Source organism: Xanthomonas sp. DAR33341, from assembly GCF_003992815.1.
GTDB lineage: Bacteria > Pseudomonadota > Gammaproteobacteria > Xanthomonadales > Xanthomonadaceae > Xanthomonas > Xanthomonas cissicola.
In genome coordinates this window covers 57,672-139,276 of sequence record NZ_QEYV01000048.1, presented here as the reverse complement: position 1 = coordinate 139,276, position 81,605 = coordinate 57,672, and the positions used below count along the sequence as shown (strand labels likewise).

At 66.6% G+C, this 81,605-nt stretch carries 65 protein-coding genes and 3 pseudogenes (1 of these 68 only partly in view); 30 read left to right on the top strand and 38 right to left on the bottom strand.

Going from position 1 to position 81,605, the window contains the following annotated elements:
• Window positions 1-389: 389 nt before the first annotated feature.
• Window positions 390-1,571: a benzoate/H(+) symporter BenE family transporter gene (locus tag EO156_RS23410; protein WP_016850590.1), complete on the top strand. Its 1,182-nt coding sequence runs from the start codon at window positions 390-392 to the stop codon at window positions 1,569-1,571.
• An 80-nt stretch (window positions 1,572-1,651) separates the two neighbouring features.
• Here the strand turns inward: EO156_RS23410 and bphP are convergent, their stop codons facing one another.
• The 6 genes from bphP to EO156_RS23380 all read right to left on the bottom strand — a co-directional run bounded on the left by bphP (window position 1,652) and on the right by EO156_RS23380 (window position 9,106).
• A complete protein-coding gene (bphP, locus tag EO156_RS23405; RefSeq protein WP_029829701.1) occupies window positions 1,652-3,556 on the bottom strand; it encodes a bacteriophytochrome BphP in 1,905 nt (634 codons plus the stop codon).
• Entirely contained in the window at window positions 3,553-4,146 is a 594-nt protein-coding gene (locus tag EO156_RS23400) for a biliverdin-producing heme oxygenase (protein ID WP_016850325.1), read from the bottom strand. Before EO156_RS23400 ends, bphP begins: the two co-directional genes overlap by 4 nt.
• A gap of 99 nt (window positions 4,147-4,245) precedes the next feature.
• The gene (locus tag EO156_RS23395) at window positions 4,246-5,511 is read right to left on the bottom strand and encodes a tetracycline resistance MFS efflux pump (RefSeq protein ID WP_003489370.1); all 1,266 of its coding nucleotides are present in this window, start codon (window positions 5,509-5,511) and stop codon (window positions 4,246-4,248) included.
• 471 nt (window positions 5,512-5,982) lie between these two features.
• The gene (locus tag EO156_RS23390; protein ID WP_029829703.1) at window positions 5,983-8,145 is read right to left on the bottom strand and encodes a lytic murein transglycosylase; all 2,163 of its coding nucleotides are present in this window, start codon (window positions 8,143-8,145) and stop codon (window positions 5,983-5,985) included.
• A 178-nt stretch (window positions 8,146-8,323) separates the two neighbouring features.
• Entirely contained in the window at window positions 8,324-8,530 is a 207-nt protein-coding gene (locus EO156_RS23385) for a hypothetical protein (RefSeq protein ID WP_003489363.1), read from the bottom strand.
• Between the two features lie 189 nt (window positions 8,531-8,719).
• Entirely contained in the window at window positions 8,720-9,106 is a 387-nt protein-coding gene (locus EO156_RS23380; RefSeq protein WP_005931279.1) for a YchJ family protein, read from the bottom strand.
• Between the two features lie 124 nt (window positions 9,107-9,230).
• On the opposite strand from EO156_RS23380, the gene EO156_RS23375 reads away from it, so the two are divergent.
• The gene (locus EO156_RS23375) at window positions 9,231-10,010 is read left to right on the top strand and encodes a TSUP family transporter (protein WP_005931282.1); all 780 of its coding nucleotides are present in this window, start codon (window positions 9,231-9,233) and stop codon (window positions 10,008-10,010) included.
• A gap of 77 nt (window positions 10,011-10,087) precedes the next feature.
• On the opposite strand, the gene EO156_RS23370 is transcribed toward EO156_RS23375, so the two are convergent.
• The 5 genes from EO156_RS23370 to folE all read right to left on the bottom strand — a co-directional run bounded on the left by EO156_RS23370 (window position 10,088) and on the right by folE (window position 17,659).
• Window positions 10,088-14,110: an SbcC/MukB-like Walker B domain-containing protein gene (locus tag EO156_RS23370; protein WP_029829704.1), complete on the bottom strand. Its 4,023-nt coding sequence runs from the start codon at window positions 14,108-14,110 to the stop codon at window positions 10,088-10,090.
• 298 nt (window positions 14,111-14,408) lie between these two features.
• The gene (locus EO156_RS24230) at window positions 14,409-14,873 is read right to left on the bottom strand and encodes a hypothetical protein (protein WP_206513892.1); all 465 of its coding nucleotides are present in this window, start codon (window positions 14,871-14,873) and stop codon (window positions 14,409-14,411) included.
• Window positions 14,874-14,879: 6 nt separating this feature from the next.
• Entirely contained in the window at window positions 14,880-15,581 is a 702-nt protein-coding gene (locus tag EO156_RS23365; protein ID WP_005916636.1) for a DUF4194 domain-containing protein, read from the bottom strand.
• The gene (locus tag EO156_RS23360; RefSeq protein ID WP_016850516.1) at window positions 15,568-17,037 is read right to left on the bottom strand and encodes a DUF3375 domain-containing protein; all 1,470 of its coding nucleotides are present in this window, start codon (window positions 17,035-17,037) and stop codon (window positions 15,568-15,570) included. Before EO156_RS23360 ends, EO156_RS23365 begins: the two co-directional genes overlap by 14 nt.
• A gap of 19 nt (window positions 17,038-17,056) precedes the next feature.
• Window positions 17,057-17,659 (bottom strand): GTP cyclohydrolase I FolE, encoded by a 603-nt coding sequence (folE, locus tag EO156_RS23355; RefSeq protein ID WP_003489347.1) that lies wholly within the window; start codon window positions 17,657-17,659, stop codon window positions 17,057-17,059.
• Between the two features lie 130 nt (window positions 17,660-17,789).
• Here folE and EO156_RS23350 point away from each other — a divergent pair, with 130 nt between their 5' ends.
• From EO156_RS23350 to EO156_RS23330, 5 genes are all read left to right on the top strand, one after another.
• The gene (locus EO156_RS23350; RefSeq protein ID WP_005916644.1) at window positions 17,790-18,242 is read left to right on the top strand and encodes a MarR family transcriptional regulator; all 453 of its coding nucleotides are present in this window, start codon (window positions 17,790-17,792) and stop codon (window positions 18,240-18,242) included.
• Between the two features lie 88 nt (window positions 18,243-18,330).
• Window positions 18,331-18,549, top strand: a complete 219-nt coding sequence (locus EO156_RS23345; RefSeq protein ID WP_016850515.1) for a DUF1656 domain-containing protein — start codon at window positions 18,331-18,333, stop codon at window positions 18,547-18,549.
• On the top strand, window positions 18,546-19,478 hold the full coding sequence (locus EO156_RS23340) for an efflux RND transporter periplasmic adaptor subunit (RefSeq protein WP_015463797.1): 933 nt from the start codon (window positions 18,546-18,548) through the stop codon (window positions 19,476-19,478). The genes EO156_RS23345 and EO156_RS23340 overlap by 4 nt, the downstream gene beginning before the upstream one ends.
• Complete coding sequence (locus EO156_RS23335; RefSeq protein ID WP_029829706.1) at window positions 19,475-20,935, top strand: efflux transporter outer membrane subunit; 1,461 nt, start codon at window positions 19,475-19,477, stop codon at window positions 20,933-20,935. The genes EO156_RS23340 and EO156_RS23335 overlap by 4 nt, the downstream gene beginning before the upstream one ends.
• Window positions 20,932-23,142, top strand: coding sequence for an FUSC family protein (locus EO156_RS23330; RefSeq protein WP_029829709.1), 2,211 nt, complete (start codon window positions 20,932-20,934; stop codon window positions 23,140-23,142). The genes EO156_RS23335 and EO156_RS23330 overlap by 4 nt, the downstream gene beginning before the upstream one ends.
• Before the next feature lie 119 nt (window positions 23,143-23,261).
• Here EO156_RS23330 and EO156_RS23325 read toward each other — a convergent pair whose 3' ends face one another.
• Entirely contained in the window at window positions 23,262-24,623 is a 1,362-nt protein-coding gene (locus tag EO156_RS23325; RefSeq protein WP_005916658.1) for an MFS transporter, read from the bottom strand.
• A 251-nt stretch (window positions 24,624-24,874) separates the two neighbouring features.
• On the opposite strand from EO156_RS23325, the gene EO156_RS23320 reads away from it, so the two are divergent.
• Window positions 24,875-25,018: an RNA 2'-phosphotransferase gene (locus EO156_RS23320; RefSeq protein WP_005916661.1), complete on the top strand. Its 144-nt coding sequence runs from the start codon at window positions 24,875-24,877 to the stop codon at window positions 25,016-25,018.
• Window positions 25,019-25,200: 182 nt separating this feature from the next.
• A complete protein-coding gene (locus EO156_RS23315) occupies window positions 25,201-26,466 on the top strand; it encodes a phospholipase D-like domain-containing protein (RefSeq protein WP_016849472.1) in 1,266 nt (421 codons plus the stop codon).
• Window positions 26,467-26,491: 25 nt separating this feature from the next.
• Here the strand turns inward: EO156_RS23315 and EO156_RS23310 are convergent, their stop codons facing one another.
• Window positions 26,492-27,019 (bottom strand): hypothetical protein, encoded by a 528-nt coding sequence (locus tag EO156_RS23310; RefSeq protein WP_005916668.1) that lies wholly within the window; start codon window positions 27,017-27,019, stop codon window positions 26,492-26,494.
• Between the two features lie 238 nt (window positions 27,020-27,257).
• On the opposite strand from EO156_RS23310, the gene EO156_RS23305 reads away from it, so the two are divergent.
• The 4 genes from EO156_RS23305 to EO156_RS23290 all read left to right on the top strand — a co-directional run bounded on the left by EO156_RS23305 (window position 27,258) and on the right by EO156_RS23290 (window position 29,370).
• Window positions 27,258-27,464 carry a hypothetical protein gene (locus tag EO156_RS23305; RefSeq protein WP_003489327.1) on the top strand — a complete coding sequence of 69 codons (207 nt, stop codon included), beginning with the start codon at window positions 27,258-27,260 and terminating at the stop codon, window positions 27,462-27,464.
• Window positions 27,451-28,557 (top strand): type II toxin-antitoxin system RelE/ParE family toxin, encoded by a 1,107-nt coding sequence (locus EO156_RS23300; protein ID WP_005916674.1) that lies wholly within the window; start codon window positions 27,451-27,453, stop codon window positions 28,555-28,557. The genes EO156_RS23305 and EO156_RS23300 overlap by 14 nt, the downstream gene beginning before the upstream one ends.
• Window positions 28,558-28,702: 145 nt before the next feature.
• Window positions 28,703-28,957 carry an Arc family DNA-binding protein gene (locus EO156_RS23295; protein WP_005916676.1) on the top strand — a complete coding sequence of 85 codons (255 nt, stop codon included), beginning with the start codon at window positions 28,703-28,705 and terminating at the stop codon, window positions 28,955-28,957.
• On the top strand, window positions 28,954-29,370 hold the full coding sequence (locus tag EO156_RS23290; RefSeq protein WP_005916679.1) for a type II toxin-antitoxin system VapC family toxin: 417 nt from the start codon (window positions 28,954-28,956) through the stop codon (window positions 29,368-29,370). Before EO156_RS23295 ends, EO156_RS23290 begins: the two co-directional genes overlap by 4 nt.
• A 121-nt stretch (window positions 29,371-29,491) precedes the next feature.
• Here the strand turns inward: EO156_RS23290 and EO156_RS23285 are convergent, their stop codons facing one another.
• Together EO156_RS23285 and EO156_RS23280 are read right to left on the bottom strand one after the other, a co-directional pair.
• Window positions 29,492-29,704 carry a hypothetical protein gene (locus EO156_RS23285; protein ID WP_160300355.1) on the bottom strand — a complete coding sequence of 71 codons (213 nt, stop codon included), beginning with the start codon at window positions 29,702-29,704 and terminating at the stop codon, window positions 29,492-29,494.
• 72 nt (window positions 29,705-29,776) lie between these two features.
• Complete coding sequence (locus EO156_RS23280) at window positions 29,777-30,037, bottom strand: hypothetical protein (protein WP_124632112.1); 261 nt, start codon at window positions 30,035-30,037, stop codon at window positions 29,777-29,779.
• A 256-nt stretch (window positions 30,038-30,293) separates the two neighbouring features.
• On the opposite strand from EO156_RS23280, the gene EO156_RS23275 reads away from it, so the two are divergent.
• Window positions 30,294-31,913, top strand: coding sequence for an alpha/beta hydrolase-fold protein (locus tag EO156_RS23275; protein ID WP_016849230.1), 1,620 nt, complete (start codon window positions 30,294-30,296; stop codon window positions 31,911-31,913).
• A gap of 103 nt (window positions 31,914-32,016) precedes the next feature.
• Here EO156_RS23275 and EO156_RS23270 read toward each other — a convergent pair whose 3' ends face one another.
• Window positions 32,017-32,415 carry an antitoxin Xre/MbcA/ParS toxin-binding domain-containing protein gene (locus tag EO156_RS23270; protein ID WP_004429277.1) on the bottom strand — a complete coding sequence of 133 codons (399 nt, stop codon included), beginning with the start codon at window positions 32,413-32,415 and terminating at the stop codon, window positions 32,017-32,019.
• A 315-nt stretch (window positions 32,416-32,730) separates the two neighbouring features.
• On the opposite strand from EO156_RS23270, the gene EO156_RS23265 reads away from it, so the two are divergent.
• The gene (locus EO156_RS23265; protein WP_016849229.1) at window positions 32,731-33,162 is read left to right on the top strand and encodes a hypothetical protein; all 432 of its coding nucleotides are present in this window, start codon (window positions 32,731-32,733) and stop codon (window positions 33,160-33,162) included.
• A 28-nt stretch (window positions 33,163-33,190) separates the two neighbouring features.
• Here EO156_RS23265 and EO156_RS23260 read toward each other — a convergent pair whose 3' ends face one another.
• On the bottom strand, window positions 33,191-33,421 hold the full coding sequence (locus EO156_RS23260; protein ID WP_226690114.1) for a hypothetical protein: 231 nt from the start codon (window positions 33,419-33,421) through the stop codon (window positions 33,191-33,193).
• A 214-nt stretch (window positions 33,422-33,635) separates the two neighbouring features.
• Window positions 33,636-34,697 carry an RluA family pseudouridine synthase gene (locus tag EO156_RS23255; RefSeq protein WP_016849228.1) on the bottom strand — a complete coding sequence of 354 codons (1,062 nt, stop codon included), beginning with the start codon at window positions 34,695-34,697 and terminating at the stop codon, window positions 33,636-33,638.
• 198 nt (window positions 34,698-34,895) lie between these two features.
• Between EO156_RS23255 and EO156_RS23245 the strand changes: the two genes are divergently transcribed.
• Window positions 34,896-36,446, top strand: a complete 1,551-nt coding sequence (locus EO156_RS23245; protein ID WP_026006873.1) for a choice-of-anchor Q domain-containing protein — start codon at window positions 34,896-34,898, stop codon at window positions 36,444-36,446.
• Window positions 36,447-37,296: 850 nt separating this feature from the next.
• Here EO156_RS23245 and uca read toward each other — a convergent pair.
• The 3 genes and pseudogenes from uca to EO156_RS23230 form a co-directional block, all read right to left on the bottom strand.
• Window positions 37,297-40,944 carry an urea carboxylase gene (gene uca, locus EO156_RS23240; protein WP_016849225.1) on the bottom strand — a complete coding sequence of 1,216 codons (3,648 nt, stop codon included), beginning with the start codon at window positions 40,942-40,944 and terminating at the stop codon, window positions 37,297-37,299.
• Between the two features lie 83 nt (window positions 40,945-41,027).
• The gene (gene atzF / locus EO156_RS23235) at window positions 41,028-42,827 is read right to left on the bottom strand and encodes an allophanate hydrolase (RefSeq protein ID WP_016849224.1); all 1,800 of its coding nucleotides are present in this window, start codon (window positions 42,825-42,827) and stop codon (window positions 41,028-41,030) included.
• A gap of 352 nt (window positions 42,828-43,179) precedes the next feature.
• A pseudogene (locus EO156_RS23230) lies at window positions 43,180-43,359 on the bottom strand (DUF1348 family protein); the annotation flags it as partial.
• A gap of 597 nt (window positions 43,360-43,956) precedes the next feature.
• Here EO156_RS23230 and EO156_RS23225 point away from each other — a divergent pair.
• From EO156_RS23225 to EO156_RS24225, 3 genes are all read left to right on the top strand, one after another.
• A complete protein-coding gene (locus EO156_RS23225; RefSeq protein WP_003482333.1) occupies window positions 43,957-44,289 on the top strand; it encodes a hypothetical protein in 333 nt (110 codons plus the stop codon).
• 198 nt (window positions 44,290-44,487) lie between these two features.
• A complete protein-coding gene (locus tag EO156_RS23220; protein ID WP_029829712.1) occupies window positions 44,488-46,413 on the top strand; it encodes a M61 family metallopeptidase in 1,926 nt (641 codons plus the stop codon).
• Between the two features lie 67 nt (window positions 46,414-46,480).
• Window positions 46,481-46,660 (top strand): hypothetical protein, encoded by a 180-nt coding sequence (locus tag EO156_RS24225; protein ID WP_003482327.1) that lies wholly within the window; start codon window positions 46,481-46,483, stop codon window positions 46,658-46,660.
• Between the two features lie 102 nt (window positions 46,661-46,762).
• On the opposite strand, the pseudogene xopQ reads toward EO156_RS24225, so the two are convergent.
• From xopQ to EO156_RS23185, 6 genes and pseudogenes are all read right to left on the bottom strand, one after another.
• Window positions 46,763-48,149, bottom strand: a pseudogene (xopQ, locus tag EO156_RS23210) (type III secretion system effector XopQ).
• 569 nt (window positions 48,150-48,718) lie between these two features.
• Window positions 48,719-50,776: an exodeoxyribonuclease V subunit alpha gene (recD, locus tag EO156_RS23205; RefSeq protein ID WP_050595570.1), complete on the bottom strand. Its 2,058-nt coding sequence runs from the start codon at window positions 50,774-50,776 to the stop codon at window positions 48,719-48,721.
• On the bottom strand, window positions 50,773-54,555 hold the full coding sequence (gene recB, locus EO156_RS23200; protein WP_029829716.1) for an exodeoxyribonuclease V subunit beta: 3,783 nt from the start codon (window positions 54,553-54,555) through the stop codon (window positions 50,773-50,775). Before recB ends, recD begins: the two co-directional genes overlap by 4 nt.
• Window positions 54,552-57,956: an exodeoxyribonuclease V subunit gamma gene (recC, locus tag EO156_RS23195; protein WP_029829717.1), complete on the bottom strand. Its 3,405-nt coding sequence runs from the start codon at window positions 57,954-57,956 to the stop codon at window positions 54,552-54,554. The genes recB and recC overlap by 4 nt, the downstream gene beginning before the upstream one ends.
• 351 nt (window positions 57,957-58,307) lie before the next feature.
• Window positions 58,308-58,436 (bottom strand): hypothetical protein, encoded by a 129-nt coding sequence (locus EO156_RS24530; protein WP_005912367.1) that lies wholly within the window; start codon window positions 58,434-58,436, stop codon window positions 58,308-58,310.
• A gap of 95 nt (window positions 58,437-58,531) precedes the next feature.
• Window positions 58,532-58,744: pseudogene (locus EO156_RS23185) on the bottom strand (hypothetical protein); the annotation flags it as partial.
• A gap of 382 nt (window positions 58,745-59,126) precedes the next feature.
• Here EO156_RS23185 and EO156_RS23180 point away from each other — a divergent pair.
• Genes EO156_RS23180 through EO156_RS23155 form a run of 6 tightly spaced genes read left to right on the top strand, consistent with a single transcriptional unit; the run spans window position 59,127 to window position 63,232 of the window.
• Entirely contained in the window at window positions 59,127-59,921 is a 795-nt protein-coding gene (locus EO156_RS23180; protein ID WP_016848858.1) for an ATP-binding cassette domain-containing protein, read from the top strand.
• Entirely contained in the window at window positions 59,921-60,670 is a 750-nt protein-coding gene (locus tag EO156_RS23175) for an MlaE family lipid ABC transporter permease subunit (protein ID WP_003482308.1), read from the top strand. The genes EO156_RS23180 and EO156_RS23175 overlap by 1 nt, the downstream gene beginning before the upstream one ends.
• Window positions 60,671-60,681: 11 nt before the next feature.
• Complete coding sequence (mlaD, locus tag EO156_RS23170) at window positions 60,682-61,227, top strand: outer membrane lipid asymmetry maintenance protein MlaD (RefSeq protein ID WP_005912377.1); 546 nt, start codon at window positions 60,682-60,684, stop codon at window positions 61,225-61,227.
• A complete protein-coding gene (locus EO156_RS23165; RefSeq protein WP_016848857.1) occupies window positions 61,224-61,886 on the top strand; it encodes an ABC transporter substrate-binding protein in 663 nt (220 codons plus the stop codon). Before mlaD ends, EO156_RS23165 begins: the two co-directional genes overlap by 4 nt.
• Window positions 61,876-62,166, top strand: coding sequence for an STAS domain-containing protein (locus EO156_RS23160; protein WP_026006798.1), 291 nt, complete (start codon window positions 61,876-61,878; stop codon window positions 62,164-62,166). The genes EO156_RS23165 and EO156_RS23160 overlap by 11 nt, the downstream gene beginning before the upstream one ends.
• 10 nt (window positions 62,167-62,176) lie before the next feature.
• Window positions 62,177-63,232, top strand: coding sequence for a VacJ family lipoprotein (locus EO156_RS23155; RefSeq protein ID WP_029829718.1), 1,056 nt, complete (start codon window positions 62,177-62,179; stop codon window positions 63,230-63,232).
• Window positions 63,233-63,369: 137 nt separating this feature from the next.
• On the opposite strand, the gene EO156_RS23150 is transcribed toward EO156_RS23155, so the two are convergent.
• From EO156_RS23150 to EO156_RS23130, 5 genes are all read right to left on the bottom strand, one after another.
• The gene (locus EO156_RS23150; RefSeq protein ID WP_016850439.1) at window positions 63,370-63,879 is read right to left on the bottom strand and encodes a nuclear transport factor 2 family protein; all 510 of its coding nucleotides are present in this window, start codon (window positions 63,877-63,879) and stop codon (window positions 63,370-63,372) included.
• A gap of 28 nt (window positions 63,880-63,907) precedes the next feature.
• Complete coding sequence (locus EO156_RS23145; protein ID WP_016850440.1) at window positions 63,908-64,459, bottom strand: glutathione peroxidase; 552 nt, start codon at window positions 64,457-64,459, stop codon at window positions 63,908-63,910.
• 153 nt (window positions 64,460-64,612) lie between these two features.
• On the bottom strand, window positions 64,613-65,017 hold the full coding sequence (locus tag EO156_RS23140; RefSeq protein WP_026007083.1) for a hypothetical protein: 405 nt from the start codon (window positions 65,015-65,017) through the stop codon (window positions 64,613-64,615).
• A 182-nt stretch (window positions 65,018-65,199) separates the two neighbouring features.
• Window positions 65,200-66,732 (bottom strand): DNA recombination protein RmuC, encoded by a 1,533-nt coding sequence (rmuC, locus tag EO156_RS23135; RefSeq protein WP_026007084.1) that lies wholly within the window; start codon window positions 66,730-66,732, stop codon window positions 65,200-65,202.
• Between the two features lie 178 nt (window positions 66,733-66,910).
• On the bottom strand, window positions 66,911-67,918 hold the full coding sequence (locus EO156_RS23130) for a zinc-binding alcohol dehydrogenase family protein (protein WP_003482292.1): 1,008 nt from the start codon (window positions 67,916-67,918) through the stop codon (window positions 66,911-66,913).
• Between the two features lie 96 nt (window positions 67,919-68,014).
• Here EO156_RS23130 and EO156_RS23125 point away from each other — a divergent pair, with 96 nt between their 5' ends.
• From EO156_RS23125 to EO156_RS23100, 5 genes are all read left to right on the top strand, one after another.
• Complete coding sequence (locus EO156_RS23125; RefSeq protein WP_029829720.1) at window positions 68,015-68,947, top strand: LysR family transcriptional regulator; 933 nt, start codon at window positions 68,015-68,017, stop codon at window positions 68,945-68,947.
• Between the two features lie 323 nt (window positions 68,948-69,270).
• Complete coding sequence (locus EO156_RS23120; RefSeq protein WP_026007115.1) at window positions 69,271-69,501, top strand: hypothetical protein; 231 nt, start codon at window positions 69,271-69,273, stop codon at window positions 69,499-69,501.
• A gap of 165 nt (window positions 69,502-69,666) precedes the next feature.
• The gene (locus EO156_RS23110; protein ID WP_033483040.1) at window positions 69,667-70,287 is read left to right on the top strand and encodes a glutathione S-transferase; all 621 of its coding nucleotides are present in this window, start codon (window positions 69,667-69,669) and stop codon (window positions 70,285-70,287) included.
• Window positions 70,288-70,417: 130 nt separating this feature from the next.
• Window positions 70,418-70,798, top strand: coding sequence for a hypothetical protein (locus EO156_RS23105; RefSeq protein WP_016850547.1), 381 nt, complete (start codon window positions 70,418-70,420; stop codon window positions 70,796-70,798).
• Between the two features lie 212 nt (window positions 70,799-71,010).
• Window positions 71,011-72,426, top strand: a complete 1,416-nt coding sequence (locus tag EO156_RS23100) for an amino acid permease (RefSeq protein ID WP_029996392.1) — start codon at window positions 71,011-71,013, stop codon at window positions 72,424-72,426.
• 284 nt (window positions 72,427-72,710) lie between these two features.
• Here the strand turns inward: EO156_RS23100 and EO156_RS23095 are convergent, their stop codons facing one another.
• The 6 genes from EO156_RS23095 to EO156_RS23065 form a co-directional block, all read right to left on the bottom strand.
• Window positions 72,711-75,185, bottom strand: coding sequence for a GH92 family glycosyl hydrolase (locus EO156_RS23095; RefSeq protein WP_016848718.1), 2,475 nt, complete (start codon window positions 75,183-75,185; stop codon window positions 72,711-72,713).
• Window positions 75,186-76,094: 909 nt separating this feature from the next.
• Window positions 76,095-76,484 carry a DUF2628 domain-containing protein gene (locus EO156_RS23085; RefSeq protein ID WP_016848719.1) on the bottom strand — a complete coding sequence of 130 codons (390 nt, stop codon included), beginning with the start codon at window positions 76,482-76,484 and terminating at the stop codon, window positions 76,095-76,097.
• Between the two features lie 120 nt (window positions 76,485-76,604).
• A complete protein-coding gene (locus EO156_RS23080; protein ID WP_033483027.1) occupies window positions 76,605-78,353 on the bottom strand; it encodes a diguanylate cyclase in 1,749 nt (582 codons plus the stop codon).
• A 91-nt stretch (window positions 78,354-78,444) separates the two neighbouring features.
• Window positions 78,445-79,656: a sugar diacid recognition domain-containing protein gene (locus EO156_RS23075; RefSeq protein ID WP_029829723.1), complete on the bottom strand. Its 1,212-nt coding sequence runs from the start codon at window positions 79,654-79,656 to the stop codon at window positions 78,445-78,447.
• Between the two features lie 229 nt (window positions 79,657-79,885).
• The gene (locus EO156_RS23070) at window positions 79,886-81,055 is read right to left on the bottom strand and encodes a glycerate kinase (protein WP_029829725.1); all 1,170 of its coding nucleotides are present in this window, start codon (window positions 81,053-81,055) and stop codon (window positions 79,886-79,888) included.
• Between the two features lie 25 nt (window positions 81,056-81,080).
• Window positions 81,081-81,605, bottom strand: partial view of an MFS transporter gene (locus EO156_RS23065; protein WP_015463810.1) — the 3' portion only. The gene runs 786 nt beyond the window's last position; only the last 525 of its 1,311 coding nucleotides appear in the window; its start codon lies beyond the right edge, outside the window; the stop codon is at window positions 81,081-81,083.

Here is an 81,605-nt window from a genome sequence, read left to right as displayed (position 1 = left end):
TGAAGAGGACGTTGCCGCCGCTGCACCTCCATCCGCCGTAGCGTCTTTCCGTGTAGCGAGCCGCCCATCATAGCCGGCTTTTTCGTTTCGTCAACACCTTGTGATGTTTTCGATTTGCCTCGTTCGTTGTTGCGATGCTTCGAGAAGCGCCGCCGTCCTGAGCGAGGCCGCGCAGTTTATCGAGACCACGCAGAAGTGCAAGCACTTTTTGACATTGGCATGACATCGCCCCCTATCCACGCGGGTACGGCACGCGCTGGGCACTCTGGCCAGTTCCCGCACGCATGCAGGCTGCAAGTTCACCGATCGACATCCAGAAACGTGACGCAGCGGTATCGATCGCTGGTTGGCTCGATGAAAATGCATGTGTCTAGACAGAGAGCGCCCTCATGCCCGCTTGCCGCAATCTGCTTCGCGATCTATCCCTGCCTGCGATGGCCGCCGGTTTTGTCACCGTGCTGGTGGGATTCGCCAGCTCTGCGGTGATCGTGTTCGAGGCAGCGCGCCATCTGGGCGCCGACCAGGCACAGCTTGCGTCGTGGATGTGGGCGCTGGGCATCGGCATGGGCGTGACGTGTATCGGCTTGTCGCTGCGCTACCGCGCGCCGGTGGTCACGGCCTGGTCCACGCCGGGTGCGGCGATGCTGATCGGCAGTGCGGCCGGGGTGCCATTACGCGAGGCGGTCGGTGCGTTTGTGGTGGCCGCGGTATTGGGGATGGTGGCCGGGTTTTCGGGATTCTTCGAACGGGCGATCCGGCAGGTTCCGATCTCCCTTGCCTCCGGGATGCTGGCCGGCGTGCTGTTGCGCTTCGGCCTGGACATCTTTGTGGCCATGCAGAGCCAGGTGTTGCTGGCGCTGGCGATGTTGGCGACCTATCTGGGCGGGCGGCGCTGGTTTGCGCGCTATGCGGTGATTGCGACCTTGTTGGTGGGTATTGCGATCGCCGCCAGCAGCGGACTGCTGCGGCTGGGGGCCGTACACCTGCAACTGGCCCACCCGGTGCTGGTGGTGCCGTCGCTATCGTGGGCGGCGCTGTTCGGCCTGGCGATTCCGTTGTTTGTGGTGACCATGGCCTCGCAGAACGTGCCGGGCGTGGCGGTGATCCGGGCGTCCGGCTATGCGGTGCCGATCTCACCGACGGTCGGCTGGATCGGTGCGGTCAATGCAGTGCTGGCGCCGTTCGGCGGCTTTGCATTGAATCTGGCGGCGATTACTGCGGCGATCTGCATGGGCCGCGAAGCGCACGAAGATCCGGCTCGGCGCTACACCGCTGCGGTCAGCGCGGGCGTGTTCTACGTGGTGGTGGGGTTGTTCGGTGCGACCGTGGCAGCGGTGTTTGCGGCCTTCCCACGTGAACTGGTGATGGCGATCGCCGGGATCGCGCTATTAGGCACTATCGGAAATAGCCTGGCGGCGGCATTGCGCGAGGACAGCGAGCGCGAAGCGGCGTTGATCACCTTTCTGGTCACCGCCTCCGGGCTGACGCTGGGCGGGATCGGCGCGGCATTCTGGGGCTTGGTGGCCGGAACGATCACATTGCTGGCATTGCGGACGAAAGCAGCGCCTTAGCACGCGTGCCCGCTGATGGAGCGAGAGGTGCGGCAGGCGCATGCGCTGGCCATGCGGGTTGATCGCAGCGCCCTTAGCCCTTACTCCGGGTCGCGCAACTGCAGCAGCCAGTGCGCGGTGATGCTGCTGGGGCTGGGCAAGGGTTCGAGATGGAACTGGCGATACACCGGTGCGCCATCACGGGTGCGCAGCGGCAAGGTGACATAGGCGGCGCGGCCCAGGCGCAGCGCCTCTTCGAGCAGTTCGACCTTGCCACGGGCGGCATCGTCGTCCAGCAGGGCAAGGATGTCGCAACCGATCAAGTCGGCCACTTCGGTCTGGCTGAGTTCGGCGAACGCCGGGTTGACGAACATCAGCCGGTGCGCGGCGCCCTTGGCACCGCGTTCGATAATGGCCACCCCGTCGCGCAGCCGCGACAGCGAGGCTTCGAGCAGGGTGAAGTCCTGCTGGAAGCGCTTGCGTTCCATCAGTTCGATCAGCACGCGCAGGCTGCGCGCCGATTCCAGATGCAGCGGCGACCAACGCCGTGCGCGGCCGCGCACGGTCTGCTGCCACAGATCGAAACTCTTGCGCGGCGACAGCCGCGAATTGGGGATGTCCTGCAACTTGGCCAGCTGCGGGTTGCCGGCCCATTTGACCTGCTGCACCTGCTCGCGGCGGGTCCACAACAGCGCGCTACGCGATTGCGGCATCAGCGGCACGAAGATGAAACCGGCGGCCAGTGGGGCGAGGTCGGCCAACTCCGGGAACACCTCGCCGATGGCGTCCACATGCAGGGCGCCGACCGCATCCTCGCGCAGGGCGTCGTGGTGTTCGGATTCGAGATGTTCGCGGATGCGGCGCAACGCCTCTGCATCCGGCACGCTGCCATGACGGCTGATTTCATTGCCATGGAAGATCGCCACGCCATCGGCGTCGACCACGTCCATCAGGTCCGGGGCCATGTCGGCGAGCATGTCCACGGTCAGGTGCTCGGCGTCGTTGAAGTCGGTGATCAATTTTTCGCGGATGGTCAGCAGCACCGACTCCAGCCGCGCCCGCCCCACCGCCTGCAGCGCGCCGATGCGCCCGGCCAGCGCGCGGGTCACCGCATCGGTGGCATCGCGCATGGCATGGCTGGTGAAGTGCGGGCTGTAGTGGTGACAGGAAATCAGCCCCCACAGCGCATCGTTGACCACGATCGAGGACACCAGGGTGGCGCTGACGCCCATGTTGGCCAGGTATTCCAGATGCACCGGCGAGACGCTGCGCAGGCTGACATCGCTCAGATCCACCGGCGTGCCCAGGCGCGGATGCAAGGTGGGCTGGATCGGCGACGGCTGGTACCGCACATCGGCGATCTGGCGCACGCGGTTGCGCAGGTATAGCGCGCGTGCCTGCGCCGGGATGTCGCTGGCCGGGTAATGCAGGCCCAGATAGGCCTCCAGTTCGGGCTGGCGCGCTTCGGCGATGACGTCGCCATTCCACTCTTCGTCGAAGCGATACACCATCACGCGGTCGAAGCCGATCATGCTGCGCAGCCCCTTGGCCGCGCGCACCGCCGCTTCGTCGATGCCGGCATCGCGCTCGATGCTGCGCAACAGCGGCAGCGCTTCGCGTAGGGTGACATCCATCAGGCGCGCGTCGCGCGGCTCGATCTCGACCAGCCATTGCTCCGGATACAGATGCCAGGCGGCCACCCAGGGGTGGTCGGTCGGCGCGCTGCGCTGCGGGAAGCGCACATCGGCGTGCAGCAGGTGCTGCGGTTGATCGTCCACTGCGAACGGTTGCGCGTCGGGCAGTTCCAGCACCTGGGTGTACGGCATGCCCAGCAGGGCATCCATCGGCACGCCGAGCAGATCGGCGGCGGTGCTGCTGGCCTGCACGATGCGGCCATCGGCCGGTTCGATCACCAGCAACACGCCGTAGGGCTGGATCAGTCCGGGAATATGGATCGGTTCCTGCGCGCAGACATCCATATCCAGAGGTTCGATGGGCTGATTCACGGCTGCGGCTCCGCTGCGAGGCAGGAATGGAAGTGGGCGAACATGGCCTGCGCGCCGCCGATGGCAGCGTCGCGTGCGGATGGGGTGGCCAGGCGCCGATCCAGCGCTGCCTGGAAGCGGCGCCAGCCGGCCGGGTCGTCGTCGGCCATCTCGAAATAGCGCAGGGCGCCGGCCAGAGCGGGCTGCTGCTTGCGCACGCTGCGTGCGATCACCCGTCCACCAAGCTGCGAGCCTTCGATGACGTACAACATGCCCCAGCGCGCGGCATCGTCGGCAGTGGCGGGCAATGCGGCCGGCAGATCCGGTTGCTGGCCGAGCGCGCGCAGGTCATCGCGCAGTGCCGGCACGCGACGGCGGTAATGCCAGCCGTTGCCGACCAGGGTGGTCAGCCAGTTGCCGAGCTGCGCTTCGAAGCCGGCCAGCAAGGCGTGGTGGCGACGCAGGATCTGCCCATAGGCAGCCGAATCGACCTGCCCCTGCGCTAACGCCTGCATCAGCGGCACCGCTTCGACCAGGCGATGGGCATCCTGGGTGGCATGGCGCAGCGCGAGCGCAGCCGAGGGCGGAACTGCCAGGACGTCGGAAACCATAGGGGCTCAAGGCGGTGCCGCGGCACGAAGGACACCAGACTAGCAGTGCCTGCGCAAATCAGAAAAAGCAGACGCGAGCGCAAGCTGAATAGGTTGGCTTCACGTCTGCGCCGCGGGTGTGGTGCCGGCGCCGCGCGCGGCCCGTTTCCAGGCCATGCCCCAGCCTGCGGCCAGCAGGACAGCGGCCAGCAACCACGGCGCGCCCGGCAGATGCAGCGGCGCACCGCTGCCGATGAACCAGGCGAAGACATTGGCGAACAACAGTGGACCGACGATGCCGGCCAGGCTGACCAGACCGGTGAGCGCGCCCTGCACGCGACCTTGCGCGTCGGCGCCGACCTCACGGGTGATCAGGGCCTGCGCGGACGGTGCGGCAATGGCCCACAACGCACTGATCGGCACACCGATCAGGAAGGCAGTGCCGCTGTCGGCCAGCCCATAGATGATGAAGCCGATCACCCCGCAGCCCAGCCCCAGCAGCAACGCGCGGCGTTCGCCGAGCCGGCGCACCAGGCGGCCGACCAGCAGCGCATTGACGATGATGCTGCAGACACCGACCCCGGCCAGTACCCAGCTCACTTCGCGCGGGCCCCAGTGGTATTGGTAACCGGCGAACAGCACGAAAATGCTGGGATAGACGTAATGCGCCAGGTTGGCCAGGAACACCACCGACGCCAAGCCGAACACCTGCGGGTAGCGGCGCAGCAGTTTGAGCGCGCCCAGCGGATTGGCGTGCGACCAGTCCAGCCGCGCGGTGCGGCGTTGGGCAGGCAGCGATTCGGGCAGCACGAACCAGCCATACAGCACGTTCAACAGGGCAAGCCCGGCGGCAAACCAGAACGGCCAGCGCAACCCGATGCTGCCCAGCCAACCGCCGATCAACGGGCCGGCGACAAAGCCGATGCCGAAGGCGGCACCAAGCATGCCGAATGCGCCGGCGCGTTTGTCCGGTGGGGTGACATCGGCGATGTAGGCATTGGCGGTGGAGAAGCTGGCCGAGCACACGCCGGAGATGACCCGCGCCAGCAGCAGCATCGGCAGGCTGTGGGCAATGGCCATCAGGATGAAGTCCAGGCCCAGGCCAAGGCACGAGAGCAGGATCACCGGGCGGCGACCGAAGCGGTCGGAGAGCGCGCCCTGCAACGGCGAGCAGACGAACTGGATGGCAGCGAACAGGAAGCCGAACCAGCCGATCCAGCCGGCGGCCACGACGTAGTCGCCGCCGGTGAAGTGGCGCACCAGATCCGGGAGTACCGGAATGATGACCCCGAAGGACAGCACGTCGATCAGGACGGTGATGAAGATGAAGATCAGCGCGGCGCGGCGGCGCCCCGGGACGGGAGCGGAATCGGGAGAGAGGGACATCGCGCGGCGCAGTTGGGCGAAGCGGCGAGTGTAGCGAGGGATTGGGTGGTTGATGCTGGTGGCGCGTGGTTGCTGGGAAACCTGCTGTCGTTCGGGCTGCATCAGGCTGCACCCAGACCCTCCCCCCCTCCGGGCCACCTTCTCCTCCATGAAGGACGACAATGTCCCGGTGGGAGAAGGATGCGTCGTTCGAGCCCCTCTCTCCCCGGAGCGAGAAGGCTCGGCTGGCGCGCCACTGGCGCGCGTGCCCTGGAACGCCCGCACCGTAGGCGCGGCCGGGGCGCGGAGCGGGGGTTGGGGTGAGGGTACGGGGAAAAGCCACCGCAATGATTCCGAGTGCACGAGGCTTCGCACGCACCCTCATCCGCCCTACGGGCCCCTTCCCTCCCCATGAAGGGGGACAATGTCCCGGTGGGAGAAGGAAGCCTCTGCTGCTTTTATTGGCGTAGAAAGCAGCGCGGGCCTGGGCGGCTACTCGACGCTGATGGTCTGGGTCAGGGTGTGGCTGGCGCCGGGGGCGAGCTCGATGACGTCCGGGCCGGCATTGGCCGCTTCCAGGCAGACGTAGTCGCGCCAGCCCTCGCCCACGTCGGCCATCTTCTTGCCGGCGTCTTCGCCCGGGTTCCAGGCCACCAGCGAGCGGCTGCCTTCGGTGGCGATGACGATGCGGCGACCGAGCACCGGGTCGGTGAGCGTGTAGCGGCCGCCGGCGTTGGTGTAGATGCGGTCGCTACGACCGGGGTCGCGTGGGTCGCGCAGGCTCCAGTCGCCTTGCTGGCGGTGGGCGGTGGCGTAGTTCTCGTATTTATCCAGATAGTCCAGGCCATCCAAGCCCTGCACGCTGACCTTGAGCGCGTCGCCGACACGGAAGTAGTTGTGCAACGCCTGGGTGAAACGCACCGGGGCGACGCTGGTGTTTTCGGTGATCAGGCGTTGCTCCAGCGTGCGGCCGATGCGCAGGGTCATGCGCAGGCGCAGCGCCAGGTCGTCGAAGCGCGGCGGGGTGAGCGTGAGCACCACGGTGCCGTCGTCTTCGCGGTGGCTTTCGGTGAGTTGCCAGGCCACCGTGCGCACGAACCCGTGGGCGGGAACGTCGCCGGCCTGGTCCTGGCGGCCGAAATACGGCCAGCACACCGGCGCACCGCCGCGGATCGGGGTAGGCGGTTGCTGGGCGCTGGGCGAAAGCCACATCACGTCCTGTCCGCCCTTGGGCACGAACGAGAGCAGCTGGCCACCGAACAGGCTGATGGCGGCGGTGGAGAACGGGGTGTCGATCAGCAACGACGGAAACCCATGGAAATCGCCTGTGGTCAGGCCGGTGGTGTCGGACATGGGGGATGCCTTTTGGACGCTGGGGGATTGGGCGAAGGCCGGGTATGCGGCCGGCAGCTTGAACGCGGTGGCGCGCATGGCGGCGGCGCCGGCGACCGGCGGGGCGGCGCGCAACGCGGCGAGGATGCGTTGGCCCGGACGGCCGTCGGCCGGTTGCAGGCCCAGGCGGGTCTGCTCGACCTGGATGGCGCGGCGGGTGGCGCTGCCGACCATGCCGTCGGCCTCGCCGATCTGGTAGCCGCGGGCGAGCAGCAACTGCTGCAGTTCGCGTCGTTCGGGCCGGCCCAGGCCGGGATCGTCGGTAGGCCAGGCCGCGATCAGGCCCGCGCCGCCACGCAGGCGATCGGCGAGCAGGGCGATGGACAGCGCGTAACTTTCGGCGGCGTTGTAGGCGTAGATCGCGTCGTAGTTGCGGAACACCAGGAACGCCGGGCCGGTGGCGCCGGCCGGCAGCAGCAAGGCGGCCGGCGTTTCTGCCGGCAGCCCGGTTGGTGCCAGCGGTTTGCCGTCGGTGCCGAGCAGGCCGGCGCTTTGCCAGGCCTGCAGCGGTTGGCGGCGGGTGCGCCCGGCCTTGCTGGCGTCGAAACCGCGCGGCAGGGTGACTTCCATGCCCCACGGACGGGCGCGTTCCCAGCCGGCCTTGACCAGGTAGTTGGCGGTGGAGGCCAGTGCATCGGGAATGCTGGTCACCAGATCGCGGCGGCCGTCGCCGTCGCCATCCACCGCGATGCGGGCGTAGGTCGAAGGCATGAACTGGGTCTGCCCGAACGCGCCGGCCCAGGAGCCGGTGAGGCCGTCCGCCGACAGATCGCCTTGCTGCAGCAAGCTGAGCAAGGAGAGGAATTCGCCACGAAAGAACGGCTGGCGACGGCCCGCGCACGACAGCGTGGCCAGCGATACCAGCAGCGGGCGCTTACCGGTGACGCGGCCGTAATCGCTCTCCACGCCCCACACCGCCACGATGGTGGCTGGGTCCACGCCGGTTTGATCGGACAGGCGGCTGAGCAGTTCGCGGTGGGTGACCAGCATGGCCTGGCCATCGGTGACGCGCTGGCTGTCGACCAGGCTGGCCAGGTAGTCCCAGATGGGCGTGGTGAATTCGGGCTGCGCATCCAGCAGCGGCAAGACGCTTGAATCGGGCGCCAGCCCGGCGGTGAAGCGCTGAAAGCTGGCAGCGTCCACGCCCTTGGCAGCGGCCTGCGTCTGCAGGCCAGCCAGGCAGCGATCGAAGGCCGGATCGGCGCAGGCCGCCAGCGGCAGCAGTCCCAACACGAACGGCAACGCGCCCCGGCACAGCGTCATGGCGCGATGGCCGGCGGGTGGGCAGACGTCATGCGGTGAAGCGCTCCTGCGCGACAAGTCGGGCCGCCGAGCATAGCCAACCTGGGTGGTGGCAGGCGTGCAGGATGGCGATGCGTGATGCGTTCCTGGGTGAGGCCGGAGGCTCGATGCGAGCGATCGTGCCGCCGGTCCGACTGGCTCAGCTGCCGTCGCCGGCGATCCCGGTCAGCATCGACAGGGCCGGCGCGGTCGGGGCGTTTTCGGTCACTCGGCGGGTGCGGGCATGGCGCGGTGCATCGTGGCGCGGGCCGAAGCGAATCAGTGCGGTGGCCACGCACGCCGGCAGCACGATCGCGAACACGACCGCCGCCAGAAGCACCCATTGCCAGAGATTGAAGGTTGCCATGATCCAAGTCCCCCGCGGCGGAGTTCGCCTGGGCGGCAAGCTTCGGCGATCGGCTGCGAACGCGGCGTCGACAAATAGGGGAGTGAAGACCGTTCGTCGGGCGAAACAGGCCTGGTGGGCCGCGCATTGAGGGGCGCGCGGCGGCTGGCGACGTCTGGTTGGGTGGGGGGCAACGGTCGACGTGGAGGATCAACGTGCGTCGAGGTAGAACCAGTGACCTGCCTCGCGCACGAAACGGCTGTGTTCGGTCATGCGGACTGCGCTGCCGCCACCGATGCGATAGCGCGCCAGGAAGACCACCTCGGCTGTTTCGGGGCCGGTATCGAGGGTGCGCTGCACGGTCAGGCCAAGCCAGGTGGTGCGCCCGCCTTCGTCCAGCGACAGCGCGGCCGGGCGCGTGGACGGATGCCAGCTGGCCAGCAGGTACGCAGCATCGCGGCGCACGTAGGCGCTGTAGCGCGCGCGCATCAACGTCTCGGCGTCGGGCGCGGCGGCACCGGCGTGATATGGGCCGCAACAACGTGCGTAATCGGCCGGGCGGCCGCAGGGACAGGGGTCGGTGGGTGTGGTCGGCATGCGGGGATTGTGCGGGATGGGATTGGGGATTGGGGATTGGGGATTGGGGATTGGGGATTGGAGATTGCGTTGCGAAGCGGGATGCGGGAGCGGCGGCTATGCTGTCGCCCCCGTTGCGCGGAGCGTGGTCTTGCTGGAATTGATTCCCACCGAATTGCCGTGGCTGCTGTGCATTGCGTTCGTGGCCGGGTTGGTGGATGCGGCGGTCGGCGGTGGCGGATTGATCCAGTTGCCGGGGCTGTTTGCGACGCTGCCGCAGCAGGCGCCGTCGCTGATTCTCGGCACCAACAAGTTCAGCGCAATGTTCGGCACCGCTGCGTCGGCGTGGCGATACGCGCGCACGGTGCGCTTTCCGTGGCGGCCGGTGCTGTATGCCACCGCCGCGGCGTTTACGTTCTCGTTCCTGGGCGCGACCGCCGTCAGCCTGATGCCCAGGCAGGCGGTGCGGCCGCTGATTCTGATGCTGCTGATCGCGATGCTGATCTATACGCTGGTCAAGAAAGACTTCGGCGCACTGCATCGGCCACGTCAGGTCGGCCGGCGCGAACTGGCCACCGCGTTGGCGATGGGAGCGGCCATCGGCTTCTACGACGGGTTCTTCGGCCCCGGCACGGGCAGCTTCCTGATCTTTCTGTTCATTCGCTTTTTCGGACTGGATTTCCTGCGCGCCTCAGCGGCGGCGAAGGTGGTCAACCTGGCCACCAACCTTGCGGCGTTGTCGTTCTTCTTGCCCAGCGGGCAGGTGATGCTGGCGATCGGCCTGCCGATGGCGGCGGCGAACGTGGCCGGCGCGGTGGCCGGCACACGGATGGCGTTACGCGGAGGCACGCCATTGATCCGCAAATTGTTCCTGGTACTGGTGATCGTACTGATCGGCAAGATGGGCTGGGATCTGCTGCACTAATCACTGGAACCCGCTGCCAACGCAGCGTAATCGAAACGGCGACGCCACCTGCAGATGGCGTCGCCCGTGCACTGTCTTCAGCGCTTGCCGCGCGACCGCGGGGCGCCTGCCTTGGCGCCGCGCGTTGTGGCCGGTGACGGTTTAGCCACCGCGCGCGTCGAGGTTGTCTTGCCGGCGCCGCGCGCTGGCTGACCAGTCGATGCGGCTGTTGCACGTGGCTTGGCTGCGGCAGTTTTCAATGCCGCAGATGCGGCGGCGACCTTCCTGGATGTGGCGTTGGACGCGCTTGTGGCCGCAATCGGCTTGCCCGGCGTTTTTGAAGACCGAGTGGTCTTGCCCACGGTAGACCTGGATGCGACTCCTGACGACACCGCCGGCACGCCCGCTGAGCGTTTGTCCGATGCCGGCTTGCTAGCCAGAGCAGGAGTGCGCGAAGGCGATTTCTTCGGGCGTTTTGCTTGAGGCTGTGCCGCAGCACGCGTGGAAGATGCGGTCTTGGCGGTCTTGTTCTGCTTGCTCGTCGTCGCGACTGCCGGCTTGCGCTGACCAGTCTGCGTTTCCTGCGCTGCGGGCGGGGTCTCCTCCGTCGCAGGCGATGCCGTGTGCATTGGGACGCCGTTGGTTGCCATGCCATCTGCGCTTGCAGCGCCCTGCACTCCTGCTGACTCGGCCGCAGCCTCGATCGACGGCGCAGCGTCAGTGGCATCGGCAACTGCCGGCTCATCGCCGCGCGAGCGCTCCGGCAGCTTCAATCGCTGTGCCTGCTCGTCGTATTCGATCAGCAACACGCCGGAGTTATGACGGCCGCTGATTTCGACAAAGCACGCACCACCGATGAAGGGCTCCAAGGTCATCACCGACTTCAACGGCGTGGCCACCACCATCTGGAAGCCGAAGTTCTCGAAGATATTCATCGCCAGTGCGGTGAATTCGTTGTCGGCCTTGTCGAAGGCTTCGTCCAGCACTACCGCGCAGTAGCGCGGCAGTTCGCCGTCTTCGCCGCCGAGCTGGTAACGCAGCGCGGCCGCCAGGCACGTGGTTGCCAGTTTCTGGCGCTGACCGCCGGACTTGCCGGCGCCGCTGCGGTAGATCTCCACCTGCGCGCGCGTCTGTGCGTCCAGTTCCACACCGATGAACTCCACATGCAGGCGCACATCCAGCACCTGTTCGCGCCAGCGGCGTGCCTCCGGTTCCTGCGCGCCCAGGCGTGCCACCAGCGCACGCAAGGTGGAAAACTGCGCTTCGGCCAGGGCACGGTCTTCGGTCTGTTGATGCGACAGCACCGCGCGCAACTGCTGCTGGAATTCCTGCACCTCGGCCAGGCGGCGGTCGCCGACCTCGATGGTCAGCACGGTGTCGCGATTGAACGGCACCTGCTCCAGACTGGCGTTGACCTCGTCCATGCGCTGCTTGATGCCCTTGTGGGCTTCGGCGGTGTGGCGCTGCAAGGCCAGCAGGTTGTTCTTGCTCTGGGTCTGCAACAGGTCGAAGAAACGATGCTCGTGACGCGGCAGGCCATCGCTTTCCAGCCGGTCCAGACGCGCTAGGAAATCGTCGGCGCTGGCAAGGCTCACGGTGAAATCGCCGCTGTCTTCGGGCCATTGCTGGCAATACTTGCGGAAGCACTCCAGCAACTGCGCGCTGAGCCGGCTGTCGCGGCCCTGGCTGTCGGCCAGCTGCTCGGCCAGGCCACGTTCGACCACGCGGAAATGCGCTTCCAGATTGTCCAGCGACAGCGGCGTCAATGCGGCAAGCCGTTCCCGCAAGCCCTGCAACTGGGTGGGCGTGAGCGTGGCGGAACCTGCGCGGCCCGCGCAGGCCGCCTGCTGCTGTTCGAGCCGCACGCGCTCGCGCGCCAGTTGCGCGCGCTCCAGCCGCACATCTTCGTAGGTGCGCTTGGCCTGTTCGCGCAGGGTGCGTGCGGTGTCGATGGCCTGGCCGAGCGCACGCAGGCCGCTGTTGCCTTCGCGCAGCTGCACCAACTGTTCGTCGATATCGCTCAGGCGCTGCAGCTTGGGGCCGACGTCGATCTCGTCCCAGTCGCGCTCCACCAGGGTGTGCGCGGCCAGTTGGCGTTCCTGGTCCTGCTCACGCTGCTTGCGCAGCGCTGCCACATCGGCATCGCAGCTGGCGATGCGCTGAGCCAGCGTCTGCGCTTCGCGTTCGAACACCTTGAGCTTGTCGCGGTTGTCGTGACCGAGCAGCCAACGCTTGCGGTCGTTGACCGCGTGGCGGTCGTCCTTCTCATAGCGATCGCCAGGATGCTTGACCTGGCCCTCGCGGGTGATTGCGCGGTCGGCGTTGCGCAGCGCTGCGGCGTTGTCCACGCAGGCGTAGTCGAAACGGCGGGTCAGCTCGTTGCGCAGCCATTCGGTAAAGGCGTGCTCGCGCAATTGCAGCTTGCCGGGCAGCGCGCCGGGATCGACCCGCCGCGAATGCAGCTCGTCGTTGCGGCGCACACGGAAGTACACCAGGCGCGTACCGATATGGGTGCGGTTGACCCATTCGCTGACCTGCGCGTAATGCCGCTCGTCCACCAGCAGCGATTGCGCAAAGCCGTGCAACACACGCTCGATCGCGCCGCGCCAGGCCGTCTGGTCCTCGCGTACCTGCACCAGCTCGCCAACGAACGGCAGCGCGGCCTCGGCAATGCCGGTGTCTTCGCACAGCCGCGCGCGCAAGGCCTGCATCGGTGCCGGCATGCTCGATGGCGCGCGTTTCAGGGCCTCCAGTTCGGCGCGGATTTCGGCAAAGCGGCGCTCGTCGTCGCGCCGCGCACCCATGCGCTCGGCGATGGCGTCATCCAGCGCGCTGGCGTCGTGCTTGCCGTTATCCAGCACGGTCTGCGCATGCGCAATCTGCGCGGCAAAGCCGCTGGCGCCGGCCGCCAGGGCGGTACCGAGCTGGCGGCAGGCCTGTTCGATCTGTGCACGGCGGCGCAGGCGTTCGTCGCGCTCGCGCTCGACGCGTGCGCGTTCGCGTTCCAGTTCTTCGACCTGCTCGCCCCCGGCGGCGCGCTGCTCGCGCTCCAGGCCGACCAGTTTTTGTTCGTGGTTATCCAGCGATTCGCGGCGCTGGCCTTCTTCGCCGGCCAGTCCACGGTCCTGGTTGTCCAGCTCCTGCAGCCGCTCCTCCAGCAAGGCCAGCCGCTGCTGCTCGCGGTAGCTGTCCACGCCCAGCTGCAACTCGCGCAACTCGCCGACGCTGTGGCGCAGCGCCATCAGCGCCGCGTGGTGCTCGCGCGCAGGGGTCAGGGTTTCCACCTGGCGCCGGGCGGTGACCACCGCATGGTGCGCGCCATCGAGCTCGGCAAAATCTTCCACCAGCCGGTCGGCCGCTTCGAAGGTCCGCGGCTCGTCCAGCATGAAACCGCGCAGGAATGCATTGAGATCGCCCAGGTTTTTGGCCGACTGGGTCTTGTGCAACAGCCGCAGCGCCATCTCGTTGCCGATGCCCAGCGCATGCCGGAAGCGTTCGGCATAGCCGGCGAAGCCGTCGAAATGCGCAACTTCATCGCCCAATCGCGCCTTGAGCTTGCGCAGGTCGAGATCGAAGCCATCCAGCTCGGTCGCCACGTCGAAACGGCGTGGCGCGACCATGTAGTGACGCCGCACATCGGCCGCCGCGTTACCGCTGCCGGCGATCCAGAACAACCGGATCAGGCTCACCGTCTGGCCATGCGCGTTCGCGTACTCCAACACCAATGCGGTCCAGGTGGCGCCCTTGCGCAGGTATTGCGTGGCGATTTCGCCGGACGCGCTGTCCTGCTGATCGGCCCACGCACCGCGTACATACGACACCAGACTCCGATCGCGCCCACTGCGTTCGGCTTCGCGCGCGGCAGCGTTGAAGTCGACGATGCTCGGCGGCGTCAGCAGTGCCGACATCGCATCCAGCAAGGTGGACTTGCCCGAGCCCGAACGCCCAACGAACAGGAAGCCCTTCTGCGCGATTGGCACTTCGGTCAGCCCATTGAAGGTGCCCCAGTTGTGCACCTGCAAGCGCCGCATGCGGAACTGCTGCGAACGTTGCTCGGCGAGCGTCTCGGCAAACAAGGAGGCACCCGGCTGCGCCGGCGACAGATTGGACTGGGAATTCATTGCTCACTCACCAAAAACGAAACGAAAGAGACGCCAAGGACAGACCATCACGAGCGGTGAAGCAGTTCCTTGTGGTGCGGTGTTACGGGAAGAACTTGAGCAGGGTAGCGAATGGAGTGCATGGACGGCCTCGCGACCAGGGTCGCTCCTACACAAACAGGTGCCTTGGACCGGGTTGTGCGAAGGTCGCGCCCATGCGACAGAAAATTGCGGTCCTTGGAGCACCTGCACCACCCATTTTTTCGACATCGGCCGATCGCGACCACCATCACCCCGTCTCCGTTACCGCATCCCAGCCTTACTGCTTTGCTGTTGCTGTTGCTGTTGCTGTTGCTGTTGCTGTTGCTGTTGCTGTTGCTGTTGCTGTTGCTGTTGCTGTTGCTGTTGCTGTTGCAGTTTGCATGTCGGGGCCCCATGCCGCAGCGGCAAGGCCGGCAGAGACAACCCGCAGGGCGGCGCGCATGGATGCGCGACGTTTTTGTAAGGGACATGGATGTTCCTTACAAAAATTTCTGCCGGACTTGCGCACCCGCAGCGCCGCAGGCGCGCAGGGCGCGAGGACGGGGTGTGCTTTCTTTTGGTTACTTTTCTTTGCACAAGCAAAGAAAAGTGACTCGCGCCCGCAAGGGCGTAAAAGCTTTGCTCTACCAAATACAACCCGTAACACTTCAAGTACCGCCTGAAACCAGCCCCTCATCCGCCCTGCGGGCACCTTCTCCCCCATGAAGGAGGACAATGTCCCGGAGAGAGAAGGGAGATCCAAGAGGCATCAATCCAGCGCAACCTCGCCCTCACGGAGCTCCCGATACGCCACCACCAAGGCCTGCACATCTTCTGCCGAAAACAACAGCTTCAACACCGGCGACACTTCATAGCGCTCCTCGCTGCCGCGCAAGCGCGACAGCAACTGGTTGTCGCGCATCTTGCCGATCGCCGTCATCACCCGCCGCGCGAAGCCCGCCCGATCGGTGGACACGTTCTTTTCGTACACCGACAAGGCTTCCACCAACTGCGCCTCGTCCACCACTGCACGCTCGCCGCGCGTGTCGGCCTCGGCCAGTTGCTGGCGCAGGAACAGCAGCAACACCGACTCGATAAACGTCAGCGGCGCACTGCGCAGCAGCGTGGGCGATTCCAGCTCTGCGGTGTCGGCCTGACGGGTAAAGGCCACCCCGCCCTCGCGGTCGAGCACCAACTCCAGAAACAGCTCGCACAGCACCTGGCGGATCGCCACCTCGTTGCGCAACAACGCCGGCCACAGCGCGCCGTGACGTTGCGCATCGATGCTGGGCCCTGCCAGCAACTGGCACAGCGCACGCCGCGCATCGAACGGCAGCGTGCCGGTGTCGCCCAAAAACAGCTCGCCGCGCGGCTCGGCACTGGATGTTTGCGCCATCGGCATGCGGTCGTCGATGGCCGGCGCCCCGGTGTCCTCGTCGGCGTATAGGCCAGTGTCCTCAGACCAGTTCATTGCGTTTCTCCCGGGTAAACCACACCAAGGGAATGCGCGCGCGCCGCACGGCGCCGTCGCTGCCTTCCCATTGCACCGTTTCCATCTGTCCTTCGATCACCATGCCGTGGCGCGTGCCCAGCGACAGGTATCCGATCACGCTGCCCAGGCCCTGCACGGCCGGGCGTTGTTGCAAGGCGTCGCCGATGGTCAGCCGCGGGCGTTGGCCGAGCAGCTCATGCAGGTCGTTGCGCAGGCTGCGCACATCGATCTCCGATTGCGCGACCAGATCGCCCACGCTGTCCAGCGAGATCTCGGCCGCGTCGGCGGCCTGCACGCGTCCATCGACCTGGGTGAGCCGTGGATCGTGCAGCCGCCATTGCGACAACGAGCGCAGGCGGCTGCTGCTGAGCGGCTGCGTATAGCCGGTGGCGGTGGTGGCGTGCAGGCTGTCGCGCAATTGCAAGGCTTCGCCCTGCGCCTGCTTGAGCAATTGATTGAGCCGGCGCTGTTCCAGATACCCACGGCTTTGCACGAAACCGCGCAGGCTGCGCGCGAAATGCTGCATCACCGTGTGCACCTCGCCACCGCGCTCCAGCAGCGTGCCGGTCAGCCCGCGCAAAAAAGCGCGTTCGCGGCGATCGAGCTTGCGGGCAAACCCACGGGCAAGCAGCGCATCCAGCGCCTGGTCGAGTTGGCTGCTTTGCTGGGTGTCGTTGAGCAGACTCCAGAACGCCTCGAAGGTGCGCCCGGCTTCGCTGTCTGCAATCACGTCCACGCCGTCGAACAGTTGTTCGAGCACGTCGCCGCGCGCGCCTTCGTCGTCGATGATGCGCTCGCGGAATTGGCGGTTGAGCTGCTCGAAGTCGTCGCGCACGCGATGGAAATCTTCGGCCAGCTCGTCGGAGAGATGGATCAGGTCGCGCGCACGTTCCAGCGCGCGCTTGCCGTCCAGCGCCGCCACACGGCCGGAGGCCACGCGTTCGATCTCGGCATCGATGCGCGCACGTTCGTCGCGCAGCGCGGCCAGCCGGAGCTCTGGATCGGCTTCGGTCTGTCCGGCCAACTGCACCAGTTGCTGGATCACCAGCGACAGGCGGCTTTCGGTGGCGCTGCTGCTGCTTTCGCGCAGGCCGACGATGAAGCGGATGGCCTGGGTCGCGGCACGCGAGAGTTCGTATTCTTCTTCGGCTGCGCCTTCCGGCAGGCGGCGTTCCAACCAGCCCTGTGCCAACCAATGCGCAAGATACGCCTGTGCGGTGCGCGGCAGTTCACGCGAGAGCTCGTCGGCGCGCAAGGCGTCGAGCTGGCGCTGCAAACGCTCGTGCAACACCGCCGAAGGCAGGCGGCGTTCGCCATCCATCAGCACCGTCTGCAGCAGGCCGATCAGTTCGGGTGCGTGGTCGGCGGCAAGCAGTTTCCATACCGGCTGCTCGCGCAGTTGCCGATAGCCGGCGATACGGGCCTGGTGCTTCATGGGCGCTGCCGCGACTGCCTCAACGCTTGCCGCCCACTTCGATGAACTGCAGGAATTCGGCGCGGGTGCGCGCGTCCTCGCGGAAGCTGCCCAGCATCTTGGAGGTCACCATGCTGACGCCGCGCTTGTGGATGCCGCGGGTGGTCATGCACTCGTGCGCGCCTTCCACCACCACGCCCACGCCAAGCGGCTGCAGCACGTCCTGGATGCATTGGGCGATCTGCGCGGTCATCTTTTCCTGCACCTGGAAGCGGCGCGCATAGCTTTCCACCACGCGCGCCAGCTTGCTGATGCCGACGACCTTGCCACGCGGCAGATAGCCCACGTGCACTTTGCCGATGATCGGCGCCATGTGGTGCTCGCAATGGCTTTCGTAGGAAATGTCGCGCAGCACGATCAACTCGTCGTAGCCGGCCACTTCCTCGAACGTGCGTTCCAGGTATTCGCGCGGTTCGTCCCGATAGCCGCTGAACCAGTCGCCGTAGGCTTCGGCCACCCGGCGCGGTGTGTCCAGCAGTCCCTCACGCGTGGGATCTTCGCCCGCCCAGCGCAACAGGGTGCGCACGGCCTCTTCGGCCTGGGTCTGGGTCACGGGGGAATCGGGCTGGTTGGACTGGCTCATGCGCAGGTGCACCCAAAGGGGGCGAGCATGGTACCTGAGGACTGCCCGGCCGCCCCAGTGGCGGTTGCGCCAGCATGCAGATATTCAGTGACTATTGATTCATTTATGAATTGATAGCATCCTATCTATTATGAAAACCGCTCTTTCTCCACGCGCCCAGCTCAGTTCCGGCCTGCTGGTGGCCGCCCGTCAGTGGCAACGCTTGGCCGACCAGGCGTTCTCCGAGTTCGACCTGTCCAGCGCCTGCACCGGGCCATTGCTGATGATCGGGCGCTCCGGCGGCGGCATCCGTCAGGTGGCGCTGGCCCAGCAACTGGGCATGGAAGGCCCCTCGCTGGTGCGCTTGCTGGACAAGTTGGCCGCGCAGGGCCTGTTGCGCCGCGAGGCCGACAGCAGCGACCGCCGCGCCAACCAGCTGTGGCTCACCGATGCAGGCCAGGCGCTGGTTGGCCAGATCGAGATCCGCCTGGACGCACTGCGTGCGCAGGTGTTTGGCGCACTCAGCGATGCCGACGTGCAGGTGGTACTGACCTTGTGGGAGCAGATCGCGCAGGCGCATGCGCGGCTGAGCCAGGCCGACTGAGTCGGCTGTCGGCGTCGCGCGCGACGCCCGTTGTGCCCTTTCCGATGCCCGTGCGCGCTGCATCGGGTGTTGTGGTTCTTTCTCCAGGATGTGCCCGATGTACGGCGAATTCAGTCTCTACGGTGTGTTCGTACCCACCTTGCTGGCGTTGATGACGCTGGCCTATCTGCTCAACAGCGGCATCGCCGCGCTGCTGACCCGCGCCGGCGCCTACCGCTACATCTGGCACCCGGCGCTGTTCAACCTGGCGCTGTACATCGCACTGCTGGGCGGCCTGTTCTTCCTTACCCGTTGGATGCAATCGTGAAAAAGCTGATCAAGACCGCGGGGCCGGCACTGCTGACCCTGTCAATGGTGGTGGTGGCCGCGTTGGTGTTGCAGCACCTGTGGCGGTATTACATGCAGGCGCCGTGGACGCGCGATGCGCACGTGGGCGCCGATGTGGTGCAGGTGGCGCCGGATGTCTCCGGGCTGGTGGAGTCGGTGGCCGTGGCCGACAACCAGCCGGTGAGGCGCGGCCAATTGCTGTTCGTGGTGGACCGCGCGCGCTACGCGATCGCGCTGGAACAGGCGCGCGCCGCGCTGGCCGAACGCCGGGCCACGCTGACGCAGTTGCGCCGCGAGATCGCGCGCGACCGCAGCCTGCAGGACCTGGTCGCCGCCGAAGATGCCGAAGTGCGCCGCTCCAACGTACAAAAGGCGCAGGCCGCAGTGGCCACCGCGCAATCGGCGGTGGATCTGGCCCAGCTCAACCTGGACCGCACTCAGGTGCGCAGCCCGGCCGACGGTCGCGTCAGCGACCGCACCGTGCGGGTGGGCGACTACGTCAACGCCGGGCGTCCGGTAGTGGCGGTGCTGGACACCGGCTCGTTCCGTGTCGATGGCTACTTCGAAGAAACCCGCCTGCAGGGCGTGCACCCCGGCCAGCGCGTGGACGTACAGCTGATGGGCGAGCCGGTCACGCTGCAGGGGCATGTACAGAGCATCGCCGCCGGGATCGAAGACCGTTACCGCAGCGGCAGCGCAGGCGCATTGCCCAATGTCACGCCGGCGTTCGATTGGGTACGGCTGGCGCAACGCATCCCGGTGCGCATCGTGCTGGATCGCGTACCTGCGCATGTGCAGTTGATCGCAGGGCGCACTGCCACGGTGAGCATTCTGCCCGACACGGCCAATACGGCTCCGGCAACCCCGGCCGTCGCGCCTGCCCGTGTGCAGGCCAAGGCGGCGCCATGAACCGCACGATCTTGCGTCCGCTGGGAGTGGCCGCACTGCTGAGCATGCTCACTGCCTGCAGCACGGTCGGCCCGAACTACGCCGTGCCGGCCGAGTCGGCCTACCGGCGGCCGGCCGCCAATGCCGCCTTTCTGGACACCGGCAACGCGCAGGTGCAACCCGGTGCCGCGCTGCCGGCGCGCTGGTGGGCGCTGTATCAGGACCCGATGCTGGATGGCCTGATCGAGCAGGCGCTGCGCGACAACATCGAGCTGAAGGTGGCCGGTGCCAATCTGCGCCGCGCCGCTGCGGTCTACGAACAGGCCATGGATGCCGGCGGTTTCGATTACGAAGTGGAAGCCGGCGTCAGCCGCGCGCAGGTGTCGGCCGAGGCGTTTTTGCAGGAAGAAAAATTGCCGGTGTTCAACCTGGCCGATGGCAAGTTCGGCGTGTCGTACCAGTTCGATCTGTTCGGCAAGCTGCAACGCGGTGCCGAAGCCGCGCACGCCGACACCCAGGTGGCGCAGGCGGCGATCGATCTGGCGCGCGTCAGCGTGGCCGCGCAGGTGGCCGGCAGTTATGTGGAGATTTGCCACGCCAACCATGAGTTGCAGGTGGCCGAGCATTCGCTGCAGTTGCAGCAACACAGCCGCCAGATCACCCAACGCCTGATCGCGGCCGGTCGCGGCACGCCGCCCGATCTGGCGCGCGCCACCGCACAGGTGGCGATGCTGGAAGCGTCGCTGCCGCCGCTACGCGCGCGCCGCCAGGCCGCCGGTTACCAATTGGCCGCGCTGCTCGGCAAGACCCCCGGCGAGGTGCCGGCCGGCGTGGACAGCTGCGCGCACGCGCCTGCATTGCAGCAGCCGATCCCGATCGGCGATGGCCGCGCGCTGCTGGCGCGCCGCCCGGATGTGCGCCAGGCCGAGCGCCGGCTCGCCGCCGCCACCGCACGCATCGGCGTGGCCACCGCCGAGTTGTACCCGGACATCCGCCTGGGTGGTTCGATCGGCGCCACCGGCCTGCTGGCGGATTTCGGCGAGCCGGCCACGCACGCGTGGTCGTTCGGCCCGCTGATTTCCTGGACGCTGCCCTCCAGCGGCGCACGTGCGCGGGTGCGCGCCACCGAAGCCGGCGCCGACGCTGCGCTGGCGCAGTTCGACAACACCGTGCTGCAGGCCTTGCGCGAAGTGCAGACCACCTTGTCGCGCTATGCTCAGGATCTGGACCGCCTGCATCTGCTGGAACAGGCGCAACAGCAGGCCGAGCTGGCGTCGGCGCAAAACCGGCGCCTGTATCAGGGTGGGCGCACGCCGTACCTGTCCAGCCTGGACGCCGAGCGCACCCTGGCCACCGCCGACATGACCCTGGCCACTGCACAAGCGCAGGTGTCGCAGGACCAGATCCAGCTGTTTCTGGCGCTGGGCGGCGGTTGGGATGCCGACGCCGGGCGCAACACCACCAAGGCTGCGCGATGATTCCGTTGCTGCGCGATCGTCAGGCCTGGCTGTTTTCGGCCAAGACCTTTGCCGCCTCGATCGCGGCGCTGTATGTCGCGCTTGCCGGCAATCTGTCGCGACCGTACTGGGCAATGGCCACGGTCTACATCGTCTCGCAACCACTGCTCGGCCCCACCCGTGCCAAGGGCGTGTACCGCGTGCTCGGCACCTTGCTGGCCGGCGTGGCCACCTTGGTGATGCTGCCGAATCTGGTGGAAACGCCCTTGCTGCTGAGCGCGGCGATGGCGCTGTGGCTTTCGGCATGCCTGTTCCTGGCGCTGCTCAATCGCGGCCCGCGCGGCTATGCGTTCCTGCTGGCCGGCTACACCACCGCGTTCATCGGGTTTCCTGCGGTCACCTCGCCGGAAAGCATCTTCGACACCGTCGTGGCCCGCAGCGAAGAAATCATCCTGGGCACGGTGATGGCGGTGCTCTTCGCGTCGCTGCTGTTCCCGGCCTCGGTCAAGCCGATGCTCACCGCGCGGATCGGTAACTGGATGCAGGACGCGGCGCAGTGGTGCCGCCAGGTGCTGCAGCGCGGCCCATCGCAGGCACCGCGCAATCGGCTGGCGGCCGATCTGGTGCAGTTCGAGGCCTTGATCGCCTTCGTGCGCCACGACGACCCACGCCATGCCGGTGCCGTACCCACGCTGGAGCAGCTGCGCGCACGCATGCTGATGCTGTTGCCGGTGCTGTCGTCGATGGCTGATCGGCTGGATGCGTTGCAGCGCGATGGGTCTGCGTTGCCGCTCGCCACCGCCGCGCTGCTGGAGGACGTCGCAGCCTATGTGGACCAGGGCGAGGAAGCACCCAGCGATGCGGACGTCGGCGCCTTGCGCGCACGCATCGCCGCACTACGCCCGGTGGTGGATCAGGACATCGAGCATCTGCTGCTGGCCAGCCTGCTGCTGCGGCTGGAAGAGTTGCTCGACCTGTGGCAGGACTGCCGCGCGCTGCAGCAGGCGGTGGTGCACGGCACGGCGACGCCGGTGCTGCGCGCGATGCCGGCTGCGGCGAGACCACCTGCCACGGCCGAATCATCCGAACTGGCTGACACTGCACAAAGCGAACCTGCTGTGCGTTCGCGCATGCAGCCTTCAGTGCTGCAGCGCCTTACCCGGTCACCGCGCAACACAACCGACGCGCCGGGAGCTGCCAGCACCACCCGCCATATCGATTTCGGCATGGCCGCGTTTTCCGCGCTGAGCGCCGGCTTCGCGCTGATGGCGTACTGCGTGTTGTGGATCGGCATCGGCTGGGAAGGCGGCGGCAACGGCGCGATGATGGCTGCGGTCACTGCTGCGTTTTTCGCCGCCCAGGACGACCCTGCGCCGAGCATGCTGTCGTTCCTGACCTGGGCGGTGGTGGCCAGCGTGGTTGCCGGCATCTATCAGTTCGGCATCTTCCCGGCCATCCACGATTTCCCGATGCTGGTGTTGGTGCTGGCGGCGGGCTTCCTGCCATTGGGCGCGCTACTGCATCGCCCCAAGAGCATGCTGATCGCCTTGCCGCTGGTGGTGAACCTCACCGCGCTACTGAGCCTGCAGAACACCTACAGCGCCAACCTGCAGAGTTTCGTCAACGCGGCGGTGGCGATGGTGCTGGGGATTGGATTTGCCGTGGTGCTGACGCGCTTGTTCCGCTCGGTGGGTGCCGAATGGAGCGCGCGCCGGCTGGTGCGCCAGGGCTGGCGCACGCTGGCCGATGCCGCCGAGGGCCGCGGCGCGCAGGACCGGCAGCACTTCGCCGCCCGCATGCTGGACCTGCTTGGCCTGCTCGCGCCCCGGCTGGCATTGACCCCGGAAGGCAGCGAGCTGGCCTCGGTGGATATGCTCAACGAAGTGCGCGTGGGCTTGAACATCCTGCAGCTGCGCCGCGCACGGCATGGTTTGCCGGCGTCCAGTCGCGATGCGGTGGACGCGATTCTGCGCGATGTGGCTGCGCACTACCGGCGGCAGGTTGCGCAGAAGCGTCCGTTGCATGGGCCGGAATCTCTGCGTGATCGTCTGGATGTTTCCCTGGCGCGCGTGGGCAAAGTGCCGGCAGGCGCGCATCGCGATGAAGCGTTGTTGGGGTTGATTGGTTTGCGTTACAGCGTGTTTGCGCAAAAGGCGCCGCATACCCATGGGAACGCCGACACTCGGCCGCCGTCAGCCCCTCTTCCTACGGGAGAGGGGTTGGGGTGAGGGTACGGGGCGAAGCCCTTGTGTCGTTCCAACTACACGAGGCTTCGCTCGTACCCTCATCCGCCCTTCGGGCACCTTCTCCCGCAGGGAGAAGGAAACAGCCAGCCCGCGCGCGCTCATCACCGCTTGCGCTGATGCATCGCCGTTTCGTCGTCCAGCCAGTTGCTGCCCTTGTTGGTCAGGAAGAACATGTAGACCACCAACGACACCGCAATCACCGCCGTCGCATAGATCACGAACTCGGTCACTTGGTTGGTCTTCAGCGAGGCCTGATACAGCAACGGCGCGGTGCCGCCGAACGCCGAATTCGCCAACGCGTAGCCAAGACCGACGCCCAGCGCGCGCACATGCGTAGGGAACAATTCCGCCTTCACCACTGCATTGATCGAGGTGTAGCCGGTCAGGATCACAAAGCCCACAGTGAGAATCACGAACGCGGTCAGCCAGTCGGTCTGCTTGGGCAGTTCCATCACCAGGAACCAGGTGTAGAGCACGCCGCCGATGCCGAAGAACACCAGCAAGGTCTTGCGCCCGACGATGTCCGACAGCCAGCCGCCGACCGGTTGCATCAGCATCAGCACGGTCAGCGCGACCAGGTTGATGATGGTGCCGGCCATCACGTCGCCGCCGGCGAACGCGGTCTGGATCATCTTCGGCCCGGTGACCGAATAGGTGTAGAACGCGATCGTGCCGCCGGCGGTGATCAGGAAGCACAGCAGCAGCGGGCGCCACTGGTTGACGAACAGCTCGCGCATCGAGCCCGACGCCTTGGCCTTGCCGGTGCGCGAATCGGCGATGGATTCGGAGCTCAGCGACTCGTCCATGGTTTGGCGCAGCCAGAACACCACCAACGCACCGATGCCGCCCAGCCCGAACGCCACGCGCCAGCCCCATTCGGAGACCTGCGAGGCATCGAAGAAATGCAGCATCACCAGCAAGGTGGTCTGCGCCAGCACGTGCCCGCCAACCAGCGTGACGTAATGGAACGAGGACAGGAACCCGCGCCGGCCCGGAATCGCCGCTTCGGACATGTACGTGGCGCTGGTGCCGTATTCGCCACCGGTCGCAAAGCCCTGCAGCAGGCGCGCCACCAGCAAGATGATCGGCGCAGCGATGCCGATGGTGGCCACCGTGGGCGTGATCGCAATGACGAACGAGCACAGCGCCATCACCGACACCGAAATGGTCAACGCCAGGCGGCGGCCATAACGGTCGGCGAAGCGGCCGAAATACCAGGCGCCGATCGGGCGCATCAGGAACGTCATCGCGAAGATCGCCCACACGAACATGGTGGCGTTCTTGTCTTCCTTGGAGAAGAACTGCGACTCGAAGTAGGTGGCGAACACCGAATAGACGTAGACGTCGTACCACTCGACGAGGTTGCCGGCCGAGCCCTTGAGCGTGTTGGACACCGAGCGGCGAAGGCTACCGGCAGCGGTGCCAGAACCGGCAGCGATCGGAGACGATGGGGGTGCGCTCATGCGGTCAGAACCTCTTCGGTGGGACAGCCCCGGAGTATAGGTGCGCGCTTGTGTGACGCATGTAAGCATTTCGGCGCATATACAGGCCTGGCAACGGCCGGCAGCGGCGCGCGCTTCAGCCCGCTTTCGACGGTCGTCGGTGTGTCGCTTGCGGCTGCGGGCAACAGCACGCACGACCGGGCGACATCGGCAGGCGCCGCAGATTCCGGCAGCGCAGCCTTGAGGCGAACAACAGGCAAAGCGCCGCATCGGTGGGGCAGCGCTACGGCGAGCCGGTGGTGCTGCGGGTCGACGCCGGGCGCATGCATCGCAATGGCCTGCCGTTCTTCAAGGCCGACAACGGCGTATGGCTCACCGCGCAGGTTCCGGCAGCGTTCCTGACCCGCCCGCGCTGAGCTGAGGCGCGCCGCTGGCCTGCCGGCCAGCGGCATCGGTGCCCGGTGCCGGCCAGCACCTGGGCCGGCACGGAGACGCACAGACGCCGGACGCATCCCCCTTCACGGCCCCCATGACGCCCGGCTTGCCAGAATGCCGGCCGCTTGGGGCTGTCGATGGCAGGGGAACCGGAGTTGGATGCATGACATGGATCATCGTGGCCGCCGTGGCGGTCACCTTGCTGGTGGGGCTGCTGCTGCTCAACTTCGCCACGCCGGAGAAAAAGCTCGAGCACATCCCCAAACACCTCTACGACGTTGCCGATCCGCAATTCAAGCGCGAGATGTCGGTGTTGCTGGGGCCGGCCATCCTGCCCGGCAACAGGATCGACGTACTCAATAACGGCCGCGAGATCTTTCCGGCCATGCTGGAGGCCATCCGCAGCGCGCAGCACACCATCACGTTCGAAACCTATATCTATTGGTCGGGCGAGATCGGCCGAGAATTCAGCGACGCCTTGTCCGAGCGCGCGCGTGCCGGGGTGGATGTGCGGGTCACCATCGACTGGGGCGGCAGCCTGAAGATGGACCATGCACTGGTAGACACCATGACCGAGGCCGGCGTGGAAGTGCACCGCTACCGCCCGCTGGCCTGGTACAACCTGCACCGCATCAACAACCGCACGCACCGCAAGCTGCTGGTGATCGACGGCCGTATCGGCTTCACCGGCGGCGTGGGCGTGGCCGACCAGTGGATGGGCGACGCGCAGGATCCGGACCATTGGCGCGACACCCACTACCGCATCGAGGGCCCGGTGGTGGCGCAGGTGCAGACCGCCTTCAACGACAACTGGATCAAGACCACCGGCCGCGTGGTCAATGGCGCCCGGTACTACCCGGCGCTGGGGGCGGTCGGCGACAGCGATGCGCAGTTGTTCGTGGCCTCGCCGGCCGGCGGCAGCGAGAGCATGCACCTGATGTATCTGATCGCCATCGCCGCCGCATGCCGCACCATCGACCTGGCCGCGGCGTATTTCGTGCCCGATGCGCTGATCACCCGCGCGCTGCTGGAAGCGCGCAGTCGCGGCGTCAGCATCCGCGTGCTGCTGCCCGGCAAGCACATCGATGCGGTGTCGGTGCGGCTGGCCTCCAAGGCCAGCTGGGAGCCGTTGCTGCAGGCCGGCATCGAGATCCACGAATACCAGCCCACCATGCTGCATACCAAACTGCTGATCATCGACGGCCTGCTGGTCTCGGTAGGCTCCACCAATTTCGACATCCGCTCGTTCCGCCTCAACGACGAGGCCAGCCTGAATGTCTACGACCGCACGCTGGCCGCACGCATGACCGAGGTGTTCGAGCGCGATCTGCAACGCGCCGAGCAGTATTCGCTGGAGCGCTGGCGCGCGCGGCCGTTGCGGCAGAAGCTCGGCGAGAAACTGGTGTTCCCGTTCCGCTCGCAGGTGTGAGCGCGCAGGGCCGATAACGGCGGTGTTAGCGTGCCGCCCCCGCCGCACCTGCCTGCAAGCGCAGCTGGCGCAGGCGCCACCACAGCCCGCCCACGTGCACCAGCGAGTACAGCACCAGTGCCGCGGCGATTCCCAGCGTCAGCGGGCTGGCCTGCGAACCGGCCGCCGCCGCACCGGCAGTGAACGCGCCATCGGCCCAGCGCCAGGCCAGGCGCCCCAGCAGCACCAGCATCAAACCGCCGCCAATCCAGGGATTGGGCGTGTACCAGCCTTGGCCATCCACCCATTCGGCATGCGTGTAGCGCAGCGACAGCGCACCCAGGCCGATGCCCACCAGCGTGCCTGCGGCAATACCGAGCCGCACCTGCGGCAAGCCGTACACCGCGAACGCCAGTGCTGCCACCGCGATCAGCAGCACGGCGCTGCGCACCGCCGTGGCCACCGGCTTCCATTGCTGCCGGCCGAAGCTGCGCCGGATGCGCCGGTAGTAGAGGTAGCCGATGGCGGCCATCGAGAGATACGGCGTCAGGGGTGCGATGGCAGCGGCGGGCATGGCGAGTCCTTTGCGGATGAGTGGAGCGACCCGCGCAGAATGAAACCAGCCATGGGCACGAACAAGGTGCCAAGTGTCACTTTCTACAGGCGGCAGCACCGCCGGTCGCTGCCCAGACCGTTGCCGCGCAGGCGCTTGCCGCCTGTCCGGTGAACGCCGCGCGGGGACGCCAGCGCCTGCCACACGCGAACAGGAGCGGCGCGGGTAGACTTGCGCAGTGCTCCCCCTCCGCCGTGCCATGTCCGCCATCAAGCAAGACGCCCATACGCTGATCGACACGCTGCCCGAGACGGCTGGATGGGGCGAGGTGGTCCGCGTCGTGGCCGACGCCAGCTTCCTGGCCGCGGTGCAGGAAGGGATTGCCGCTGCAGATCAGGGCGCGTTGACGGCTCCGGCACAGGTGAGCGCACTGTTCGCCGGATGGGGCGTTGATGTTACGGCGTGACTGGACCGTCCCGGCCGCCACGCAGCTTGCACACGCCCAGGATCACTACCACGCGCTCAACCCGACCGCCGCTGCCGCGATGGCGCGGCAGGTGCTGGAAGCCACCCGCACTCTGGCCGAGCAACCAGGCCGTGGCCGCGTTGGCCGCGTGCCCGGCACCCGCGAATGGGTGGTCAAGCAGACCCCGTATGTGTTGGTCTACCGCGTGCGCGACGGCGCCCTGCAGGTGTTGCACGTCCATCTGGATGCCAGCGACTGGCTGCCACGCACCGAACCGCTGATCGAACGCATCGAACCGTGGATTGCCGCGCTGATCAGCGCGCTGCTGCACGTGCTGATGTTGCTGATCCTGCTGTCGGCCTCCACCCCCACCATGACCCCGCCGCAGGGCTCGGCCAGCGGTGGACGCATCAAGGTGGATTTCGTCGGCGACACCTCGCAGCCCGATGAGCCGGTGCCCTCGCCCACACCGGTGCCACCGACACCCACGCCCGTGCAGCCGCCACCGGCTGCCTCGCCGGTACAGTCCACGCTGGTGCAGCAAGCCAAACATCCGGTGCCGCCGCAGGGCGATACCGCGCAAGGCAGCCTGGCCGAACGCCGCCAGCCGCGTCGCCAGCAACGGCCCACGCCGCCGCAACCGCCCGCACCGCCGGCGGCATCCGCCCAGCGCCGCCCGGATACCTGGACCGGCCGCCCGCCGGGCATGCTCGACGAACCCGCCGACGGCGCCGAAGACGGCATGGCCAACACCCCCACCATCAGCCAGGGCCGCCGCAACGACCGCAACAACGCCCAGCCCAGCCTGGATATCGGCGGCTTCCAGGTCTATTACGACGTGCGCAGCGAAACCCAGCTGCGCGCCTGGAAAGAACAAGGCATGCAGGAAATCGCCATCATCCTGCCCGGCACCCAGCAACGCATGATCTGCCCGCTGGATGTCGCGCTCAAACGCGGCTCCAGCAAATGCCGCCTGCTGCCACCGGATTCGCCGGAGCTGAAGACCATCGGCGACGCGCGCGAGGTCATCAACATGATGGAGGTCTACCGCCAGGGCGAACCGGTCTGGCGTGGGCCGGGGCCGTATCGGTGAGGGGTGGGGTGGGGCCAGGTTGGCCCCGGATTCCACTTACCTGCTAATGCGGGAATGACTGCATCCGATACCGGGCGTGCTGACGTTGCCTGAGTGCTTGCACTTCTCTAAAGTGCAAGCACCCTGATGTCACCGGGAGGGCCATATGCCTTCTTTCACCGTCCGCAATATCCCAGACGACGTGCATCGCGCGATCCGCGCGCGGGCTGCACTTCATGGCCGCAGCACCGAAGCGGAGATCCGCGCAATCCTTGAATTGGCGGCCAAACCCGCAGACCGGGTCAAACTCGGCTCACTGCTGGTGAGCATCGGCCGCGACGCCGGCCTGACCGCAAAAGAGGCCAATGCCTTCGACAAGCTGCGCGGCAAGGCGGCGATCAAGCCGATCGGTCTGAAGTGATCCTGCTCGATACCAATGTCATCTCCGAACTTTGGCGGCCTCAGCCTAATCCGCAAGTCGTCGCCTGGATCGATGCACAAGCTGTCGAGACACTGTTCCTGTCGGTCGTGACGGTGGCTGAACTCCGTTTCGGTATTGCCGTGATGCCCAAGGGCCGAAAGCGATCCACCTTGCATGCTCGGTTGGAGGGCGAGGTATTGCCACTGTTCGACGGGCGCCTGCTCGCATTCGATCTGGATGCATCACACGCATTTGCGGCGCTTGCATCGAAAGCCAGAACCGCAGGACTCACACTCGGGCGCGCCGATGCCTACATCGCTGCAACGGCAGCCGCGCAAGGATTGACCGTTGCCACTCGCGACACGGCACCATTCGAGGCGATGGCGTTAGACGTCATTAACCCTTGGAGTTGATACGACATTTTCGGTCATAAATCGGCATTCGGCATTCGATTTCATTCTCAGACGTTGCCATTAAATACATGATTTCCTTTAATCCGTTGATAAGGGCGTCTAGCTTGCAACCGAACGTTCGTCATCGAATTTTTAGTGCGCTTTCTTTTAAGTGCGCGGACGGAGCAAAGGCGCTTACCGCTTCGCGCACAGCATCTTTATCTGCGGGAGAGACTTTTGGGCCAAGCATCACCTCCATTTCTTCGAAAGCCTCCTCAGAAATCGGAATGTCGATGTAAAGGGATTCTGAGGGATTTGAATGCCCCCCTCCTTTCTCCTGCATCATTTTGAGCAACGCGCTCCTATACTCTGAAGGAGCGCGGGCAAAGCTTAGTTTTGGCCCTTCGGACGCCATTAATACGTAATGCTACTCTTCTTGATCCTCCCATTCTTTGGATTTAATACGCGCAATATCAGAGGCACGTCCAAATAAGGTTGTTGATGTTGGGTCGCTGCGAGAAAATTTAGCAACCTCTACTTCCGGATCATCCACATAAGAAACTGCCCCGCCAAATTTCTCTGCATCCGCAGACGGATCTGGAACAAGTATGTGTCCATTGCCGAAAGGTGTTGTTATGCCAAACGGCGCTTCTACACCATGAATCTTGAATCCATAGCTCTGCGGCACAGATCGCATCCTGCCGTTTTGATGCGTGAACGATTTCGTTCCAAACCACTCCGTTATTGTTGACCACACAAACGGAGACTTTAAGAACCCAATCCGAACACCTCGACTCATATCACCGTAACGGTACCATTTAAGAAAAAGCAGATCGGATGCGCTGACCTCACCTCGCCCACAGGGCGCGCAGCGTCCTGGAAACTGGCTACAGTCCGCACAGGGCCACCAAGCCCACCCCACCCATCCGCTTCCAAGGATCTGCATGTCCCTGCATCGTCTTGCCCCGCGCCTGGGCCTGGCCGTTGGCCTGCTGTGCGCCTGTGCCGTACACGCCGCCGAGCCGGCGCTGGCGCATCGTCTGCTGCGCGTCACCCTGGGCGGGGCGACCGACCAGGCCACGTCCGGGCGCCTGTTGGTGTTCGCCACCCTGGCCAAGGATGCCCAGGCGCAGGCCAAACAAAGCGGGAAAGACGGCAAGGTGGAGGAGGTGAATATGAATCCCTTCCGCCCCACCGCAGTGGCGGTGGCCGCGCAGGATGTCACCGCGCTGGCACCCGGCGGCAGCGTCCAGATCGATCTGGACAATATCGCCTTCCCGCGCGGGTTTTCTGCGCTGCCGGCCGGCGATTATCTGTTCCAGGCCTTGCTCGACCCGGATGGCAGCTATGGCTACAGCGGGCGCGATGGCGGCGATCTGCTGAGCGAGGTCACCGCCGTGACCTTGGCCAACGGTAAACCGCTGCCGGCGCTGACCTTGAGCAAGCAGGTGCCGGTCTCGGACGATCCGTGGCAGGTCTCGCCGCGCGCGCCGCAAGCGGTGCGCGCGGCGGTGCCCGAAGCCAGGCTGCATAGCGCCGATGCCTCGATGGTGAGTCCGTCGCTCAGCGCGTTCTGGGGCCGGCCGGTGTCGCTGCGCGCCCGCGTGCTGACGCCGCCCGGCTACAACGCCAGGGCCGCCACGCGCTATCCCACCGTGTATGTCACGCATGGCTTCGGCGGTAACTACAACCGCTTCGCCGGCAGCATTGCATCCACCTGGAGCCTGATGGCGGCCAAGCAGATGCCGCCGATGATCTGGGTCTTCCTGGATCAGTCCACGCCCACCGGCACCCACGAGTTCGCCGATTCGGTCAATAACGGCCCGTGGGGCACTGCGCTGACCGAAGAGCTGATTCCGGCGCTCGAGCGCCAGTACAAGATGGACGGCAAGGCCAGCGGCCGCTTCTTGAACGGGCATTCGTCCGGCGGCTGGGCCACGCTGTGGTTGCAGACGCGCTACCCCAAACTATTCGGCGGCACGTGGTCTACCTCGCCGGATTCCAGCGATTTCCGCGACTTCACCGGCCCGAACTTGTACGCGCCCAATGCCAACGTCTACCGTCGCGCCGATGGCAGCCAGTTTCCGCTGATCCGCGACCACGGCAAGGTGCTGGCCGATCTGGAAACCTTCGCCAAGCTCGAACGCGTGCTCGGCCCGTACGGCGGGCAGCTCACCTCGTTCGAGTGGGTCTTTTCGCCGCGCGGCGCCGACGGCCGCCCGCTGCCGATGTTCGACCGCGACACCGGCAAGGTGGACCCGGCCGTGGTGGCCTACTGGCGTACCCACTACGACATTTCCGCGCGCGTGGCCGCGCAATGGCCAACGCTCAAGCCGGATCTGGACGGCAAGATCCATCTGATCGTCGGCACAGCCGATACGTTCTACCTGGATGGCGCGGCGCATCAATTCCAGGCGGTGCTGGATGGCCTGGGCGCCAGGAGCGATTTCCGCTATCTGGAAGGCCGCACCCACTTCGATCTCTACACCGAGGGCGATGACAACGACGCGCTGATGAAGAAGATTGCCGCAGAGATGTACGCAGTGGCGCGACCGAAGCGGTGAGCGGCTGAGATCGCCGGGTTGCATGCAGCGCTACGCGCGTGCACCGCCTGCCGCAACCGCACCGCGCCTGCCAGATCGCATGCGCGGCATTGTCGGTCGGGCATCAGGCAGAGCGCGGCAATTCCCATTCCACCTGCTGGCGCAGCACCAGCAGCAGCACCTGGATGCGCCCGCCACGCACCATCGCTGCAGGCGTCTGGCCGTCGAGGGCATTCATCGGTTGGCGAAACCAGCGGATCAGCCCCTCGTTATTGCCACCGTTCAACGCCCATGCGTGGCAGACGATTTCGCCCAGGTTTTCGATGCCGGCGGTGCCAAGCAACTTGAGGTGTTCGGGGGTGAACGCAAACATCGACAGCACCAGCTCGGCGTCGGCCGCGTTGCCGTGGTCCACCTGCATCTGCTCGCTGTGCGCGGTGCTGTAGAGCGAGCCCTGCGCGCGAAAATCTTCGGCGCGCCGCATGCCGGTCAGCACTGCTGCGATGAGGTCGGCGCGTTCCATGGGTCGTCCAGCTGAGTACGTGCGCGCACGCTAACCGGGCCGCTGCTGCCGCTCAATCGGGAGACTCCTGACAGCCGCCAGGCGCGTCAGCGGCCGTTGCGTCATGCAGCGCGGCGCGGCGGCCGGGCATGGACTGCACGCGCAGGGCCAGGGCATCGCCTGCACGGCGTCGCCCTCACCCGCCTTCTCGGCGCTTAACGCAGGGGTTGCTAGCATCCGGGCGCGTCACTGGCAGCAGCCTGCACGTGAATGGCTGCAGTGTTGGAGTCTCACCTCATGAGGAGTTGTCAGATGCCCTGGAAATCCACCCTTGCCATGCTTGCCCTGTCCACCGCCGCGCTGCCGGCGCTGGCGCAGTCCGACCGTCAGGTGGTCGAAGACATGCTCACCCGCTCGGCCAATGTCTGCCCCGGCCACAGCACCGAACGCACCACATCCACCGTCAAGGCCGTCCCGGTCGGCGCGCTGCGCGTGATGCTGGAACGCGGCCTGGTCATGTGCCCAGACCGTCGCCTGGACGCCGCAGCACCGGCCGTGTTCTACGGGCGCCTGGGCGTGTTCGCCTGGAACCCGGAAGTGAAAGCCGGATCCACCGTCATCGCCAAACAGATCGACAGCATGACCCGCAAGGACGACTACCCCACCGACACCCTGGTGTGGGACGCCAAGGGCAGCGCGCTCACGCAGCAGACCGTGCCGATGTTCGAACCCAGGCCGGGTGCGGCGGTGTTGTACAAGGTGCGTTGAGGCCGACGCGATTGCGCGCGGCGCCCAGTCAGGCCCTGGCGCCCCGCTGCACGCGCGCATCGGCTGCATCGGCCGGGCCATCGCCGCCGAGCCGCTGTTCGTAAATCTCATCGACCACACCGCGCACCGCACGGGCGGCATTGAAGATGCTCTCGCCAAGCACCGAGAGGCTGGTGGCGTCCAGTGGCTTGCCGCTGCAGACCGCCACCATGTCGCTCTGCGCGGTGATCGTGCGCAGCAGTGTGTGGAAACGGTCGATCTGCTACAGGGTCACGCCGAAGGTGAAGGGTTCTGCGTGCAACGGTGCCCGAGCGTGGTGCCGGCTGTGGCTTGCAGGGGCTTTCGGAGCAGTCATGGCGTCCGTCCTCGACGTGAGCGGACGGGATGTCCGCAAGGCCACCGTAGCGCGCTTTTTCGGATATCTGAAAACCAGACATTTCGTCTGATTTCTTAGCGAAGCAGGCGCGCGCGTCTCACGCCGATTTTGTCGGTTCGGTCGTGGCGGTGAAGCGCCGCGGCTCACCGGTAATCGGGTCATCGAACGCCAATGTATGCGCGAACAGCTGCAGCGGGCGTCCCGGGTCGTCGGGCCGCTGCGCTTCCAGGGCGGGATAAAACCGGTCGTGCAGGATCGGCGTGCCCAGCGCGGCCATGTGCACACGCAACTGATGCTTGCGGCCGGTGACCGGCTCCAGCCGATACGTCCAGGTGTCTGCGTTGCGTGCGACCACCTCGATCACTGTCTCGCTGTTCGGTTCGCCCACGCCCTCGCGCATGCGGAAGAACGGCTCGCCCGGCTCCAGCCGGCTGCGGTGCACATACGGAAATCTCAACTCTGGCAGCGGCGCTGCTACCGCCAAGTAGTGCTTGCGGATGCGCCGTTCGCGAAACAAGGCCTGGTAGATCCCACGCGTGGCAGGGTTGGCCGAGAACAGCACCAGCCCCGCGGTTTCGCGATCGATGCGGTGCAACGGTACGAGCGCTGGATTGTCCAGCCGCCGCACCAGTCGCGTCAGCAACGTCTCACGCACGTACGCACCGGCCGGTGCGACCGGCAAGAAGTGTGGCTTGCAGGCCACCACCAACTGCGCGTCGGCATGTACCACGGTCTCGACATACGGAATCGCCGGTTCATCGGCGACCTCGCGAAAATAGCGGATGTCCGCACCCACGCGATACGGCGCTGACAGCGCCAGGGCCTGGTCGTTGGCATCGCGCACCAGACCACGCTCAAACCGATTGCGCCAACGCTCGGCCGCGATCGCCGGAAAACAGGCGCACAGCGCATCGAAGACCGAGACCCACGGGCCGGCAGGCAGCTGGAAGCGGCTGGCCGGCGTGCCATCGTGGGTGCGGGGTGCATCGGGCATTGCCGGGATCGCGACAGGATCGAGAGTGCAGCATGGTAACGCGCGATGCGGCAACGCATTGCATGCAGCGGGCGATTGCATGCAGCACTGCAGCATCGGTCGATCGCTGCAGTGGCCAGCTTCCGCATGCGCGAAGCGATGTGCGGCCACGCGATGGCGCCGCATCGACGCGTGGTGTTCTGGAACTTAGGTTGGCATCGCGATGCGTGTGATCGCGCACCATGCCACGCCTCGGTAGCGACGCTCCGGCTTGCAACACATCTGTCATCGCCCGTTGACGTTGCGTGCGGGCAACGGACTCCCCTTCGATCCCTTTCTCCAAGCAGCAACATCACCATGCGTTCGACACTTCATGCCACCGTCGTGACGGCAGGGCTTCTTGCCCTGATCACCACCAGTGCGGCCATCGCTGCCGTGCCATCGGTGGCGCAGTGCACCACGCCGCAGCCGTGGGCGCACTCCAATGCCGGCGTGGTGGTCGGCAACGGCACGGCCGCCAGTTGTACCGCCAGCGCACTCGCCACTGCGGTGGCGCAAGGTGGCTATGTCACCTTCAACTGCGGCACCCGTGCGGCCAGCATCGCCGTCAACCAGACCATCAACATCAGTGCCAGCACGCCAACGGTGATCGATGGTCAGGGCAAGATCACCCTGGATGGCCGCCAGGCCGCGCGTATCTTCCAGGTGCAGAACGGCAATGCGCTGTCGGTGCGCAATCTCAAACTGCAGAACGGCAGCTCCGTGCAGCCGCCGTCCAACACGCAGTACGCGCCCGGCACCTGGGGTGGCGGCGCGATCAAGGTCAGCTACCGCGGCAAGCTGGAAGTGATCAACAGCCAGTTCCTGAGCAACCGCAGCAGCATTGGGGGTGGTGCCATTTTCGCCGGCAGCGATACCGACGTGACCATCGTCAAGAGCTCGTTCTCCAAGAACACCTCATGGCTGGGCGGCGCGCTCTACACGCAGCTCAGCCGTCTGACCATCGTCAATTCCGAATTTGTCGGCAACCAGGCCATCAATGCGCCGGCCGGCTTCCCGGATGCCGACCAGTTCGGCAACAGCGGCGCGATCGACACCGACGGCGCCTCGCTCGCCGGCTACCTCAACGCCGCCGCCGGTGGCGCCACGCTCTCGGTGTGCGGCACGGTGGTGCGCAACAACAGCGCGGCCAACAGCGGCGGCGGCGCCACATTGTGGGCGTATGCACCGGACACCATCGACGTGCGCTACTCCACCTTCGCCAACAACATCGCCTATGGCGGCCCGGCCGGCGGTGCGCGCATCAGCCTGGGTTTCGGCGATACCACACACTCCGGCACCACCATCACGACGCCGGGCATCATCAACGTCGAAGAAACCAGCTTCATCTCCAACCGCGCCGAAAAGAGCAATGCCGGTGCCTTGTACATGGACTGCTACGGCCCGTCCTGCAACGTCAGCAACAGCACCTTCTATGGCAACTATGCAAAGGGTGTGGGCGCGGCGATCCAGCATGTGGGCTGGCAGCCATCCAATGGCGACCAGGGCAAGACCACGGTGCGCTTCAACAACGTCACCTTCGCCGAGAACACGCCAGGGTCGACGTTGTTCGGCAGCGGCTTCGACATCCGCAACAGCATCTTCTACTCCAAGACCGAGCGCACCTTCTGCAGCGACCAAAGCAGCACCGGCAACAACCTGATCGAGTACTCCGCTGCAGGCGGCTTGTTCCATAGTTGCCTCACCGCCGGCCTGGCCCGCGCCACCGATCCGCTGCTGGGCGCACCGGCCGCCAATGGCGGCCCCACGCTCACCCAGTTGCCGGCTGCCAACAGCCCGGTGCGCAACCTCGGCAGCGGCTGTCGCACTATCGACCAGCGTGGTGTTGCGCGTGATACCGCGGTCTGCGATGTGGGTGCGGTGGAAATCAAGTAAGTCGCACTGCGCGTCCTCTGGCGAGGACGCGCGTTGTGTGGCCGAGTGGGCTAAGAAGCCCGCTTGGTCGCGCAATCAAGCGGTAATTGCGGCGCGGTTCAAGGCCACATCCACATTGATCGGTTTTGGCCACAAATACCTCGCGCATAGGCTTGGATTCTGCTCGCCCAACGAATAAACATGTGCATCTCATTGGCAAAGATGGCTACGGAGTACAGCCCGAGCTTTGAGCTGCAGCCACTCATCAACAGTGGTGAACATAAAGTCGCCAACTGGAGCGAGATTAGGGTCAGTGTGTGCGAAGGGATTGCCATCGAGCCACTCTACTATCACTGAGTCGGGAGCTGGGACATTGGCTGCCTGGACTCAATCCAAGAATTCTGCGCTGAGACCCTGATGCTCATACGTGTCACCTAGCATGACTACCCTAATAACGGGGTCAGGTTGACTTTCTGAGTGAACTTGACCCTATTTCCTTGCAGCCTCCCCTGCATGCCAATGACGCGGGCCCGAGCGAGACCGGAGAAACGGAGTCAGGTTGACTTTTTAGTGAACCTGACTCCGTTTCTTCATTGATACGCGCAGGGTTCCACAAGTACGCACCACCCTCATTGCGCGTAGCGCCGTTCAAACTCTCAGGAAACAGGTCGCCAATTGAACCTGGGTGGCGTCGGGAGTGTTGAACATTGCGATGTAATCGAGCGCCTCTGCGCGTACGGCGCCCTTGGGCAATAGAAGCGTCGCCCGATCCTCTCGCGTTCGGGCTGGCCGAAGAAGCTCTCCACCAGGAAGCACTGGCGCTTCCCGCTGGTGGCGACGTCACAGACATACCGACCGCGGCGCACCCCCATCACGCGTAAGGCACAGTCGCAGCCACAGGGTGCGGTCGAATCACCACCAACGCGTCTCCCGCGGCGACAGGCTTGCCCGCCTTGCAATGCAAGGCCGCGATCGTTCCTGCCTGACTTGCGGCTACCTGGAACTCCATCTTCATGGCTTCCAGGATCACCAGCGGTTCGCCGATCTGGACTTCCTGCCCGACGTCGACAAGAACCTTCCACACATTGCCCCACATGTCGGCCACCACCGCGCTTCCATCGACAGCCTGCATGACTGCCTCCTCGGCATCCTCCACCGCCTCGACCTTGGGGTCGTTCTGCCACAGCGCCACTTCAGTGGCATAGGCAGTCTGCTGCCGCTCCCGGAATGCTTCGATACTGTTTGCGTCTTGAGCTAACAGCCGCTCGTGCTCGGCCAGATCAAACACGGCATCTTCGACTTTGATGTGCGTGCGGCCGGCACGGAAGTCGGCGCGGAACTGATCCAGTTCAACCTCGGTCACCGGATAGAAGCGCACCCGGTCGAAGAAGCGCAGCAGCCAGGGCTCCGCGCCGAACTGGCGGTTTCTCAGGAACTTATTCCAGATCGGCACCGTACGGCCCACGAGCTGGTAGCCGCCGGGCGAGTCCATGCCATAGATGCACATGTACACGCCGCCAATGCCCACCGTGCCTTCAGCCGTGAAGGTGCGTGCCGGGTTGTACTTGGACGTGAGCAGCCGATGGCGCGGGTCCAGGGGCACGGCACAGGGCGCGCCCAGGTAAACGTCGCCCAGGCCCATCACCATGTAACTGGCTTCAAAAACCGTCGTGCGAACATCCTCGCGGCGGCTCAGGCCGTTAATGCGCTGGATGAAGTCCACGTTGTTGGGCAGCCAGGGGGCGTCGGCCTTCACCGTCTCGATGTAGCGTGTGACTGCACCCAGCGTGGCCGAATCCTCGAAGGCCATGGGGAGATGCACGATGCGGCTCGGGACCTGAAGACCCTCCACGCCGGGTAATTGCGTTTCCAAGGCGATCAGGCGTTCGACCAGCACCGATTGCGCGATGACGCGGCTGTCGTAGTGAATTTGCACAGAGCGCACGCCGGGCGAAAGCTCATGCACGCCGTCCAGCTTCGCGGCCTTGAGCGCTTCCATGAGCAGATGGACGCGCAGGCGCAGCCGCAGGTCCAGCACGTTGGGGCCGTATTCGAGCAGGATGTACTTGTCTCCAGCCTGCCGGTAGGCCACGGCCGGGCGTTGGCCTTCGGCAGGCAGCTCGGCCAGCACGCATTCCGAGACCGTCGCCGGTGCAGCGGGAAGATCCCGCGCTGACAGGTCCGGCAGCGGGCGCAGCAGGCGGATGGCCTCGTCCTGCGCCTGCTCCAGTGCCAGGGCTTCATCGAAGCCCATGCGCCTGAAGCGGATGGTGTCGCCCGGCTTGACCTGACCCACCTTCCAGAGCTCGGCCTTGACGATGGTCGCCGGGCACACGAAGCCGCCCAGGCTGGGGCCATCGCAGGTCAGGATCACCGGCGTATCGCCGGTGAAGTTGATGCTGCCGATGGCATACACGCAGTCGTGCACATTCGATGGGTGCAGCCCGGCCTCGCCGCCGTCGCTGCGCGTCCACTTGGGCTTGGGACCCACCAGCCGCACGCCCAGGCGGTTGGAGTTGTAGTGCACCTGGTAGTCGGTCGTGAAAAAGTTGGCGATGCTGTCTTCGCTGAAGAAGTCCGGCGCGCCGTGCGGGCCGTACAGCACGCCGATGTCCCAGTGTTTGCCATAGCTGGGCACCAGTTCGTGCGGTGGCGTGGCCGGCACGCAGGCCGGCGCTGGCGTGGTGCAGACCGCCGGCTCGGGCCGGCTGATGGGCAGCACGTCGCCCACGCGCAGCGTGCGCCCGGCATGGCCGCCGAACTGGCCGAGCACGAAGGTGGATTTGCTGCCCAGGTACTCAGGCACATCGATGCCACGCCGGATCGCGATGTAGCTGCGGCAACCGCTGCTGGCCTTGGCGATGCGCAGCACCTGGCTGGCGCGCACCGCGATGGGCTTCCACCAGGGCAGCGGTTCACCGTCGTCCAGTGTCGCCAGTGCCGGCGCGCCGGTGAGCGCGATCACCGCATCGCCATGGAACTTGAGTGTCGGCCCTTGCAGCGTGCATTCCAGGCCGGCAGCGCTCTCGTGGTTGCCGACGATGCGGTTGGCTAGGCGAAAGGCGTAGTCGTCCATCGGTCCGGAGGGCGGCACGCCGATGTCCCAATAGCCGGTACGTCCAGGGTAATCCTGCACGGTGGTGTAGGTGCCCGATTCCAGCACCTCGACCACGGGCGAGACATAGTCGTAGCGGTCCAGCAGCAAAGTGGACACCGTCCCGGCCGAAAATTCCCTGCTTTGCAGGATGCTGCGCAGGTAGTCCAGGTTGGTGGCGCTGCCGTGCAGGCGCGTCAGCTCCAGCGCCATCAGCAACTTCTGGCGGGCTTCCTCGCGGTGCGCCCCGTAGGCGATGACCTTGGCGATCAGTGGGTCGTAGTTGGCAGACACCTCGGTGCCGGTCTGCACCCATGTGTCCACGCGCACGTCTTCGGGGAACTGAACATCGGTCAGTATGCCGGGCGCAGGCTGAAAGCCGCGCACGGGGTTCTCGGCATAGACGCGCACTTCGATGGCAGTGCCCCGCGGCGTGGGCAGATCGTCGAAGGATGGCGGCTCGCCAGCGGCAATGCGTACCATCCATTCCACCAGATCCAGCCCGGTGACCGCCTCGGTGATGGGATGCTCGACCTGCAGGCGCGTGTTGACCTCAAGAAAGTAGACGGCATCGCGCGCAGCGTCATAGATGAATTCCACCGTGCCGGCCGAGACATAGTTCACCGCTTCGCCCAGCTTCACGGCGGCGTCCAGCAAGGCGGCGCGGGTCGCGTCCGGCAGGTGCGGCGCAGGTGTTTCCTCGACCACCTTCTGGTGCCGCCGCTGCAGCGAGCAGTCGCGCTCGCCCAGCGCCACAACGCGGCCCTTGCCGTCGCCGAAGATCTGCACTTCGACATGGCGCGCATCGGCGACGAAGCGCTCGATGAAGATGCCGCTGTCCTTGAAGAAGTTCTGGCCAAGGCGCTGTACCGAATCGTAGGCCGTGGCCAGTTCGGCTGCGCTATCGCAGCGCGACAGACCGATGCCACCGCCGCCGGCCGTGCTCTTGAGCATGACGGGATACCCGATGCGCTGTGCAGCGACTTTCGCATCGTCCAGACTTTGCAGCAGGCCGGTGCCAGGTGTCAGCGGCACGCCAGCGGCCTCGGCGATCGCGCGCGCGGTGTGCTTGAGGCCAAAGCGGCGCACTTGCTCGGGTGTGGGGCCGACGAAGACGACGCCGGCCTCCGCACATTGCTCGGCGAACGTGGTGTTTTCGGACAGAAAGCCATAACCGGGGATGACGGCCCCGGCACCGGTCTTCCGGGCAATCTCCAGGATGCGATCGCCACGCAAATAGGTTTCGGCGGCGCTGCTGCTGCCGCCGCTGTTCAACGCCACAGCTTCGTCGGCGACGCTCACGTGCAGGCTGTCATGGTCAGCGTCGGAATACACCGCGACCGACGTCACTCCCATCTTCTTGAGCGTGCGCGCGATGCGCACCGCGATCTCCCCACGATTGGCGATGAGGATTTTCTTGAACATATGGCGTGCTCCGGGCGATGCAGCGGCTTGGCCTCCGACCGGAGCCCACTGCGAATGGGTAGGTGAAGTTCGGGCGCGATGGCCTAGTTCTTCCGGGCCACGTATGCACGCCAACCGCCTAGCGCGGTGATGTCCTCCGCCCCCCGCGTGGCCCAGGACTCGCAGATGAAACCCTGGACCGTGCGGCCATCGATCAGATCCAGGCTGCCGATCCCCAAGGGCGATGGGATCAAGGCGACGAAGGAGCCGTAGCGCTCGACCGGCATGGCCCACAGTTCGACCGCGATGGGCGCGCCTTCGCCCGTGCGCAGCATCCCCGGCTTGGGCGGCACGGTCCCGGGCAAGGCATAGAGGCGATACGCCGCCGAGGTGTGCGTGCTCTCCAGCAGCGTGGCGCCGCGCTCGGTGAGCTGCCCGTTCAGAGGCATGCCCGATAGGTGCGCGCCGACGACCGCGACGATGACGTGGCCATCAAGGCTTGGGGCGGCTGGCACATCGACCGGTGGCAGCTCCTGCTGCGAAGCACCGCGCTTCCAGGGCGCTGCCGCCTGCCAGCGCCGGCCGAACGCGATCAGCCGCGCCTCGTGCCAAGCCGGTGCGATCAGCGTGATGCCTGCCGGCAACCCATCGGCGCGCATGCCAGCCGGCAGCGCAATGGCGCTAAAGTCAAGCAGGTTCACGAAGTTTGTGTAGACGCCCATGCGCGCGTTCATCGTCACCGGCTCGGCCAGCAACTGCTCAATGGTGTAGATGCTGGGCGCGGTGGGCACCAGCAGGCCGTCGAGGCCCTGCATCAGCGCTTCGGCCTTGCGTGCCAGCGCCATGCGGCGGTACTCGGCCTTGTAGGCGTCCACCGCGCTGAAGTTCGTCGCCTTTTGAACGATGTCGCGCACCACCGGGTGCACGACTTCTGGCTTGGCGTTCATCAGCTCCTCAATGGCGGCGTAGCGTTCGCCCACCCAGGGGCCTTCGTAGAGCAGCGCAGCGACCTCGAACAGCGGCGCGAAGTCGATCAGCTCCAGTTCCACGCCGATGGTTTCCAACCGTCGCAGCGCATCGGTGTAGACGCGCTCGGCCTGGATGTCGCCAAACCAGTCGGGCGAGGCGGGAATGCCCAGCACGGGCTTGGCGGGCCAGCTGGCAGGACGGACCGGTGCCTGACGCGAATACGCATCGGAGGCATCGAAGCCGCCCATCGCGCGCAGCGCTGCATCGGCGTCGTCTACGCTCAGTGCCAGCACCGTGATGCAATCCAGCGTGCGGCAGGCAGGCACCAGTCCGCGGTTGCTGACCATTCCGCGTGTAGGCTTCAGGCCTACCAGGTTGTTGTGGCCGGCCGGCACGCGGCCGGAGCCGGCGGTATCGGTCCCCAGCGCAAACGGCACGAGACCACGAGCCACCACGGAGGCCGAGCCCGAGCTGGATCCACCACTGATGTACTCGGCTTTGAAGGCATTGGGCACCGGGCCATAGGGCGAGCGCGTGCCCACCAGGCCGGTGGCGAACTGGTCAAGGTTGGTCTTACCGATGACCACCGCGCCAGCGGCTTCAAGCCGATCGATCACGGCGGCGTTGTGTGTCGGCTGGTAGGCGAACTCCGGGCAGGCGCAGGTCGTGGGCAACCCCGCGACATCGATGTTGTCCTTCGCGGCGAAGGGCACGCCATAGAGCGGCAGCTTAGACAGGTCGCCACCAACCTGCATCAGTTGTTGGGCAAGTCCGGCAAGCCGGGACTGCAGGCCGTCCAGGGAGAGCCGGGAAATCCAGGCGACATCACCTTGCGGCAAGCCGGCGATGAGGCAAGACAGCAGTTCGGCAGGAGCGGCGCCCTGCGCATACGCGGATTGCCAATCGGCCAAGGTCCAAAAAGCGGTGTGGGTCATGGTCGCTCGACAAGTTGGATGACCGCGGGAAGCTCCCCGGCATGAGCGGCGACTGGTCGACTCCAGCAACTGATATCCATCTGAGAATTCTTGATGTAATCGCGCATTCCGAATCCCATAGATACGTCAGGTAGCGTAGGAACGGGATTTTTTGCCAGAAGTGGCGACGTTCTTTGCGAAGGGAATCCTCCTGAGTTATCGGAAATGGGGTCAGGTTGATTTTCTGAGTGAACTTGACCCTATTTGCCTTGCAGCCTCTTCCTCTTTGCGTGCCAAAGACGCAGGCCGGAGCCAGACAAAAGCACCGGTGCAGAACCACTGCCGAGGGCTTTCATCTCATTCCTTGGACCCCTTACATGCCCAGATCAGACAGCCCCGGATGGTCATCCGGGCGACGGCCCAGCGGCCAGTGGAACTTGCGGTCGCTTTCCTTGATCGGCATGTCGTTGATGCACGAGAAGCGGCGCTCCATCAGGCCATCGGCGCCGAATTCCCAGTTCTCGTTGCCGTAGGAGCGGACCCAGTTGCCTGACATGGCATAGCCTCCAATCGAAGTGGATACATCGTCGTTTGAGATTGCGGCGGAGCGTCAGGCCGCTAGCGGGTGGCCTGTTTTAGCAATAACTGCGCGATATCTCTTGCGGTGTCTGCGGCGGCATCGACGTTGCGCACCTGGAGCGCCTGCTTCGTGGGCTGATCGTGCATAGCAGCAATACATAGAACCGATTGATCTGCCTCAGCGTGGCGCCGAACCTGTCGCGCGCTAGTTAGTGAACCCTGGCCGCGGTTTTCCCGCCTTTTTCTGTTTGGGCCATGTCGAGCACTCCAGCCGCCTAGCGGACGGTCGTCGTAAGCGCCTGGAATGTAGTCCAACGGTCGATCACGACGCCGAACGCTCTACCGTGCAGCGCTGAGACGGTAACTTGTGGCAACAGCTCGGCAGGTGATGCGTTTTCGGCCTTGGCGGGATAAGGCGCGGGAGCAGATGCACAATGGACGTCAACAAGAGTCGGGGCGACTTCTTCTAACCTCATCAACGCTTGCATCGGAAGGCTGGGCGAATGCTCCTTGACCTCCCATACATCCCCCACCCGCCATCCTCGCTGCGGCCTCAACTGGAGAACGCACGATGATGAAGTGGATGGGCACCGCGCTGGCCGCGGCACTGTTGATGAGCGGTTGCGCCAAGGTGGAAGGCGAGAAGTTCGTTGGTCACTGGGTCAACCTGCAGTCGCAGGACGAGACGATGGACATCGAGCGCAATGGCGAGACCTTCATGGTCCGCAGCACCACGCCGAAGTTCTTCAGCCGCCAGCCCAAGACCGAGAGCTACCCGGCGGTCTACAAGGACGGCGCGCTGCAGGTCACCAACGATGGCGAGACGGTGAATTTCGCCATCGACGAAAGCAACGGCCATCTCAACACCGGTGGAGAGCAGTACGAGCGCGTGCCGGCCAAATAAGGCCGCAGCTGTCAGCGGCGCCCGCGTGCAGACTTTGACGGTCGCACGCGGGCGTTCGGCAGGTGGGCAGGTGGGCAGGTGTGTGCCTCCTTCGATGCGGATGAGTGCGCCGAAGCGAGCTGGAGCAGCACGCTGTTTTCGAGATGGCTGCATGGTGTTGCAGGCGTATAGGATCACGGCCTTGTTCGAGGCCGTGCAATGCGCATCCATTCAAAACACATCCCCCATTTCCGCCTTGCGCGTGCGTCGGTCTTGACGGTGGCGCTTGCCCTGTTCGCTGGCCAGGGGTTTGCGCAGACCGGTAACGGCCCGACGTACGTTGCCCCGACGCCGACGGTTGCGCCGCCGGTGGACCACGCATTTGCCGGGGTGATGCGCGTGGACGTGGATGCCACCGATGTCGCGCGCCGCATCTTTACTGTGCACCAGCAGATACCGGTAGACGGCAGCGGCGCAGTGACGCTGCTGTATCCACGTTGGGAGGCCGCCAGCCACGGGCCCAGCCTGACGGTCACCGATCTTGCCGGCCTGGAGGTCAGTGCAGCGGGGCGCCGCCTGCCATGGCGGCGCGATGGCTATGAGCCGCATGCCTTCCATGTAGAAGTGCCGGCCGGTACGCAGCAGATTGAGGTGCGGTTCCAGATGCTGGCCGGCGGCGAGTTGCTGACACGCGACATCGTGTCCGTGCCCTGGCAGCGGTTGCTGCTGTACCCGGCCGGTTGGTATGCCAGGAACATTCCGGTGGCCGCCATGGTGACGCTGCCGGGCGGGCTGCGGCCGTTCAGCGCCTTGGACGTGGAGCGCGCGGGCGGTACGCACTACGCCTTCAAGACGACATCGCTGGAAACGCTGCTGGATGCGCCGGTGCTCGCCGGCCGATACACCGCGCAGCTGCCGCTGACCGGGGCGGTGTCGCTGGATATCGTGGCGCAGCGGCCCGCCGACCTGCAGGTGCCGCCCGCACGTGTGGCCGAACTACGTTCGCTGCTTGCGCAGCTCGGCGCGGTGTTCGGTCCGCCGCCGTTTGCACGCTACGCCATCCTGGCGCGGCTGAGCGACGAGGGGTCGGCCGGCGGCGCCGAGCATCGCGCGTCCAGCGAGAACGGTTTGGCGTCGTCGCATTTCCAGGACTGGCTGGGCCAGATCCTCTCGCGCGACCTGATTGCGCACGAGATCGTGCATGCCTGGAACGGCTTTTACCGGACGCCTGCCGATTTATGGGCACCGACGCCGAACGTGCCGGTTTCCGGACGTCTGTTGTGGATGTACGAAGGACAGACCGAGTTCTGGGGCCGCGTGCTGGCGACGCGTGCCGGCCAGTTCACGCCCGATGAGGTGCGCGACCGCCTGGCGCTGGAAGCAGCGGAGATCGCAGCGCGGCCCGGGCGGGCATGGCGCTCTTTGTCCGACGACGTGCACTACCCGGCTTTCATGTTGCGCCAGCCGGTGGCGTGGCGCGACTGGCAACGCCGGCGCGATTACTACTCCGAAGGGGTAATGCTGTGGCTGGCGGTGGATGCCGAACTGCGCACGCGCAGCGGGGGCAAGCGCAGTATCGACGATTTCGCGCAGCGCTTCTTTGCCGGCGCTACGCCGAGCGCGCCGACGCGTACCTATACGTTCGAGGATATCTGCGCCACGTTGCATGCGGTGGCGCCAGCGGACTGGGCAGGCTTCCTGCGCGGGTGGATCGATGCCCACGACGAACTGGACACCACGCGCGGCCTGACCCAACACGGTTGGTCGCTTGTCTACACCGACACGCCGACTGCGGCATTCGGTGCCAGCGAAGAAGAAGCTGGCGTTGCCGATCTCACCTACTCGATCGGATTGACGGTGCGCGCCGACGGCATGGTGCGCACGGTGGCCTGGAACGGCCCCGCATTCGCGGCCGGGCTGCGGCCGGGCACGCGCGTGTCGACCGTCAATGGAGCGCCGTTCACGCAGGACGCGGTGCGCGATGCGGTGCGCGGCTCCGCACGCCGCCCCATCGTATTGGGCATCGCACAGGACGAGCAGCGTGCGGACGTGCAGATCCAGTACTCCGGACCACTGCGCTATCCACGGCTGGAGCGGCTGGCCAACCGGTCCGACACCCTGGCCAGGCTGCTTGCGCCACGCTGAGGCGATGGGCGCCGGCTGCCGCCACCCGTTGCCACGTACTCCACCGCGCCAGACCCTCTGCCCTTCCATGGCGCACAAGCCTTACAGTGCGCTGGCACGCCGGGTCCGGCGCTGCCCAACCGTTCAATCCAGCAACCACGAGGGTGTCATGAGCAAGGGGATGGACCAGAAGAAGAACCAGAAGAAAGAGCCGACCAAGACGCTGAAAGAAAAGCGCGCGGCCAAGCAGGAAAAGAGGGGCAAGTAAGCGCCTGGCCTGTTGGCAGGCGGACGCAATTGGAGGGGAAGCCCCACCTCGCGCTTCGCGGAGGACGCCGGACGGCGCCACTCCGCGAAAGCTGCGGAGCGCTCAGCGCGCGTGTTGCTCCTCGTCATCGTGGGCGAGCGCGGCCTTGGCCAGCGCCGACAGCAACAGCCTGGCTTTTTCCGGACGCACAACCTCGGCGTGGCCCACGTGCTCCACCGGGCTGGCGCCCTCGCGGTGCATGGGGGTTGGCTGGAACAGCAGGCGCGCAGTGCCGGGCAGCGCTGCCAGCAGGGTCAGCGGATCGTAGAGATTGAGCTTGGTCACCTGCGGCCAGATGGCGTCGAAGCTCATGGAACCTTGCTGACCCGCTGCCACTGGATCCTGCGGTTGTGCTGCGACGAACGTACGGAAGAACCACGCCGTATCCAGGTCGCGGATCAGGTTGGCCTGGATGCCTTCCCACAGGCCTTTCAAGGCGTTTTTCTGGACATCGCGCAGGTACTCGCCCACGGGGTGGCCATTGCGTGCGATGCCTTCGTAGAACGCGGGCGGTACGGCGGCCCTGTAGGCAGCTTCCTTGGTCAGGATGCGCAGAGGAATGCCGAGTTGCTGCGCGCGCCGGTAAAGCGCACGGGCGGCGTGGATGTCGGTGGCGTTGTTGTAGGGGCGCGCATCCGGTTGCACGAAACCATCGGCGTCCCTGGCCGGGTCGATGCCTCCCATGATGGTGATGGACGCGACCTTTTCCCGCACCAGATCGCCCGCCTCGGCGAGCAAGGCGCTGGCATCGGTCATTCCGGCGATGACCACCATGCCGAGCTTGTGGGGCGAGGTCACCAGACGCTCGCGCATCGCACGGACGCCATCGGTGTGGACGGCGTCCGGCGCCGCACGCAGCGCGTCTCCCTCGGCGAGGAACTTGGAATGCTCCCGGGCCTGCGTGGACGTCATGGGATAGTCCTGACCGCGCGCGACGCGAACATCCGGCAATGCCAGGCGATCGAAGACACCCTTTGCCAGCTGCGCGCGTTGCGATCGCATGTCGGCATCGCCCAGGGTGACGACGACGTCGGTCAGACGCAAAAAGCCTTCGACCTGCAGCTGCTTGGCGATGGTGTAGGTCACGACATCGTCGGGGTCCCTGTTCGGGTCGGTGAACAGCAGCGTGTCGAGCGGCAGCTGCGGCCGGTGCAGGCGCAGCTCCCGCAGTACGGCCGCCTCGGTGGGCGTCAGCACGGGTGCGTCGGCGACGCCGAGTTCTGACAGCATGCTGCGCTGAGCAGGCGTCAATCGCGCGGGCAAGCTCTGCGTGCGTCGGTGCCGTGGTCCGTCCGGGCGGGGAGGACGGCCAATGATGGTCTGCAAGGCGCCCGGCGGCGGCGTCTGCGGGGGAATGTGCCGGCACGGCAACGGGTGGGGGATCGCGCAGGTCAACCGTCATGTCTGCGCTGGGCAAACCGGCGGTGGATCGGATTCCGGTGGGCTGCATGTAAGGACCTCTGACAGTGAACGGCGGTGCTGGCAGCCCTTGTCGGCAACACGACAGAACCGGTGCTCACGCTCATGCGTGCGCACGCTGCACGAAACAGTCGCGCGTTCGCGCTCACGCGTGCGTCAGTGGGCGTCAGCAATGGCATGCGGCGCGATCACGCGGTCGAGCAGGCGGCCAGGCTCGCAACGTTACCCACGTCCAGCACAGCGCCATGCCGGCGTGGTGAATTCCTGTGTGCGGCGACGAAGAGACACCGACAGGCGCGCCGCCGCATCAACTCAAGCCCACGCCGGTGTTGGCGAGCAGCGCACGCGCCGTGCCGAGGTCGTCGTGCTCGCGTGCTTCGCTTGGCACAGGCCGACGCTGAACGATATGTCGGGCACTGCCATGGCATCCCACAGCGCCTGCGCGATGCGGTGCTCATTGTGACTGTCTCAGAAGCGTTGGCTTTCCTGGGCACGATCGCTTCTCATACAGCCTCAAGCCACAAGCACGTTTTACCTGTTGCTGCCTCAGAGGCCTTCTTTTCCCTGGCTATCTCTGCGTCTGTTGATACGTTTTCCGCATCAGAATAGAGAGCCCTGGATGGGATTGCCCAATGCGGTTGGCGTTGTTGCTCGCAAAGGTGATGCAGCATCCGCAGTGGGTTGCATCTGCTCCGCACCCAACCGCCATGCCAGTCCCGAGATGCGTGCGGCGTGGCGTGCCAGTGCGCTACGGATGACCGCTTCGCTGCCGGCCAGGTGCAGGGCGCGGCGGGCGCGGGTGATGCCGGTGTAGAGCAGTTCGCGGCTGAGTACGCGGGCATCGCGGGTGGGCAGTTGCAGCCAGACCTCGTCGAATTCGCTGCCTTGGGCCTTGTGCACGGTCATGGCGAAGGCGCTTTCGTGGGCGGGCAGTGCGGCGGGGTGGAAGCCGCGCACCTGGCCGTCGCCGTCGCCTTCGAACCAGGCGACCAGGGCGGCTTGCGGGTCGCGCACCGAGGCGGGACTGGCTTCGCTGCGCAGACAGATGCCGACGTCACCGTTAAACAGGCCATGGCGATAGCTGTTTTCGGTGATCAGCAGCAGGCGGCCGTGAAACCAGGGCGAGGCCGCACCGAGGCGGCGGGCACCGGAGCCACTTTCGGCCAACAGTTGTTCGATACGGGCGTTGAGGCCGCGCGCGCCTTGCGGGCCGGCGCGCACCGCGGTGAGCAAGCGCAGGCGGCCGGCCTGGCGCAGGGCATCGGCCGGATCGTTGGTCGCGGTCAGCGCGTGCCAGTGAGCGAGCAAGGCATCACGGCCCAGGCTCAATGGGTCATCGCCGTCTTCGTGGAAGTGCACGCCTGGCAGCGTGCCGCTGCGCAGTAGCGACAGTGCGGTGTCGGCATCGCCAATGCGAACGGCATCGGCCAGCGGCGCCAAGGCGAAGTCGGCGGCCTGGCGGTAGCCGCGTAGTAAGTGCACGCGGTGGCCGGCGAGGTGACCGACGGGTGTGCTGGCGGCTGGGGCGGTCACGGGCGCGCTGCCCAACAAGGGTTGCAGCGCGCGCGCATCGTCCGGCGGCAGCGTGTCGGCGGGACCGGCGGCCTGCAGGATGGCGGCCAGCACGTCGCCGGCTTCCACCGAAGGCAGCTGGTCGGCATCGCCAAGCAGGATCAGCTGGGTGCCATCGGCGACGGCTTGGACCAGTTTGCACATCAGCGGCAGGTCGACCATGGACGCTTCGTCGACGACGATCAGGTCGAACGGCAGCGGGTTGTCGGCGTCGTGGCGGAAGTGCGGGGAATCCGGAATCACGCCCAGCAGGCGATGCAAGGTGCTGGCGCCGGTGGGCAGGGCGCTGTGCCAGGAGAAGTCGGTAGGAGCGGTGCCCTCACCCGCCCTGCGGGCACCCTCTCCCGCAGGCGGGAGAGGGGACGCGCCTTGATGTTCTGCGGGCAAGCCCTGCTCGATCGCGCGCGCCAGCGCGATGCGCAGGCTTTCGGCCATGCGCTCGGCAGCGCGGCCGGTGGGCGCGGCCAGCGCGATGCGGGGGGGCGGTTGGCCGGCGGCATGAGCCTGGGCGAGACGCAGCAGCAGCAGACGGGCGATGGTGGTGGTCTTGCCGGTGCCAGGGCCGCCGGTGATCAGCAGCAGGGCGCGGCGCAGCGCCAGCGCGGCGGCCTGGGCCTGGCGATCCTGGCCGGTGGTCGCGCTGGGAAACAGCGCAGCAAACACCGCAGCGAGGGCAGCACTCTCGGTCGCTGGCAACGTGTGTGACGCGATGCGGGTCAACCCGGCGGCCAGGCGGGCTTCGTATTCGCGATAGCGGCGTAGGTAGAGCAGGCCATGCTCAAGGACGAGGGGTGCGTCGCTGACCGCAGCAGCCAGCGGATCGTCGGGTTGGGCGATCCACGGCGAGGCCTGCAGTTGGGCCATCCAGGCGTCGGCCGCCGGCCAGGCGACGTCTGCATCGACCAGCAGCCGTGGGCGGCGGGGATCGAGGCCGGCATGGCCATTGGCCACGGCCAGCGAGGACAGCGCAGCTGCCAGCAGCACGGTATCGGGCGTGTCCGGACGCAACCGACGCAGGCTCTGCGCGAACGCGTGGTCGAGCGTGCGCAGATGGCTCTTGGCCTGCAGATCGGCGAGCAGGTTCATGCGAGTGCCTCGGGCGGCGCGCCGGCGAAGAGCGCATCCAGTGACTGCACCAGCGCCGGTGCGAAGCGCCAGGCGTGGATGCCGGGCGCCGTCGTACCCTCGACCGCGGGGCGTGCCGCATCCAGGCCGCGACAGAACAGATAGCGTACGCCGCCGAAGTCGCGGGCGTAGTCGTAGGCGTCGCCCAGGCGGAAGCGCAGCCAGCGGTGCAGGGCCACGGTGTAGATCAGCGCCTGCAGTTCGTACTCGCTGTGCGCCATGGCCCGCGCCAGGGCGTCGGCGTCGTAGCTGGGCAGGCGGTTGGATTTGTAGTCCAGCACATACCAGCGCCCGTCCGCGCTGTAGGTGAGGTCGATCAGGCCGGTCATCAGGCCTTCCAGGCGCTGGCGCGCGCCGAAGGCCTGGCGGTCGCCGACCACGCCAAACCGATGCAGCAAGGCGAGCAACGCATCGATGCGGGTGGGCCGCATGGCGAAATGGAATTCCATCTCGTTGCGGCGCTGCGGTTCGGGCACGTCGGCCAGGCGGGTGCCTTCGGGCAATGCGACGGTGAGCGTGTGGCCGATCAGCGCGGTGAGCATGCGCAGGCCGTCGTCGAGGTCGTCCTGGGCGTAACCGCCGCGTTGCAAGGCCTCCAGGATGGGTGCGGCCTGGCCGTCGGGCGCGGGTTGGCCGGGCCGCCAGGCCTGCCAGGCGGCGAAGTCGCAACGTTCGAACACGTCGTGCATCACCACGCCGAAGCGGTTGCCGGCAAAGCGCGGATCGAACGGCTCGGCGTCGGTGGCAACGGCCACGGCAACCGCCTCGCTGCCGGACGGTTCGTCGCTGCCGCCGCTGCCGACGACGGTGGCGCTGGCCATCGGGTCGGTGGCCGCGCCGGCATCGGCGTTGGCCAGTTGGGTAAAGCTATACACCCACCACTCGGGTGCGATGTGACGCTGCGGATTACGCGCGAGCGGCACCTGCGCCTCGCTCGGAGCCGGCAGCCGCGGCAGGTGGGCCGGCGGCGTGGTGGTGTCCACCACCACGGTGCCCTCGCCCGCCGCGCCCTGCAGCGCATCGAGCGCACGCAGCATGGCCGACAATGCGGTGCGTTCGTGCTGGTGGAACGGGCCGCTGGCGATCCACAACGCGTGCTCGGCGCGGGTGAGGCCGACATAGAGCAGGCGCGCGTCTTCGGCATCCTGCTCCTTCTTCCATTCCTCTTTGATCGCTTTCCATTCCATGGAGTCAACGTCATCAGGCCAATGCAAACAGCGTTTGCCATCCCGATAAACAATCACACGCTTGCCAGGCTTCTGGTCCGGTGGCTTGCGGCCGATGCCGACATACGGCAGGAACACCAGCGGATATTCCAGGCCCTTGCTCTTGTGCAGGGTGACGATCTGCACGCGGCGCGCATCCGATTCCAGCCGCAGCTGCTGGGCGTCGTCGTTGTCGTCGGCATTGGCGATGCGCCGCGACAGCCAGTCGACCAGGCCATGCGGGCCGAGTGCGCGCGCATCGGCTTCCTGCAGCAGTTCGGCCAGTTGCAGATAGTTGGTGAGGCGGCGTTCGCCATCGACCAATGCGAGCAGACGTCGCCCGTGCGTGGCGCCGAGGTCGCCGATCAGGGCGAGCGGGCCGCCGCGCTGCCAGCGTTCGCGCCAGTCCAGCGCCTGTTGCTGCCAGCGGCGGTGACGCTCGCCGTCGCGTTCAAGTGCGGCGATGGCGATGGCGTCTTCGCCGATCAAGACCGTGGCCAAGGCGGCGCGCAGGCGGCTGTCGTCGCCCGGGTCGAGCAAGGCCTGCAGCAAGGCAAGCAATTCCAGCGCCTCTTCCGTGGCGAACAGGCTTTGCTTGCCGGCGGCCACCGCCGGGATGCCCACCGCGCCGAGCGCCTGCTGGATGCGCGTGGCCTCGCCGTGGCTGCGCACCAGCACGGCGATATCGCCGGCCTGCACCGGGCGACCGCACACCGTGGCCGTGCCGTCGCGGCCACCGGCCAACCAGCCGCGGATCGCTGCAACGCACGCGGCGGTCGCCAGCTCGCGCGCGCGGCCGGCGCTCCAGGGCTTGGGCTTGCCTTTCGCAGGCGGTGGCGGTTCCGGCGCCCGCCACAGCGTCAGTGCCGGCGCAGTGACGCCATCGCGTTGCAGGTCTTCATCGACGCGCTTGGTCCCAGCCCGCACCGGGTGGAAGGCGATGCCGTCGGTGAGGAAGGCATCGGCGTAGCCGGCCTGCGCGTACAGCGCGTCGATGGCCGCCAGCACGCCGGGGCGCGAGCGGAAGTTGTGGCTCAGCGGCGGCGCCCGTTCGGCGGTGACTGCCGCGGCCAGATAGGTGCGCACATCGCCGCCACGGAAGCCGTAGATGGCCTGCTTGGGGTCGCCGATCAGAAGCAGCGCCGGTTCCAGTCCGGCGGCTCGTGCGAGCGGGCCTTCGCCGAACACGTTGGAAAAGATCGACCACTGGCGGTCGTCGGTGTCCTGGAATTCGTCCACCAGCGCGATGGCGTATTGCGTGCGCAGGCGTTTGACCAGGGCGTCGGCCTGCGCGCCCTGCAATGCCTGCGCGACACCATCGACGAGGTCGTCGTAGGTCTGCACGCGGCGTTGCCGCTTGAGCAGCGCCAGCCGTGCCATGGCATCGTCGCGTAGCGCATGCAGCAACGCGATACGGCGGTTTTGCTGCCATTGTTGTACCTGTATGTCAGCTTGTCGCCACACTTGTAACGCATCGAACAAGGGTGAGCACGGTACGCGATCGCGCGCCCCATCCCTGCAAAATTCGCGCATGCGTGCAGGCAGCAATTTGTCTAGATGTGCCTTCTCGTCCAGTATCCAGTGAGCATCGGCAGTACCGTTCCACAACTCTTCAAAAGCCTTGTCAAAACTTGCACGGCGCGCACGGCGACCATCGAAGACCTTGTTGTCGAATGCGGAGGCGATGGCGTCGTAAGCCGTGTCGCCGTGCGCGCGCAGGGTAGCGACCAAGGCTTGCGCGGCAGCTTGGCGGATTGGTGTTGGATCAGGTGCTGGCGTTGAAGGCCTTGGTAGCAACTGCGGGTGCCGCACCAGCGCGCGCAGATCGCTGGCCAAGGCCTCGGGGCCGCCCGACCACAGGGCGATGAGATCTTCGGCCATCACCGCATCGGCGGCGCGCTGCCGCCACAGATCGGCCGCGACTTCGCCGAGCAATTCGCGATCGTTGGCGAGCAATTCCGGCGCAGCGAACGCCTGCCCGCTTTCCAGCGCGTGTTCGCGCAGCACGCGCGCGCAAAAGCCGTGGATGGTGAACACCGCAGCCAGATCGATTTCTTCCACCGCCTGCTGCAGGCGGCGACGCAAGGCGGCGGGCGTTTCGGCGCCAGCGTCCAGATGGGTAGCGAGGATGGCGCCGGTGAGCAGCACATCGGGTGTTGCGTGTAGGAGCGGACCTGGCCGCGACGGGTCGTCGGCAAGGTCGGTCGCGGCCAGGGCCGCTCCTACAGAAGCCGATGTGGCGTCGGACGACTCGCTCGCGGCCAGGGCCGCTCCTACGAAAGGCGGTGGCGCATCGGGGACCAGGCTTGCGGCCAGCACCAGGCGTTCGCGGATGCGGCGGCGCAGCTCCTGCGTGGCGGCTTCGGTGAAGGTCACCGCCAGGATCTGGCCGATGCGCAAGCCGCGCTCGACCACCAGCCGCGTGAACAGCGTCGCTAGCGTAAAGGTCTTGCCGGTGCCGGCGCTGGCCTCGATCAGGCGCACGCCGTGCAGCGGCAACTGCAGATACGGGTCGGTGACGGGGCTGATGCTCATTCGGCATCCTCGCGCGCGCCGTGCCAGTGTCGCCAGCTGTCGATCACCCGCTCGGTCTCGAGTGGCGCGCCGGTGTTCCCCTGTTCGAGCAATGCGTACACGCGATGGCTGGTGGTGGCGAACGCGGCGAAGCGTTGCGCGTCGGCAAACGGGTCGCGGCCGCGGGTGACCAGGCGCAGTTCCGGGCTATGCGATTCGCTCCAGCCAAAGCCCGATTGCCACTGCCCAGCCGCCTCCTTGATGGCCTTGTCCAGGTCGCCGCCGCGCGCGGCCTGGTGATATTTCCAGCTGCTGTACGGCGCGAAGGCCAGCGGTGTCTGCACGCCCTGGCGATACAGCTGCAGCAGCTCGGCCAATGCGGTATGCGCCTGCGTTTGCGACAGCGGTTGTGCATCGATGGGATGCGGGCCCAGGCCGTCGTCGTGTTCGAAGAAACGCACGTATGGCGCGTGTTCGCCAGCGGCGCGCAGCAGCAACCACTCCAAGCCGTGGCGAATGGCGCTGCGCCCGCTGAGCGCGCCGACCTGCACGCGCCCCACGCCGCTTGCGTACCAGCCCGGCACACGGCCGTGCAGTTCGATCTCGCCAATCTGCACCTGCAGCCGGCGCGACTGGGCCGGGGACTCGCCACGCCACTGCCGGAATGCGTCGGCATACGGGCGCAATTGCGCCACGCGCTCGTCGAGCTGGCGCCGCCCCAGCGGGCCGGACGGCAGCAGCGCGCGCGCGCGCAGGCGCTCGTATAGGCCTTCGGTGTCGCCGGCCAATGCAGCTTCGAATACCTGCTGCTGCAAGCCGTAGTGATCCAGCCCGCGCGTGGGGGCGAGCAACGGTTCCAGATCGCTGTCTTCGCCGGCCGGATCGGGCAGGCGCATGCCCAACCGATGACGCAGAAACTGCCCGGCAGGGTCGGTCAGCAAGCGGCGCAGCGCGTCGATGGACATGCTAGCCGGCAAGGCGATCTCTTCGGCCGGCAATGCACCGGCCACCCACGGCGCCAGCGGCTGCCGCTGGCCGACCAGGCTGTCCACCGCCGGCCGCCATTGCCGGCGATAACTGAAACGGCGCGGATCGGCGCCGTCGTCGCCGAGCGCACCGAACGCGGCGGCGGCGAATGGCTGCAACGGGTGCCGCACCACCAGCGTGTCGAGCGCGTTGCTGGCGGCGTGGTACTGCGCAGCGCTCGCCAGCAATTCGCTGATCAGCACCGACGGCTCGCGCACGCTGCCATCGCGCGCATCGGCACCGAGATAGCTGAGGTAAAACACCTCTTGCGCGGAGGCGAACAACTGCAGGAACAGGAAGCGGTCGTCCTCGCGCGTGGAACGGTCGCCGTGCCGGCGACGCTCGGTGCCCAGTTCCGCGGTGAGGCGATTGAGCCCGGCGGCCGGGTCGCGGCGCGGGAAGTCGCCATCGTTCATGCCGAGCAGGCAGATCACGCGGAACGGCAGCAAGCGCATCGGCACCATGCGCCCGAAACTGATGCCGCCGGTGAGCAGCGGCGCACGCGTATCCGAGTCGCCCAGCACCGCGGCGAAATGCGCACGCACCACCTCGGCCGGCACCTTGCCGGCGTACTCGGCGCGTACCGCATCGCGGGCAAACTGGTCGATCAAGGTGCGCAAGCGATCCAGCGCGCGTTGCGCGCGCGGCGCAGTCGGCGTGGCCGGGATCAATGCCTCGAGCAGACCCAGCAAACGCTCGCGCCACTCGACCGGTGTCATCGCGTCGGCCAGCGCGGCTTGATGCCGTTCGAGCACGCGCAACAGCCGCAACAAGGTGTCCAGTGCGGCCAGTGCGCTGCCTTCCAGCTGCGGCCACGGCGCTACCCCATCGATGTCCTCGTCGGCGCCGCTGGCATGGCCGAGCAGCAGCCGGTCCAGCGCGAAACGCCAGGTATAGGCATCGTCGCCCGGTGCCTGGTGCTGGCGCCGGTGCGCCGCATCCAGGCCCCAGCGCGCGCCGGCCGCGTGCAGCCAATTGCGCAGGCGTTCCAGCCCGGCTTCGTCCAGGCCGGCCGCTTCGGCGATTGGCGCGCTGGCCAGCAGGTCGAGGATTTCATGCAGCCCGAAACGCGCGATCGGCAAACCGAGCAAGGCGAGGAACACTTCGGCCAGCGGTTCGCTCGCCAACGGGCTGGCATCGGCCAGCGCGTAGGGCAGCGCGTCGTCGTTGCCGTGGCTGCCGAACACCGCATCCAGATACGGCACGTACGGGTCGATGTTGGGCGACAGCACCGCGATCTCGCGCGGCTGCAGGGGCGGGTCGAAGCGTGCATCGTCGAGCAGCGCACGCAGTTGGTCGTGCAATACCTGCAACTCGCGCAGCCGCGTGTGGCAGGCGTGCACCTGCAGGCTGGGGTCGTGCAGATTCACCGCCGGCAATCGCGCGTCAGCTGCAGGCCCGCGGCGATGGAACAGATCGCTCTGCATGCGCCGCAACAGGCTGTCGCCCAGCCCGCCAGCGGCCAGCGTGCGGCGGCCGGAGTCCAACGGGTCGGCGTAGGCGGCAATTTCCGCCAGCGGGTGCACCACTTCGTAGTCGCCCACCAGCGCCATGAAGTCGCGCCCGGCTGCGCCCCAGGCCTGCAGCAACGGGTTTTCCTGCACCTGCTCGGCGAACAGTTGCACGGCGCCGTCTTCGCGCCGGCGTTGCCGCAAGGTCTGCAGGTCGCCCCAGTAGCCCTGCGTCGGGGTGGGCAGATAGAAGTGCAGCGTACCCACGCGCGCCTGCGTGGCCAGCACGCGCAAGACGTCCGGCGAGATGTTCAAGATGGCGAAGGCGAACACGCGCGGCGGCAGGCCTTGCGGCAACGGACCATCGGCACGCGCGTAGCGGTCCAGATACTGGCCGATGCGCCGTGCGCGGTATTGCCGGCCGGCGGCGATGCTGCGCCACAACCGTGCCTGCGGGTCGTCCGGATCGGCGCCCGCTTCCCAGCGCAGCAGCCAGTCGCGGCGCCATGCCTGGTATTTTTCGAACACGCTGCCCAGCTCGCCGGCCAGCGCCCACGGCTTGAGCGCATCGCCATCGGACAGATAGCCGGCCAGTGGCGCCAACGCAGCATCGCTGCCCAGGTCCGATTGCAGGGCCGCATACAACCGCCACTGCGTGGTGGCCATGTCCAGGTCGTCGTCGGCCGCGCCGAGGTTGCGCTCCAACGCGCGCGCGACGAATTCGCCGGGCGTGAGAAATTCCAGATTCGCCGCAACACCGTGCTCGGCCGCAAGCGTGGACTGCAACCAGCGCCGCATCGCCACCTGCGGAATCAGCACCACCTCCGGCTGCAGCAACGGCTGCCCGGGCATCGGCCGGCGCAACTCCTGCGCGAGCAAGGCGGCCAGGGTATCCAGCGCATTGGATGGATAAAGACGGAAATCGGGCGCGGAAGTGGCGTGCATGCGTGGCGCATTGTGCCGGATGCGCGCGTGAGGCGTTGTTGGCCGCCGTGTCGGCGCCCAGGTGGCCGCGCTGAGCGCAAAGCCGCACGGCATCGCGCACCGGCGCTGCGCGAAAGATGCCGATCGACCGCGCGCGCAGCCCGCTTCAACAACTGCGATCAGGCATCACGCCGCATACGACGCGCTGCCATCGTCACGCGCAAGCCTTGGAACCGCCAAGCGCCGCCCTGCACCGCGCAGACACGCAGCATCGCCACCGTGGGTGCGCGGCGACGCGCACGCCCTCAAGGCGATGGGCCGGGGTATTCGCCCGGCCCACCGCGTTACATGACTGCATGGCTTGCAACCCGATCAGTATTTCTTTTCCAGATTGATCATCCAGGTCTGATCGTTGCTGCTGTCGCCGTCGGTGATGCCGCGGTATTCCAGCCGCGTCGACAGGCCCTGTTCGGTCAGCAGCGCCGCACCGATGCCCACCATCAGCCGGTTGCGGTCGAACGCGCTCTGCGCAGTGCGATAGAACGGGGCACCGGTGAGGTCGGCGTAGCTCAGGATCGCATCGCCACGGCCCTGGAAATCCGCGCATGCCGCATCTGATAGGTCTGCTGCGGAAACAAAAAGGCCGAGCCATTGCGAAACAGCAACGAAACCGGTGCACGTTGCGAATTGCGCGCATGCTACAAGGGCCGCGCTTCCACCAGCACGAACGGCACCTCGCCCTCATTCAATGCGGCAGCAAAGGTCTCGTTGACGCTACCGGCGCCGTGTTCAAGCGTCAGCACCTCCATGGAAGGTTCCTGTAGCGACGAAATAGCATGGATCGTCACGTTTTGTGGCCGGTTCGACAGGATGCCGCTGCCGGCAACGCGACGTGCTCGGCAGATCGTTGCAACAGCGAGAGGCAAGACGACGACAGCGCACGGGACGATCTGCAGGTAAACACCGCGCGCCTCGGCAACTGTCGGTTACGTCCCTACTGCGGCGTACGTTCTTGATCCCGCTCGCATGCGTGTGGCCTGGTTGCGTTGCAGGACACGCTGTTACGCAGACAGCGACGCGCAACCCGCACATCGCCGCTCGGTGAATGCGACAATACTGCACGCGCCAGTCTGGTTATGTTCAGCGGTGCGCGGGCTACTCTATCGCGTTGTAATTTTGTTAAAGGCACCGATGACGGCTTCCGCTTCCCCTGTCGTGCAGTTGTCCGGTGTCCGCATCGATCGCGGCGGGCGCACGATCCTGCGCGATGTGTCGCTGGAGGTGCCACGCGGCAGCATCACGGCCGTGCTCGGTCCGTCCGGTAGCGGCAAATCCACCCTGCTGGCAGCGCTGACCGGCGAGCTGCGACCGGCCGCCGGCGCGGTCACGTTGTTCGGCAATCCCATTCCCACCGGCAGCCGCGCGCTGCTGGAGATGCGTCGCAACGTCGGTGTGCTGCTGCAGGGCAATGGCCTGCTCACCGACCTCAGCGTGGCCGAGAACGTCGCGCTGCCACTGCGCACCCACACGCGGTTGCCGGCAGCGGTGCTGCAGCGCCTGGTCCAGATGAAGCTGCATGCCGTCGGCCTGCTGGCCGCAGCCGATGCCTGGCCGCGCGAGTTGTCCGGCGGCATGGCGCGGCGCGTGGCACTGGCGCGCGCGCTGGCACTGGACCCGCCGCTGATGATCTACGACGAGCCGCTGACCGGGCTGGACCCGATCGCCTCGGGCGTGATCATGAGCCTGATCCAGCGCCTCAACGACAGCCTGGGCCTGACCAGCATCATCGTCAGCCACCATGTGCACGAGACGCTGCCGATCTGCGAGCAGGCGGTGGTGATCGCCAATGGCGGCATCGTGTTCGCCGGCACGCCTGCGCAGCTGCAGGACAGCACCGACCCGCTGGTGCAGCAGTTCCTGCACGGCCAGCCGGACGGCCCGATCGCCTTCGATGCCGCCCCCCGCCGCGACCGGAGTGCTGCCTGATGGCCTTCGCCGATTCCATTCGCGCCTTCGGCCGCGCCGGTCTGTTTTCGCTGACGGTGCTGCGCGGCTCGCTGCCCACGCGCGATTTCATTGCCGAACTGGTCCGCGAGATCTACAAGGTCGGCGCACGCTCGTTGCCGATCATTGCGGTGGGCGGCGCCTTCGTCGGCCTGGTGCTGACCTTGCAGGGCTATCGCACGCTCACCACCTACGGTGCGTCGGATGCGTTGTCCACGCTGTTGGGCCTGTCGCTGTATCGCGAACTGGCGCCGGTGCTGACCGCCTTGTTGTTCATCGGCCGCGCCGGCAGTTCGATCGCCGCCGAGCTCGGTCTGATGCGCGCCACCGACCAGATCAAGGCGCTGGAACTGATGGCCATCGACCCGGTGGCCAAGGCAGTGGCGCCGCGCTTCTGGGCGGCGGTGCTGACGGTGCCGCTGCTCACCGGCGTGTTCTGCTCGCTGGCCATCACCGGCGGCTATTTCGAAGCGGTGCATGTGCTGGGCATCGACAACGGCACGTTCTGGTCGGGTCTGAGCAATAGCGTGGACTTCTGGGACGACTTCGGCGTGGCGATGCTCAAGTCGGCGATCTTCGGCGGCACCGCGGCACTGGTTGCCGCCTACGTGGGCTTCCATGCCGAACCGACCATCGAAGGCACCTCGGTCGCCACCACCCGCGCGGTGGTGAACGCCTCGTTGCTGGTGCTGATGTTCAACTTCGTCCTTTCTGCAATGTTGTTTAGGTGAGTGGAATAACTATGGCCATGCGTGGACCACGACTCGAATTCGCCGTCGGCGCCTTTTTGCTGCTGACCCTGGCCTCGCTGCTGGTGCTGGCGGTGGCCTCGACCAACCAGCGCTGGGGCTTTGGCTCCAGCCAGTACACGCTGACCGCCCGCTTCAGCCAGATCGGCCAGCTGCGCGCGCAGGCACCGGTGAAGATCGGCGGCGTGACCATCGGCAAGGTGGCCGACATCAGCCTGGACCCGACCAAGTTCGATTCGATCGTGACCCTGTCGCTGGATACCAAGTACAAAGACCTGCCTGCCGACACCTCGGCCGGCATCTTCACCAGCGGCTTGCTCGGTGAGAGTTATATCGGGCTGCAGCCGGGCGGCGACCCGGACACCCTCAAGCCGGGCGACGAAATCGGCTTCACCCAGCCGGCAGTGGATCTGCTGCAGCTGGTCGGCAAATACATGTTCAGTGGTGGTGGCGGCGGCAGCAATGCCCCGGCCGCCGCCAACGGCCAGGCGCCCGCGCCTGCCCAAACCGCTCCTCCCTCTACGGAACCACACCAATGAAGACCACTGTGCTTTCTGCCGTCCTGGCCTCGACCCTGCTGGTGTGCGCACCGGCGACCGTGCTGGCGCAGCCGGCCGCTGCCAGCGCGCTTGCGCAGGGCGCGGCGACCAAGACCGTCATCGACAGCAGCACCCGCATCCTGAGCACGCTGGACCAGCGCCGTGCCGAGTTCCGCAGCAATCCGGCGGCGCTGCGTCAGTTCATCAATGGCGAATTGAACAAGGCCTTCGACCGCGACTACTCGGCCCGTCTGGTGCTGGGTGTGCATGGCCGCGGCGCCTCCGATGCCGACGTCAAGCTGTTTGCCGATGCGCTGGCCGACAACCTGATGCAGCGTTATGGCACCGCGCTGCTGAATTTCGAAGGCAAGCCGACCTTCCGCGCCAAGTCCGAAAGCGCGCTGCCGGGCAACCGCGGCGTCAAGGTGTCCACCGACCTGCTGCGTGCCGGCAACGACCCGACCCCGGTCGATTACCTGATGCGCAATACCGGCGGCCAGTGGAAGATCTTCGACGTGATGATCGAAGGCATTTCCTACGTGCAGACCTTCAAGACCCAGTTCGACGGCCCGCTGCGCGAGAAGGGCATCGCCAAGGTGGCCGCCGAGCTGCGTAGCGGCAACCTGCAGGTCGGTGCGGCACCGGCCAATGGCAACTAATACCGTGCAACGCATGGGCGACACGCTGGTCATCAACGGCGTGCTCGACCGTGCGGCGGTCACCGCGGCCTGGCCGCAAGCGATCGCACAGCTGGATGGCGCGCGCGCGCTGGACCTGTCGGGTGTACAACGCCTGGACAGTGCCGGCGTGGCGATGCTGGCCGAACTGGCTGCCCGGTTGCGCCAAGCCGGCAGCGGCGAAGTGGTGGGCGAGGCGTCCGGCCTGGACGAATTGCGCGCCGCTTACCGGTTGTCCCCCACTCTCGATTTTCAGGCCTGAGCGCCAGCCCATGACCCAGTTCCGTTCTCTTCCCTTGTTGGCCAGCCTGCTGCTGGGTGCCTGCGCCAGCCAGGCGCCCAAATCCGCACCGCCGTCGGGCGGTACCGCCATCGCGCCGGCAGCCGACGCGCCGGTACGCGACGATGCCGGAGTGACCGCGCAGCCGGCCGCGTCCGGGATGGCCGCCCCGGATGCGCTGCCGGCGAGCGCTGCTGCTCCTGCCGATCCGCAAGCCGCTGCGGGCGCCGACACCGCCGCTGCAGGCGCGCCCACCGATGCCGAAAGCGACTTCGACGCGCTGTATGGCCCGACCACCTCGCAAGCAAGCGCCAACGGTGCGCCGGCACAACCGGGCGCGGCGCCGGCATACGACCCGTGGGAGCGCTACAACCGCGGCATGCACCGCTTCAACATGGCGGTGGACCGCGGCGTGGCGCGTCCGTTGGCGACGGCCTACACCAAGGTGGTGCCCAGCCCGGCGCGCCTGGGCGTGACCAACTTCTTCGACAACCTGGGCACGCCGCTGACCATGGTCAACCAGCTGCTGCAAGGCCACCCGGTCCATGCGATGCAGTCGTTGGGGCGCTTTGTGATGAACAGCACCCTCGGTGTGGCTGGGCTGTTCGACCCCGCCTCGGCGGCCGGTATCCCGCGGCGCAGCGAAGACTTCGGCCAGACGCTGGGCGCGTGGGGCTGGCGTAACTCGCGCTACTTCGAGCTGCCGTTGTTCGGGCCGCGCACCGTACGCGACACCTTCGGGCTGGCGGGCGATATTCCGCTGTCGTGGATTCGCCAGGTGGACGACAGCGGTACGCGCTTCGCCCTGCAGGGCTTGCAGCTGGTGGACACGCGCGCGCAGCTGATGTCGCTGGATTCGCTGCGCGACCAGGCGCCGGACGAATACGCGCTGACCCGCGATGCGTGGATGCAGCGCCGCAATTACCAGATCACCCGCGATCTGCGCAGCCATCGCGAAAAGAACAACGAGCTGCCGGAATACCTGCGCGACGACAAGGACAACACCGTGCCGGGTAACGCCATGCCGATCCCGAACTGGGTGCGTTGAGCGGTCGGATAGTTGGTCAGTGATGAACGTCGAAGCCCTGGAGCGATCCCGGGCTTTTTTGTGTCAGGCACCAGCCAGACCGGTTGCGACGTAACGGCGAACGCCGCATTGCGAAGCGCCTCGGCATGACAGCGCTGCTAGGTGCCGTCGTTGCGAGGCGGTGTCGGTACCGGTACCGCCGCATCTTGCGCAGCGATGATTTGCCACTGACCACTCCGCTTGATCCAGATATCGGTCCAGACATACCGGCCGGTAGACCCGTCTTTACGGGTCCACGTTTCACTCCCATGCGCGATCGCGGTATCTCCGAAGAACCTGACGTTTATCTCGTCGAGTGTGTTGGAAATGATCTGCTTGGCAGGACCCGTCTCGCGAGTGACCTGGGATTTATCGTATCTGCGGCCCTTGGTGTCAGTCCCGATGAAGTCGTCGGCAAAGTAAATCCTGCGCTTTGACCGATTTCCTGTCACGACAGACTCTGCCCAATCGCGAGAACAGTCGACGATGTACTGCTCTGCCTGCGTGTCAGGGGTGGACGCCGTGCCGGGCACGTGCGAGCAGCTAGTCACCATCGACAACGCGAGCATTGAAGAGCTGAAGAAGTACTTGAAGGTCATTGCCTGTTCGCCGGCTCCCGATAAGGACATGACGCGTCATCGCAATGCCGACAGCGCTCTATGAGCGTGTGGCCAGCGCCGCATCAATCGCGGCACGCAAGCGCGCATCGTCGGCGGGGATGTCCGGGGCGAAGCGGTCGATGATCTTGCCGTCGCGACCGATCAGGAATTTTTCGAAGTTCCACACCACGCCCGGCGCGGGGTTGGGGGCGATGCCGTAACCGGCAAGTTTCTCGCGCATCGGGCCGTCGCCGGTGGTGTGCGGATGGGTGCTGGTCAGTGCCCCATACAGCGGGTGCGCCTGGTCGCCAGCGACGGCGATCTTGGCAAACATCGGGAAGGTGACGTCGTAGGTGAGCTGGCAGAACTGCGCGATCTCCGCTTCGCTGCCCGGCTCCTGGCCGTTGAAGTCGTTGGCCGGAAACGCCAGCACTTCCAGGCCCAGTGCGCGCTTGTCGCGATACAGCGCTTCCAGCCCTTCGTACTGCGGGGTCAGGCCGCACTTGGAGGCGACGTTGACCACCAGCAGCACCTTGCCGCGGTAGTCCGCCAAGGTGGTGGGCTGGCCATCGATGCGGGTCACGGGAATGTCGTATAGCGTCTGGCTCATCGGTGCGTCCTGGGCAGGGAGAGCCCAGAGCATAAACGGCCACGGTGAGGCGAGCGATGCCGCTGGCTCACGCGGCTGGCAGTTGTCTGCAGCGACGCTCACGGGCCGATCGGCTGACCGGCCCGTCCACGCGCTCGGCCATCTTCGACGCCATCAATCGATGCACAACGCCGCCTGGCCCCTGCCGCCGACCACCGTCTGGCGGCAACCAAAGCGATCGCTGTCGCGCTGACAGGTACCGGTGGCCGCCGCGCCGGTCGGCACGATGCTGGTGGCCAGGCAGTCGCCGCTGCAATCGCTGTTGTCGGTGCAGGTCTTGCCGGCATCGGCATACGGCACGATGCAGCGCGGAATCTGCATGCGGCCGACCGGCCGCAGTTGGCCACCCTTTGCGGTGCATTGGGCAGCATCGGCGGAGACGGTGTGCGGCGGCTGCGGAGCGTTCGCCGCGGCGGCCTGCCTGGTTGCCGGACTATTGCTGCATGCGGTCAGCAGCAGCGCGCAGAGCGCTGCGTGGATCCATCGGGTCGCCATGTTGAACATCTCGTCTTGAACCAGGTGGGTGCAAGCATCGCGGTGGCGATGTCTGCGTGACGTACTGTCGATCGGCGCAAAAGAGCATGCCGGAGACCTGCATTCGTAGGAGCGCACCCGGGCGCGATGAAGCGTTATCGGTCATGCATGGTCGCGCCCGGGTGCGCTCCTACGTCATGGTTTGTGGCATCGCCTTACGCAACCGATCACGCCTGCTCGTCGTTGCTGTCGTCTTCGCTGCTGGTGCCGGTGTCGTCGCTGCCATCGTCCAGCAACGCCTGCGACTGCTCGCCGGCCAGTGTTTCCACCCCGCGCAGGCGGCGTTCGATGGTGCGGGTCTTGCGGCTGGCTTCGCCCAGGCTCTTGCCGACGGTGCTGATCTGCCGCTCGGCCTTTTCGAGAATGCCGGCGAACTTGCCGAACTCGCTTTTCACCGCGCCCAGCACCTGCCAGACCTCGCTAGAGCGCTTTTCGATCGCCAACGTGCGAAAGCCCATCTGCAGGCTGTTGAGCAAGGCGGTGAACGTAGTGGGGCCGGCCAGCACCACGCGATGCTCGCGCTGCAGCAGATCGACCAGGCCGGCACGGCGGATCACTTCGGCATACAGCCCTTCGGTGGGCAGAAACATCACCGCGAAGTCGGTGGTGTACGGCGGGCAGACGTACTTGTCGCTGATCGATTTGGCCTGGATGCGGATGGCGCGTTCCAGTTGCGCGGTCGACTGCTTGATCGCGTCGAGGTCGCCCTTTTCCTGCGCGTCGATCAGGCGTTCGTAGTCCTCGCGCGGGAACTTGGCGTCGACCGGCAGCCACACTACCTTCTCGTCGCCGCGTCCAGGCAGGCGGATGGCGAAATCCACCGCTTCGGCACTGTCGGGCTTGACCCGTACGCCGCGCGCGTACTGCTCCATCGTCAGCGTTTGCTCGAGGATATTTTCCAGCTGCACTTCGCCCCAGCCACCGCGGTCCTTGACGTTGGTGAGCACGCGCTTGAGGTCGCCCACGCCGGTGGCCAGCTGCTGCATTTCGCCCAGGCCGCGCTGCACCTGTTCCAGCCGTTCGGAGACCAGCTTGAACGAGGCATCCAGACGCGTATTGAGCGTGGTCTGCAGTTTTTCATCGACGGTGGCGCGCATCAATTCGAGCTTGCTGGCGTTGTCGTGTTGCAGATTGGCCAGCTGCTGCTCGAGCGTGGCGCGCATCTCGCCGATGCGCAGTTCGTTGCGCTGGGTGAGTTCGTTCAAGCGCTGGCCCAGCGCTTCGGTGAAACGCTGTTGCGATTGCCCGGTTTCCTCGCGCCCCTTGCGGGCGTCTTCGGCCAGCGCGTCGCGCAGCGCGGCCATGTGGGCGTCGGTGCGCGCGATCAGTTCGGTCAGTTGCTGGCCGAACACCTGGATGCGGGTTTCCTGTTGCTGACCGAAGCCTTCGAGCTGGGTGCGCAGTTCGGTGAGCCGCAGGGTCAGCAGCTCGCCGGTGCGTTGTTGCGCAAGGCCGCTTTCTTCGCGCGCCTTGCGGGCATCTTCGCCGAGCGCATCGCGCAGCAGGTCCAGGCGTTGGTCGGTGCGCGTGGACAACTCGGTGAGGTTGCGCGCGAAGGTTTCCAGGCGGGCGTCCTGCTGCCGCGCCAGGCCTTCGAGTTGCTCGCGCAATTCACCGCGGCCATCGCGTTGCTCGGCGCGCAGTGCATGTTCCAGCGCGGTGGTGGACGGACGTCGCAGCAGCGCCAGCAGCTGCAACACGAGGACTACGACGAGCAGCCCGAGAAGGATCAGGGATTCGGATGACATGCGCGCAGTGTAGCGGCGCCTGTCGCAACAGCTGCGTCACGCCTGCTGGCCGGCGTGATCCTGCGCACGCGCTGCAGGAGTCGGCCAGACAGCGGCGATGCGGGCCGCTGTCTGGGCTTGAGGCGTAGGGTCAGAAGCCTTCCAGCACCAGCTTGCCGCGGGTGCGGTGCGATTCCAGCGCGGCGTGGGCGCGGCGCAGGTTGTCGGCGGTGATGCGGCCGTAGTGCTCGCCCAGGGTGGTGCGCAGCACGCCGGTGTCCACCAGCTCGGCGACGCGATTGAGCAGATGGTGCTGGGCGATCATGTCCTCGGTTTCGAACAACGAGCGGGTGAACATCAGCTCCCAGTGCAACGACAGGCTCTTGCGCTTGAGCGGCAGCGCGTCCAGCGTGGCCGGGTCGTCGATCAGCGCCAGCTGACCTTGCGGGGCCAGCACCTCGACCAGCTGCGCGAAATGCTGGTCGGTGTGGGTGAGGCTAGCGACATGCTGCACCTGCGCGATGCCGATCCGCTGCAGGCCCTCGCTCAGCGGCTGGCTGTGGTCGATCACGTGATGCGCGCCGAGTGCATGCACCCAATCCTGGGTTTCCGGGCGCGAGGCGGTGCCGATCACGGTCAGCTTGGTCAGCGTGCGCGCCAGCTGCACCAGCATCGAGCCGACGCCACCGGCCGCACCGACCACCAACAGCGCCTGGCCTTCGCCGCCACCTTCGGCAATGCCGAGCCGGTCGAACAACAGTTCCCAGGCGGTGATGGCAGTCAGCGGCAACGCCGCAGCCGCAGCGTCATCGAGCGTGGCCGGCTTGCGCCCGACCAGGCGCTCGTCGACCAGGTGGAACTCGGCATTGGTGCCCGGGCGGGTCAGCGCGCCGGCGTAGTACACCGCATCGCCGGGGCGGAATAGGCTGACCGCCTCGCCGACCGCATCGACCACACCGCTGGCGTCCCAGCCGAGCACCCGCGGGGCATCCACCGCGGCGCTGCTGCGCACCTTGGTGTCGACCGGATTGACCGACACGGCGTGGATGCGCACGCGCAGGTCGCGCGGGCCGGGGGTGGGCAGCGGCAGCTCGAGTTCGACCAGCGCGCGCGCATCGTCGATGGGCAGGCCGTGTTGCGGATAGGCGATGGCTTTCATGGCAGGGCGTCGTGCGGGAGGGAGCTGCATGGTCGGCCACCCGGATTCACGGAAAAACCGGCAAACTGCGCAAGCACTTTCACCATTGGAGTGAAGATGGTCCGCTTCGACGACCTGGCGCTGTTCGTACGGACCGCGGCGCTGGGCAGTTTTTCCAGCGCCGCGCGCGAGGCCGACCTGTTGCCGGGCCAGGCCAGCGCGGCGGTGGCCCGGCTGGAGCGCGCGCTGGATCTGCGCCTGTTCGCCCGGTCCACGCGCAGCCTGCGGCTGACCGCCGAGGGCGAGCAGTACCTGCCGTACGCGCGCGGTGTGCTGGAGCTGCTGCGCGACGGGCGCGAGCATGTGCGGGGCCACGACAGTGCGCTGCAGGGCGTGCTGCAGGTGACGGCGCCGTCGGATCTGGGGCGCAACGTGCTGCTGCCGTGGCTGACCGAATTCCGCGCTGCACATCCGAAACTGACCCTGCGCCTGCACCTGTCGGATCAGGTGGCCGACCTGTATCGCGCGCCGGTGGATGTGGCATTTCGGCTCGGCCGTATCGACGATGCCGAACATGTGGCCTTGCCGGTGGCACCGGACAACCGCCGCGTGCTGGTGGCCGCGCCCGCCTACCTGCAGCGCCACGGGCGCCCCGCCACGCTGGATGCGCTGCGCGAGCACGCCTGCCTGCTGTACGTGCTGGCCGGGCGCGCCTACCACCGTTGGCAATTCGACCGGGAGGGCCGCCGCCACGTGGTGCCGGTGCGCGGGGCGATGCTGTGCGACGACGCCGATGTGGTGCGGCGCTGGGCGGTCGCCGGCGAAGGGATCGCCTACAAGTCGTGGCTGGACGTGTGTGCCGACGTGCAGGCCGGGCGGCTGGAGGTGCTGTTCCCCGAGTGCGGCGATCGGCTGCCGCTGCAGCTGGTGTGCCCGCACCGCAAGCAGTTTTCGCCGGCGATCCGGCAATTGCATGCGCTGTTTGCGCAGCGCTGCCAGGCGCTGACGGCGTTGTACCCGGTGCAGGCCGGAGGGCTTGGTATGGGGTGATGCGGTGATCGCAGTGAAGTGATCGGCACGATTGCTTCGATAGACCAAGGTCGTTTCCCGATGCGGTGCGTACGGAGGCACGTCATCGGCATGCCACCGCGCCGTCTGCCACACTCGCGGCACGTGCCATTGCAGCGGCCTTGGCGTTTTCGGTGCGCAGATGATGGCTGTGCAGCTGCGCCATGACGCTGAAATAGTCAGCCCACCTGTTCGATGTCGCATGGCGTGCGGTGCTGCTGCGCGCGTTATTGCCGTGTTCGTTGAAGCGCCCATCACTGCGGCGGTTCTAGCCTGCCGGCATGACCGCAACCAGCCCGGTTCGCATGCAGCGCTATGGCAATCGCAACGGCCACTCGGGCGTGGTGGCCTACGCGCTGGCCGACGACGCCATCGCCGTGCGCTTTCGCAGCGGCGAGACCTATGTGTATACCGCCGACAGCGCGGGCGCCGAGGCCGTGGCGACCATGCAGCGGCTCGCCACGGCCGGGCGCGGGCTGAGCACCTACATCAGCCAGACTGTGCGCGATGCGTACGCGGGCAAGATCGAGCTATAGCGGCGCAGGAGTGCAGCAGTGAGAAGGTACTGCGCGCGCTGCTAATTACCGCAGAGTGCGTGCATGCAATTGGCTGCGCACGCTGCATCATGCGCGTGCGGCGTTGCCTGCAGCGCGTATCACCGCCGCCAACTGCCAGCCATCACGCGTGTCACCGAGGAACACATGCTGGAGATTTACGGAACGCCGAGCTCGATCAATGTGCGCAAAGTGTTGTGGTTGTGCGATGAGCTGGGGCTGGACTACACGCTGCATGCATATGGCAGCGGCTTTGCATCGGTGCAGACGCCGCAATTTCGCGCACTCAACCCCAATGCGCTGGTGCCGGTCATCCGCGAGGGTGAACTGGTGCTATGGGAATCGAACACGATCTGCCGCTACCTGGCCGCGCGCAGCCAACGCCACGATCTGCTGCCGGCCGCGCCCGCCGCGCGCGCACTGGTCGAGCAATGGATGGATTGGCAGGCCACCGAACTCAATACGGCCTGGCGCTACGCATTCATGGCCAGCGTGCGTGGCAGTGCAGCGCATACCGATGCGCAGGCGATTGCGGCGAGCGTGGAGCAGTGGAACCGGCACATGGCGATCCTCGATGCGCAGCTGCAGCGCGGCGGTCCGTTCGTCCTGGGCGCATGCTTCACGCTTGCCGACATCGTGCTGGGGTTGTCGACACAGCGCTGGGTCGCCAGCCCCATCGCGCATGTGCCATTGCCCGCGGTGGCGGCGTATTACGCACACTTGAAAACACGCGCTGGATTTCGGCGCTACGGTTGCACTGCACCGTAATGCCGCACATCGCACTTGTGCGAAGCGAACCAGACCACCGAAGCGATGCATGCAGCACGCTCGCACTGCATTGACCTGGGCATGACCTGGGCATGGGTAGGGTGAGGGTCTGCTTTTGCGAGGCTCACCGATGACCACTGCCACCAACCGAACCCGCCTGCTGGCCCTTTGCCTGTTCGTTTTTCTGGGCACGTTCGCAGCGATCGTCTGGTACGTGATGCGGCCCTACGGCTCGGTGTATTTTTTTCCGGTGCATTTTCTGGTCGGTGCGGCATTGCCGTTTTTGATCTATGCGATCGGCGGAACCCGGCTGTGGTTCTGGATCGGCATGGGCATCACCGCCTTGGTGCTGCTGTGGTTCAACCTGTGGGGCCATGAAGCCAACGGCGCGGCTCCGCGGGTGCTCGACTGGAGCCACTTCGCTGCCGGTGTGGTCGGGCTTGCCGGCGCCTGGGCGGTGCAGCTGATCTATCGCAACGCGCGCCCGCCGCATCGCGCCTCGATTGAGTGAGCGGGGTGTGTGTGCGATTGCCTGCCGTCAATCGCGCATGCCGTGATGGATGGTTGTGCTTGGCGATGGAAAGGCACGATGCGCCGCGCGTGGGCTGATGCCATCGCGTGCCCACCTTGCCCAGGCACGGCTGCTGCATGACCTTGGACCGATAGCTTTGCTGCGCTGCGTTGGGCGACACTCGCGCATTCTTTGATTTCCGCGAGGTCCGCATGTCGTCTTGGCTCAGGCGCAAATCCATCGATCAGGTCACCGTGCACGAGGCCGGCCGGCAACTGGTCCGCAGCCTGAGTTGGCCGCATCTGATCGCGCTGGGCATCGGCGCCATCGTCGGTACCGGGATCTACACGTTGATCGGCGTGGGCGCCGACAAGGCCGGACCGGCAGTGTTGCTGTCGTTCGTGGCGGCCGGCATCGTGTGCGCCTGCGCGGCGCTGGCCTATGCCGAGATGGCCACGATGATGCCGGCTGCCGGCAGTGCGTATACCTACAGCTACACCGCGCTGGGCGAGAGCATTGCCTGGGTGGTGGGCTGGAGCCTGGTGCTGGAATACTCGCTGGTGGTCAGCACGGTGGCGGTCGGCTGGTCGGGCTATTTCGTCGGTTTCCTGCAATGGTTGGGCGTGGGCTTGCCGCAGGAACTCATTGCCGGGCCGCACGCCGGCGGCATCGTCAACCTGCCGGCGGTGGCGATCACTTTCCTGGTGGCTGGCCTGTTGATGGCCGGCACCAAGGAAAGCGCCACGCTCAACGCGGTACTGGTCGTGCTGAAGATCATCGCGCTGGGCGTGTTCGTGGCCATTGCGCTGCCGGCCTTCAACAGCGCCAACCTGCAGCCGTTCATGCCGTATGGCTTCTCCAAGGCGATGGGCCCCGATGGCGTCGAGCGCGGGGTGATGGCAGCGGCGGCGATCATCTTCTTTGCGTTCTACGGCTTCGATGCGATTTCCACCGCGGCCGAGGAAACCAAGAACCCCGGGCGCGATCTGTCGATCGGCATCGTCGGTTCGATGATCGGCTGCACGCTGATCTATGTGCTGGTGGCGCTGGCCGCGGTGGGTGCGATGAGCTTTACCGTGTTCGGCAAGAGCCCCGAGCCGTTGGCGCTGATCCTGCGCGAACTCGGCCACGGCAAGGCGGCCTTGGTGATCGGTGCGGTGGCGATCATTGCGTTACCCACGGTGTTGCTGGCGTTTTTGTACGGGCAGAGCCGCATCTTCTTCGTGATGTCGCGCGATGGCTTGTTGCCGCGCGGCTTGTCCAAGGTCAATGCACGCACCGGCACGCCGGTGGCGATCACGCTGTTCACCGCGGTGCTGGTGGCGGCACTGGCGGGCGTGGCCCGGCTGGACGAAATCGCCGCCTTGGCCAACGCCGGCACGCTGGCGGCGTTCACGGCGGTGGCGGCCTGCCTGTTGGTGTTGCGCGTGCGCGAGCCCGGCCGCGCGCGCGCCTTCCGCACGCCGCTGGCGTGGGTGGTGGGACCGGTGGCGATCGGCGGCTGCCTGTATCTGTTCTGGAGCCTGCCGAGCAAGACGCAGGGCTGGTTCCTGCTGTGGAATGCGCTGGGCGTGGTGGTGTACCTGGCGTATGGGCGGCGGAATAGCCGGTTGAATCAGGCGGGCTGAGCGTCCTTCTCCCTGCGGGAGAAGGTGCCCCGCAGGGGCGGATGAGGGTGCGGGCGTAGCCTCTTGCAGGGGGTAACACGAGGGCTTTGCCCCGTCCCCTCACCCCCGCTCCGCGCCCCAGCCCGCGCTTGCAGCGCGGGCGCTCCACGGCACGCGCGCCAGTGGCGCGCAAGCTGTGCCTTCTCGCCCCGGCGGGGGAGGGGCTTTAACGCTGCGCTCTTTTAGCGTTAAACGCTGTTGCCGCTTTTCGCCCGGCAGGGAGAGGGGTTTCAACCGCCGTGGTGTTACTGCGCCTGCGGGGTCGCACAGAACGATGCCGGCAATGCATCCGCTTGCGTACCCCAGCCTTGCGTAGGTGCCTGCTTGGTGAGCGCGAACGCCAGCGTGCCGCCCTGCTGCAGCTGCGCCCAGTCCAGGAATACCTGCGGCTGGGCCTTGCCATTCCAACGCACGTTGTCCACGTATTGCAGCGCGCGGCCGTCGGCGCCGGGGGCGTCGATGCGCAGGCGCTTGCCGTTGCCTAGATTCAGCGTGACCCGCTTGAAACGCGGCGCATGCAGCAGGAATTGCCCGCTGCCCGGCACCGCCGGATACAACCCCAGGGCACTGAACAGATACCAGGCCGACATGGTGCCAAGGTCGTCGTTGCCGGTGACGCCGTTGGGCGCATTGGTAAACAACTGTTGCGCGGCGCGCACCACGGTGGCGGTCTTCCACGGTTGCCCGATCAGCGTGTACATCCAGGGTGCGTGCAGGTCCGGTTCGTTGTTGGGGTTGTAGCGGTACTGGTTGTAATAGCTGTACGGGCCGACCACCCAGTGCGTGCGTGCGGCAGTGAGCGGATCTTTCAGCAGATCGTCGTAGGCGAAGAAGGCGTCCAGGCGTTTGCCGGCTTGTTGGCTGCCATGCATGGCCTGCAGCATGCCGGGGATGTCCTGCTGCACCAGCCACTGATACTGCCAGGCGGTGCCTTCGTGGAAACCGTGCTCGGAACGTGGGCTGTAGTGATCGTCGGACGGTGCGTACCAGCTGCCGTCTTCCAGCCGCGGGCGCGGGAATCCTGCAAAGCCGGTCTCGGCATCGCGCACATCCGCGTCCCAGACGCGGTGCCAGTTGCCGCCGCGTTTGCGCAGCTGCGCGCTGTCTTCGCCGTGGCCCAGTGCTTGTGCCATCTGCGCGAGCGCGCAATCGGCCAATGCATATTCCAGCGTGGCCGAGCCGCCGTGGTGCGGGTCCACATCCATGCCCTTGGAGGGGAACGCGCGGTCGTACTGCACGAAACCGTTGGCCAGATAGTTGGCATTGCCCGAGCGCCCGGCGTGGCGCGAATTGATCGGCGGCTGGCCGAAGGCGTTCTGGCGCAACGCTGCATACGCCTCCGCCTCGTTGCCCTGCAACGCGCCGAAGCGCCACAGATCCACCAGGAACGGGGTGACCGGGTCGCCGGTCATGATGTTGGTGTCGAAGTTGGCGTAGCCCCAACGCGGCAGCCAGCCGCCTTGCTGCTGGATCGCCAGCAACGAGCGGCCGATGTCGCGCGCGCGTGTCGGCTGCAGCAGGGCGAGCAGCTGGTTTTGCGAGCGGTAGGTATCCCACAGCGAAAAATACTCGTAGTAGGTCCAGCCATCGGCGCGATGGATCGCGTCGTCGTAGCCGCGATAGCGGCCATCGGCATCGCTGCCGGTCAGCGGCTGCAGCAAGGCGTGGTACAGCGCGGTATAGGCCACGGAACGGTCGTCGTTGCTGGCGCCTTCCACTTGCATGCTGGCCAACGCATTGCGCCAGCCGTTCTGCGCGCGCTGGCGCATCTGTTCAAGACTGAGCAGTTTGCCGCCCTGCATGCCATCGGCACGCAGGTTGCTGCGGGCGCCTTGCGCATCCACATGCGAGATGGCGCTGACCACGGTCACCGCACGCGCGTTCTTGTCTTTGCCTAGCGGGAAGCTGAGCCAGGCGCCGTTGGGTTTGAGTTCGCCGCCCATGCCGTGACGCGCGCCGGGCACGCCGCCCTCTTCGCCCCAGACGCCATGCGCGGTGAACGGGCGATCGAATTCCAGCCGGAACCAGGTGGTGTATTCGTGGCCGCCGCAGAAACTCTGCGTGGTCAGTTTGCCCTCGACCACACGGTCGCCGACGATCTGTAGCTGGCTGCCGATCACCACATGGCGGTCGTTGGCCTGCGCCACGTTGACCAGCACATGGCCGGTGTCGGCACCCGGCGCGAAGGTGTAGCGCTCGGTCGCGGCACGGGTCAGCGCGCTGGCTTCGGCGTCGATGCCACCGTAATCGGTGAGCCGCACCTTGTAATAGCCTGCCTGGCCCACTTCGCCATCATGCGTGTAACGCGCGGCGTAGCGTTTCTGGTCGAAGGCCTTGGCATCGTTGGTGTCGAAGTCGCCCCCGGGACCGATACGGCCGGTGACCGGCAGCACCGACACCTGGCCGCCCTGCTCCCAGCAGCCGGCGCCGGACAGGAACGAGTGGCCGAAGCCCCGAATGCTGGGGTCGTCGTAGCGCCAGCCAGCGTAGTGCGCGCCGATCGGGCTGACCTGGATCAGGCCGAATGGCGCCGAGGCGCCCGGATAGGTATTGCCGTCGTCCTTGCTGCCGATGAAGGTGTTGACCTGCGCCGGGTCTTGCGCGGCCAGCGGGCCGGACATGGCCACGCCAAGCAGGCACAGACCGACCGCAGCGCGGCGCCAGAACGGCGTGCGCGCAGCACGCGCGGTAGAACGGTTGGGCGATACGACTGGCAGCATGCAGAACACCTTGGGGGAAAGGGCGGCCGAAGCCGCAGATGGAAGGCGCGTGCGTGCCGCTGCAACACGCAAAGAACGACGCACGAACAGACGCGCGCGGGACGATCAACACCACAGCGCCGGCATCGTCATGCGTATGGCAGTGTCTGGAATCGGCAGGCACCCTTGCGTGCCTGCACGGTGCCGGGGGCACCACCTGACGGCATCCGGTGCGCGCGCGGCGAATTGCCCGCCTCAACAATCGAACACGTCTTCTTTTTTACATACGTACGGGAGATCAGCCGGCTTGGATCGATCTAAAGTTGGGTCGGCCATGTGTCCTGTGTTGGCAAAGATTAAGCGTTCGACGCTGTTTGCCGCACACCGCGTCGCAGCAAAGCAGGCGGACGCAAGCGGTTTTCAAACATCCAGATGCCTATCGAATCAATAGGTTGCGATGTTCGCCATATTTCCAGTTGACGGCGCTAACGGATGGGACCGGCTGTAGCCAAGGCGCTGGCCGGTAGGGCGCTTGATCCAAGCCTCCGCGCCAATGACTCAGCGCTACTGCGGTAGCGGCGTCTTTGCTGATCGGTAAGGACCGCGGTGATGTGCGTAGGCGTTCGTCGCATAGTGCTTGTTGGCGGCGTGCTTGGGCACACGCAGGACGGCAAATGAGCGACCGTTGGCACTGACGTGTAGTGGTTTGGCCACGTCCTGCCGCGCGGCACCGGCTGCGCACGATGGGACTGGTTCTGCGTGCTTCTTCGGATAAATTCGCTCATCCGATGAGAGCGGTGGCTAACGTCCGAGGGCGGAGTCGCCGGCGATACGCGCCCCTTCTCGATTCGACTGCCACAAAAAAACCCGGTCGTGAGACCGGGCTTGGCGGCAAGGCGTCGGTGGAGGGCCGCGCCCGGGTGCGCCGACCTACCAGCGCATGCCTTCGAACGGATTGAAGCTGGTGCTGCCCTTCACCTTGTCCAGGTAGTAAGCGTAGTTGGCGCTCATGCCGGCCAGCAGGGCCAGCGGAATGCTCAGCGCATTACCGATCGATGCGGGCAGGAACGAGGCCACGATGCCGACCACCAGGCCGATGCCGATCAGGCCCAGCGCCTTGCGCCACAGACCCAGGATGAAGAAATAGATGAAGCCGAAGAACAATGCGTAGAAGTTCATGCCCACCTTGAGCTTCTCGCCGAACGGCAAGGTCTTGAGCGCCTCCTTGTAGGCAGGATCCCTGGGGCCGCCGTGACGGTCGAAAAAGGCGAAGCGGAATTGCCACTTGGGGCCGAGCTGGGTGCGATCGAAGGTATCCATTCCAATCCATGTAGTTGTAAACGTTTACATGATAGGCGAACGCGTATTCATCGGCACACGTCCGCGGCCTCTCACATGGGTTCGGTGCAGCTTCCGTCTGCGCAAAGCCTGCGCAGACGGTCAGCGCTGGTCGCTGGTACCCGTGCCGCGGCGGGCGCGGCGCAGCGAGTACAGCGAGTGGTCGGCGCGATCGACCACCGCCGCCAGCGCTTCGCCGTCCTGGCGCAGGGCGGTGCCGAGGGTGAAGCGGATCGGCGCGTCCTCGCTGGCCCCCATGTAGTCGCGCTTCAGCGCGTCCAGCTGTGCCTGGCTGGCCTGGTGCAGCAACACCAGGAATTCGTCGCCGCCCAGGCGTACCAGGCGGTCCTGGGTGCGCAGCGGCTGGTTGAGGAACCACGCCATCTGCACCAACACCTCGTCGCCACGCTGGTGGCCATGGGTGTCGTTGACCAGTTTGAACTTGTCCAGATCCACCACGATGCAACCCCAGCGCACGCTGGGGTCGCGCTTGTCCAGCTCGTCCAGGAAGCGGCGGTTGTAGCAGTTGGTCAGCGGGTCGGTGAACGACCATTCCAGCAGCTGCTTTTCCTGCCGGTACTGGTTGGTGATGTCCTGGGCATGTGCCAGCACCACCGTGGCGTCGGATTCCACGTCCAGCACGTTGTGGTACTGCCAATGGCGCAGACTGCCGTCGCCGGCCACCAGTTCGATCACGCCCGAATCCTGGCCATCGAGCACCATCCGCGAGAGGTACCCCCGCAAGGCGGCGTGGCGCTCGGGGCGCACGAATTCCACCAGCGAGCGGCCTTCCATCTGCTCGACGCTGCGGCCGAGCGAGCGTGCGGCGGCCGGGTTGATGCTGACCAGCCGGCCATGCATGTCGTGGGTGCAGATCAGGCTCAGGCTGTACTGGAACATCTTGCGGAACTTGCGCTCGCTGGCGGCCAGCGCATCCACCGCCCGATGCCGGTCGGTCACGTCCTGGACCGCGCCGATCAGGCGCTTGCGCCCATCCACATGTTCCACCGAGCCGGTGCTGTGTACCCATAGCCGCCGCCCGGTGGCGCTGGTCAGCGGCAGCTCCAGATCCCAGGACGTGCCGTCCCGCACGCAGGCGTCGACCGCTTCGGTGATGACCGCTCGCGCCTCCAGCGGGTAGAAGCCGATCGCCTCGGTCAGGCTGGGCCGGTAACCGGGCGGAACATCGTGCAGCCGGCAGGTCTGGTCCGACCAGATCAGCGTGCCGCTGGCCACATCCACCTCCCACCCGCCGACCCCGGCCACCCGACCGGTGCGCTCCAGAAACGCCTCGCTCTCGCGCAGCCGCTGCTGCAGCTGGGCGTTGGCCGCCTCACGCTCGAGCATCACGCGGCGTTGCTCCAGGCCTTCGGCAGCCACCTTGGCCAGTTGTTGCAAGGCCTGCAACTGCGCCGGCTCCAGCGCGCGCGGGCGCTGGTCGATCACGCACACGGTGCCCATGCGTAAGCCATCCGGCAGCACGATGGGCGCACCGGCGTAATAGCGGATATTGGGCGCATCGGTGACCAGGGCGTTGTCGTGGAAGCGTGGGTCGGCCGGCGCGTCGCGCACTTCCATCACCGCATCGCCCTGGATGGTGTAGGCGCAGAACGCCAGTTCGCGTGGGGTTTCCGAAACCCCCGGCAGGCCGATGTTGGCCTTCCACCACTGCCGACGTTCGTCCACCAGCGAGACCAGTGCGATGGGGGTACCGGCGATCGCCTGCGCGGCAGCGGCCAGCGCATCGAAGAACGGCTCGGCGGCGGTGTCGACCACCTGCAACAACGCCAGACGTGCCAGGCGCTGGGCCTCGCTGGACGCAGATGACACGACGGTATCGCACTGGTTCAACGGAGCGCTCGCAGCCGGGCAATCCGCGCAGTCTAGCGGACTGCGCATACCCGCCAAGGCGGCGTTGCGTGCGCCACCGCACAGCGCAGCGTTACGGCGGGTGTGGCGTCGCTCGGTCGGGGGCGTGCGCGTCGGTGTTCGCCACGGTTGCGGCGCTGTCGTCGCGCATCTGCAGCGCCAGGTACAGGCGCATGCAGTCGTCGGTGTTGCCCAGGTCCACCGCGCACAGTTCCTGGATGCGCTGCATGCGGTAATCCAGGGTGTTGCGATGAATGCCCAGCGCCTTGGCGGTGGGGGCCATGCGCATGCCGGCGCCGAACCAGACCGACAAGGTCTTCAGCAACTGACTGCGACGGTCCTGCGCCAGCAGCGCCTGTAGCGGCTTGCGCAATTCGTCGGCCTGCCAGGCCTGGCGCAGGTCGTCGACCAGCACCGGCAGGCGGTAATCGTCGTAGAAGAATGCGTCGGCGTGCGGGGTGCGCGCCTTGCCGATGCGCATGGTGGTGCGCGCGATCTGGTGCGACAACGCCAGGCCATTGGACTGCGGAAAATACTGGCCCAGGGCCAGCCGGATCCGTAGCCGGCTGCTGGCGCGCATGCGCTCGAGCAGGCTGTGCGCGCGACGACGTTGCTCCTCCACGTCCCAGTGGCCACGGCGGTCCAATGCCGGCTTGAGCACCACCAGCTCGTTGAGCGCAGTGGCGGCGATCAGGTTGCCGCGCTCGGGCGTGGCCAGCAGGCTGTGCAGGCGCTGCAGTTCCACCAGCATCGCGTCCAGGTCCAGGCTGTCGCTTTCCACTTCGATCACCGCGGCCACGCGCGGCAGCTCCAGCGCGATACCGAGCCGCTCGGCCCAGCCGGCCAGCGCCGGGGTCGGGCCGTCGGGACGGATCAGGCCCAGCGTGACTTCTTCGCGCAGGCGCGCGTCGCGGGCCAGCAGGCGCAGCAGCCCGGCCTGTTCCAGCATCGCCTCGGCGGCCATGCGCACCAGCTCGGCCTGTTGCCCGATCCGCTGCGGGTCGCCGGTCAACCCGACGCAGCCGACGATGCGGCCCTCGGCGATCAGCGGCAGATTGACGCCCGGGCGCACCGCATCCAGCTGCTGCGCCAGCGCCGCATCGATCTCGACCCGGCCCTGCCTGGACAGCACCAGCAGCGCACCTTCGTGCAGCTGGCCGATCCGCGCCGGCTCGCCGCTGGCGATGATGACGCCGGAGTGGTCCATGACATTGACGTTGCCGTCGATGATGGTCATCGCGCGGTCGACGATGGACTGCGCCAGGGTGCGGTCGAGCGTGAGCATGGGCGGGGGTCTGTTGCCGCGATCAGGGGCGGTCACGGTGGCATGTTCGCTGCGCGCGTGTTCGGCAGGTGTGTGACGGGAGGAGTTGCGGCCGATGCCCGGGATCGGTGCGAAGAATGCTGACCGCCTCCGCGGTTCGTTAGGCCTGCGGTGGGCGCGCCCCTGTCCGGGAGGCCGCCGCGCACGCGAGCGCATGCGCCCCGCCCGTCCGAGCCACCGGGCGCCGCCGTCAGCCCCGCTCGCCCCCCGACCGGACCTGTGCCAATGCGCCGCCCAGCTGCAGCGTCGCCGCCACGTTGCGCGCGGCGATGCGCACGTTGCTGGCGGCGTCGGCCAAGGCCTGTTCCACCGTGCAGGCGCGATGCACCACCGCGAACATGGCATCGATGCCGTGACCGTGCAGCAGCGCGGCACCGTTGCCCAGGCAACCGGCGATGGCGATCACCGGTTTGGCATGCCGTTGCGCCACCCGCGCCACGCCGATCGGGGTCTTGCCGTGCAGGCTCTGGCTATCGAGACGGCCTTCGCCGGTGATGACCAGATCGGCCTGCGCGACCAGCGCGTCCAGTCCGAGCGCCTGGGCGACGATCTCCACGCCGGGCCGCAGCTGCGCGCCCAGATACGCCACCAAGGCCGCGCCCAGGCCGCCGGCCGCGCCGCCGCCGGGCAGCGCGTGCAACCGCACGCCGAGGTCGCGCTGCAGCAGGTCGGCGTAGTGCTGCAGGTTGCGATCGAGCTGGCGCACCATGCTGGGGGTGGCGCCCTTCTGCGGACCGAACACCGCCGAGGCGCCGGTCGGCCCGATCAGTGGGTTGTCCACGTCGCAGGCCACTTCGAACTGGCAATCCTGCAGCCGCACATCCATGCCGTCGGTGTCGATGCGCGCCAGCGCGGCCAGCGCGCCGCCGCCCGGCCCGATCGCCTCGCCCTGGCCATCCAGCAACCGCACGCCCAAGGCCTGCGCCAGGCCGCTGCCGCCGTCGTTGGTGGCGCTGCCGCCGATGCCGATGATGAAACGCCGTGCGCCGGCGTCCAGGGCGGCCAGGATCAGCTCACCCACGCCTGCGGTGCTGGTGCGCAGCGGCGCGCGCTCGGCCGGCGGCAGCAGCGCCAGCCCGCTGGCGGCGGCCATTTCGATCACCGCGGTGCGGCCGTCGCCGGTCAGGCCGAAGAACGCCTGCACCGGGGCGCCGAGCGGGCCGCTCACGGTGCAGGCGATCACCCGCCCGCCGGTCGCGGCCACCAGCGCGTCGACGGTGCCTTCGCCGCCATCGGCAACTGGCACCTTGCGGTACTGCCAGTCGGGGAATACCTCGCGAAAGCCCGCCTCGATCTGCGTCGCCACGTCCAGCGCGGACAGGCTTTCCTTGTACGAATCGGGGGCAATGACGATCTTCATGCGGACACTCGCTGGGACGGGCACATCACTGGTTCACCGCGCGCGCCGGCACCCGCAGCACCAGCGCGGCGCCCAGCAGCATGGCGCCGGCCAGCACGTACAGCGCCACTTCGGTGCTGTGGGTGGTGTCCTTGATCCAGCCCACCAGATACGGGCTGACGAAGCCGGCGACCTGGCCGGTGGAATTGATCAGCGCCAGTCCACCGGCGGCGGCGGCGACAGTGAGAAAGCCGTTGGTCAGCGGCCAGAATAGCGGCAAGCCGCTGACCGCCCCCATCGTGGCCAGGGTCATGCCGAACAAGGCCAGGCCCAGGTTGTCGCTGACGCTGGCGGCAATGCACAGGCCGGCCGCGCCCATCAGCAACGGAATCACCAAGTGCCAGCGACGTTCGCCGCGGCGGTCGGCCGAACGGCCCATCAACACCATGAACACCGCCGCGGCCAGGTACGGGATGGCGCTCATCAGACCGATGCGGATCGGGTCGGTGACGCCGCTGCCCTGGATGATCGAAGGCAACCAGAAGTTGATCGCATACACCCCGCTCTGGAT

Coding starts and splice junctions, on each gene's coding strand:
- EO156_RS23175 (WP_003482308.1), top strand. CDS start 59,921: ATGGCCTTCGCCGATTCCATTCGCGCCTTCGGCCGCGCCGGTCTGTTT.
- EO156_RS23160 (WP_026006798.1), top strand. CDS start 61,876: ATGGCAACTAATACCGTGCAACGCATGGGCGACACGCTGGTCATCAAC.
- EO156_RS23130 (WP_003482292.1), bottom strand. CDS start 67,918: ATGAAAGCCATCGCCTATCCGCAACACGGCCTGCCCATCGACGATGCG.
- EO156_RS23100 (WP_029996392.1), top strand. CDS start 71,011: ATGTCGTCTTGGCTCAGGCGCAAATCCATCGATCAGGTCACCGTGCAC.
- EO156_RS23350 (WP_005916644.1), top strand. CDS start 17,790: ATGAAAACCGCTCTTTCTCCACGCGCCCAGCTCAGTTCCGGCCTGCTG.
- EO156_RS23105 (WP_016850547.1), top strand. CDS start 70,418: ATGACCACTGCCACCAACCGAACCCGCCTGCTGGCCCTTTGCCTGTTC.
- folE (WP_003489347.1), bottom strand. CDS start 17,659: ATGAGCCAGTCCAACCAGCCCGATTCCCCCGTGACCCAGACCCAGGCC.
- EO156_RS23220 (WP_029829712.1), top strand. CDS start 44,488: ATGCGCATCCATTCAAAACACATCCCCCATTTCCGCCTTGCGCGTGCG.
- EO156_RS23275 (WP_016849230.1), top strand. CDS start 30,294: ATGTCCCTGCATCGTCTTGCCCCGCGCCTGGGCCTGGCCGTTGGCCTG.
- EO156_RS23330 (WP_029829709.1), top strand. CDS start 20,932: ATGATTCCGTTGCTGCGCGATCGTCAGGCCTGGCTGTTTTCGGCCAAG.
- EO156_RS23300 (WP_005916674.1), top strand. CDS start 27,451: ATGTTACGGCGTGACTGGACCGTCCCGGCCGCCACGCAGCTTGCACAC.
- EO156_RS24530 (WP_005912367.1), bottom strand. CDS start 58,436: ATGGTGGGCATCGGTGCGGCGCTGCTGACCGAACAGGGCCTGTCGACG.
- EO156_RS23335 (WP_029829706.1), top strand. CDS start 19,475: ATGAACCGCACGATCTTGCGTCCGCTGGGAGTGGCCGCACTGCTGAGC.
- EO156_RS23305 (WP_003489327.1), top strand. CDS start 27,258: ATGTCCGCCATCAAGCAAGACGCCCATACGCTGATCGACACGCTGCCC.
- mlaD (WP_005912377.1), top strand. CDS start 60,682: ATGGCCATGCGTGGACCACGACTCGAATTCGCCGTCGGCGCCTTTTTG.
- EO156_RS23395 (WP_003489370.1), bottom strand. CDS start 5,511: ATGTCCCTCTCTCCCGATTCCGCTCCCGTCCCGGGGCGCCGCCGCGCC.
- recC (WP_029829717.1), bottom strand. CDS start 57,956: ATGCACGCCACTTCCGCGCCCGATTTCCGTCTTTATCCATCCAATGCG.
- EO156_RS23295 (WP_005916676.1), top strand. CDS start 28,703: ATGCCTTCTTTCACCGTCCGCAATATCCCAGACGACGTGCATCGCGCG.
- EO156_RS23380 (WP_005931279.1), bottom strand. CDS start 9,106: ATGCCGACCACACCCACCGACCCCTGTCCCTGCGGCCGCCCGGCCGAT.
- EO156_RS23365 (WP_005916636.1), bottom strand. CDS start 15,581: ATGAACTGGTCTGAGGACACTGGCCTATACGCCGACGAGGACACCGGG.
- EO156_RS23390 (WP_029829703.1), bottom strand. CDS start 8,145: ATGACGCTGTGCCGGGGCGCGTTGCCGTTCGTGTTGGGACTGCTGCCG.
- EO156_RS23310 (WP_005916668.1), bottom strand. CDS start 27,019: ATGCCCGCCGCTGCCATCGCACCCCTGACGCCGTATCTCTCGATGGCC.
- EO156_RS23155 (WP_029829718.1), top strand. CDS start 62,177: ATGACCCAGTTCCGTTCTCTTCCCTTGTTGGCCAGCCTGCTGCTGGGT.
- EO156_RS23370 (WP_029829704.1), bottom strand. CDS start 14,110: ATGAATTCCCAGTCCAATCTGTCGCCGGCGCAGCCGGGTGCCTCCTTG.
- EO156_RS23145 (WP_016850440.1), bottom strand. CDS start 64,459: ATGAGCCAGACGCTATACGACATTCCCGTGACCCGCATCGATGGCCAG.
- EO156_RS23120 (WP_026007115.1), top strand. CDS start 69,271: ATGCAGCGCTATGGCAATCGCAACGGCCACTCGGGCGTGGTGGCCTAC.
- EO156_RS23150 (WP_016850439.1), bottom strand. CDS start 63,879: ATGTCCTTATCGGGAGCCGGCGAACAGGCAATGACCTTCAAGTACTTC.
- atzF (WP_016849224.1), bottom strand. CDS start 42,827: ATGACCCACACCGCTTTTTGGACCTTGGCCGATTGGCAATCCGCGTAT.
- EO156_RS23345 (WP_016850515.1), top strand. CDS start 18,331: ATGTGCCCGATGTACGGCGAATTCAGTCTCTACGGTGTGTTCGTACCC.
- EO156_RS23165 (WP_016848857.1), top strand. CDS start 61,224: ATGAAGACCACTGTGCTTTCTGCCGTCCTGGCCTCGACCCTGCTGGTG.
- EO156_RS23070 (WP_029829725.1), bottom strand. CDS start 81,055: ATGAAGATCGTCATTGCCCCCGATTCGTACAAGGAAAGCCTGTCCGCG.
- EO156_RS23410 (WP_016850590.1), top strand. CDS start 390: ATGCCCGCTTGCCGCAATCTGCTTCGCGATCTATCCCTGCCTGCGATG.
- EO156_RS23095 (WP_016848718.1), bottom strand. CDS start 75,185: ATGCTGCCAGTCGTATCGCCCAACCGTTCTACCGCGCGTGCTGCGCGC.
- EO156_RS23360 (WP_016850516.1), bottom strand. CDS start 17,037: ATGAAGCACCAGGCCCGTATCGCCGGCTATCGGCAACTGCGCGAGCAG.
- EO156_RS23385 (WP_003489363.1), bottom strand. CDS start 8,530: ATGGCAACCTTCAATCTCTGGCAATGGGTGCTTCTGGCGGCGGTCGTG.
- EO156_RS23255 (WP_016849228.1), bottom strand. CDS start 34,697: ATGCGGCGCCATCGCGTGGCCGCACATCGCTTCGCGCATGCGGAAGCT.
- EO156_RS23085 (WP_016848719.1), bottom strand. CDS start 76,484: ATGGATACCTTCGATCGCACCCAGCTCGGCCCCAAGTGGCAATTCCGC.
- EO156_RS23400 (WP_016850325.1), bottom strand. CDS start 4,146: ATGGTTTCCGACGTCCTGGCAGTTCCGCCCTCGGCTGCGCTCGCGCTG.
- EO156_RS23125 (WP_029829720.1), top strand. CDS start 68,015: ATGGTCCGCTTCGACGACCTGGCGCTGTTCGTACGGACCGCGGCGCTG.
- EO156_RS24225 (WP_003482327.1), top strand. CDS start 46,481: ATGGCGCACAAGCCTTACAGTGCGCTGGCACGCCGGGTCCGGCGCTGC.
- EO156_RS23075 (WP_029829723.1), bottom strand. CDS start 79,656: ATGCTCACGCTCGACCGCACCCTGGCGCAGTCCATCGTCGACCGCGCG.
- recD (WP_050595570.1), bottom strand. CDS start 50,776: ATGAACCTGCTCGCCGATCTGCAGGCCAAGAGCCATCTGCGCACGCTC.
- recB (WP_029829716.1), bottom strand. CDS start 54,555: ATGAGCATCAGCCCCGTCACCGACCCGTATCTGCAGTTGCCGCTGCAC.
- EO156_RS23225 (WP_003482333.1), top strand. CDS start 43,957: ATGATGAAGTGGATGGGCACCGCGCTGGCCGCGGCACTGTTGATGAGC.
- uca (WP_016849225.1), bottom strand. CDS start 40,944: ATGTTCAAGAAAATCCTCATCGCCAATCGTGGGGAGATCGCGGTGCGC.
- EO156_RS23315 (WP_016849472.1), top strand. CDS start 25,201: ATGACATGGATCATCGTGGCCGCCGTGGCGGTCACCTTGCTGGTGGGG.
- EO156_RS23270 (WP_004429277.1), bottom strand. CDS start 32,415: ATGGAACGCGCCGACCTCATCGCAGCAGTGCTGACCGGCATGCGGCGC.
- EO156_RS23265 (WP_016849229.1), top strand. CDS start 32,731: ATGCTTGCCCTGTCCACCGCCGCGCTGCCGGCGCTGGCGCAGTCCGAC.
- EO156_RS23180 (WP_016848858.1), top strand. CDS start 59,127: ATGACGGCTTCCGCTTCCCCTGTCGTGCAGTTGTCCGGTGTCCGCATC.
- EO156_RS23110 (WP_033483040.1), top strand. CDS start 69,667: ATGCTGGAGATTTACGGAACGCCGAGCTCGATCAATGTGCGCAAAGTG.
- EO156_RS23325 (WP_005916658.1), bottom strand. CDS start 24,623: ATGAGCGCACCCCCATCGTCTCCGATCGCTGCCGGTTCTGGCACCGCT.